The 110,640-nt window shown below is 70.5% G+C and carries 104 protein-coding genes (2 of these 104 cut by a window edge); 51 read left to right on the forward strand and 53 right to left on the reverse strand.

The window, feature by feature from the left end:
• The 8 genes in view from ACPCJR_RS08575 to hemA are tightly spaced (at most 54 nt apart) and all read left to right on the forward strand, a layout consistent with a single transcriptional unit that may run on beyond the window.
• A protein-coding gene (locus tag ACPCJR_RS08575; RefSeq protein WP_391511752.1) for a BCD family MFS transporter crosses the window boundary here: on the forward strand, positions 1–1,056 show its 3' portion. It extends 390 nt beyond the left edge of the window; only the last 1,056 of its 1,446 coding nucleotides appear in the window; the start codon falls outside the window, past its left edge; its stop codon occupies positions 1,054–1,056.
• Between the two features lie 14 nt (positions 1,057–1,070).
• A complete protein-coding gene (gene puhA, locus ACPCJR_RS08580; RefSeq protein WP_391511753.1) occupies positions 1,071–1,844 on the forward strand; it encodes a photosynthetic reaction center subunit H in 774 nt (257 codons plus the stop codon).
• A gap of 50 nt (positions 1,845–1,894) precedes the next feature.
• The gene (gene puhB, locus ACPCJR_RS08585; RefSeq protein WP_391511754.1) at positions 1,895–2,569 is read left to right on the forward strand and encodes a photosynthetic complex putative assembly protein PuhB; all 675 of its coding nucleotides are present in this window, start codon (positions 1,895–1,897) and stop codon (positions 2,567–2,569) included.
• Between the two features lie 18 nt (positions 2,570–2,587).
• Complete coding sequence (gene puhC / locus ACPCJR_RS08590; RefSeq protein WP_391511755.1) at positions 2,588–3,055, forward strand: photosynthetic complex assembly protein PuhC; 468 nt, start codon at positions 2,588–2,590, stop codon at positions 3,053–3,055.
• Positions 3,056–3,069: 14 nt separating this feature from the next.
• Positions 3,070–3,366 carry a hypothetical protein gene (locus ACPCJR_RS08595; protein ID WP_110353157.1) on the forward strand — a complete coding sequence of 99 codons (297 nt, stop codon included), beginning with the start codon at positions 3,070–3,072 and terminating at the stop codon, positions 3,364–3,366.
• On the forward strand, positions 3,363–4,451 hold the full coding sequence (gene acsF / locus ACPCJR_RS08600) for a magnesium-protoporphyrin IX monomethyl ester (oxidative) cyclase (RefSeq protein WP_391511756.1): 1,089 nt from the start codon (positions 3,363–3,365) through the stop codon (positions 4,449–4,451). The genes ACPCJR_RS08595 and acsF overlap by 4 nt, the downstream gene beginning before the upstream one ends.
• A 1-nt stretch (position 4,452) precedes the next feature.
• A complete protein-coding gene (gene puhE / locus ACPCJR_RS08605; RefSeq protein ID WP_391511757.1) occupies positions 4,453–5,262 on the forward strand; it encodes a putative photosynthetic complex assembly protein PuhE in 810 nt (269 codons plus the stop codon).
• A 54-nt stretch (positions 5,263–5,316) separates the two neighbouring features.
• Positions 5,317–6,534 carry a 5-aminolevulinate synthase gene (gene hemA / locus ACPCJR_RS08610; protein ID WP_391511758.1) on the forward strand — a complete coding sequence of 406 codons (1,218 nt, stop codon included), beginning with the start codon at positions 5,317–5,319 and terminating at the stop codon, positions 6,532–6,534.
• A 118-nt stretch (positions 6,535–6,652) separates the two neighbouring features.
• Here the strand turns inward: hemA and ACPCJR_RS08615 are convergent, their stop codons facing one another.
• The 4 genes from ACPCJR_RS08615 to clpS all read right to left on the reverse strand — a co-directional run bounded on the left by ACPCJR_RS08615 (position 6,653) and on the right by clpS (position 11,417).
• Positions 6,653–7,744, reverse strand: a complete 1,092-nt coding sequence (locus ACPCJR_RS08615) for a UDP-glucuronic acid decarboxylase family protein (protein ID WP_391511759.1) — start codon at positions 7,742–7,744, stop codon at positions 6,653–6,655.
• A 365-nt stretch (positions 7,745–8,109) separates the two neighbouring features.
• On the reverse strand, positions 8,110–8,382 hold the full coding sequence (locus tag ACPCJR_RS08620; protein ID WP_110353165.1) for a hypothetical protein: 273 nt from the start codon (positions 8,380–8,382) through the stop codon (positions 8,110–8,112).
• Positions 8,383–8,518: 136 nt separating this feature from the next.
• Positions 8,519–10,999 (reverse strand): ATP-dependent Clp protease ATP-binding subunit ClpA, encoded by a 2,481-nt coding sequence (clpA, locus tag ACPCJR_RS08625; protein WP_391511760.1) that lies wholly within the window; start codon positions 10,997–10,999, stop codon positions 8,519–8,521.
• Positions 11,000–11,021: 22 nt separating this feature from the next.
• A complete protein-coding gene (gene clpS / locus ACPCJR_RS08630; protein WP_391511761.1) occupies positions 11,022–11,417 on the reverse strand; it encodes an ATP-dependent Clp protease adapter ClpS in 396 nt (131 codons plus the stop codon).
• A gap of 394 nt (positions 11,418–11,811) precedes the next feature.
• Between clpS and ACPCJR_RS08635 the strand changes: the two genes are divergently transcribed.
• Complete coding sequence (locus ACPCJR_RS08635; protein ID WP_391511762.1) at positions 11,812–13,308, forward strand: SPOR domain-containing protein; 1,497 nt, start codon at positions 11,812–11,814, stop codon at positions 13,306–13,308.
• A gap of 162 nt (positions 13,309–13,470) precedes the next feature.
• Here ACPCJR_RS08635 and ACPCJR_RS08640 read toward each other — a convergent pair whose 3' ends face one another.
• Both ACPCJR_RS08640 and ACPCJR_RS08645 read right to left on the reverse strand, forming a co-directional pair.
• A complete protein-coding gene (locus ACPCJR_RS08640; RefSeq protein WP_391511763.1) occupies positions 13,471–14,166 on the reverse strand; it encodes a J domain-containing protein in 696 nt (231 codons plus the stop codon).
• 69 nt (positions 14,167–14,235) lie between these two features.
• Positions 14,236–15,414, reverse strand: coding sequence for a S1C family serine protease (locus ACPCJR_RS08645; protein WP_391511764.1), 1,179 nt, complete (start codon positions 15,412–15,414; stop codon positions 14,236–14,238).
• Positions 15,415–15,915: 501 nt separating this feature from the next.
• On the opposite strand from ACPCJR_RS08645, the gene ACPCJR_RS08650 reads away from it, so the two are divergent.
• Complete coding sequence (locus ACPCJR_RS08650; protein ID WP_108942654.1) at positions 15,916–16,131, forward strand: hypothetical protein; 216 nt, start codon at positions 15,916–15,918, stop codon at positions 16,129–16,131.
• On the opposite strand, the gene ACPCJR_RS08655 is transcribed toward ACPCJR_RS08650, so the two are convergent.
• A complete protein-coding gene (locus tag ACPCJR_RS08655) occupies positions 16,119–17,072 on the reverse strand; it encodes a DUF817 domain-containing protein (protein WP_391511765.1) in 954 nt (317 codons plus the stop codon). The genes ACPCJR_RS08650 and ACPCJR_RS08655 overlap by 13 nt on opposite strands.
• A gap of 118 nt (positions 17,073–17,190) precedes the next feature.
• On the opposite strand from ACPCJR_RS08655, the gene ACPCJR_RS08660 reads away from it, so the two are divergent.
• The 3 genes from ACPCJR_RS08660 to ACPCJR_RS08670 all read left to right on the forward strand — a co-directional run bounded on the left by ACPCJR_RS08660 (position 17,191) and on the right by ACPCJR_RS08670 (position 21,623).
• Positions 17,191–17,691, forward strand: a complete 501-nt coding sequence (locus ACPCJR_RS08660; RefSeq protein WP_391511766.1) for a hypothetical protein — start codon at positions 17,191–17,193, stop codon at positions 17,689–17,691.
• Between the two features lie 115 nt (positions 17,692–17,806).
• A complete protein-coding gene (gene scpA, locus ACPCJR_RS08665; RefSeq protein ID WP_391511767.1) occupies positions 17,807–19,972 on the forward strand; it encodes a methylmalonyl-CoA mutase in 2,166 nt (721 codons plus the stop codon).
• Between the two features lie 217 nt (positions 19,973–20,189).
• Positions 20,190–21,623 carry a mannose-1-phosphate guanylyltransferase/mannose-6-phosphate isomerase gene (locus ACPCJR_RS08670; RefSeq protein WP_391511768.1) on the forward strand — a complete coding sequence of 478 codons (1,434 nt, stop codon included), beginning with the start codon at positions 20,190–20,192 and terminating at the stop codon, positions 21,621–21,623.
• On the opposite strand, the gene glpD is transcribed toward ACPCJR_RS08670, so the two are convergent.
• The 4 genes from glpD to ACPCJR_RS08690 form a co-directional block, all read right to left on the reverse strand.
• On the reverse strand, positions 21,611–23,116 hold the full coding sequence (gene glpD, locus ACPCJR_RS08675; RefSeq protein WP_391511769.1) for a glycerol-3-phosphate dehydrogenase: 1,506 nt from the start codon (positions 23,114–23,116) through the stop codon (positions 21,611–21,613). The genes ACPCJR_RS08670 and glpD overlap by 13 nt on opposite strands.
• A 2-nt stretch (positions 23,117–23,118) precedes the next feature.
• On the reverse strand, positions 23,119–23,415 hold the full coding sequence (locus ACPCJR_RS08680; RefSeq protein ID WP_391511770.1) for a hypothetical protein: 297 nt from the start codon (positions 23,413–23,415) through the stop codon (positions 23,119–23,121).
• 8 nt (positions 23,416–23,423) lie between these two features.
• A complete protein-coding gene (locus ACPCJR_RS08685) occupies positions 23,424–23,609 on the reverse strand; it encodes a hypothetical protein (protein ID WP_391511771.1) in 186 nt (61 codons plus the stop codon).
• A gap of 96 nt (positions 23,610–23,705) precedes the next feature.
• A complete protein-coding gene (locus tag ACPCJR_RS08690; RefSeq protein WP_391511772.1) occupies positions 23,706–23,915 on the reverse strand; it encodes a hypothetical protein in 210 nt (69 codons plus the stop codon).
• Between the two features lie 355 nt (positions 23,916–24,270).
• On the opposite strand from ACPCJR_RS08690, the gene ACPCJR_RS08695 reads away from it, so the two are divergent.
• Positions 24,271–25,911, forward strand: coding sequence for an inorganic phosphate transporter (locus ACPCJR_RS08695; protein ID WP_391511773.1), 1,641 nt, complete (start codon positions 24,271–24,273; stop codon positions 25,909–25,911).
• 122 nt (positions 25,912–26,033) lie between these two features.
• Here ACPCJR_RS08695 and glcE read toward each other — a convergent pair whose 3' ends face one another.
• The 3 genes from glcE to ACPCJR_RS08710 form a co-directional block, all read right to left on the reverse strand.
• Positions 26,034–27,224 (reverse strand): glycolate oxidase subunit GlcE, encoded by a 1,191-nt coding sequence (gene glcE, locus ACPCJR_RS08700; protein WP_391511775.1) that lies wholly within the window; start codon positions 27,222–27,224, stop codon positions 26,034–26,036.
• Positions 27,225–27,308: 84 nt separating this feature from the next.
• Positions 27,309–28,754, reverse strand: coding sequence for a lipopolysaccharide biosynthesis protein (locus ACPCJR_RS08705; protein ID WP_391511776.1), 1,446 nt, complete (start codon positions 28,752–28,754; stop codon positions 27,309–27,311).
• A gap of 164 nt (positions 28,755–28,918) precedes the next feature.
• On the reverse strand, positions 28,919–29,911 hold the full coding sequence (locus ACPCJR_RS08710; protein WP_391511777.1) for a magnesium transporter CorA family protein: 993 nt from the start codon (positions 29,909–29,911) through the stop codon (positions 28,919–28,921).
• Between the two features lie 213 nt (positions 29,912–30,124).
• Between ACPCJR_RS08710 and groES the strand changes: the two genes are divergently transcribed.
• From groES to ACPCJR_RS08730, 4 genes are all read left to right on the forward strand, one after another.
• On the forward strand, positions 30,125–30,415 hold the full coding sequence (gene groES / locus ACPCJR_RS08715; protein WP_012457015.1) for a co-chaperone GroES: 291 nt from the start codon (positions 30,125–30,127) through the stop codon (positions 30,413–30,415).
• An 84-nt stretch (positions 30,416–30,499) separates the two neighbouring features.
• Positions 30,500–32,140 carry a chaperonin GroEL gene (gene groL, locus ACPCJR_RS08720; RefSeq protein WP_391511778.1) on the forward strand — a complete coding sequence of 547 codons (1,641 nt, stop codon included), beginning with the start codon at positions 30,500–30,502 and terminating at the stop codon, positions 32,138–32,140.
• A 226-nt stretch (positions 32,141–32,366) separates the two neighbouring features.
• Complete coding sequence (locus ACPCJR_RS08725) at positions 32,367–32,705, forward strand: hypothetical protein (protein WP_391511779.1); 339 nt, start codon at positions 32,367–32,369, stop codon at positions 32,703–32,705.
• A gap of 517 nt (positions 32,706–33,222) precedes the next feature.
• Positions 33,223–33,435: a hypothetical protein gene (locus tag ACPCJR_RS08730; RefSeq protein WP_391511780.1), complete on the forward strand. Its 213-nt coding sequence runs from the start codon at positions 33,223–33,225 to the stop codon at positions 33,433–33,435.
• 84 nt (positions 33,436–33,519) lie between these two features.
• Here the strand turns inward: ACPCJR_RS08730 and ACPCJR_RS08735 are convergent, their stop codons facing one another.
• Positions 33,520–34,038, reverse strand: a complete 519-nt coding sequence (locus tag ACPCJR_RS08735) for a hypothetical protein (protein WP_391511781.1) — start codon at positions 34,036–34,038, stop codon at positions 33,520–33,522.
• Positions 34,028–34,927 carry a ParA family protein gene (locus tag ACPCJR_RS08740; RefSeq protein WP_391511782.1) on the reverse strand — a complete coding sequence of 300 codons (900 nt, stop codon included), beginning with the start codon at positions 34,925–34,927 and terminating at the stop codon, positions 34,028–34,030. Before ACPCJR_RS08740 ends, ACPCJR_RS08735 begins: the two co-directional genes overlap by 11 nt.
• Positions 34,928–35,202: 275 nt before the next feature.
• Between ACPCJR_RS08740 and ACPCJR_RS08745 the strand changes: the two genes are divergently transcribed.
• Entirely contained in the window at positions 35,203–35,601 is a 399-nt protein-coding gene (locus tag ACPCJR_RS08745; protein WP_391511783.1) for an MAPEG family protein, read from the forward strand.
• Positions 35,602–35,637: 36 nt separating this feature from the next.
• Here ACPCJR_RS08745 and ACPCJR_RS08750 read toward each other — a convergent pair whose 3' ends face one another.
• Both ACPCJR_RS08750 and ACPCJR_RS08755 read right to left on the reverse strand, forming a co-directional pair.
• Positions 35,638–36,708 carry an adenylate/guanylate cyclase domain-containing protein gene (locus tag ACPCJR_RS08750; RefSeq protein WP_391511784.1) on the reverse strand — a complete coding sequence of 357 codons (1,071 nt, stop codon included), beginning with the start codon at positions 36,706–36,708 and terminating at the stop codon, positions 35,638–35,640.
• Between the two features lie 319 nt (positions 36,709–37,027).
• Positions 37,028–39,220, reverse strand: a complete 2,193-nt coding sequence (locus tag ACPCJR_RS08755) for a transglycosylase domain-containing protein (protein WP_391511785.1) — start codon at positions 39,218–39,220, stop codon at positions 37,028–37,030.
• Between the two features lie 423 nt (positions 39,221–39,643).
• On the opposite strand from ACPCJR_RS08755, the gene ACPCJR_RS08760 reads away from it, so the two are divergent.
• Positions 39,644–40,936 carry a PepSY-associated TM helix domain-containing protein gene (locus tag ACPCJR_RS08760; protein WP_391511786.1) on the forward strand — a complete coding sequence of 431 codons (1,293 nt, stop codon included), beginning with the start codon at positions 39,644–39,646 and terminating at the stop codon, positions 40,934–40,936.
• Between the two features lie 15 nt (positions 40,937–40,951).
• On the opposite strand, the gene ACPCJR_RS08765 is transcribed toward ACPCJR_RS08760, so the two are convergent.
• The 3 genes from ACPCJR_RS08765 to ACPCJR_RS08775 all read right to left on the reverse strand — a co-directional run bounded on the left by ACPCJR_RS08765 (position 40,952) and on the right by ACPCJR_RS08775 (position 43,405).
• Positions 40,952–41,737: a restriction endonuclease gene (locus ACPCJR_RS08765; protein WP_391511787.1), complete on the reverse strand. Its 786-nt coding sequence runs from the start codon at positions 41,735–41,737 to the stop codon at positions 40,952–40,954.
• Positions 41,738–41,891: 154 nt separating this feature from the next.
• A complete protein-coding gene (locus ACPCJR_RS08770; RefSeq protein WP_391511788.1) occupies positions 41,892–42,410 on the reverse strand; it encodes a MucR family transcriptional regulator in 519 nt (172 codons plus the stop codon).
• Between the two features lie 344 nt (positions 42,411–42,754).
• A complete protein-coding gene (locus ACPCJR_RS08775) occupies positions 42,755–43,405 on the reverse strand; it encodes a class II aldolase/adducin family protein (protein WP_391511789.1) in 651 nt (216 codons plus the stop codon).
• Between the two features lie 356 nt (positions 43,406–43,761).
• Between ACPCJR_RS08775 and ACPCJR_RS08780 the strand changes: the two genes are divergently transcribed.
• The gene (locus ACPCJR_RS08780; protein WP_391511790.1) at positions 43,762–46,506 is read left to right on the forward strand and encodes a bifunctional acetate--CoA ligase family protein/GNAT family N-acetyltransferase; all 2,745 of its coding nucleotides are present in this window, start codon (positions 43,762–43,764) and stop codon (positions 46,504–46,506) included.
• Positions 46,507–46,656: 150 nt separating this feature from the next.
• Here the strand turns inward: ACPCJR_RS08780 and ACPCJR_RS08785 are convergent, their stop codons facing one another.
• Positions 46,657–47,184: a Dps family protein gene (locus ACPCJR_RS08785; RefSeq protein WP_391511791.1), complete on the reverse strand. Its 528-nt coding sequence runs from the start codon at positions 47,182–47,184 to the stop codon at positions 46,657–46,659.
• Between the two features lie 132 nt (positions 47,185–47,316).
• On the reverse strand, positions 47,317–49,014 hold the full coding sequence (locus ACPCJR_RS08790) for a L,D-transpeptidase family protein (RefSeq protein ID WP_391511792.1): 1,698 nt from the start codon (positions 49,012–49,014) through the stop codon (positions 47,317–47,319).
• Positions 49,015–49,197: 183 nt separating this feature from the next.
• Here ACPCJR_RS08790 and ruvB point away from each other — a divergent pair, with 183 nt between their 5' ends.
• The 4 genes from ruvB (at position 49,198) to ybgC (ending at position 52,795) form a co-directional block, all read left to right on the forward strand.
• Positions 49,198–50,268, forward strand: a complete 1,071-nt coding sequence (ruvB, locus tag ACPCJR_RS08795) for a Holliday junction branch migration DNA helicase RuvB (protein ID WP_391511793.1) — start codon at positions 49,198–49,200, stop codon at positions 50,266–50,268.
• A complete protein-coding gene (locus ACPCJR_RS08800) occupies positions 50,261–51,229 on the forward strand; it encodes a metallophosphoesterase (RefSeq protein ID WP_391511794.1) in 969 nt (322 codons plus the stop codon). Before ruvB ends, ACPCJR_RS08800 begins: the two co-directional genes overlap by 8 nt.
• Positions 51,230–51,520: 291 nt before the next feature.
• Positions 51,521–52,234, forward strand: a complete 714-nt coding sequence (locus ACPCJR_RS08805; RefSeq protein ID WP_391511795.1) for a DUF4142 domain-containing protein — start codon at positions 51,521–51,523, stop codon at positions 52,232–52,234.
• Between the two features lie 129 nt (positions 52,235–52,363).
• Positions 52,364–52,795, forward strand: coding sequence for a tol-pal system-associated acyl-CoA thioesterase (gene ybgC, locus ACPCJR_RS08810; protein ID WP_391511796.1), 432 nt, complete (start codon positions 52,364–52,366; stop codon positions 52,793–52,795).
• Here ybgC and ACPCJR_RS08815 read toward each other — a convergent pair.
• Entirely contained in the window at positions 52,782–54,038 is a 1,257-nt protein-coding gene (locus ACPCJR_RS08815) for a methyl-accepting chemotaxis protein (protein WP_391511797.1), read from the reverse strand. The two genes, ybgC and ACPCJR_RS08815, sit on opposite strands and share 14 nt — an antisense overlap.
• Positions 54,039–54,474: 436 nt before the next feature.
• On the opposite strand from ACPCJR_RS08815, the gene tolQ reads away from it, so the two are divergent.
• The 4 genes from tolQ to tolB all read left to right on the forward strand — a co-directional run bounded on the left by tolQ (position 54,475) and on the right by tolB (position 58,493).
• On the forward strand, positions 54,475–55,191 hold the full coding sequence (tolQ, locus tag ACPCJR_RS08820) for a protein TolQ (protein WP_391511798.1): 717 nt from the start codon (positions 54,475–54,477) through the stop codon (positions 55,189–55,191).
• A gap of 31 nt (positions 55,192–55,222) precedes the next feature.
• Positions 55,223–55,672, forward strand: a complete 450-nt coding sequence (locus ACPCJR_RS08825) for an ExbD/TolR family protein (RefSeq protein WP_012456993.1) — start codon at positions 55,223–55,225, stop codon at positions 55,670–55,672.
• Positions 55,673–55,686: 14 nt separating this feature from the next.
• A complete protein-coding gene (gene tolA / locus ACPCJR_RS08830) occupies positions 55,687–57,075 on the forward strand; it encodes a cell envelope integrity protein TolA (protein WP_391511799.1) in 1,389 nt (462 codons plus the stop codon).
• Between the two features lie 77 nt (positions 57,076–57,152).
• A complete protein-coding gene (tolB, locus tag ACPCJR_RS08835; RefSeq protein ID WP_391511800.1) occupies positions 57,153–58,493 on the forward strand; it encodes a Tol-Pal system beta propeller repeat protein TolB in 1,341 nt (446 codons plus the stop codon).
• A 512-nt stretch (positions 58,494–59,005) separates the two neighbouring features.
• Here the strand turns inward: tolB and ACPCJR_RS08840 are convergent.
• Together ACPCJR_RS08840 and ACPCJR_RS08845 are read right to left on the reverse strand one after the other, a co-directional pair.
• Entirely contained in the window at positions 59,006–59,506 is a 501-nt protein-coding gene (locus tag ACPCJR_RS08840) for a DUF3280 domain-containing protein (protein ID WP_391511801.1), read from the reverse strand.
• A 232-nt stretch (positions 59,507–59,738) separates the two neighbouring features.
• Positions 59,739–60,374, reverse strand: coding sequence for a glutathione S-transferase N-terminal domain-containing protein (locus ACPCJR_RS08845; protein ID WP_391511802.1), 636 nt, complete (start codon positions 60,372–60,374; stop codon positions 59,739–59,741).
• A gap of 199 nt (positions 60,375–60,573) precedes the next feature.
• On the opposite strand from ACPCJR_RS08845, the gene ACPCJR_RS08850 reads away from it, so the two are divergent.
• The 6 genes from ACPCJR_RS08850 to gltX all read left to right on the forward strand — a co-directional run bounded on the left by ACPCJR_RS08850 (position 60,574) and on the right by gltX (position 66,106).
• Positions 60,574–60,834: a hypothetical protein gene (locus tag ACPCJR_RS08850; RefSeq protein WP_391511803.1), complete on the forward strand. Its 261-nt coding sequence runs from the start codon at positions 60,574–60,576 to the stop codon at positions 60,832–60,834.
• A 108-nt stretch (positions 60,835–60,942) separates the two neighbouring features.
• Complete coding sequence (locus tag ACPCJR_RS08855; protein ID WP_391511804.1) at positions 60,943–61,377, forward strand: DUF4345 domain-containing protein; 435 nt, start codon at positions 60,943–60,945, stop codon at positions 61,375–61,377.
• Positions 61,374–63,404 carry an FUSC family protein gene (locus tag ACPCJR_RS08860; RefSeq protein ID WP_391511805.1) on the forward strand — a complete coding sequence of 677 codons (2,031 nt, stop codon included), beginning with the start codon at positions 61,374–61,376 and terminating at the stop codon, positions 63,402–63,404. Before ACPCJR_RS08855 ends, ACPCJR_RS08860 begins: the two co-directional genes overlap by 4 nt.
• A 7-nt stretch (positions 63,405–63,411) precedes the next feature.
• Complete coding sequence (locus ACPCJR_RS08865; protein ID WP_391511806.1) at positions 63,412–63,606, forward strand: DUF1656 domain-containing protein; 195 nt, start codon at positions 63,412–63,414, stop codon at positions 63,604–63,606.
• Complete coding sequence (locus ACPCJR_RS08870; RefSeq protein WP_391511807.1) at positions 63,603–64,697, forward strand: efflux RND transporter periplasmic adaptor subunit; 1,095 nt, start codon at positions 63,603–63,605, stop codon at positions 64,695–64,697. The genes ACPCJR_RS08865 and ACPCJR_RS08870 overlap by 4 nt, the downstream gene beginning before the upstream one ends.
• Before the next feature lie 59 nt (positions 64,698–64,756).
• Positions 64,757–66,106, forward strand: coding sequence for a glutamate--tRNA ligase (gltX, locus tag ACPCJR_RS08875; protein ID WP_391511808.1), 1,350 nt, complete (start codon positions 64,757–64,759; stop codon positions 66,104–66,106).
• On the opposite strand, the gene ACPCJR_RS08880 is transcribed toward gltX, so the two are convergent.
• The 4 genes from ACPCJR_RS08880 to ACPCJR_RS08895 form a co-directional block, all read right to left on the reverse strand.
• Complete coding sequence (locus ACPCJR_RS08880) at positions 66,103–66,876, reverse strand: class I SAM-dependent methyltransferase (protein ID WP_391511809.1); 774 nt, start codon at positions 66,874–66,876, stop codon at positions 66,103–66,105. The two genes, gltX and ACPCJR_RS08880, sit on opposite strands and share 4 nt — an antisense overlap.
• A complete protein-coding gene (locus tag ACPCJR_RS08885) occupies positions 66,873–68,093 on the reverse strand; it encodes an MFS transporter (RefSeq protein ID WP_391511810.1) in 1,221 nt (406 codons plus the stop codon). Before ACPCJR_RS08885 ends, ACPCJR_RS08880 begins: the two co-directional genes overlap by 4 nt.
• 178 nt (positions 68,094–68,271) lie before the next feature.
• The gene (locus ACPCJR_RS08890) at positions 68,272–70,521 is read right to left on the reverse strand and encodes an OmpA family protein (protein ID WP_391511811.1); all 2,250 of its coding nucleotides are present in this window, start codon (positions 70,519–70,521) and stop codon (positions 68,272–68,274) included.
• A 122-nt stretch (positions 70,522–70,643) separates the two neighbouring features.
• Entirely contained in the window at positions 70,644–71,657 is a 1,014-nt protein-coding gene (locus tag ACPCJR_RS08895) for a DUF2865 domain-containing protein (RefSeq protein WP_391511812.1), read from the reverse strand.
• Between the two features lie 155 nt (positions 71,658–71,812).
• Here ACPCJR_RS08895 and ACPCJR_RS08900 point away from each other — a divergent pair, with 155 nt between their 5' ends.
• Positions 71,813–72,349, forward strand: a complete 537-nt coding sequence (locus ACPCJR_RS08900; RefSeq protein ID WP_391511813.1) for a CreA family protein — start codon at positions 71,813–71,815, stop codon at positions 72,347–72,349.
• A 13-nt stretch (positions 72,350–72,362) separates the two neighbouring features.
• On the opposite strand, the gene ACPCJR_RS08905 is transcribed toward ACPCJR_RS08900, so the two are convergent.
• Positions 72,363–72,692 (reverse strand): hypothetical protein, encoded by a 330-nt coding sequence (locus ACPCJR_RS08905; RefSeq protein ID WP_391511814.1) that lies wholly within the window; start codon positions 72,690–72,692, stop codon positions 72,363–72,365.
• Between the two features lie 326 nt (positions 72,693–73,018).
• Between ACPCJR_RS08905 and cysS the strand changes: the two genes are divergently transcribed.
• On the forward strand, positions 73,019–74,407 hold the full coding sequence (gene cysS / locus ACPCJR_RS08910; protein ID WP_391511815.1) for a cysteine--tRNA ligase: 1,389 nt from the start codon (positions 73,019–73,021) through the stop codon (positions 74,405–74,407).
• 268 nt (positions 74,408–74,675) lie between these two features.
• Here the strand turns inward: cysS and ACPCJR_RS08915 are convergent, their stop codons facing one another.
• Together ACPCJR_RS08915 and ACPCJR_RS08920 are read right to left on the reverse strand one after the other, a co-directional pair.
• Complete coding sequence (locus tag ACPCJR_RS08915) at positions 74,676–75,479, reverse strand: class I SAM-dependent methyltransferase (RefSeq protein WP_391511816.1); 804 nt, start codon at positions 75,477–75,479, stop codon at positions 74,676–74,678.
• Between the two features lie 8 nt (positions 75,480–75,487).
• A complete protein-coding gene (locus ACPCJR_RS08920; RefSeq protein ID WP_391511817.1) occupies positions 75,488–76,090 on the reverse strand; it encodes a TIGR00730 family Rossman fold protein in 603 nt (200 codons plus the stop codon).
• A gap of 204 nt (positions 76,091–76,294) precedes the next feature.
• Between ACPCJR_RS08920 and ACPCJR_RS08925 the strand changes: the two genes are divergently transcribed.
• The 5 genes from ACPCJR_RS08925 to ACPCJR_RS08945 all read left to right on the forward strand — a co-directional run bounded on the left by ACPCJR_RS08925 (position 76,295) and on the right by ACPCJR_RS08945 (position 82,838).
• Positions 76,295–77,926, forward strand: a complete 1,632-nt coding sequence (locus tag ACPCJR_RS08925) for a LysM peptidoglycan-binding domain-containing protein (RefSeq protein WP_391511818.1) — start codon at positions 76,295–76,297, stop codon at positions 77,924–77,926.
• Between the two features lie 150 nt (positions 77,927–78,076).
• Complete coding sequence (locus ACPCJR_RS08930) at positions 78,077–80,014, forward strand: ABCB family ABC transporter ATP-binding protein/permease (protein ID WP_391511819.1); 1,938 nt, start codon at positions 78,077–78,079, stop codon at positions 80,012–80,014.
• 93 nt (positions 80,015–80,107) lie between these two features.
• The gene (locus ACPCJR_RS08935) at positions 80,108–80,818 is read left to right on the forward strand and encodes a phosphatidylserine decarboxylase (RefSeq protein WP_391511820.1); all 711 of its coding nucleotides are present in this window, start codon (positions 80,108–80,110) and stop codon (positions 80,816–80,818) included.
• 76 nt (positions 80,819–80,894) lie between these two features.
• Entirely contained in the window at positions 80,895–81,737 is an 843-nt protein-coding gene (locus tag ACPCJR_RS08940) for a CDP-alcohol phosphatidyltransferase family protein (RefSeq protein ID WP_391511821.1), read from the forward strand.
• 48 nt (positions 81,738–81,785) lie between these two features.
• Entirely contained in the window at positions 81,786–82,838 is a 1,053-nt protein-coding gene (locus ACPCJR_RS08945) for an NAD(P)H-dependent flavin oxidoreductase (RefSeq protein WP_391511822.1), read from the forward strand.
• A 75-nt stretch (positions 82,839–82,913) separates the two neighbouring features.
• On the opposite strand, the gene rpsD is transcribed toward ACPCJR_RS08945, so the two are convergent.
• Positions 82,914–83,531: a 30S ribosomal protein S4 gene (rpsD, locus tag ACPCJR_RS08950; RefSeq protein ID WP_391511823.1), complete on the reverse strand. Its 618-nt coding sequence runs from the start codon at positions 83,529–83,531 to the stop codon at positions 82,914–82,916.
• 277 nt (positions 83,532–83,808) lie between these two features.
• Between rpsD and ACPCJR_RS08955 the strand changes: the two genes are divergently transcribed.
• A complete protein-coding gene (locus tag ACPCJR_RS08955) occupies positions 83,809–85,005 on the forward strand; it encodes a lytic murein transglycosylase (RefSeq protein ID WP_391511824.1) in 1,197 nt (398 codons plus the stop codon).
• 116 nt (positions 85,006–85,121) lie between these two features.
• Here the strand turns inward: ACPCJR_RS08955 and ACPCJR_RS08960 are convergent, their stop codons facing one another.
• From ACPCJR_RS08960 to ACPCJR_RS08990, 7 genes are all read right to left on the reverse strand, one after another.
• Positions 85,122–85,523: a HEPN domain-containing protein gene (locus ACPCJR_RS08960; protein ID WP_391511825.1), complete on the reverse strand. Its 402-nt coding sequence runs from the start codon at positions 85,521–85,523 to the stop codon at positions 85,122–85,124.
• The gene (locus ACPCJR_RS08965; RefSeq protein ID WP_391511826.1) at positions 85,520–85,927 is read right to left on the reverse strand and encodes a nucleotidyltransferase domain-containing protein; all 408 of its coding nucleotides are present in this window, start codon (positions 85,925–85,927) and stop codon (positions 85,520–85,522) included. Before ACPCJR_RS08965 ends, ACPCJR_RS08960 begins: the two co-directional genes overlap by 4 nt.
• 130 nt (positions 85,928–86,057) lie before the next feature.
• Positions 86,058–86,465, reverse strand: a complete 408-nt coding sequence (gene rplS / locus ACPCJR_RS08970; RefSeq protein ID WP_331285460.1) for a 50S ribosomal protein L19 — start codon at positions 86,463–86,465, stop codon at positions 86,058–86,060.
• 146 nt (positions 86,466–86,611) lie between these two features.
• A complete protein-coding gene (ppk2, locus tag ACPCJR_RS08975; RefSeq protein ID WP_391511827.1) occupies positions 86,612–87,502 on the reverse strand; it encodes a polyphosphate kinase 2 in 891 nt (296 codons plus the stop codon).
• A 124-nt stretch (positions 87,503–87,626) separates the two neighbouring features.
• On the reverse strand, positions 87,627–89,018 hold the full coding sequence (locus ACPCJR_RS08980; RefSeq protein ID WP_391511828.1) for a L,D-transpeptidase family protein: 1,392 nt from the start codon (positions 89,016–89,018) through the stop codon (positions 87,627–87,629).
• Positions 89,019–89,166: 148 nt separating this feature from the next.
• Positions 89,167–89,892: a DUF1796 family putative cysteine peptidase gene (locus ACPCJR_RS08985; protein ID WP_391511829.1), complete on the reverse strand. Its 726-nt coding sequence runs from the start codon at positions 89,890–89,892 to the stop codon at positions 89,167–89,169.
• Between the two features lie 13 nt (positions 89,893–89,905).
• Positions 89,906–90,859: an acetyl-CoA carboxylase carboxyltransferase subunit alpha gene (locus ACPCJR_RS08990; RefSeq protein WP_391512094.1), complete on the reverse strand. Its 954-nt coding sequence runs from the start codon at positions 90,857–90,859 to the stop codon at positions 89,906–89,908.
• A 264-nt stretch (positions 90,860–91,123) separates the two neighbouring features.
• On the opposite strand from ACPCJR_RS08990, the gene ACPCJR_RS08995 reads away from it, so the two are divergent.
• Positions 91,124–91,909 (forward strand): 3-hydroxybutyrate dehydrogenase, encoded by a 786-nt coding sequence (locus ACPCJR_RS08995; RefSeq protein WP_391511830.1) that lies wholly within the window; start codon positions 91,124–91,126, stop codon positions 91,907–91,909.
• Between the two features lie 56 nt (positions 91,910–91,965).
• Here the strand turns inward: ACPCJR_RS08995 and ACPCJR_RS09000 are convergent, their stop codons facing one another.
• Positions 91,966–92,322 carry a CsbD family protein gene (locus tag ACPCJR_RS09000; protein ID WP_391511831.1) on the reverse strand — a complete coding sequence of 119 codons (357 nt, stop codon included), beginning with the start codon at positions 92,320–92,322 and terminating at the stop codon, positions 91,966–91,968.
• 133 nt (positions 92,323–92,455) lie between these two features.
• Entirely contained in the window at positions 92,456–93,865 is a 1,410-nt protein-coding gene (locus ACPCJR_RS09005) for a malonyl-CoA decarboxylase (RefSeq protein WP_391511832.1), read from the reverse strand.
• Positions 93,866–94,335: 470 nt separating this feature from the next.
• Here ACPCJR_RS09005 and ACPCJR_RS09010 point away from each other — a divergent pair, with 470 nt between their 5' ends.
• Together ACPCJR_RS09010 and ACPCJR_RS09015 are read left to right on the forward strand one after the other, a co-directional pair.
• Complete coding sequence (locus ACPCJR_RS09010) at positions 94,336–94,959, forward strand: TadE/TadG family type IV pilus assembly protein (protein ID WP_391511833.1); 624 nt, start codon at positions 94,336–94,338, stop codon at positions 94,957–94,959.
• Positions 94,953–95,609 (forward strand): TadE/TadG family type IV pilus assembly protein, encoded by a 657-nt coding sequence (locus ACPCJR_RS09015; protein WP_391511834.1) that lies wholly within the window; start codon positions 94,953–94,955, stop codon positions 95,607–95,609. The genes ACPCJR_RS09010 and ACPCJR_RS09015 overlap by 7 nt, the downstream gene beginning before the upstream one ends.
• A gap of 21 nt (positions 95,610–95,630) precedes the next feature.
• On the opposite strand, the gene ACPCJR_RS09020 is transcribed toward ACPCJR_RS09015, so the two are convergent.
• On the reverse strand, positions 95,631–95,834 hold the full coding sequence (locus ACPCJR_RS09020) for a hypothetical protein (RefSeq protein WP_391511835.1): 204 nt from the start codon (positions 95,832–95,834) through the stop codon (positions 95,631–95,633).
• Positions 95,835–96,162: 328 nt separating this feature from the next.
• On the opposite strand from ACPCJR_RS09020, the gene ACPCJR_RS09025 reads away from it, so the two are divergent.
• A complete protein-coding gene (locus tag ACPCJR_RS09025; protein ID WP_391511836.1) occupies positions 96,163–97,329 on the forward strand; it encodes an MFS transporter in 1,167 nt (388 codons plus the stop codon).
• A gap of 7 nt (positions 97,330–97,336) precedes the next feature.
• On the opposite strand, the gene cobD is transcribed toward ACPCJR_RS09025, so the two are convergent.
• Entirely contained in the window at positions 97,337–98,335 is a 999-nt protein-coding gene (gene cobD, locus ACPCJR_RS09030; protein WP_391511837.1) for a threonine-phosphate decarboxylase CobD, read from the reverse strand.
• Between the two features lie 18 nt (positions 98,336–98,353).
• Between cobD and cbiB the strand changes: the two genes are divergently transcribed.
• Both cbiB and ACPCJR_RS09040 read left to right on the forward strand, forming a co-directional pair.
• Positions 98,354–99,352 carry an adenosylcobinamide-phosphate synthase CbiB gene (gene cbiB, locus ACPCJR_RS09035; RefSeq protein ID WP_391511838.1) on the forward strand — a complete coding sequence of 333 codons (999 nt, stop codon included), beginning with the start codon at positions 98,354–98,356 and terminating at the stop codon, positions 99,350–99,352.
• 48 nt (positions 99,353–99,400) lie between these two features.
• The gene (locus ACPCJR_RS09040) at positions 99,401–100,480 is read left to right on the forward strand and encodes a DUF3616 domain-containing protein (RefSeq protein ID WP_391511839.1); all 1,080 of its coding nucleotides are present in this window, start codon (positions 99,401–99,403) and stop codon (positions 100,478–100,480) included.
• A 12-nt stretch (positions 100,481–100,492) separates the two neighbouring features.
• Here the strand turns inward: ACPCJR_RS09040 and ACPCJR_RS09045 are convergent, their stop codons facing one another.
• A complete protein-coding gene (locus tag ACPCJR_RS09045; protein ID WP_391511840.1) occupies positions 100,493–101,947 on the reverse strand; it encodes a cobyric acid synthase in 1,455 nt (484 codons plus the stop codon).
• A 22-nt stretch (positions 101,948–101,969) separates the two neighbouring features.
• Positions 101,970–102,827 (reverse strand): cobalt-precorrin-6A reductase, encoded by an 858-nt coding sequence (locus ACPCJR_RS09050; RefSeq protein ID WP_391511841.1) that lies wholly within the window; start codon positions 102,825–102,827, stop codon positions 101,970–101,972.
• Positions 102,828–102,885: 58 nt separating this feature from the next.
• On the opposite strand from ACPCJR_RS09050, the gene ACPCJR_RS09055 reads away from it, so the two are divergent.
• Positions 102,886–104,163, forward strand: coding sequence for a DNA polymerase IV (locus ACPCJR_RS09055; protein WP_391511842.1), 1,278 nt, complete (start codon positions 102,886–102,888; stop codon positions 104,161–104,163).
• 6 nt (positions 104,164–104,169) lie between these two features.
• On the opposite strand, the gene ACPCJR_RS09060 is transcribed toward ACPCJR_RS09055, so the two are convergent.
• Positions 104,170–105,036 (reverse strand): cell envelope integrity EipB family protein, encoded by an 867-nt coding sequence (locus ACPCJR_RS09060; RefSeq protein WP_391511843.1) that lies wholly within the window; start codon positions 105,034–105,036, stop codon positions 104,170–104,172.
• A 527-nt stretch (positions 105,037–105,563) separates the two neighbouring features.
• On the opposite strand from ACPCJR_RS09060, the gene ACPCJR_RS09065 reads away from it, so the two are divergent.
• On the forward strand, positions 105,564–106,109 hold the full coding sequence (locus tag ACPCJR_RS09065) for a GcrA family cell cycle regulator (RefSeq protein ID WP_391511844.1): 546 nt from the start codon (positions 105,564–105,566) through the stop codon (positions 106,107–106,109).
• A gap of 358 nt (positions 106,110–106,467) precedes the next feature.
• On the opposite strand, the gene phoB is transcribed toward ACPCJR_RS09065, so the two are convergent.
• The 5 genes from phoB to pstC all read right to left on the reverse strand — a co-directional run.
• The gene (gene phoB / locus ACPCJR_RS09070; protein WP_391511845.1) at positions 106,468–107,172 is read right to left on the reverse strand and encodes a phosphate regulon transcriptional regulator PhoB; all 705 of its coding nucleotides are present in this window, start codon (positions 107,170–107,172) and stop codon (positions 106,468–106,470) included.
• Positions 107,173–107,263: 91 nt separating this feature from the next.
• Positions 107,264–107,977: a phosphate signaling complex protein PhoU gene (phoU, locus tag ACPCJR_RS09075; RefSeq protein ID WP_391511846.1), complete on the reverse strand. Its 714-nt coding sequence runs from the start codon at positions 107,975–107,977 to the stop codon at positions 107,264–107,266.
• A 139-nt stretch (positions 107,978–108,116) separates the two neighbouring features.
• Positions 108,117–108,932 carry a phosphate ABC transporter ATP-binding protein PstB gene (gene pstB, locus ACPCJR_RS09080; RefSeq protein WP_391511847.1) on the reverse strand — a complete coding sequence of 272 codons (816 nt, stop codon included), beginning with the start codon at positions 108,930–108,932 and terminating at the stop codon, positions 108,117–108,119.
• Positions 108,933–108,973: 41 nt separating this feature from the next.
• Positions 108,974–109,867 (reverse strand): phosphate ABC transporter permease PstA, encoded by an 894-nt coding sequence (gene pstA / locus ACPCJR_RS09085; protein ID WP_110352867.1) that lies wholly within the window; start codon positions 109,865–109,867, stop codon positions 108,974–108,976.
• Positions 109,868–109,925: 58 nt separating this feature from the next.
• Positions 109,926–110,640 carry the 3' portion of a phosphate ABC transporter permease subunit PstC gene (gene pstC / locus ACPCJR_RS09090; protein ID WP_391511848.1) on the reverse strand. It continues 260 nt past the right edge of the window, so the window shows 715 of its 975 coding nt (coding positions 261–975); its start codon lies off the right edge, out of view; the stop codon is at positions 109,926–109,928.

A 110,640-nucleotide genomic window follows, 5' to 3' on the forward strand; every position in this document is an offset into this window, starting at 1 on the left:
ACCACCGGGCCCCTCTGGGTCGGACAAGCGGCGGCGGCCCTCGCCTTCCTGCTCGTCGGCGCGGGGCTCCACACCACGCAGACCGTCGGGCTGGCACTCGCCACCGATCTCGCGCCGGCCCACGCCCGCCCGAAGGTGGTGGCGCTGCTCTGCGCCATGCTGCTCGCGGGCATGATGGGGAGCGCGGTGCTGTTCGGCCTCGCGCTCGCCAACTTCTCGGCCATTCGCCTGATCCAGGTCATCCAGGGGGCCGCGCTCGTCACGATCGTGCTCAACGGCATCGCCCTGTGGAAGCAGGAGCCGCGGAGCCCCGACCGCACGACCCGTCCGGCGGCGCGGCCGAGCTTCGCCCGATCCTGGCAGGACTATGCGGGGGAGGGCAGCGCCCGGCGGCGCCTCGCGGCCATCGCGCTCGGCACCGCGGGCTTCTCGATGCAGGACATCCTGCTCGAACCCTATGGCGGCCAGATCCTCGGCCTCTCCGTCGGTCAGACCACGGCGCTCACCGCCATGCTCGCGGCCGGGGGCGGACTCGGCCTGATCGCGGCGGCGCGCTGGCTCAATCGCGGCGGCGATCCCTATCGGGTCGCGGCGGTGGGCAGCGTCATCGGCATCATGGCCTTCTCGGCCGTCGTCTTCGCCGCGCCGCTCGCCTCCGCGCGCCTGTTCGCGGCCGGCGTCACGCTGATCGGCGTCGGCGGCGGCCTGTTCGCCCACGGCACGCTCACGGCCTCCATGGCGAAGGCCGGACCGGAGGATACCGGCCTCGCGCTCGGCGCCTGGGGCGCGGCGCAGGCCAGCGCCGCCGGAATGGCCATCGCCGCCAGCGGCATCCTGCGCGATGCCGGCGCCGCCCTCGCCCAATCCGGAGCCCTGGGCGAGGGCATGAACGAGCCCGCGATCGGCTACCTCATCGTCTACCACGTCGAGATCGCGCTGCTCTTCGCGAGCCTCGTCGCGCTCGGTCCGCTCGTGCGCGCGGACGCCTCCCGACCCGGCCGCCCGGACGAGGGCCGGAGCGGATCGTTCGACCCCCTCGTCAACCGTCCCACCTGATCGGGAGGCCTGCCATGCCCAGAGGCGAGATCACCGGTTACATCGACGTCGCGCAGGTCACGCTCTACGCGTTCTGGCTCTTCTTCGCGGGCCTCGTCTTCTACCTGCGCCGCGAGGATCGCCGCGAGGGATACCCGCTGGAGAACGAGGCCGCCGGCCGCCTCAAGAGCCCGGACCCGATCCTGATCCCGACCCCGAAGGCGTTCCGCCTGTCGAGCGGCCACACCACCCATGCGCCGCAGACCAACGTCGCCTACGACGCCGACGTGCCGAGCCGGCGGCGCGAGGTCTTCCCCGGCGCGCCCTACTTCCGCACCGAGACCGCGTTCGACGCGCCGGTCGGTCCCGGCTCCTGGGTGCCCCGTCACGACGAGCACGACCGCACCTGGGACGACCAGTACCGCATCGTCCCGCTCCGGGTCGCCGAGAGCTTCGTGGTTCACGAGGACGGCCCGAACCCGATCGGCATGCCGGTCCTGGGCGCCGACCGGCAGGTGGCGGGCACCGTCGTCGATCTCTGGCTCGACCGGGGCGAGTCCTTCGTGCGCTACTACGAGGTGGAACTCGGCGCGGGCGGGCGCCGCGTGCTGATGCCGGTCACCTTCTGCACCACCAGCCGCTTCGCGCGGGAAGTGAAGACCGAGGCGCTCCTGGCCGCGCAATTCGCCGACATCCCCGGCACCAAGGACCCGGATTCCGTGACGCTGCGCGAGGAGGAGCGGATCATGGCCTATTTCGGCGCCGGCACGCTCTACGCCTCGCCCGCCCGGCAAGAACCCATCCTCTGAACCCATCCTCTGAACCGATCCGCCGATCCGATCCTCCGAGGGCCGAACCCGTGAGCGAGTCCGATTTCCTTCCCGAGGGTACCCTGCGGGGCCTGCCCGGCCCGCTCCCGGCCGAGGAGCGCATTCTCTGGCGCGGCGCCCCCACCGTCCACGGCGTGATGCTGCGGGCTTTCCACGCGCGCCTCGTGATGCTGTGGTTCGCGGGCGCGGCCGGGCTCCTGGCGCTCGGCGCCGGGCTGAGCGAGGGGCCGGCCCGGGCGCTGGCCGTGGCGGGACCGACCCTGTTGACCGGGCTCTTGGCGCTGGCGCTGCTGGGACTGTTCTCGTGGCTCGTCCACCGAACCACCGTCTACACCATCACCGACCGGCGGGTCGTGATGCATGTCGGCATCGCCCTGCCGATCACCCTCAACCTGCCGCACGCGCAGATCGAATCGGCCGGCCTGCGCCTGTTCGCCGACGGCAGCGGCGACATCCCCCTCCAGCTGCCGCCCGGCGAGCGGGTGGCCTACCTGCATCTCTGGCCCCATGCCCGCCCCTGGCGGGTGAGCCGGCCCGAGCCCATGCTGCGCTCGGTGCCCGACGCCCACCGCGTCGCGGACCTGCTGGCCCCGGCGCTCGCCGCTCGGGCGACGGGACCGGCCCGCATCGAGGAACCGGTGGTGGCCGCGCCGGAACGGCCCAAGGCTCCCGCCGGCCGCCTGGCCGCGGCCGGATCGCGCTAGCGCCAGGAGAGAACCGGCATGCCCGTCGAGCTGAACTTCAGCCCCCCCTCCCGCAAGCCCACCGCGGAGCGGCCCGCCCTGCTCGCCATCACGGGCCTGCTCGGCGTGACCCTGCTCGCCGTCGCTCTCGGGCGCGGCTCCGAGACGGCCCCGAACGTGACGGCGAGACCGGTCGAGACCCTGGCCTTCCACGCGGAGGACCGCCCGGACGGCGCCATCGATCTGCGCGCGGCCGAGGGCGGCCGGCTCGTCGGCCGGATCGAGCCGGGGCAGGACGGCTTCATCCGCGGGACGCTGCGCGGACTCGCCCAGGCGCGACAGCGGGAGGGCCTGAGCCGCGATCCGCCCTTCACGCTCACTCGATTCGACAACGGAACGCTGTCGTTGGAGGATACCGCAACCGGACGCCAAGTGGCGTTGCAGGCCTTCGGCCCGACGAATGCCCGGGCCTTCGCCCGCCTGCTGCCGGGAAAAGAGGCGCGGTGATGGGGGAGACCGGGATGGCCTGGATCGGCAAACGCGTCGTCGAGGTGCCCTGCACCGTCGAGATCGAGCAGACCCCGGAGAGCCTGCACGCGCACGTGACGCTCGATGCCGGGTTCGAGATCGAGCCCGGCGACGAGGTCCAAGTCCACGACGCCCCGACCGAGGTCCCCTACGGCGAGCGCCTCACCGTGCGCCGCACCGCCACCGTCACCCGCGCCGGCCGGCTGGAGCGGGCCTGGACCAAGCTGATCGCCCACCTCGAACTGACCGAGCTCTACGAGGTGAGCTTTTCCGAACGGAGGAAGCTGTGAACGCCAACGTCCAGCCCCCGGCGGCTCCGCCCGCCGCCCGCCATCCGATCAACGAATCCACGAAGTCGGCGCAGGCGACGACGTTCCTCAGCCCGCGCTTCTACACCACCGACTTCGACGAACTCGACCGCACCGATGTCGAGCCCGTGCGCCGCGAGTGGGACATCCTGATCGACGAGTTGCGCTCCGATCCAAACAAGCGCCACTTCGTGCGCAACGAGGAGTTCGACTGCGACCTGTCGAACATGGACCCGGAGCTGCGCAAGGAATTCCTCGATTTCCTCGTCTCCTCGATCACCGCCGAGTTCTCAGGCTGCGTGCTCTACGCGGAGATGAGGAAGCGGGCCAAGAACAAGGACATCAAGGAGCTGTTCGGCTTCATGAGCCGGGACGAGGCGCGGCATGCCGGCTTCATCAACGACACGCTCAAGGATTTCGGCATCGGTGTCGATTTGGGCTTTCTGACCAAGGCCAAGAAGTACACCTTCTTCAAGCCGAAGTTCATCTTCTACGCCACCTATCTCTCCGAGAAGATCGGCTACGCCCGCTACATCACCATCTTCCGTGAGCTGGAGCGGCATCCCGAGCGGCGCATCCACCCGATCTTCAAGTGGTTCGAGAAGTGGTGCAACGACGAGTTCCGCCACGGCGAGGCTTTCGCGCTGCTGATGCGGGCCAACCCGCGGCTGACGGAGGGCGTGAACCGCTACTGGATCCGCTTCTTCCTGCTCGCCGTCTTCGCGACGATGTACGTGCGCGACCATTGCCGCCCGGCCTTCCACAAGGCGCTCGGCGTCGATCCGACCGATTACGACTTCAAGGTCTTCCGGATCACCTCCGAGATTTCGAAACAGACCTTCCCGATCACCCTGGATCTCGACGATCCGCGCTTCAAGGCGGGGCTCGACCGGCTTCTGGTCTGCGCGGACAAGATCGCCGCCGCCCGGGCGCAAGGGGGCGTGGCCGGCAAGCTCAAGCACGGGGTCCAGACCGTCGTCGCCGCGGCGACCTTCGCGCGGCTCTACCTGCTGCCGGTCAAGCACAACGCGATGCCGGCCGACATCCGGCTCCAGCCGGTCTGGTAGCATGAGCGCGCTCGCCCTCCCGGCGCTCTACGCCGTGCTGCTCTGGTGGTCCGCCACCGGGCTAGTTCTGGTGCTCCAGCACCTGCCGCGGCGCACGCATGCCCGCAGCATGGTCGGGGCGAGCGCCGTGCTGGCGGGGGCGCTCTGGGCGATTCGGGCCAGCGCGGACGATGCGTCGGAGGCCGGCGCCTATATCGGTTTCACGGCCGCCGTAGCGGTCTGGGGCTGGCAGGAGATGAGCTACTACATGGGCTTCGTCTCCGGCCCGAAGCCCGCCGCCTGCGCGCCGAGCCTTCGCGGGCTCGACCGCTTCCTGGCGGCGCTCGCCACCAGCCTGTGGCACGAGTTCGCGATCCTCGCGGGCGGCCTCGCCATCCTCTGCCTCACCTGGGGGCAGGAGAACCGGGTGGCCCTGTGGACCTACGCGCTGCTCACGCTGATGAACGCCTCGGCCCGGCTCAACCTGTTCCTAGGCGTGCGCAATCTCAACGCCGAGTTCCTGCCGTCGCATCTCGGCTACCTCACCTGCTACCTGACGCGGCGGCCGATGAACGCGCTGTTCCCGCTCTCCGTCACCCTGGGCACGGCAGCGACCGTGCTTCTGACCCGCGGCGCCCTCGATGCCGAGGCGGCGCCGCAGGCGGTCGCCGGCTTCGCCCTGCTCGCGACGATGGCCGCACTCGCGACCCTCGAACACTGGTTCCTGATGCTGCCCCTGCCGGCGGCCGCGCTCTGGAGCTGGAGCCTGCCGGGACGCGGGGCGCCGGTGGCGGCCGACAGCCCGGAAGCGGGCAGGGCGGGCCACGACTGACACGAGGCGGACGCCAGATCCGCATATCGGACGAATTCTTCGGGGAGGACGGACATGGATTATGAGGCGTTCTTCGGCTCTGCGATCGCCGGCCTGCACAGGGAGGGGCGCTACCGCGTCTTCACCGACTTGGAGCGGCAGGCGGGACGCTTCCCCTACGCCACGCATCACAGCCCCGGCGGCGAGCGCGAGGTCACGGTCTGGTGCTCCAACGACTATCTCGGCATGGGCCAGCACCCGGAGGTGCTGCGGGCGATGCACGAGGCGATCGAGCGCTGCGGCGCGGGAGCCGGCGGCACCCGCAACATCTCCGGCACCAACCACTATCACGTCCTGCTGGAGCGGGAGCTGGCCGACCTGCACGGCAAGGAGGCGGCGCTGATCTTCTCCTCCGGCTACGTCTCGAACTGGGCCGCGCTCGGCACGCTCGCCTCGAAGCTCCCGGGCTGCGTCGTGTTCTCCGACGAGGGCAACCACGCCTCGATGATCGAAGGCATCCGCTCCAGCCGGGCCGAGCGCCAGATCTTCCGCCACAACGATCCGGAGGATCTGAACCGCAAGCTCGGCCTGATCGAGCCGGGCCGAGCCAAGCTCGTCGCCTTCGAGTCGGTCTATTCGATGGACGGCGACATCGCGCCCATCGACGAGATCTGCGACGTGGCCGAGGCGCACGGCGCGCTGACCTATCTCGACGAGGTTCACGCCGTCGGCCTCTACGGCGCCCGCGGCGGCGGCATCTCGGAGCGGATGGGCCTCGCCCACCGGCTCGACGTGATCGAGGGCACCCTCGGCAAGGCCTTCGCCGTCCACGGCGGCTACATCACGGGCTCGGGCCAGCTCTGCGACTTCGTCCGCAGCTTCGCCTCGGGCTTCATCTTCACCACCTCGCTGCCGCCCGCGGTGGCCGCCGGCGCGGCGGCGAGCATCCGCCATCTCAAGGAGAGCAGCCTCGAGCGCGCGCGCCATCAGGAGCGCGTCGCCCGGGTGCGGCAGGCCCTCGACGCGGCCGGCATCCCGACGCTCGCCAACCAGAGCCACATCGTGCCGGTGATGGTCTGCGATCCGGTGCTGTGCAAGGCGATCAGCGACACGCTGCTCGACGAGTTCGGCATCTACGTGCAGCCGATCAACTACCCGACCGTGCCCCGCGGCACGGAGCGCCTGCGCATCACGCCCTCGCCGCTGCATTCCAACGCGGACATCGATCATCTCGTGGAGGCGCTGAGCACGATCTGGCGGCGGATCGGCCTGCGACGGGCGGCGGCGGAGTAGCGCCGCAATCGGCCTCCGGCTCTCGGAGACGAGCGACGAGAGGGGCGAGTCGCCACCGCGATCCGGCAGACGCACGCCTACGGGCTTGATCGGATGGGTCCGCGCCAGAGCGGGCGCGTCACGGCTGGCTCCGTGCGTACTCGCCGACGATCGGCTCCGCCGTCGGGAAGGGCCGGCTGCCGACGAAGCGTCCCAGCGCCGGAGGGGCCGTGTCCGGCTCCGGCGGGCGCACCTCGCGGGCAAACCAAGCGATCGTCGCCTCCAGGCCCTCTTCGAGCGTCACCTGCGGTGACCAGTCCAGCAGAGCCCGCGCACGGGTGATGTCGGGGCAGCGGCGCTGGGGATCGTCCACCGGCAACGGCCGGCGGACCACCGCAGAGCGGGTCCCCGTCATCCGCGTCACCAGGGCCACCAGTTCCGCCACCGTCATCTCGTGCGGATTGCCGAGATTGACCGGACCGCCGGGGGAGTCCTCGCGCTCCATCATCCGCATCAGCCCCTCGACGAGGTCGGCGACGTAGCAGAACGAGCGGGTCTGCTCGCCGTTGCCGTAGACGGTGATCGGCTCGCCCGCGAGCGCTTGGCAGACCACGTTGGAGACGACGCGACCATCGTCGGCGCGCATGCGCGGGCCGTAGGTGTTGAAGATGCGCGCCACCCGCACGTCGAGCCGGTGCATGCGCTCGAAATCGAAAATCAGGGTCTCGGCGGAGCGTTTGCCCTCGTCGTAGCAGGCGCGCGGCCCGGTCGGATTGACGTTGCCCCAGTACGCCTCGGTCTGCGGATGCACCTCGGGGTCGCCGTAGACCTCGCTGGTAGAGGCTTGAAGGAAGCGGGCACCGTCCTGCCGGGCGCGTTCCAGGAGATGGTGGGTGCCGACGACGCTCGTCATCATCGTGTGCACGGGGTCGGCCTGATAGTGCGGCGGGGACGCCGCGCAGGCGAGATTGAAGATGCGGTCGAAGCGCGGGAGCGCGGGCAGCGGCCGGGTCACATCCGCCTCGACGAGTTCGAAGCGCGGTTCGCGAGCGAGATGGGCGAGGTTGTCCCGTCGCCCGGTCAGGAGGCTGTCGAGGGCGACGACCTGCGCGCCCTGTCCGAGCAGTCCATCCACGAGGTGCGAGCCGATGAAGCCCGCACCTCCGGCCACGAGCACCTGCATGCCTCGGTACTCGCTCACTGCCGCCCCCTCATGGACCGATTCTCTCATGGGGCGCTCCGCCGTCATATCCGGCGCAGTGCCGCCCCCAGCGGCATCGCGCGGGACGGCTTCCAGTTCCACGGCTCTGTGCGCCGCGCTGTCTCAGGCAAGTCCCCCCTAGCGGGCCGCAGCGGTGACACGCCCATCCGCCTCGCCGCGCGGAAGAGGGAACCCAGTCGCGGGGCGTATCGAGAAAGAGGGATTTGCGGCGCAAAGCCGGCATCCATCGAGGCCGTCCCGGACGGTACTTGCGGGCCGGTCGCCGCGGGAGGAACCACGCCCGGCAGGATTCGGGACGAAACCGCGATGCACGTCGTGCCGAGACCGGCGGAATCGAGGCGTGCTTCCCCACCGACGAGGCGAGGGAGCCGCGCTCACATCTTCTTTTCGAGCGCGGCCTTCACCTGCATCAGCTGATCCCAGACGACGCCGGGGCTCGTGCCCATCGCTTCCAGAATGGCGTTCACGCCCCAGACGACGCCGATCAGGATCAGCGGCACCAGAATCCAGCCCAGGATCTCCTCGCCGCGGTGACGGGCCCGCCGACGGCGGCGGCGCTGCTCGCGTGACGAGGGCGGCTTCGGCCGGGCCGGCGCCATCGGTGTCGCGACAGGCGTGAGGGGCTCCTCCTGCGCGTCGCTCGTCATGATCCCCCCATTGCCGGTCGACGCCGCCGCCCTTCAAGGCAAGCCGCGGCGCCGTCCATATCCGGGAGCCGGCGCGGGAACGCAACCCGCGCCGACGATAAGGCAATCACGCGTTCGCATGATCGCCCGAGCGGGCTCAGACCTTGAGCGGCACCTTAGGCACCGTGCGCACGCCGCCGCCCGTCGAGCCGCCGCCCGAGGGACCGCCGTCACGCTTGGTCGCCTTCTTGCGCGGCGCGGAGCGCGGCTTGGAGCGCTTGCGCTTGGTCGCGTTGGTCACGTCCTTCTCGGGCTTGGGCGTCACCGGCCCGGCGGGGAACTCGAAGCCAAGTCCCGTCTTCCCGCCGGCCTCGCCATCCTCCGGCTTCTTCAGCACCACCTTGACCGCGCCGCCATCCTTGAGACGGCCGAACAGCACCTCGTCGGCCAGCGGCGTCTTGATCGTGGACTGGATCAGGCGGGCCATGGGCCGGGCACCCATCGCGTCGTCGTAGCCGTTCTCCACGAGCCAGTCGCGAGCCTCGTCCGAGAGCTCGATCGTGACGTTGCGGTCCGCGAGCTGGGCTTCGAGCTGGAGCACGAACTTGTCGACGACCTTGGCCACGACCTCCTTCGGCAAGTGGCCGAACGAGATGATCGCGTCGAGGCGGTTGCGGAATTCCGGCGCGAACAGCCGGTTGATCGCCTCGACATCGTCACCCGTGCGCTTCGACTGCGTGAAGCCGTAGGCCGACTTCGCCAGATCCGAGGCGCCCGCGTTCGAGGTCATGATGATGATGACGTTGCGGAAATCGACCTGCTTGCCGTTGTGGTCGGTCAGCTTGCCGTGGTCCATCACCTGCAGCAGGATGTTGAACAGGTCCGGATGCGCCTTCTCGATCTCGTCGAGCAGGAGCACGCAGTGCGGGTGCTGGTCGATCCCGTCGGTGAGCAGGCCGCCCTGGTCGAAGCCGACATAGCCGGGCGGCGCACCGATCAGCCGCGAGACCGTGTGGCGCTCCATGTATTCCGACATGTCGAAGCGCAGCATCTCGACGCCGAGCGAGGCGGCAAGCTGCTTGGCGGCCTCGGTCTTGCCGACGCCGGTCGGGCCGGCGAACAGGTAGGAGCCGATCGGCTTGTCGGGATCGCGCAGGCCGGCACGGGCCAGCTTGATCGCCGAGGTCAGCGCCTCGATGGCATTGGTCTGGCCGTAGACGACCCGCTTCAGGTTCTCGGTCAGGTTCTTGAGCACCACCGCGTCGTCCTTCGACACGGTCTTCGGGGGGATGCGCGCCATCGTGGCGATGGTGGTCTCGATCTCCTTGACGCCGATGGTGCGCTTGCGGCGCGCCTCCGGCACCAGCATCTGCGAGGCGCCGGTCTCGTCGATCACGTCGATCGCCTTGTCGGGCAGCTTACGGTCGTTGATGTAGCGGGCCGACAGCTCCACCGCCGCCTTCACGGCCTCGGTGGTGTACTTGAGCTTGTGGAATTCCTCGAAATACGGCTTGAGGCCCTTGAGGATCTCGATCGTGTCCGGGATCGACGGCTCGTTGACGTCGATCTTCTGGAAGCGGCGCACCAGGGCGCGATCCTTCTCGAAGTACTGACGGTACTCCTTGTAGGTGGTCGAGCCGATGCAGCGGAGCGCGCCGGAGGCCAGCGCGGGCTTCAGGAGGTTCGAGGCGTCCATCGCACCGCCGGAGGTGGCGCCCGCACCGATCACGGTGTGGATCTCGTCGATGAACATGATGGCGTTGGGGTGCGCCTCGATCTCCTTCATCACCTGCTTGAGGCGCTCCTCGAAGTCGCCGCGGTAGCGGGTGCCGGCGAGCAGCGTGCCCATGTCGAGGGAGAACACGGTCGCGTCGGCCAGAACCTCCGGCACCTCGTGCTGGATGATCTTGCGCGCAAGTCCCTCGGCAATGGCGGTCTTGCCGACGCCGGGATCGCCCACCAGCAGCGGGTTGTTCTTCTGGCGGCGGCAGAGCACCTGGATCGTGCGCTCGACCTCGGAATGGCGGCCGATCAGCGGATCGATCTTGCCGTCGCGCGCCTTCTTGTTGAGGTTAACGCAGTAGGCGTCGAGCGCATCGCCCTTCTTCTTGGGACGCGCCTCGTTGTCCTCGGGCCCGGGGCGCTCGCTGCCGCTTTCCTCCTCGGCGCCGCGCACGGGCTTGGCTTCCGAAGCACCGGGCCGCTTGGCGATGCCGTGGCTGATGTAGTTCACCGCGTCGTAGCGGGTCATGTCCTGCTCTTGCAGGAAGTAGGCGGCGTGGCTCTCGCGCTCGGCGAAGATCGCGACGAGCACGTTGGCGCCGGTCACCTCCTCGCGGCCCGAGGACTGGACGTGGATCACCGCGCGCTGGATCACCCGCTGGAAGCCGGCGGTCGGCTTGGCGTCCTGGCGTCCGTCGCCGGTCAGGTTCGAGAGTTCGGTGTCGACATACTCGACGAGATTGCGGCGCAGCACGTCGATTTCGACGTTGCAGGCCCGCATCACGGCGGCGGCATCCTGATCATCGACGAGGGCGAGCAGGAGATGCTCGAGGGTCGCGTATTCGTGGCGGCGCTCTCCGGCCAGGGCCAGGGCGCGGTGGAGGGCTTGCTCGAGGCTACGTGAGAAGCTGGGCAATGCTCTGGCCTTCGCTGGATGCCTATTTCTTTTCCATAACGCACTGAAGCGGATGTTGGTGCTTGCGGGCGAAATCCATCACCTGCGTCACTTTCGTTTCCGCGACTTCGTAAGTGAACACGCCGCACTCCCCCACGCCATTGTGGTGGACGTGCATCATGATCTGGTAGGCGTCGTCATGGCTCTTGTTGAAGAACCGCTCCACGACGTGCACGACGAATTCCATCGGCGTGTAGTCGTCGTTGAGCAGCAGCACGCGGTACAGGCTCGGCCGCTTCGCCCGCGGCTTGGTGCGGGTGATGATCGCGGTGCCCGAGCGGTCGTCGTCACCCGAACCGGGCGGGGTCGAGGCTGCGGCAACGGGGGCGGCGAACCGCCCGGCCCGGCGCACCTCGTCCTGGATCTGCTGAAGAGACATCGGTATCGAAGCGACCTCGGTCTGGCAGCCTTCGGCGCATGCACCCCCGAGAGAGCGCATCGCTCGACACGCAATCTATAGGCCGGGAAACGAGTCCGCCAGTCGCGTGCGCGAAACTGTCCGAGATCGATGTCGCTGGCCGCGCACTCTCAGACGTGCTTCGGGGCAAACGGCCGCAGGCCGTCGCGGGACATCCGGGGAAGGGCGCCGTCAACGTCGGCTTAACCCCTGTGGCGAAAGGACGATCTCGTCTCTCGAGCCGTCGGCATTAACGGCCGCGTAACCGCGTTCATCCTAGCTTCGCCACAGAGAACGCGGATCCGGAGGGCCGGCATCCGCGAACGAATGGTGCCAGCCGGGCCCGATGCCCGGGTGTCGAGGCGAAGGTTTCCAGATGCGTCGCGTAGAAGGCCGGCCCACGGGGTCCCGCGCTGTCGCCGTTCTGCTCCTGGCGACGAGTTTTCTCGTCGCGGTGGCCGATCCGGCCGAGGCGCGCCGCCGCGGGCACACGCGCAAGGCGGTGAGCGGCTACAACCCGCCCTACGCCGCCATGGTGGTGGACGTGAAGTCCGGCCGCACCCTGCACGCGGTCAACGAGGACGCCCTGCGCCACCCGGCCTCGATCACCAAGGTGATGACCCTCTACATGCTGTTCGAGCAGATGGAGAAGGGTCGCTACGAGATCGATTCGCCGCTCGGCATCTCGGCCAACGCCGCCGCCCAGGCGCCGTCGAAGCTCGGCCTGCGCCCCGGCTCGACCATCACCGTCGAGGAAGCAATCAAGGCGCTCGTGACCAAGTCGGCCAACGACGTGGCCTGCGCCATCGGCGAGAACATCGCCGGCTCCGAGCCGCGCTTTGCCGAGATGATGACCCGCAAGGCCAAGTCGCTGGGCATGAGCCGCACGAACTTCGCCAACGCCTCGGGCCTGCCCGACCCGGACCAGATCACCACCGCCCACGACCTCACCATCCTGGCGCGCGCCATCCAGGACCGCTTCCCGCGCCAGTACCGCTACTTCCAGACCCGCTCCTTCGCCTTCCGCGGCCGGACCATCGGCAACCACAACCGCCTGCTCGGCAATGTCGAGGGCGTGGACGGCATCAAGACCGGCTACACCCGCGATTCCGGCTTCAACCTGATGACCGCGGCCAAGCTCGGCGACCGGCAGATCGTGGCGATCGTGCTCGGCGGCAAGTCGGGCGCGAGCCGCGACCGGATCATGGCCGACCTCGTCCGCGCCAACCTGCCCCGCGCCTATGCCGGCGCCCGCCAGACGGGGCCCGTGATCGAGACGGCCGAGCGAGGCCGCCCGGCGGTGGTCGCCGAGGCGGGCTCGCGCACCCGCACGGTGGTCGCCTCGGCCGACGACGACGAGATCGAGACGACGAGCTCCACCAGCACCGCGCCCCTCGACATCCGCCCCAGCGGCGTCGCACAGGCCACCACGACCCCGGGCATGCGCCGTCCCGGCCTCCAGGCCCTGCCGGGTGCCGCCCAGGCCTATGCCGGCCCCGCCGGTCAGGCGCCGTTCCCGAGCACGGGCGGAAAGTCGACCGCGCGCCTGCCCGCCGTCGAGGGCGTCGCCTCCCGCGCCGAGGGACCGCCGAAGGATGCGCGCTCCGAGAGCGCCAAGGCCGTCGTGCCGACCCCCTGGGTGATCCAGCTCGGCGCGATGGACGACGAGGACAAGGCCAAGTCGATCCTGTCCGACGCCCGCAGCCGCACCGGCGCGCTCTCCAAGGCCGCGCCCTACACGGTGCGCGTGACCCACGGCGGCGCCACGCTCTACCGGGCCCGCTTCTCCGGCTTCTCGGAGCAGGGCGCCGCGCAGGATGCCTGCGCCGCGCTGAAGAAGAACGGCTTCAACTGCTTCGCCACGCGGAGCTGAACGCCTTTCAAACCTTGTCGTTTCGGTGCCTGCCCGTCGGCAGGCCGCCGTCGATCCGGACACGCGGCCGAGTTCCGTGCCGCGTCCGTCCGCAACGAGAGCCGTCGCAAGCGGCCCCGGACGTACGACCTTTGAAAAAATCCTGACAACGCGCGTGGAGTTCTAGCGATGTCGGTTCACCAGCCTGTCCCGCGCCGCGTTCACCCGCGCCGCCCGCTCGACGCTGCCGCCCTGGTCGGGATGCAGCCGCTTCATCAGCGACCGATGAGCCGCGCGGACCTCCTCCAGGGACGCCCCGCGCTCAAGCCCCAGGACCTGATAGGCCTCCTGCTCCGTCATCGTCCCTGGCTTCGCCGCGCCGCCCGGCCGCGGGTCGCGATCGCCATCAGCGTCTACACGCCAGCCGGGCTGCCGGCGGTCGAGATACGCCTCTAGCCCGCGCGCGCCCTCCGGATCGTTCGCCGCGAGCAGGAGGGCGAGTTCGACGAGCGCGGCGGGCGGCACCTCGGAGAGGCGCCGCCCCGCGAAGGGGCCGACGAAGAGCGTGCCGTCGCCCGGGCTTCCGTCGGGCCGCAATTCGAGTTCGAGCGAGGCCGTGCGCAGGCGCTGCGGCGTTCCCGCGCCGCGCAGGGCGGCGAACCGTTGCCCGAGGCCGCTCGCCCCCTCCATCAGCCAGACCCCGCCCATCCCGAGCAGGAGGGAGAGCAGGAAGCTGCCGCGAAGCGACAGGGCGAAGGCCGCGGCGAGGGCCAGGTAGCCGGCGAGGCGCCGCGGCGTCAGGCCGAAGGGCAGGCGTCCCTTGCGGCGGCCGAGCCACCAGAAGCCGATGAGCGCCAGAAGGCCGAGGGCGAGAAGCATTCCGCGCTCATCGGACGGAACGGGGCGCGCGTAAAGCGCTCGAGCCGAGCGTGTCGCCGCAGGGCGGTGTCACAGCCGCGTCGCCGCCACATCCGCGGTGTTCACCCGCACCGTCCGCACCCGGCCGTCCCGCTCGACCAGCAGCGTGACGGGACGGTCGAGGCCGGTCTCCTCCACGACCGAGGTCAGGTCCGACAGGCGGTGGACCGGCTGGCCGTTCACGCCGACGATGACGTCGCCGATGTCGCCCGTGCGCGGATCGACGCCGCGCAGACCCGCCTGGGCGGCCGGAGAGCCGGGCAGCACCCGCACCACGACGACGCCGTCGATGCCGAGGCGGGCCGCGGTCGCTTCCTGGCCGGCGATGATGCCGATGCCGGGGCTGCGCACCCGGCCGTTCTTGATGAGATCGGGCACCGCGCGGTTCACCACATCGACGGGTACGGCAAAGCCGATGCCGGCGCTCGCCCCCGAGGGCGAGAAGATGGCCGTGTTGACGCCGATCAGACGCCCGGCGGAATCAAGCAGCGGACCGCCGGAATTGCCCGGGTTGATCGCCGCGTCGGTCTGGATCACGCCCGACAATTCGCGCCCCTCCTGCGTCGGCAGGCGGCGCTGCAGCGCGCTGATGACGCCGCTGGTCAGCGTGTGGTCGAGCCCGAACGGATTGCCGATGGCGAAGGCGGATTGCCCCACCTTGAGGTCTGCGGAGGAGCCGACGGCCAGCGGCGGCGGCATCTTGGCCACGCGCCCCAGCTGGAGCACGGCGAGGTCGTAGTTCGGGGCCGTGCCGACCACCCGCGCGCTCACCACCTCGCCGGAGGAGAGACGCACGGAGATCGAGCCGCCGCCCTTGGTCGCGGCCTCGACCACGTGGTTGTTGGTGACGACGTGGCCGGCCGCGTCCCAGACGAAGCCGGTGCCGGTCTGCGTGCCGGAGCCCCTTTGCTCGCCGCCGCCCGGCCCTTGCCCCGGCCCTTGCCCCGGACCCTGGCCGAACTCGTCCTCCGGCTCGATCAGGGCGCGCCCCTGCGCGGCAGACTGGGCGAAGACGTGGACCACGGAGGGCGCGGCGCGGGCGAACAGCTCGACGGTGCTCTTCTCCGCCGAGGAGAGGTCGCCCCGGGCGGTCACGGCGCGGGGCGCATCCGCCGAGTAGAGGAAGGCCAGGATGTAGGGCTGCGCCACGAAGGCGATCAGCAGCCCCAGCGTCACCCCCAGGGCGATCCGCACGAAACGATCCGGCACCGGTGTCCCCGTCCTCGACGGCAGGCCCGGACCGCGGGGCGGCACAGGCTGCGTTCAGATTCTCTCCACCATCACTCGCAGACGCCACCGACCGTGACGGCCGGCGCGAGAGAGGTACGAGAGAGGCTTAGCTGGGTGCGGTGTGGCTTCCGGTCAACAAATCCCCGCTTTTCCGCACAGGCCGGCGGGGTGCGACACCGCACGGCCAAGCCAGCGCGGCCCGAGTAACCAATTGCATACTGTTTCACACGCAGTGTCTTCACACTGATGAAAGGCATCGGTGGGTGGGCCTGGATCAATCTTGGCAAAACCAAGGCAAGGTCGAGGCGAGGAACTGCGACGGAACGGTGACCGACAAGGCTGTCGAGCACTCGAATTGATCGCAAAGCCGCCCCAGAGATGCTTCGATCGCCCTAGACCTTCGAACATACCGGCCCGGCGGCTCTAGTCGTCGCGGCGGTCCTCTCCGGACGGACACGGTTCAAACAGGAAGAACAAGAGATGGAAACCGAAGCTCTCGAACGTCCTGCCGACCTCACGATCTGGCGCACGCTGCCGGCCTCCTCCCCGCTGGCGCAGCCCGAGCGCTACGGCACCCTGCGCGAGGCGCTCGCCGCCGCGAAGGGCGCCCTGGGCGATCCCTCCAAGCAGCCCTGGATCATCACGGAGGAGGGCGAGATCCTCTCCCCGAACTGGATCCGCACCTACGTCAACTGATCGACCGCTCCCGGTGCGGCCGCCGGCGAGCCGGGGCGCGGCCGCGATGCCGGAGCAGCCTCCGGCATCGGCTCGGGCCGGTTCACCAGCGTGACCAGCACGTAGGACACGATCATCAAAAGGAACCACGAGCCGAGCTTGGCCGCCGAGACCGGCGACCAGCCGGCCGCTTGGTTCGGGTAGATCCAGACGCGGGTGGCCGTTCCGATATTCTCGGCGAGCCAGATGAACAGCGAGACGAGGACGAAGCCGAGCAGGAGCGGCATCTTGCGATGCACCTGCCAGACCTTGAAATGCACCACCGTACCCGCGAACAGCACGCCGGTGGCGATGAACAGGAGGGCGCGCATGTCGGCCACGTAATGGTGGCTGAAGAAGTTGAGGTAGATGGCGCCGGCCAAGGGCAGCGTCAGCGCCAGCGGCGGATGACGCGTGAAGCGGAAGTCGAACAGGCGCCAGACGCGGGCGATGTAGGAGCCGATGCTGGCATACATGAAGCCGGTGAACAGCGGCACGCCCATGACGCGCAGCAGGCTCGCCTCGGGATAGATCCACGAGCCGACGCCGGTCTTGAAAATCTCCATCGCCGTGCCGACGACGTGGTAGATCGCGATGACTTTCGCCTCTTCCCAGGTCTCCATGCCGAGCGCGAGCAGCGCGACCTGGATCAGCACGGCCGCGATCGTCAGGAAGTCGTATCGCGTGAGCGGCGCGTCGGCCGGGTAGAACAGGTGCGTGCCGATCAGGAGCGCGCAGATCAGGCCGCCGAACAGGCAGGCCCAGCCCTGCTTCACCCCGAAGCGCAGGAACTCGTAGGCGAAGGCGGTGAGCCCTCCGCGTGCCTGCGCCCGGGCGGCGAGCCGGCCCTCGGCCGTGACGAACCCGGCCAGGAACGGCCAGGTGCGCGCCGCGCTCGGCGCCTTTCTTCCCGCAAACCCCATTCCGCCCGTCCCGTCCGCCGTCCGAATCGACACGCGAGCGGAGCGCAGGAAAGCGTCGGTTTGACGTTCACCGGCGCAGCGCCGCACAGTCCGTCGAAGGGCAGAGCGGGGAGGGGGCGTGCAGGCGGAGCAGGTGGAGGATCGCGGGCGGGCCCGTCGGCGCATGGAGCGCGAGCTGCGCCGGCTCGAAGGGCTCGCGGGGCGCAAGCGCTTTCGCCGACGGTCTCTCCGGGCGCTGCGCGGCACGGCCGGCGCGGCGGCGACCTTAGGCGCGCTGGTCAAGCTGAAGCTCGTCGGGACGCTGGCCGGCAAGGCCGCGATCGCCCTGGCGGTCGGGCTCGGGCTGGCATGGCCGACCCTGGTGATCGGCGTCGTCGGCCTGATCGGAATCGTGCTGGCGCTGCTCAGCCTGTTCAGCGGCGAGGGCGGCCCGCACGGCCTCGATTGCGACTGCCCCGGCGCGTGCGGCCGGAAGGAGGAGCGCGCGCGGCGCCTCAAGCACCTGATCGCCCAGCGCCGGGCGTGGCTCACCACGCCGTCCGGCCCGGCGCCGAGCGTCCGCTGGGACGCGATGGGACGGCGCGCGACGGGAGCGGGGCGGCGGAAGCGGAGCCGGTGAGGCCGGCCTTTTTGACAGTAGCCGCATTTGGCGGCTCGCCTATAATGCTCAAAAAAAATCACCAAAAATCACGACAGCCTCGCAAGCTCGAGGCTGAGGTCAGGAAACCCGTGCCATGAGCTCCCGGATCCCCGATTTCACCGCCGTCGCCTTCGCGGCCGATGGCTTCAAGGCGCCGCCCCCGCCGGTCTCGGAGCCGTGGATGACGCCGGAAGGTATCCCGGTGAAGGGCTTCTACGGGCCCGAGGACCGGGAGGGGCTGGAGGGCGTTGAATCCTATCCGGGCCTGCCGCCCTACCTGCGCGGGCCCTATCCGGCGATGTACGTGACCCAGCCCTGGACGATCCGGCAATATGCCGGCTTCTCGACCGCCGAGGATTCGAACGCCTTCTACCGGCGCAACCTCGCCGCGGGTCAGAAGGGCCTCTCGGTCGCCTTCGACCTCGCCACCCACCGCGGCTACGATTCGGATCACCCGCGCGTGTCGGGCGATGTCGGCATGGCGGGCGTGGCGATCGACTCGATCTACGACATGCGCACGCTGTTCTCCGGCATCCCGCTCGACGAGATGACCGTGTCGATGACGATGAACGGCGCGGTGCTGCCCATTCTCGCGCTCTACATCGTCGCGGCCGAGGAGCAGGGCGTGCCGCCGGAAAAGCTCGCCGGCACGATCCAGAACGACATCCTCAAGGAGTTCATGGTCCGCAACACCTACATTTATCCCCCCAAGGGATCGATGCGGATCATTTCCGATATCTTCGGCTACACATCCAAGAACATGCCGAAGTTCAACTCCATTTCCATTTCCGGCTACCACATGCAGGAAGCCGGGGCGACGCAGGACTTGGAGCTTGCCTACACGCTCGCCGACGGCGTGGAATACATCAAGGCGGGTCTGGCCGCCGGCCTGACCATCGACCAGTTCGCTCCGCGCCTGTCGTTCTTCTGGGCGATCGGGATGAACTTCTTCATGGAGATCGCCAAGATGCGGGCCGCGCGCCTGATCTGGGCCAAGCTCGTGAAGGAGTTCGACCCCAAGAGCGACAAGTCTCTGCCGCTGCGCACCCACTCGCAGACGAGCGGCTGGTCGCTGACCGCGCAGGACGTGTTCAACAACGTCACCCGCACCTGCATCGAGGCGATGGCGGCCACCCAAGGCGGCACCCAGTCGCTCCACACCAACGCGCTCGACGAGGCGCTGGCCCTGCCCACCGACTTCTCCGCCCGCATCGCCCGCAACACGCAGCTCTTCCTGCAGCAGGAGAGCGGCACCACCCGGATCATCGATCCGTGGGGCGGCTCCTACTACGTCGAACGCCTGACCCACGACATCGCCGCCCGGGCCTGGGAGCATATCCGCGAGGTCGAGGCGCTCGGCGGCATGGCGAAAGCCATCGAGGCGGGCATCCCGAAGCTCAGGATCGAGGAAGCGGCGGCCCGCGCCCAGGCGCGGATCGATTCCGGGCGCCAGACGATCGTGGGCATCAACAAGTACAAGCCCGACGACGAGATGAAGATCGACCTGCTGCGCGTCGACAACGCCGACGTGCGCGCCAAGCAGATCGACAAGCTCAAGCGCCTGCGCGCCGAGCGCAACCCGGCCGAGGTCGAGGCGGCGCTGGCCGCGCTGACGAAGGCCGCGGACGGCGAGGGCAACCTGCTCGAACTGGCGGTGAACGCGGCGCGGGCCAAGGCCACGGTCGGCGAGATCTCGGAGGCGCTGGAGAAGGCCTGGGGCCGTCACCGCGCCGAGATCCGCTCGATCTCGGGCGTCTACAAGCGGGAGGTGGGCGGCATGTCGCCGGTGGTGGAGAAGGTCCGCGGCCTCGTCGAGGCCTTCGAGGAGAATGACGGGCGCCGTCCGCGCATCCTGGTCGCCAAGATGGGCCAGGACGGGCACGACCGCGGCCAGAAGGTGATCGCCTCGGCTTTCGCCGATCTCGGCTTCGACGTGGATATCGGGCCGCTCTTCGCCACGCCGGACGAAGCCGCGCGGCAGGCCGTGGAGAACGACGTGCACATCGTCGGCGTCTCCTCGCTGGCGGCGGGCCACCTGACGCTGGTGCCCGAGCTGAAGGCCGCGCTGAAGCAGGAGGGCCGCGACGACGTGATGATCGTGGTCGGCGGCGTGATCCCGCCGGGTGACTACGACGCACTCCACGCCGCCGGCGCCTCGGCGATCTTCCCGCCGGGCACGGTGATCGCGGAGGCCGCGGTGAAGCTCCTGAGCGAACTCAACGAGCGGCTGGGCTACGGCGAGCGGCAGGCCGCCGAATAATTTTCTTTAGCGCGTGGTCTTTTCGCGGATCGGGCAGAGGTCAAACCTCCGCCCGTTTCCCATTCCATCGAATTTACCGGAATTGCAGGCGGCATCGCGCCCGTCGTGGTGCCGTGAGAACGGATCGGATAAGACGGCAGGATCAGTTTCTCGCGCCCGCCGCTCCCGCGCTTTCACCGACCGGCTGGCGCCTCTTGCGATGCGACGGGGCTGGGCGATGACCGAGGCGGACCAAGGAAACATCCTGCCCGTCATCCTGTGCGGCGGCTCGGGGACGCGGCTCTGGCCCGCCTCGCGCGAGAGCATGCCCAAGCAGTTCACGCCGCTCGTGGACCCCACGACCTCGACCTTCCAGTCCACGGTCCGGCGCGTCGCCGATCCGGCCGTGTTCGCCAAGCCGACGGTGATCGCCTCGGCCGAGTCCCGCTTCATCGTCGCCGAGCAGCTCGCTCAGACCCGCATCGCCGCCGACATCCTGCTCGAGCCCGAGCGCCGCGACTCCGCCGCTGCGGTGGCGGTGGCCGCGCTCCACGCCGCCGGCCGGGGTCCGGAGACCGTGGTGCTGATCATGGCCGCCGACCACGTGATCGAGGATGCCGCCGCCTTCGCGAGCGCCGCGCAGCACGCGGCCCGCGGCGCCCGCCTCGGCCAGATCATGACGCTCGGCATCACCCCGACCCGACCCGCGACCGAGTACGGCTACATCCGCACCGGCAACGCCCTCCCGGATGCGCCCGGTCTCCACCGGGTCGAGCGCTTCGTCGAGAAGCCGGACGCGGCCGGGGCCGAGCGGCTGATCGGGGAGGGCGCCCTGTGGAACTCGGGCTACTTCCTGTTCCGCGCCGACGTGATGATCGCCGAACTGGAGACCCACGCGCCGCAGGTGCTGGAGGCCGCGCGCGGCGCGCTGGCCCATGCCGCGACGGATCTCGATTTCGTGCGGCTCCAGGCGGAGTCCTTCGCGCGGGCGCCCAAGACCTCGATCGACTACGCGGTCATGGAGCGCACGACCCGCGCGGGCGTGCTGGCGGTCTCCTTCGCGTGGTCGGATGTCGGCACCTGGGACGCGGTCTGGCAGGTGCTGGAGCGCGATGCGCGGGGCAACGCCGTGCGCGGCCGGGTCGAGCTCGTGGAGACCACGGGCAGCCTCGTCCACAGCGAGGGTGAGGGGCTCACTACCGTGGTCGGGCTCGACGACGTGGTCGTGGTCGCCACCCCCGACGCGGTGCTGGTCGCCTCCAAGGCCCAGTCCGGCAAGGTCAAGGATCTCGTGAGCGTCCTGCGGGCGAAGGCGCATCCGGAGGCGGACGCCCATCGCCGGATGTACCGGCCCTGGGGCTGGTACCAGCGCATCGACATCGGCGAGCGCTTCCAGGTGAAGCGGATCATGGTGACGCCGGGCGGGCGGCTCTCGCTGCAGAAGCACTTCCACCGGGCCGAGCACTGGGTGGTGGTCAAGGGCACGGCCGAGGTGACGGTCGATGCGCGGGTGGTGCTGGTCCACGAGAACGAGGCGGTCTACCTGCCGATCGGCTCGATGCACCGGCTGACGAACCCCGGCAAGATCCCGCTCGAACTGATCGAGGTGCAGGTCGGCTCCTACACGGGCGAGGACGACATCATCCGCGTCGAGGACGTCTACGGACGCTGAGACCGGGAACGATCCGCCACGTAGCGTCCGAGCCGTGCGACGGCTTCGCGGCCCGTGCGCAGCCCCAGCTTCGAGCGGCGCCAGAGGATATCGTCGGGGCTGCGCGCCCATTCGTGCCGCACGAGGTAATCCACCTCGCGGGCGCTGAGATCGCCGTCGAAGGTCTCGCCGAGATCGGCGAGCGAGCGTGCGTCGCCGAGCAGGCGATCGGCCCGGGTGCCGTAGGCCCGGGCCAGCCGCCGGACGGTCGCCTCGGGCAGGAAGGGACGCTCGCCCGCGAACTGGCGGCAGAAGGCGTCGAAATCCCCGTCCCCGATATCGCCGCCGGGCAGGGAGATCGTTCCCGTCCAGGCGGGTTGCAGGCCGGGCAGGCTCGGGCGGAGCTTTTCGAGAGCCTGCTCGGCCAGCCGCCGATAGGTCGTGATCTTGCCGCCGAAGACCGAGAGCAGGGGCGGGCCGTCGAGATCGCGCTCGAGCACGTAGTCGCGGGTGACGGCCGAGGCGTTCTCGGCCGCGTCGTCATAGAGCGGGCGCAGGCCCGAAAAGCTCCAGACCACGTCGTCGGGGCCGATCTGCCGGACGAAGGAGCGGTTGATGCAGCCGCAGAGGTAGCGGGTCTCTTCGGCCGAGATCGCGACGGGGCCGGGGCCGCCCTCATGGGGCACATCGGTGGTGCCGATCAGGGTGAAGTCGCGCTCGTAGGGAATGGCGAAGACGATGCGCTTGTCCGGCTGCTGCAGGATATAGGCCTGGGCGCCCTCGTAGAGCCGCCGGACCACGATGTGACTGCCTTTCACGAGGCGCACCTTGGGGCGGGCCTCGACCGAGAGCGTACGCAGCAGCGTCTCGGCCACCCAGGGCCCGGCGGCGTTGACGACGATCCGCGCCCGCACACTCTCGCGGCGGCGCGCCTCGGCGTCGTAGAGCGTGGCGGTCCAGGCGCCGGCCTCACGCCGGGCGGATTCGACCGTGGTGCGCGTGCGGATCTGCGCCCCGCGCTCGGCGGCATCGACCGCGTTGAGCACGACGAGGCGGCTGTCCTCGACCCAGCAATCGGAGTAGGCGAAGCCGCGGGTCAGCCGGGGCTGGAGCGGCGCCCCGAGGCCGTCGCTGGTCAGGCGCAGGGCCTGCGAGCCCGGCAGCGCCTTCAGGCGCGAGAGGTGATCGTAGAGGAACAGGCCGAGCCGCAGCATCCAGGCCGGGCGCAGGCCCGCATCGTGGGGCAGAACGAAGCGCAGCGGCCAGATGATGTGGGGCGCGAGCCGCATCAGCCGCTCGCGCTCGGCCAGGGCCTCGCGCACCAGCCTGAACTCGTATTGTTCGAGGTAGCGCAGACCGCCATGGATCAGCTTGGTCGAGGCGGAGGAGGTGTGCTCGGCCAGATCCCCCCGCTCGCAGAGCAGCACGCGCAGGCCCCGCCCGGCGGCGTCGCGGGCGATGCCGGTGCCGTTGATGCCGCCGCCGATGACGAGGAGGTCGTAGGGCGCGCTCACGCTCACAGGCGGCCCGCAAGGCTGAGCACCAGCCCGACCAGAACGGCCGCGCCGAGGCAGCGCCGCCAGGGATTCACGCCCCGTAGGATCTCATCCGCCGCCCAGACCGCGAGGCTCACGAGGGCGACGATCCGCAGGATCAGGAAGACGAGCACCGGCAGACCGGGCATCGCCATCTCCAGCAGCCAACTCGCGCCCGCCGTCACGGCGAAGATCCAGAGCGGCAGGTTCGGCCACTGCCCGATCACGATGGCGCCGCTGCGCCGATCGCGGAAGAACCAGTCGAGCGCGCGACGCAAGCGTTGCCTCAGATGCGATAGCCGCCCCGGGCGGCACGGATGGGCGCGCAGATCTGCGGGCTGATCCGGTCGAGATGCGGGCAGGCATTGGTCTCGTACCAGCCGCGCAGCTCGGGCTGGCCCGGCGCGACGTACATCGCCGTCAGCACGAAGCCGGCGCCGAGCAGGATCAGAAGGAGGATCAGATTGCGCACCGGAGGGCTCCATTCGGACGGGCTTCGGCCTACGGGCCGGTGTCACCGCAACAGACGCGCGAGGGTCGGAAGAGTTCCGTCCGGCCGGGGCTGCGCTTAGCGGCGCACATCCTCGACCGTGGTCGGCCGCTTGTGGCTCAGCGGTCCCTGCGAGCCCGGCAGCAGCCCGAGATCCTGAAGCCAGATCAGGCCCAGTATGGCGCCGATCAGGCTGGCGATGCTCATCAGAATGGTCAGATGGCGCCGCCGGACCACCATCAGGATCAGCACGACGAGGAGCGCCAGGCAGAGCAGAGCCGTCAGCATGGCAGGTCCCCGCCGCCGCGGAAGCGGCCGACCGCACGCTTCGGCCCTCCTGACCTCGGCCCCACCAGCGCTCTCTCAGTCACAGGCACGATACCTCAAGATCCCCGCTCGGCAGCCACACGCGTCATCAAATGTTCACGGAACTTCGGCCCGGCCATTTCCTTGTTAGGCCGATCCGGCGTCGGCCGCTCTCGCCACCGGAAGTCCAAGCGCTCCTCGTTCCGGCCCGGCCGTCCGGACCTGAACGAGGCGATTGTGGTGGCCGGACCGCCTCCTGTCCACCGCCCGCGGAGGCCCGGGAGGGGTCCGGCAGGCGTGCCTTGCGTTGCCGATCCACCGTGCACCTGAGGTTCGAATGTCCGACGCCGTCAGCTTGGAGAGGCAGGGCTCGGCCGCCTCCGCTCCCCCATCGCGCGGGCCCAACCTCGACGGCCGGATGCATCCGGCCGGCCCGGCGCTCTTCGCCCTCGTGCTCGTCGGCGGTCTCGGCTACGCGCTCTACAACCTCGTCGCGGACATGCAGGCCGCCGGCCAGCCGCCGCTCGCCATCGGCGCCTTCGTGCTCCTGGGCCTCGCGCTCCTCATCGCGCTGGGCTTCGAGTTCGTGAACGGCTTCCACGACACCGCCAACGCCGTCGCCACGGTGATCTACACCCATAGCCTGCCGCCGGTCGCGGCCGTGGTGTATTCGGGCGTCCTCAACTTTCTCGGCGTCGTGGTCTCGACCGGCGCGGTCGCCTACAGCGTGGTGACGCTGCTGCCCGTCGAGCTAGTGCTGACGGCGGGCTCCCCGGCCGGCTACGCCATGATCTTCGCCCTGCTGCTGGCGGCGATCTTCTGGAATCTCGGCACCTGGGCCGTCGGCCTGCCGAACTCCTCCTCGCACGCCCTGATCGACTCCGTGCTCGGGGTCGGCCTCGCCAACCAGCTTCTCGCGCCGGAGGGCCAGTCCACCTCCGGCGTCCAGTGGGATCAGGCCTGGAGCGTGCTGCGCGCCCTGCTCTTCAGCCCGGTGCTCGGCTTCGTCATGGCCGGCCTGCTGCTCCTGGCCATGCGCCTCGTGATCCGCAACCGCGCCCTCTATCAGGAGCCGGCCCGCGACGCGCCGCCCCCGCTCTGGATTCGCGGCCTGCTCATCCTCACCTGCGGCGGCGTCTCCTTCGCCCATGGCGGCAATGACGGGCAGAAGGGCATGGGCCTGATCATGCTGATCCTGATCGGCGCCGCGCCCACCGCCTACGCGCTCAACCGCACTATGGCGGAATCGGCCACGCCGCATTTCGTCGAGGTCTCGGAACGCGCCGGAGGCATCCTTCGGAACCGGGCCGGCGCGGTCGCTCCGCCCCGCGACCCGGCCGAGGCCCGCCGGCAGGTCAAGGAAGCGCTCGGCAAGGGAGATCTCGACCGACCGGCAGTCTACGCCGCGCTGACGACGCTGACGGCGGACATCGCCACCAAGGTGAAGGCGTACGGCGCCATCCGCCACGTACCGGCCGAGGCGACGCCGAACCTGCGCAACGACATGTATCTCGCGGGCGACGCGCTCCACGGCCTGGCCAAGCGGGAAGGCACCTTCGCCGGGGAGGAGGCTGAGGCGGTCAAGGCCTACGAGCAGAGCCTGAACGACGGCACCCGCTACATTCCGACCTGGGTGAAGGTCTCGGTCGCCCTGGCGCTCGGCCTCGGTACGATGGTGGGCTGGAAGCGCATCGTCGTCACCGTCGGCAGCCGGATCGGCAAGAAACACCTCACCTACGCCCAGGGCGCCTCGGCGGAGATGGTGGCGGCCGGGACCATCGGCCTCGCGGAGGCCTACGGCCTGCCGGTCTCAACCACCCACATCCTGTCGAGCGGCGTCGCCGGCACCATGGCGGCGAGCGGCGCCGGGCTGCAATGGAGCACGGTGCGCAACCTCGCCGCCGCGTGGCTGCTGACCCTGCCGGCGGCGATCGTGATGGCCGGCCTGCTCTACGCCGCCCTGCGCCAGCTGTTCTGATGCGGCTTCCGCTCGGATCAGCGGGCGCCGTATCGGCAAGCCCGCGCGGCGCCTGAGCGAAGCCCAAATCCGCCATCCCGAAGGAATCAACCGGATTTGATTGGGTATGACGCGCGGCCTGCTCAGACGCCCGCATACATCCGGCCGGGATTGAAGATCCCGGCGGGGTCGTGCGCGGCCTTGATGCCGGCGGTGATCCGCATCAGCGGCTCGGGCAGCGGATCGAAGACGGGGATCGCGGCGCGCAGGGCGTCCGGGGCGCGCACCAGGGTGGCGTGGCCGCTTCCCGCCGCCTTCACCGCCGCGCGGATCGCGGCGGCGCCGGCATCGTCGGACGCCTCGGTGGCGAGCCAGATCAGGCCGCCGCCCCAATCGTAGAACCAGCGCGCGGGCCGTCCCGCCGCGATCGCTGCCGTCACCGCCGGTCCGCGGGTCGGCGCGGTCGAGATGCGCCAGATCGCGGCCTCGCGGGGTTCGGCGAGCGGGGTGGCGTCGCGCACGGCGCGCCAGAGCGCGGCGCCCTCCTCGCCCTCGACGATCCGCGGCTCGCCGTAGCGGCGCAGCAGGCGGCGCAACTCGCCGAGCCGGTAGGCGACCGACTTGGCGAAGCCCTCGACGCGCATCAGCGTGCGCGCCTCCGGCCCGCCGATCCCCGCCGGGAGATGGGCCGCACCGGTCAGCTCGAAGGGCGAGCCGAGGGCGGCGCAGAGCGCCTCGACCGCCGCCGTGTCGTCCAGCCCCGGCAGCACGAGGGTGGAGGTCTGCTCCTGCTTCGGCAGGACCTTGAAGGTCACCTCCGTCAGCAGCCCCAGCGTGCCCCAGGAGCCGGCCATCAGCTTCACGAGGTCGAGGCCGGTGACGTTCTTCATCACCCGCCCGCCCGACTTGATGGGCTGGCCGCGGCCGTTGACGAAGCGCACGCCGATCAGGCTGTCGCGGGCCGCGCCCGCGTTGATCCGGCGCGGTCCCGAATTGTTGGCTGCCGCCACCGCGCCGAAGCTGGGCTCGCCCGTCGAGGCCAGGAGCGGGCGGTGATCCATCGGCTCGAAGGGCAGCATCTGACCGCGCTCGGCCAGCAGCGCCTCGACCTCGGCGAGCGGCGTGCCGGCGCGGGCCGCGACCACCATCTCGGCCGGCTCGTAGAGGGTGATGCCGGTCAGCCCCGCAGCGGAGAGCGTCGCCTCGTCCTGGGGCGGGCGGCCAAGCGCCGCCTTGGTGCCGCCGCCGACGAGCCGCAGCGGTTCCGACCGGCCGGCGGCCTGCGCCACGATGGCGGCCGCCTCCTGCTCGTTGGCCGGCGCGTATGAGGTCATCGTTTCCGTCCCGTGGGCTTCTTTTGGGCGTCTTATGCAGCCGCCGGACTCAAACCCCGATTGGCGCGCTCTGGCAAGCCGGCCCTAGCGGGCCGCCGCTGAGAGCCTGTTCGGAAAGCGTTCGCGCAGGGCGCTGCGCAGCCCGGCGATATTGAGGAACCAGACCAGGGCGCCGTAGACGGCGACGCCGGCCGCGATGCAGGCCGGGAGCGCCAGCATCGGCTCCAATCCGCGCAGGGGCAGCACGGCCAGGAGCATGGCGAGGCAGGCGCCGGCCGTGAGCGTGAGGTCGCGCAGGGGCAGGCGCAGGCGCCGCGCGCCCGTCAGCGCCCGGGCGGCGAGCAGGGCGACCGCCGCGAGGAGGCCGAGGGTCTGCGCGAGGGCGACACCCTCGGGGCCCATCAGCCGGGGCAGGAGCGCGAGGCCGAGGCCGTTGACCGCGAGCCCGAGCAGGGCGGCGGCCACGACCGGGCTGGTACGGCGGCGGATCTGGAAGATCGGGTTGAGGGCGAAGTTCATGATCGAGAGAAAGAACAGCCCCGGGATCAAGAGGTTGGTGTAGATCGCGAACGGTCCCCGGAACGCCTCGGGCACGATCAGCGCCTGGAGCGCGGGCGTCACCGCCCAGTAGCCGGCGGCGCAGGGCAGGAGCAGGGCCACCACCACGGCGATGTTGCGCGAGACCTGCGCCTCCGCCGCCTCGCGGCCATGGTGCTCCTCCGCCTGCACGGCGATCTGGAACAGCAGCAGGTCGAGCGCGGCGCCCAGCGTCGAGAAGGCCCGCGAGCCGAGATCGGCGGCGAGCGCGAAGTAGCCCGCTTCGGCGAAGCCCGCCGTGCCGGCGATGGCGGCGCGGTTGAGGAAGGGCAGGAGCTGATAGACGGCGTTGGCCGCGATCAGGGGCAGGCCATAGGCCGCGAACAGGCGCAGCGTCTCGCGGCCTCTGCCGTGGGGACGGGCGGGCGCGTCCCCGAGCACCTTCCGCAGGGGAAGCACCGCCAGGAACTGGCTCACGCCGGCCGCGACCAGCACCCAGACCGGCTGGGGGAAGAGATACGCCGTGCCGGCCATCAGCACGAAGGCCAGCGCGTTCTTCCACACCACGAGCCGCAGATAGGCGCCGCCGATGAAGCGGGCGCGGGCGAGCGCGGCGTGATAGTCGAACAGGCCGATGCCGATGGCCGCGATCATGGTGCCGGCGGTCATGACGAGGTGGCCCTGCGGGGTCGGATCGACGGCGATCCCGAGCCCGGCGCAGAGCGCGGCGGCCGCGAACAGGGCGAGGGCGAGAACGGCGTAGGCCCGGTCGAGCCCCTGGCGGATCCAGGGCTCGGCCTCACGCACGCGGGCCGAGTAGAACCGCGTCGCCGAGAGGCGCAGCCACTCGAACAGGATCGTGTTGAGCACCACCGCCCCGGCCGTCGCCAGCGCGAAGCGGCCGAAATCGGCCGGCCCCAGCATCCGGGCGATGGCGATGCCGAGGACGAAGTTCAGCCCGGCATTGAGGACGAAGGCGGCGATGACGGCCATGGCTCAGGAATTCGCGCGCCCGCGGGTCGAGCCCGAGGCTCCTTCTCGTGCCCCTCATCAGGTTCGAGAGGCTTTCTCAAGGCGCGAGCCTCGCAGCCGGCGGCAAAGGAAGCCTGAAGCGACAGGCTAAACGGATTTCGGCACTCGGATTCGTGATCCGGTGCTCAGAGCCACCCCTTCACCCGGAAGTAGATCAGCGGCACGACGGCCGAGATCGCGACGAGCGCGAGGCCGTAGGGGTAGCCGTAGGCCCAGTCCAGCTCGGGCATGTGCTTGAAGTTCATGCCGTAGATCGACGCGACCAAGGTCGGGGGCACGCCGACCACCGAGACGACGGTGAGAACCCGGAAGGCGTTGTTCTGCTCGATGTTGATGAGCCCGAGGGTGGCGTCGAGCAGGAACTGGACGGTTTCGGACATCCGCGTCTCGAACTCGTCCAGCGAGGCGACGTCCTGCGCCAGGGTGTCGAAGCGGGGCAGGTCGTCCTCCGCGAGGATCTGACCGCACTCGCCCTTGGCGAAGGCCACGACCCGCCCGAGCCCGAGCAGGCTCGCGCGGACCTTCGCCAGCGACTTGCCATGACGCCCGACCGCGCGGAGCAGGCGGCGCAGGGCGAGGTCGCGGCGCTTCGGGGCGGTCGCATCTCCTTTGCGCGCGCCGGGCCGGGCGCCGGCGTCGAAGTCGAAGATGCGCGTGGACAGGGCATCGAGGTCGGCCGACATCTCCTCCAGGAGGTCGGCGAGGTTGTCGACCAGCTCCTCGACCACGAGCAGGAACATGCGCGTGCTCGTGCTGCCGTCGCCGTCCCGCTCATCCACGCGCTTGCGCACGGCATCGATGGCGCGCAGGTCGTGGAAACGCACCGTGACGAGGTGGTCGGGCGTGAGCAGGAAGCCGAGAGGCTTCAGGCTGAAATCGGCCCGGTCGAAGGTCACCATCGGCGTCGAGAGCGAGAGGCCGTCGCGGTTGCGCCGCAGGCGGCTCGAGGATTCCACCTCGCTGAGCGCCGAGCGCGAGGGCACACGGATACCCGTCGTCCGCTCGACCTGAGCCGCCTCCTCGGCGGTCGGATCGTTCAGGTCGATCCAGACGGCGTGGCCCGGCGAGCCGGTGGCGCCGGCCTCGACCGCGCCGTCGGGCCCGTGAAGGCTGATCATCGCGTGCGTCTTCCCCAATCCGGCGCCGGCCGGAAAAATCCTGCGCCCGCGCAGCCGCCTGGGAGAAGCTGCGCCTTGACTCGCTTCCGGCGCGGGCCTATCTCGCGACCGTCGTTAGCACTCACTCGTTAGGAGTGCTAACAAACTGGGTGGAGCGCGGTCGCCTCCGGCCGCATGAAGACCAACCGCACATTCGAAGCAAGAGGGCAGCTCATGAAGTTCCGTCCGCTGCACGACCGCGTCGTCGTCCGTCGCATCGAGAGCGAAGAGAAGACGAAGGGCGGCATCATCATTCCGGACACCGCCAAGGAGAAGCCGCAAGAGGGCGAGATCGTCGCCGTCGGCCCGGGTGCCCGTGACGAGCAGGGCCGCGTCAACGCCCTCGACGTGAAGGTCGGTGACCGCGTGCTGTTCGGCAAGTGGTCCGGCACCGAGGTCAAGATCGACGGCCAGGATCTCCTCATCATGAAGGAATCCGACATCATGGGCGTCGTCGCCGCCTAAGGCCGACGCCCGCTTCACCGCCCTTCGAGGCCGCTCCCGCGCGCTTCAGGGCATCCGACACTCTCATCTGAGGCAGGTACTCACATGGCAGCGAAAGACGTTCGTTTCTCCGCCGACGCTCGCGACAAGATGCTGCGCGGCGTCGACATCCTCGCGGATGCCGTCAAGGTCACCCTCGGCCCCAAGGGCCGCAACGTCGTGATCGAGAAGAGCTTCGGCGCGCCCCGCATCACCAAGGACGGCGTCACCGTCGCCAAGGAGATCGAGCTCGCCGACCGCTTCGAGAACATGGGCGCACAGATGGTGCGCGAAGTGGCCTCGAAGACCAACGACATCGCCGGTGACGGCACCACCACCGCGACCGTGCTGGCCCAGGCCATCGTCCGCGAGGGCGCCAAGTACGTCGCCGCCGGCATCAACCCGATGGACCTGAAGCGCGGCATCGACTTGGCCACCCAGGCCGCCGTGAAGGACATCACGGCGCGGGCCAAGAAGGTCGCCTCCTCCGAAGAGGTCGCCCAGGTCGGCACGATCTCCGCCAACGGCGACAAGGAGATCGGCGAGATGATCGCCCACGCCATGCAGAAGGTGGGCAACGAGGGCGTCATCACCGTCGAGGAGGCCAAGACCGCCGAGACCGAACTCGACGTCGTCGAGGGCATGCAGTTCGACCGCGGCTACCTCTCGCCGTACTTCGTGACCAACGCCGAGAAGATGGTCGCCGAGCTCGAGGATCCCTACATCCTCATCCACGAGAAGAAGCTCTCCTCGCTGCAGCCGATGCTGCCGGTGCTCGAGGCCGTGGTGCAGACCGGCAAGCCGCTCGTCATCATCGCCGAGGACATCGAGGGCGAGGCTCTGGCCACGCTCGTCGTGAACAAGCTGCGCGGCGGCCTCAAGGTCGCGGCCGTGAAGGCTCCGGGCTTCGGTGATCGCCGCAAGGCGATGCTCGAGGACATCGCGATCCTCACCAAGGGCCAGACCATCTCCGAGGATCTCGGCATCAAGCTCGAGAACGTCGCCCTGCCGATGCTCGGCCGCGCCAAGCGCGTCCGCATCGAGAAGGAGAACACCACGATCATCGACGGTCTCGGCGAGAAGGCCGACATCGAGGCCCGCGTCGGGCAGATCAAGGCGCAGATCGAGGAGACCACCTCGGACTACGACCGTGAGAAGCTCCAGGAGCGTCTGGCCAAGATCGCGGGCGGCGTCGCGGTGATCCGCGTCGGCGGCGCGACCGAGGTCGAGGTCAAGGAGAAGAAGGACCGCGTGGACGACGCGCTCAACGCCACCCGCGCCGCGGTGGAAGAGGGCATCGTTCCGGGCGGCGGCACCGCGCTCCTGCGGGCCAAGAAGGCGGTCGCCGAGCTGAAGTCCGACATCCCGGACGTCCAGGCCGGCATCAAGATCGTCCTCAAGGCGCTTGAGGCTCCGCTGCGCCAGATCGCCCAGAACGCGGGCGTCGAGGGTTCGATCGTCGTCGGCAAGATCACCGACAACACCGGCTCCGAGACCTTCGGCTTCAACGCTCAGACCGAAGAGTACGTCGACATGATCCAGGCCGGCATCGTCGATCCGGCCAAGGTCGTGCGCACCGCCCTTCAGGACGCGGCCTCCGTCGCCGGCCTGCTGGTGACCACGGAAGCCATGGTCGCCGACGCGCCGAAGAAGGACAGCCCGGCCCCGGCGATGCCCGGCGGCGGCATGGGCGGCATGGACTTCTAAGTCCACGCCACCATCGAGAGACGGGAGAGGGGTCGCCGAGAGGCGGCCCTTCTTTTTTACGCCCAAATTGCTTTACGCTCTAATCGCAGAGAAACGCGCAGTTTCAAATACAAGCGGCATTAATTTTGTACCGATAAACGGATCGGGCTTGAGGCAAAGCGAAATACAAAGCATCATAAATTTATATTGTCTCTTTCTCCGAGACAAAAAGGCAAGATCCTAATAATTGGACTTTGATATGGGTCTAATAAAGATAACCGACCGCGATGTATGGGGCTGCTCGCGCGGCTTACTACATGTGGTGCTAGACTACGTTGCTGGCCGAGCAGACGGCACACCGTTTGCCAGAGATCTTAAAGCTTCCGTTGAATTCAACGATTCGTCTTTCTACTTCGATGAAATTGATAACGTCCAGAAACAGATCTTTTTGGATGGCGTTTCGTCTTTAATCAAAAATTGGTGGACATTCCGCGACAAAAAGGACGAATACGACAAATCAGCATTTGAATCTCTAAATGATTTACGAGAGCGCCTAAGATCTAGCATTGAGAACGGAGATGTCTGACTAGTCCTCGGCGGTTCATACCGACCGAGATCGTGCGCACCGCCCTCCAAGACGCGACCTCGGTCGCCGGCCTGGTGGTGATCATGGAAGCCATGGTCGCCGACGCACCGAAGAGGGACAACCCGGGCCCGGCGGCGGCATGGTGGCATGGACTTCTAATACGGTTTCCGATTGATCGCTTCGGTCTCTTTCGTCGTCCTTGCGAGGCTCAGCGAAAGCAATCCAGGGTGCGACCTTTCCTGAGACGCCGCGCCCTGGATCGCTTCGTTGCCGCTCGCGATGACGGAGACGGTTTAAAGCCACGCTACTAAGCGTGAACCGAGAAGGGGCATGCCGGGAACGCCGGACGGTGTCCTGAAAAAGGTGGGCGCGACCTATCCTATGCAATAGCCGCAGGCCCGGCGGGTGGAGAAGCTGGAAGGCTTCTCAGGTCCGATCCCCCATCAATCCCGTGCCAGACCGAACACCCGTCCCATCCCCTCACGCCTCCTCGTCCCGCAACGAGATGCAGAGCCTGATGCGGACCCTTGCCGACGGAATCCGGATCGACGGCCTGATGGCCGATCAGCTCGCCCTGATCTCGGAGCGGGCGCTCCTGACCGGCGAGGCGGAGATGGCCGAGGGGCTCCTCGCCGTCGTACGCGACCACCGGGTGGCGGTGCTGCAGGGCCAAGGCCGGCTCGCAGCTCTCCAGGCGCGCTACGCGATTCTGTTCCCGGACGAGCGCTAAATCCCCTTCCGACGAAGCGGACACCGGTTCATCGGAAGGCGCATCGAAACCTCGGCCCGGGAGACGCCGCGACGGGGCGGGGCTTCAGCCCTTCTTCTTCTTGGCCTTCTTCTCTTTCTTGTCCTCTTTCTTGTCGCGCTCCGGCTTTCGCGCGGGCGCGTCGTGGTCCTTGCCGTCCCAGGTCGCAGCGAAGGGACGGCTGCCGAGAGCGCGCTCGGGCGGGGGCTCCCGGGCCGCAGCCGGCTTGGCGGCGGCAGCCGACTCCCCCTTGCGCAGCGGGGCTTCCCCGGCAGCCAGGGCCGTCAGGCGGTGCCGATGCCAGCCCGGCGTCGCGGTCTTGAGCGAGGGATGGTGCGGGTCGAGGCGCGTGACGACGCCCTTCACCTCCGCCTCGCTCATGCCGTCGGCGATCAGGGCGAAGGTCTCGCCGCCCAGCACCTCGCGGATCAGGCGCAGGGAGGCCGGGCGCAGGCCCCGCGCCTTCAACTGTCGCACGACCAGGGCGCGGGCGGCCTTCGGGATCTCGGTGCGGATGTCGGGGAACGCCTCGGGGGCGGCGGCGATCGCCTGCAGCACCGCGAAACCGTCGACATCAAGGGCCATGGAGGATTTCCTTCACTTCCGCGACGAGCGGAATCAGCACGTTCGGGACATGGGCGCCATACTTGGCCGAGAAGGTCGGGGGCGCCCCGTTCGTCGGCACCAGCGCATCGGCGAGCGCGGCCGCCTGCGGGATGCGGGTCTGGAGGAGCCGGAAGCCCGCATCCGCGGCATCGGCCTCCGCCTGGAGCCGGGCCAGAGTCTGCTGATGCTGGCGCACCTGGGCCTGGAAGCGGGTCACGAGGACGTAGGGCGCGCTCTTCGGCGCGATGTGGCTCGCCTGCCGGGTCGAGCGCCGCCAGATCGTCTCGACGAAGGCGTTGAGGCCGTAGGTCGAGAGAAAGTCCGGGATCGAGGTCACGAGGACGAGGTCGGCGGCCCGCACCGCCACTTCGGTCATCGGTGAGATGCCCGGGGCGCAATCGAAGAACACGTAATCGTAGGCTTCGGCCAGCGGCACGAAATCCTCGTGGAAGATCTTCCAGAGCTTGTCCTCGATCGCGTGCATCGAGAATTTCCGCTCGGTCAATTCGTAGATGATCTCGCGCTCGATGAGACGCAGATGCGGGCCGGAGGGCAGAAGCGAGAGGGTGAGGGGCGCGTTCTTGTGCATCGTCAGACTGACGCCCGACTGGATGCGGGCAGCCAGATCCGGCTTGTGCCGGGTGATGAGCTTGAGGGCGAGATAGGCTTCGAGCGTGCGCCCGCGGGTGATCATCTGGCCCAGCATCGCATCGCCCGCGAGGCAGACGGACACGCTCGACTGCGGGTCGAGATCGATCACGAGCACGCGCGACCCGCCCGCGGCCAGGGCCTCGGCGAGCATCACGACGGTCGTGGTCTTGCCGACCCCGCCCTTCATGTTCGCCACCGCAATCAGCTTGCCGCCCACCGTTCGCCCCTTCCGCGCCGCCGCCCCGCCGGATCGGACCGGCCCCGCATGCCTCATCCGACAAGCTTCGGGCAACACAGGTCAACCGGTGCCGAGGCACCCGTGACGGACTGTGCACCGGAGGATGACCGGGTTCTGCCGCCCGCGCGACCGGTCACGGCGAAAGGCCGTTCGCGATCGCGTGTGACGCGGAACAAGGCTGGGATGACCGTCTTTTGCGAAGCGCCGACGACATCCGCCATTCCGGGGATGCGCCCGCCAGGACGAGCCGCCTCATGACGTTTCCGACGATCACCGCCTTCTACGCCGCGATCCTGGGCCTGATCTACGCCGGCCTGTCCGGATGGGTGATCGGCGGTCGGCTCGGCGGCAACGTCCTGTTCGGCGACGGCGGGCAGGATGGGCTGCAGCGGCGCATCCGCTCGCACGCGAATTTCCAGGAATACGTTCCGTTCACCCTGATCCTGATCGGGCTCTACGAGGCGGCCGGCGGCGCGCCCGGCTGGGTCCGCGGCCTGCTGATCGTGCTGGTGATCGCCCGCATCCTGCACCCGATCGGCATGTTCGCCCCGGCAAACTCGCCGCGCCAGTTCGCCTGCCGTGGCGGCGGCATCATCGCGACGCTGGCCGTGATGGCGGTCGCGGCGATCCTGCTGCTGCTTCGGAGCGCCTGACGGACTTCGAGCGCGGGCCGGCCTTCGGCCACCGGGTCAGCGCACGGCGATGGCCGGCGCCGCCGGACTCTGCGGCGTGGCCTCGATCGCCCTGTTCCGCTCGAGCGTCGCGACCGAGAGCGGCTGGCCGCGCCCGCGCAGCACCTGGGTGCCCATCGGGCGGACGGTGACGCCCTCGGGCAGACGCGGCAGGCGAGCGAGCAGATCCTCCGAGATCAGGGTGTCGACGCCGAGCGGACGGCACAGGGCCTCGACCCGGGCGACCACGTTCACGGCATCGCCGAAATAGGCGATCTTGTGCCGGTCCACCCCGACTTCCGCCGTCACCACCGGGCCGCCATGCAGGCCCGCCCGCAGGCGCGGCACGCTGCCGAACCGCTCCTCCCAGGCCGCGGCCTCGGCCTCGATCCGGTCGCGCACGGCGAACAGGCAGGCGACGCAGCGCGCGTCCTTGAGGCCGCGCTCCATCGGCCAGGTGATCATGGCGAGGTCGCCGATATAGTCGTCCGTCGAGCCGTGGAAGCGGCGCACGGGTTCGGCCAGGGTGGCGAAGACGGCGCTCAGGAATTCCTGCGCCCGCAGGTCGCCGTGCGTCTCGGCGAAGGCGGTGGAGCCCACCACGTCGAGGAACAGGAAGATGCGCTCCTCCTCGACCGGGCGGTGGTAGCGGCCGATGAGGAAGTTGATGAAGACCTCGCCGCCGATCAGGTCGCGCATGCGGATCACGAAGACGAGCAGGGCCGAGACGGCGAGCGCGTAGGCCAGCACCCGCGGCGTCGTCCGCACCGCCTCCTCCAAGCTGTCCCCGGTCAGGCCGAGCAGCCAGACGACGAAGCCGCCGAGCGCGTTCCCGACCACGATCATCGCCACGTAGGAGAGTTCCGCGGCAACCACGTAGAGCCCGGCGGGCAGGCGCCGGATGCGCGACTGGACGCCCGAGAGCAGCACGCCGCGGTCGAAGGCGAGCGCCGAGATGCCGACGCAGAGCCCGTAGGTGAAGCCGGCCGCCGGCGTCGCTCCGCCCGCGAAGATGACGTTGTAGAGCAGGCCCGCCCCGCCAGCCGCGAGCAGAATCAGCAGCCAGAACCAGCGATGGTGCGGCAGCATCAGCTTCGGCTCCGATGGCCGGCGAACGTCGTGACGAACGGTTCGAGCAGCGTCTCGGCGCCCGTCGCGCGCGCCGGGCCCGGAGAGCCCTGCGAACGGTGTCGGGGCAGGCGGGTCGGCACGGAAGTCCCTCTCTCGGTCGCCCGGCGGCGCGAACGAAACATCCGCGCCGAACGTCGGGCCGCGCAGGCTCATTCCCGCATCGTGGCGCGAATGTGGCGCGGGGCGCCGATGCAGGGTTCGGACCATGCACCGGCCCCGCCGAGGCCGAAAAGAAACGGGCGGTTTCGGACGCCCGCTCCGGGAGCTTCAGGCAATCCTAATCGCCGATCCCGAACAGCTTCTCGAGGAAGTTGCGGTCGTCCTGGCTCGGTCCGCGCGGCCGGGCGCCGGGGACCGGGCGCGGGGGGAGGGCGGAGGCGGTGTGCTCCGGTTCTCCCAGGAGCGCGCCGATCAGGCCGCCGGGGCCGCTCTCGCGCTCGGGCTGCGCCTCGGGGCGGGGGGCGCGCCAGCGGTTCATGCCGGGCAGGCCGACGGGCTTCTCGCCCTTGAGCGCCGCGGTCATGTAGGTCTTCCAGATGTCCACCGGCAGGTTGCCGCCCGAGGCCTTCTTCGTGGGCTCGCCGTCGTCGTTGCCGAGCCAGACGCCGGTCACGAGCGTGGCCGAGTAACCGACGAACCACGCATCGCGGAAATCCTGGCTCGTGCCGGTCTTGCCCGCGAGTTCCCAGCCCGGGATGTCGCCCTTGCGGGCCGTGCCCGCGGTGAAGACCTCGTGCATCATCGCGTTCATCATGCCGACCGCGTTCGGGTCGATGACGCGGCCGAGCCCGCCCTCGCCGCGCTTGTAGAGCACCTTTCCGTTGGCGCTCTTGATGGTCGCGATGACGTAGGGAATCACGCCCGTGCCGCCATTGGCGAAGGCGCAATAGGCGCCGACCAGCTCCAGCGGCGTGACCTCCGAGGTGCCCAGCGCGATCGAGCCGTTGGCCTGGAGCGGGGACGCGATGCCGAGCCTTTGGGCCGTCTGCGCCACCGCCTTCGGGCCGACCTCCTGGCCGAGCTTCACCGCGACCGTGTTGAGCGAGAGCGCCAGCGCCTCGCGCAACGAGACCGCGCCGCGGTAATTGTGGGAGTAGTTCTCGGGCGCCCAATTGCCGATGCGCACGGGCGCGTCCTCGCGCATCGTGTCGGGGGTCAGTCCCTTCTCGACGGCGGCGAGGTAGACGAAGGGCTTGAAGGCCGAGCCCGGCTGGCGCTTGGCGGTGGTGGCGCGGTTGAACTGGCTCTGCGCGTAGTCGCGCCCGCCCACCAGCGCCCGGATCGCGCCGTCGGGCCGCATTGAGACGAGGGCGCCCTGGCCGACGTTGTAGCGGGTGCCCTTGGCGTTCAGCTCGTCGGTGAGCGCCTTCTCGCCGGTCGATTGCAGACCCGCATCCACGGTGGTGGCGACGACGATGTCCTCGTCGAATTTCGGCAGGAAGTCGTCGAGGACGTCCATGACGAGGTCGGCGACGTAGTTCGGCGAGCCGCCGCCGCGGGTCGAGGCGGGCCGGGCCGGCTGGGCCAGGGCGACCTTCGCGTCGGCGCTCTTGGCAAAGCCCAGCTCCTCCATGGCCGCGAGCACCTGGGCGGCGCGCGCCTGGGCCGCCTTGAGGTTGCGGTTCGGCGCCAGCCGCGAGGGCGCCTGCACGAGGCCGCCGAGCATGGCGGCCTCGGCCAGCGTCACGTTCTTGGCGGGCTTGCCGAAGTAGCGCTGCGCCGCGGCCTCGACGCCGTAGGCGCCCGCGCCGAAATAGACCCGGTTGAGGTAGAGCTCGAGGATCTCGTCCTTGGTGTACTTGTGCTCCAGCCACAGGGCCAGGATCGCCTCCTGGATCTTGCGCGAGGCGGAGCGCTCGGGCGTCAGGAACAGGTTCTTGGCGAGCTGCTGCGTCAGCGTCGAGCCGCCCTGGGCCAGGCCGCGCCGGGTCAGGTTCTGCGTCACCGCGCGGGCGACGCCGACGGGATCGATGCCGAAATGGTCGTAGAAGCGCCGGTCCTCGATCGCCACGAAGGCGCGGGGCAGGTAGGGCGGCAACTCCTTGATCGAGACGACGCGTCCGCCGGTCTCGCCGCGATTGGCGAGCAGGCTGCCGTCGCTGGCCAGGATGGCGATGTTGGGCGGGCGCTTCGGGACGCTGAGCTGGTCGATCGGGGGAAGCTGCGAGGCGTGGTAGGCGATGAGGCCGGCCAGCCCGATCGCCGCCCAGATGCCGAGCACCACGCCGGCATAGACCAGACGGCCGAGCCAGGAGCGCCGCCGCGGCGGGCGCCGGCCCCCGCTACCGCCGGAGGATTTGCGGCTCTTGGCCTTGGGAGCGGCACTGGCGCGCCCGCTGCCGCGCGGCGCGGACCCGCCGCCCGAGCGGTCGCTGCGGGACAGGCGTACGTCGAGGCGCCCCGGTTCGCTCCCTTCCGGGATGTCGAAGGTGGGCTCGCTGCGTGGTTTGCGTCCGCGTGCCTGCGCCATGCGTTCCAAGCGTCCGGGGCCGGCGGTCGATCTGTCGACCGTGGGCCTCCCGCGACCGTGCTCCCCTCAGCGATCATCCGGACGGATACGGCCCGCCGGACCTGATCCGAGCGGGGCGTCCCGACCGGTCCGCCCCCCTGCCTCTGAGAGAGTAATTGCGGCGGGTTTAAGGGATCTTAAACCAGCGCGGGCACGGCTCGGGGCCGTTCACCGGATCTTCACGCATGATCCATTGGTGCACGATCAAAGCAGTGGCGCGACGGCGCGGGACACTCTAACGAGTGGTCCCGCTTTCGCGGCGCCCGCAGCCCGAGAGCCCCGAGCCTCGATCGGACCGACATCGGGTCCGCCCGGCCGCGCTCGCGGCAACGACCCGCCGCGCCCCCGGGGCCGGCGTTCCAGGACACCGGACCCGAGGGTTTGATGGCGCGCGCGCTCTTCGTTCTCCTGCACCGCTGGGCCGGTCTGACGATCGCCGCCTTCCTGTTCGTGGCGGGGCTGACCGGCGCCGTGATCTCGTGGGACCACGAACTCGACGATCTCCTCAACCCGCACCTTCACACGGTCGAGAGCCGGGGCCCGGCGCTGCCCGCCCTCGACCTCGCGCGGCGCTTCGAGGCCCGCGATCCCCGCGCGCGGGTGGCCTACGCTCCCCTGACGGCCGAGCCCGGCGCCTCGCTCGCGCTGTTCGTGATGCCGCGCGTCGATGCGCAGACGGGGCGCCTGCACAGCCTGGGCTACAATCAGGTGTTCCTCGACCCCGTCACGGGCGACGAACTCGGCCGGCGGGAATGGGGTCAGGTCTGGCCGATCACGCGGGAGACGCTGATCTCCTTCCTCTACAAGCTGCACTTCTCCCTGCACCTGCCGGAGATGTGGGGCGAGGACCGCTGGGGCATCTGGCTGCTCGGAATCGTCGCCATCGTCTGGACGCTCGACTCCTTCGTCGGGTTCTACCTCACCCTACCGGTGCGCAAGGCCGCCAACCCGGCGCGCCCGGCCGCGGTCGAGCGGCAGCTCGGGCGGGGCTGGTGGTCGCGCTGGAAGCCGGCCTGGAAGGTGAAGACGGCGGGCAGCCCCTACCGCATCACCTTCGACCTGCACCGGGCGGTCAGCCTCTGGACCTTCGCGCTGCTATTCCTGCTCGCCTTCACGGCCTTCTCGCTCAACCTCTACCGCGAGGTGTTCCTGCCGCTGATGTCGAGCGTCTCGCAGGTGACGCCCGAGCCCGCGAACACCCGTCCCTTCGCCTCGCCCCTCAAGCCGATCGAGCCCGGCGTGGACTACGCCCGCATCCTCGACGCCGCCCGGGCGGAAGGGGAACGCCGCGGCTGGAAGGAGCCGGTCGGCGCGCTGGCCTATTCGCCGCTGCAGGGCTTATACACCGCGCGCTACTTCCGGCCCGGCGACGACCACGGCGCGGCCGGCGTCGGCCCGGCGGCGATCTATTTCGACGGGGCGGATGGCCGCGTGATCGGCGACCGGCAGCCCTGGGTCGGCACCGCCGCCGATATCTTCGTGCAGGCGCAGTTCCCGGTGCATTCGGGCCGCATCCTCGGCCTGCCGGGACGCATCCTGATCTCGGTCATGGGCCTCGTGGTGGCGATGCTGTCGGTCACGGGCGTCGTGATCTGGTGGCGCAAGCGCGCCGCGCGCCTGTCGGTGCGCCGCAAGGCCGCGCTCCTGCCCGCCGGTCGCGTCGTGCCGGCGGAGTAGCCCTGAGCGCGGCGCTCAGCGCTCGCGCGCCAGGATGCGACGCCGGCCGGCGGTGCGGACCGGCGCGAGGTCGAGCAGATCGTCGTGGTGCAGGAGCAGCACGCCGGTGGTGCCGGCAAGCTTGCGCGCGGCCGGGGTGAAGCCCGCATTGGAGACGACGGCGGCCATGTCGCCCGACCAGTGCAGGGCCGCCGCGGCCACCTCCTGCACCGCCGCGTTGCCGACGGGGCGCGTGTAGCGCTTGCACTGGACGACGAGGCGCACCCCCGCTCGCTCCGCGATCACGTCGCAGCCCTGGTCGCCGCTCGCCCCCGTGGCCCGGGCCTGCCAGCCCGCCTCTTCGAGGAGGTCGGCGCAGTAGCGCTCGTAGGCGACGCCGTCCTCCGGCGTCTCGATGCTCTCGGGCAGCGGGTGAGTGCTGGCCACGCGCTCGACGATCTCGACCATCTGCTCGAAGCGCGCCTCGGCCTCCTCGGCGAAGCCCCGCTCCTCGACGAGGGGCAGGATCGTGCGCTCGACGAAATAGTCCCGCTCGCGCAGCCAGCCGTCCTCGATCGTGTTGCCGTAGGCGTCGAGGAAGCGCTCCTGGTGGCGGCGCAGGGCCAGGATCGGCGCGTGGCGCCGGGCGATGCGGCGCACGAGTGATCGGAACCGGCGCGGACGGTCGAGGCGGTGCAGGAGGATCGCGAGGCCGGCAAGCGCCGTGGCCGCGAAGGCCGGCGGGCCGTACCAGAAGCCTGCGCCGGAGCCGATCACGATCGTCCAGAACAGGCGCGTGGCGGTGGGCGACCGGCCGGACATCGTTTCTCCCGCGTGGCCGGGCCCTCGCCCGGATCGCGGGAACTGTTTCAGGCAGGCGTTGCCCGAACTCTAACGCCACTGGCCGGCGGAACACCGTCCCTCGGGCGGGACGGCGGATCGCGTGTGGATAAGTGGAAGCCGTGCGATGCCGGACTCAGGCCACGTCCTGGGTGCGGCTACGCCGCCGACGCGACGGAGCCGCGCCCTCGGCGGACGACTCGCTTTCGGCGGCCTCCGGCGCAGGGACCGTCTTGGCCGGCCATTTCCGGCGCTGCTGGCCGAGGCCCATGGTCCGGGCCAGCTCCGAGCGGGTGGCCGCGTAGTTCGGGGCGACCATGGGATAGTCGGCCGGCAGGTTCCAACGCGCCCGGTACTCGTCCGGCGAGAGGTTGTAGCGCGTGCGCAGATGCCGCTTGAGCGATTTGAAACGCTTGCCGTCCTCCAGGCAGACGAGATAATCGGGCTGGATCGAGCGGCGGATCGAGACCGCCGGCGTCGGCGGCGCCTCTTCGGCCTCGACGGATGCCTGGGACAACTGGGTCAAGGCGCCGTGGACCGAGGCGATCAAGTTCGGCAGTTCACCGGCGGCCAGCGAGTTATTCCCGACGAAAGCCGACACGATGTCGACCGTCAGGGAGACACAGTCACCGGCCACGCCGTCCTCGAGCGACATTCTGATTATCCTTCCAATATGCGCCGTCGTTCGCAGGCAATACGTTTCATCATGTCGGCACTGCCCTTGCCGAACCCGAACTCGCTGCGCTGAATTAGCCCGGATTTAACCTTTGATTGAATGAATCGCAAGATGGATTTGTGGAGTTTCCAGAAATCAATTGGACTTTTGGACGCGAGACGGATTAATCCGCTCTATGCGACCCATGCGGCTCGATGAAACAAGTCTGACCACTTTGTAATTTTCGGCAGTCCGCCGAGGAAATCCCGCGGGCTCAAGCAAAATCGAATGCAGAAACGGGATCGGCCCGCGGCGAACGTCGAAGCGACGCTTCGCCTCCGATGTCACGCTTCCGATTTCTCGCGCGGGCCGTAGGATTTGAAGCGCTCGACGGTCTCGGCCACCTCGGCATCCGACAGCACGACCGGCGCGCCGACCTGCAGGGCGATGGCGTATTGCCGGCACAGGGTTTCCACCTCGACGGCGAGCCAGAGCGCCTTCGCCAGGGTCGGGCCCGTGGCGATCATGCCGTGGTTGGCGAGCAGGCAGGCGCTGCGGCCGTCCAGCGCCGCGAGGGCGAGGTCCGAGAGGCGCTGCGTGCCGTAGGGGGCGTAGGGCGCGCAGCGGATGGTCGGTCCGCCGGCCATGGCGATCATGTAATGCACGGCCGGAATCTCCCGGCCGCAGATCGCGAAACCGGTGGCGTAGGGCGGATGGGCGTGGACGACCGCACCGATCTCGGGCCGGGCCGCGAGGATGTCGCGGTGGAAGCGCCATTCCGAGGAGGGCGCCAGCGGATGCTCGTAGCGGCCGTCGAAATCCATCGCCACGAGATCGTCCGGGGCGAGATCCTCCGCCGGAATGCCGGAGGGCGTGACGAGGAAACCGCCGTCCACGCGCACGGAGATGTTGCCCGAGGTGCCCTGGCTGAGGCCGAGATCGAGCAGGCGGCCCATGGCCCCGGCGATCGCTTGGCGGGTCGCGAGTGTGGACACCGGGACATCTCCCTTGGACGCCGGTCCGCGATCCGGCGGAGGACCCGCGTCGGAACGGACCCGTTTCGACGCGGTTTGAGCGGTAATCCCGAGCGCATCATCACGTTCTGAAGAGCGGCAGCCGCAGTTCGGGACGATGCCGCGGCATCGCGGACGAACTGTATCCGGGGGAGCGCGCCGGTGAAACAGGAATGGATGAGCCGGGCCGCCCTCGCCGAGCGGGCGCAGTGGCCGAAGCGGCCCACCCGTTTCGGGACGCCCGTGCGCGCCGCGGGGACGGAGCGGTGAGCGGAGGCGGGCATCCCCGAGAGGCCGCGCCCTCCGCGCATCCGCTCCGGATGGTATAGACCGCTGCCATGAGCACCTATCGCTTCGAGGCTCTGCTCGCCCCGCGCCGAATCGCGGTGGTCGGCGCGGGCGACCGGCCGGGCTCCGTCGGCCGGGCCATCATCGACGGCCTGCGCGCGGGCGGCTTTGCCGGCAGCATCGTGCCCGTGCATCCGCGCGAGGCCAGCGTCGACGGCCTGCCCTGCGTCGCGCGCCTCGCCGACCTCGCGCAGGCCCCCGACCTCGTGATGATCGCCACGCCGCCCGCGACGGTGCCGGCGATCGTGGAGGACGCCGGAGCGGTCGGAGCGGCCGCGGCGGTAATCCTGTCCGCCCATCTCGGGAACGGCGAGGCGGCGCCCGTCGGCGCGGCCCAGGCGGTGGCCCGGCGCTACGGCTTGCGGCTGATCGGCCCCGACAGCATCGGCCTCAGCGTTCCGGCCGGCGGCCTCAACGCGAGCCTGCTGGCACGTCCGCCGAAGGCCGGGGACCTCGCGCTGGTGTCGCAATCGGGCACCGTCGGCTCGGCCATCGCCGAGTGGGCGTGGCGGCGCGGGGTCGGCTTCTCGGCGGTAATGACGCTCGGCCGCTCCGCCGACATCGACGTGGCGGACTGCCTCGACCATTTCGCGGAGGATTACCGCACCCGCGCGATCATCCTGTCGCTGCACCACGTGGCCGATGCGCGCAAATTCCTCACCGCGGCCCGGGCGGCGGCCCGCGCCAAGCCCGTCGTGGTCCTGCGCACCGGCCGCCACGAGGCGCCGGGCCACCGCCCGGAAACCCATACCGGCGCGCTCGCCCGGCCCGGCGCGGTCTACGAGGCCGCCTTCCGCCGCGCCGGCCTGCTCGCCGTGGACGGGCTCGACGCGATGTTCTCGGCGGTGGAGACGCTGGGCCGCCAGCGGCCCTTCCCCGGCAACCGGCTGATGATCGTCTCGAACGGCCGCGGCATCGGCGCGCTCGCCGCCGATCGCCTGGCCGATCGCGGCGGCACCCTGGCGGCGCCCGCGGAGGCGACGCTGGCGCAGCTGGAGACGCTGCGCCACGGCGCGCAGGCCAACCCGCTCGACCTCGGCATCGATGCGCTCGCCGGGGACTTCGCCCGGGCGCTGGAGCCGCTGCTGGCCGGGCGCGACAGCGACGCGCTGGTCTCCGTCCACGTCCCGACGGCGCGGGCCGGCAGCCACGCGGTCGCCGAGGCCGTCGCCGGCACGGTCGCCACCGCCCGCAGGGCCGGACGCCGCAAGCCGGTCTTCGCGGTGGCGATCGGCGAGGACGAGGCGATCCGCGCGATCTACGCGAGGGCCAAGATCCCCGTCTTCGCCACCGACGACGACGCGGTCGAGGGCTTCCTGCACCTCGTGCGCTACCGCGAGGCCCAGGACGACCTCATGCGCACGCCCGATGCGCTGCCGCGCGACTTCTCGCCGGATATCGCGCTGGCACGCCGCATCGTGGATCAGGCCCTTCGAGAGGGCCGCACCTGGCTCGATCCGCACGCGGTGGCCGAACTGCTCGCCGCCTATCGCATCGACTCGGTGCCCGTGACCCTGGCCCCCGATCCGGACGGGGCCGCCGCCGCGGCTTGGCCGCTGATCGCCAGCGGCAACACCATCGCCCTGAAGCTCGTCTCGCCCGATGTCGTCCACAAGTCGGAGGTCGGCGGCGTGCGGCTCGGCCTCACCTCCGAGGCCGACGTGCGCGAGGCCGCGCGCACCATGCTCGCGCGGGTGCGCGCGCTGCGCCCGGAGGCGCGGGTGGCGGGGTTCGCCGTCCAGCCCATGGTCCGCCGGTCGGAGGGGCGCGAACTCATCGCCGGCCTCGCCGAGGACCCCGTCTTCGGACCCGTCGTGGTGTTCGGCCGGGGCGGCACGGCCGTCGAGGTGATCGACGACCGGGCTCTGGCCCTGCCGCCCCTCGACCTCGCCCTGGCGAGCGAGCTGATCGGCCGCACCCGCGTGGCGCGGCGGCTCGCGGCCTATCGCGACGTGCCGGCCGCCGACGTGCCGGCCATCGCCCTCGTGCTCGTGAAGCTGGCGCAGCTCGCCGCCGACCTTCCGGCCGTGCGCGAACTCGACATCAACCCGCTCCTGGCCGATGCCGACGGGGTGATCGCCCTCGACGCCCGGGTCCGCGTCGCCGCCGAGCCGGCCCCGGAAGGGCACCGCGGCAACTGGCACCCGCGCTTCGCGATCCGGCCCTATCCCTCCGACTGGGAACGGCATCTCGATCTCGGCGAGCGCCGCGTCCAGGTCCGGCCCGTCCGCCCCGACGACGAGGGCATGTTCCGCAGCTTCTTCGCGCAGGTCGATCCCGAGGATGTCCGCCTTCGCTTCTTCGCCCCGGTGCGCGACTTCAGCCACGCCTTCCTCGCCCGGCTGACCCAGCTCGACTACTCGCGGGCCATCGCCTTCGTCGCCATCGCCGAGGAGGCCGACGAGGAGCACCGCATGCTCGGCGCCGTGCGGCTGCACGCCAATGCCAACCATGACACGGGCGAGTTCGCGATCCTCGTGCGCTCGGACAACAAGGGCACCGGTCTCGGCATCGCCCTGATGCGGATGATGATCGATTGGGCGCGGGCCGAGGGCATCGGCTGCGTGGAGGGCAGCGTGCTCGCCGAGAACAGGCCGATGCGGGCCGTCTGCCGCCATCTCGGCTTCGAGGAGCGGCCGGTCCCCGATGACCCCAGCCTCGTGACCGCGACGCTGAAGGTCGCACCCTGCACGCCCGAGGCCGCTTCGTCCCCCTTACAGCGAGCCGATGCCTGACGACCGGGCCGCGCGGGCATCCCGGGATCGACGAACGCGGGAGATCGCTTCGGCTCCGTCTCTCGATGACGAGGACGTCGTGACAAAAAAGACCGCCGGTCTTCCGACCGGCGGCCTCCTCCCATCATCGTTCCCGAGCGCGGATCGGGGTCAGTGGCCGCCTTCGGTCGCCTCGCGGGTCGATTCGTAGAGGAACCACGTGCGCTCCTCGGACTGATCGATCCACTCCTCGAGAAGGCTGGTGGTCGACACGTCGTTGGCCTCGTCGGTCACACCGTGCAGCTCGCGCATGTTGGCGGTCAGCGCCTTGTTGTCGTCCCGCAGCTCCTTGAGCATCTCCAGCGGGCTGACATACTCGGCGTTGTTGTCCGGCACGCGCTTGAGCTGCGAGGCCTGGCCGATCGAGCGCAGGGTCGTGCCGCCGATCTTGCGGGCGCGCTCGCCCACCGCGTCGATGATCGCGAAGATCTGCTGCGACTGCTCGTCCAGCAGAAGGTGGTAGTCGCGGAAGTTCGGCCCGCTGACATGCCAGTGGAAGTTCTTCGTCTTGATGTAGAGCGCAAACAGATCCGACAGCAGGACCGTGAGGCCCTCCGAGATCTTCGCGACATCGTTCGGATCGAGATCGGTCGGCGTGTTCAGCCGGTCGCTTCCGACGCGCAGCTTAGCCTTTGCCATGGGGATCGTCCTTGAAAGTCTGCAAACGCAATCGAGCCGGCGACGCGCGCCGGCACTCGGTCGGCAAAATGAGGGACGCGGGGGCTTTGTTCCGCCCCGCATGGCTGCGCTGCTGTGGATGCGGCGCCGATCTCAGCCGCGACCGCCCACGAGGCCGGGCGGCAGCAGCGCCGGCTCGCCCTCGGGCGCGCGGGGCGGCGGAGCGATCTTGCGCGCCTGCGGCTTCGAGGCGGCGCTCGGCGGCGCGGGCGCGTCCGGGGCGGGCGCCGTCCGCACCGCCGGCTTGGGCGCGGGGCCCTGAGCCGCCGCCGGACGGGCCGGCGCGGCCGGGCGAGCGGCCGGCGCCGGGCGGGGTGTGATGGCCCCCGTCGTCGTCACGTCGGGCGCCGGCGTCGCGGCCGCTGGGGCAGGGGGGGCGTCGAGGCCGTAGATGTCGTCGCGGAAATGCACCCGGCCGTCCGAGGTGGCGTAGCCGGTGAGATAGACGAAGGCGACGGGGGTGGGCTTCACGAGCTTCACGTCACGCCGCTCGCCCGCGGCGACGGCGGTCTCGATCTCGATCGGCCCCCAGGCCGAGCCGGCGCCGTTCGGCCCCTCGGTGCCCTGGAGCAGCCAGGCGGCGAATTCCTTCACCTGACCGACGCGCACGCAGCCGTGGGAGTGGAAGCGCACCGAGCCCGCGAACAGCGACTTCGAGGGCGTGTCGTGCATGTAGATCGCGTGGCGGTTCGGCATGTCGATGCGCACTTGGCCCAGCGAGTTGTCGAGACCGGAATCCTGGCGCAGCGTGTAGTTGGCCGCCTTCTGTGTGGTCCAGTCGATGGTGGTCGGGTCGACCTCGACGCCGCCCGGACCGAGGATGCGGATGCGGTTCTTGGCGAGATAGCCCGGATTCTTGCGCATCGTCGGGATGATCTCGTTCTTGATCACCGAGATCGGCACGGTCCAGGTCGGGTTGAGGTTCACGTCGGTGATGCGGGTCTCGACCGCCGGGGTCTGCTTGTCGGGCGAGCCGACCACCGCGACGTAGCGGCGGGTCACCGCACCGCCCTCCACCGCCTCGACCGTGGCCGAGGGGATGTTCACGGTCACGTAGCGCTCGCCGAAGCCGAAGCTCGATCCCATCAAGCGCTGCGCCGAGGCGCGCAGCTGGCGCTGGCGCACGTCCGCCGGGACGTTGAGCGCGTTCAGGGTCAGGCGGCCGAAGATGCCCGCATCGGGCAGGCCGTGGCGGGCCTGGAACGACTTGACCGCGGCCACCAGCGGGGGGTCGAAGCGGTCGGACGGAGGCGCGTCGGCGGGAAGGTCGCCGGTCAGGGTCAGGTGGTGGCGCAGCGAGGGAATGGCGGGGTGGCTGTCGCCGGGCTTCGGGGCGAAGTCGGCGGGCAGCGTCTTCCAGCCGCCGGCCTCGGCGTAGACCTGGTAACGCTCGGCGGCCCGCATCGTGTCGACGAAGGTCTGGGCGGTGTAGGTCGGCAGCGGGTCCTCCGAGACCCGGGCGTAGACGACCGGCGGCAGCTCCCGCGACGCCTTCTTCGGCTGCGGCGCCTCGGTCGGAACGGCCACCGTCCCGGCGGTCGGGCGCTCGACCTTCTGCTCGGGCTTGGCCTCCGCCTTGTCCGGCTTGGGATCGGCCCGCAGCTCGCGCTTGGGCTCGGGCGCGCCCTCGGCCTTCGGCTCGATCCGCAGGTTGATGCGGGAATCGGCGCCTGCCTCGGGCGCCGGCTCGGCCCGGAGCGGGCCGGCGAGCAGCAGGGCGAGGGCGGCGCCGGTGCCGCCGAGGAGCCGGGCGCGGCGGGGCCCGCGCGGGGCAGAGGAAACGTTCGGCATCGCGGTTCTCGTCGGCGGCACGGTCCGATCATCCGCGGCCTTGGTTACCAACTCGCTGAAGGCCCCGCGGGCGGCGTGTGCCGCGGCACGTCGCCCCCTGCCGCCGGGGTCGATTTCGCCGCGGTGGCCCCGGCGCGCGGGATGTGCAAAACGCCTTGTCAGCCGCCGCCCCGCGAGACCCCCGTGAGCGAAGACAAGCCCTCCAAGCCCGGCAAGACCCTGCTCAATCCCGAGCGGCGGCCGGACGACGTGGATCAGTCGATCCGCCCGCTCAGCCTTTCCGAGTTCATCGGGCAGCGGGCGGCGCGCGCCAACATGAACATCTTCATCGAGGCGGCCAAGAAGACCGGCCAGGCTCTCGACCACGTCCTGTTCGTGGGCCCGCCGGGCCTGGGCAAGACCACGCTGGCACAGATCGTCGCCCGCGAGCTCGGGGTGAACTTCCGCTCCACCTCCGGCCCGGTGATCGCCAAGGCCGGTGATCTCGCCGCGCAGCTCACCAATCTGGAGGAGCGCGACGTTCTCTTCATCGACGAGATCCACCGCCTCAACCCGGCGGTGGAGGAAATCCTCTATCCGGCGATGGAGGATTACCAGCTCGACCTCATCATCGGCGAAGGCCCCGCCGCCCGCTCGGTGAAGATCGAGCTGCCGAAATTCACCCTCGTCGGCGCCACCACCCGCGCGGGTCTGCTCACCACCCCCTTGCGCGACCGCTTCGGCATCCCGATCCGGCTCGAATTCTACGAGATCGACGAACTCGAACTCATCGTGCGCCGGGGCGCGCGGGTGCTCGGCCTCGGCATGTCGGAGGAGGGCGCCAACGAGATCGCCAAGCGGGCGCGGGGCACGCCGCGCATCGCCGGGCGCCTGCTGCGCCGGGTGCGCGACTTCGCCATCGTCGACGACGCCCCGACGGTGACCCGGGCCATCGCCGACCGGGCGCTGCAGATGCTCGACGTCGACCCCGTCGGCCTCGACGTGATGGACCGCAAGTACCTCAGCCTGATCGCCTCCTCCTTCGGCGGCGGCCCGGTCGGGATCGAGACCATCGCCGCCGCGCTCTCCGAGCCCCGCGACGCGATCGAGGACATCATCGAGCCCTACCTGATCCAGAAGGGCTTCGTGCAGCGCACCCCCCGCGGGCGGGTCCTGACCCCGCACGCCTTCCGCCACATGGGCTTTGCCGAGCCGCGCCGCGATCCGGGCACGCAATTCGGCCTGTTCGGCGGCGGCGACGATCCCGATGCCTGAGGCGGACGAGCGCGCTCCGTCAATTGAGGGAAGGCCCGTCTCCGTCACCCGTCGCTCCGTCCTGATCGGCCTCGGTGCCACCGCCCTGGCCGGAGCCGGCACGGGCGCCTACGCCGTCGGCGTCGAGCCGATGCGCCTCGCCATCACCCGCTACCGGCTCCGGCCGCTGGGCCCATGGCCCGAGGGGCTGGGGCTGCGGATCGTCGCGCTGGCCGACATCCATGCCTGCGAGCCCTGGATGTCGGCCGCGCGCATCGCCGGCATCGTGGCCGCCGCGAACGCCCTGAAGGGCGACGTGACCGTGCTGCTCGGCGACTACGTCTCGGGCATGAACCTCGTCACCCGCACCCTCGATGCGGCGGAGTGGGCGCCGATCCTCGCAGGACTCACCGCGCCGCTAGGCACCTACGCCATCCTCGGCAACCACGATTGGTGGGAGGACCCATCGGCGCAGGCGCGCGGCGCGGGTCCGACCATCGCGGGAGAGGCTTTGCGGAAGAACGGCATCCGGGTACTGCAGAACGAGGCGCTGCCGCTCTCCGTGCGCGGCCACGCGGTATGGCTCGCCGGCCTCGGCGATCAGGTCGCCTTCCAGCCGAGCGCGAAGAAGCGGGGCCACGCCCGGATCGGCGTCGACGACCTGCCCGGCACGCTCGCCCAGATCCCGGACGGGGCGCCGGCGATCCTGCTCGCGCACGAGCCCGACATCTTCCCCGAGGTCCCGCCCCGGATCGCGCTGACGCTGGCGGGTCATACCCATGGCGGACAGGTGCGCCTGTTCGGCACCGCGCCGGTCGTGCCCTCCCGCTATCGGAACCGCTTCGCCTACGGCCATGTGCGCGAGCAGGCGGACCTAATCGTGTCCGGCGGCCTCGGCATGAGCATCGCGCCGGTGCGGCTCGGCATCCCGCCGGAGATCGTCGTGGTCGATCTCGGAACGGAGCCAAGCTCAACCCGCTGACGATGCGCTCAACGCATATCAGGCTGTGCAAAAAGCGGCGGAAGAATTCGGACCTCCAGCGCATCGAAGCGTACCGAAGTCACAATCCACAAATGCAAGCACCTGATAGAGAACGATTTTCTCTCGGAGCCGTCGGCATCCGGCTTTCGAGCCATCCAGCCCGCGGCCTGTGATCACAGGAGCGTGTCGGGCGGGAACATGCGTGCAGTGCACAAGTTGAGGCCGCGACCGCGCTCTCAGAAGCGCCGGCCCCACACGATCCCAGCACGACCTTCCAAGGAAAACACCGCCATGAAGTCGACCGTCCTGGCCGCCCTCGGCCTGTCCGTCGCTCTCACCGCGCCCGCCCTGGCCCAGGACGCCCTGCCGCTGCGCATCGGCGCCGACGCCCCGATCGGCCGTGCGGCCACCGACACCCGGGAGTTCCGCGCCGAGGCCCTGCGCTCGGACGCCGCCAGCATCGAGGCGAGCCGGATCGCCCTGGAGCGCTCCCGCAACCCGCATGTGCGCAACTACGCCAACCGGGTTCTGGTCGAGCGTGAGGCCACCACCAAGGCGCTGCTGCCCGAGGGCACCTCGCTGACCGCCAGCGGTCGCGTGGTCTCCGACCAGCAGGGCATCCCGACCCGCCTCGACAACCCGGTCGGCGTGGTGCTCGCCCCCGTGACGCTGGCCGCCAACATCGGCACCGGCATCGTCGGCGGCGTGCTCGGCGGCGTCGGCCTGATCGACAACAGCCCGGGCGAGCCCGGCCGCCGCGTCGCCCTCGGCCCGAACGGCCAGCAGCGTCTGGAGCGCCTGCGCTCGGCCCGCTCCGCCCGCGAGTTCGACCGCACCTACGTCAACGAGCAGGCCCGGTCGGACGCCCGCACGCTGGCCCTCTACAGCAGCTATGCCCGCAACGGCGACAGCGCCGCCGGCCGCACCTTCGCGGGCGAGGCGCTGCCCTACATCGCCGACGAGCACGCCCACTCGGCCACCCTCGCCAATCGCATCGGCGGCTGAGCCATCGGAGTTCGCCATGCCGGCAGGGCCGCCCTCGAAAGGGGGCGGCCCTCGCCGTTGGCACCCTGCCTCTCGCCACCGCGGGGCTGAGCCGGTAAAGACCGGCCCTTCTTCCAGACCCGGATACCCATGGATCCGACCCTAGGCGCCGACGCGCACCGCCTCCCGTTGCGCGTCTATTACGAGGACACCGATTTCTCGGGCTTCGTCTATCACGCCAGCTATCTCCGCTTCATGGAGCGCGGGCGCACCGAGTTGCTGCGCGGCTTGGCGGGCGATCAGTCGGAACTGCACGCGGAGGGAGCCGGGCTCGTTTTCGTCGTGCGGAAGATGAACCTCGACTATCTCAAGCCCGCCCGCATGGACGACCTGATCGAGGTTCACACCCGCTCGAGCGAGTTGCGCGGTGCCTCCATGCATCTCGCCCAGGAGGTGCGCCGGGGCGAGGAGGTGCTGGTGCGCGCCGAGGTCGTCGTCGCCTGCGTCCGGAACGGGCGGGCGATCCGCCTGCCGGACAGCCTGCGCCGCGCCCTCACGCCGCCGGCCGTCAGATCCGCCTGACCTCGACCAGGAAGTCCTGAACCGCGCGCGTGACCTGCTCCATCTGCTGGTCGAGGATCGTCGTCGCGGACAGGACGGACCGGGCCGAGCCGGCGGAGGTTTCGGCGGTGGTCGCCACCTGCGCGATGCTGCCGCCGACGCGACCGGTGCGCTCGGCCGCCTCGCGGGCGCTGCGGCTGATCTCGTCCGCCGTGGCCGATTGCTCCTCGACGGCGGCAGCGATGGTGGTGGCGCCCTCGTCGAGCCCACGGATCACCCCCGCGATCCGCTCGATCGCCGTCGCCGTCTGCGAGGTCGCGCCCTGGATCAGGCCGATCTGCTGGGCGATCTCCCCGGTCGCCTTGGCGGTCTGCCCGGCCAGGGCCTTGACCTCGGTGGCGACGACCGCGAAGCCGCGGCCCGCGGCGCCTGCCCGGGCCGCCTCGATGGTGGCGTTCAGGGCCAGCAGATTGGTCTGGCTGGCGATCGAGGAGATCAGCCCGACGACTTCGCCGATCCGCTGCGAGGTCTCGACCAGCGCCTTGACGCTGTCCATCGCCGCGCCCGCCTCGGTCACCGCCTCGCCGGTCGATGCGCTGGAGCGGCTGACCTGCCGGGTGATCTCGGCATTCGCGGCCGTCAATTCCTCCACCGCGGCCGCGACGGATTGGACGTTCACGGTGGTCTCCGCGGCCCCGGTCGCAGCGGTCTCGGCGGCCTCGGAGGTCGCACCGGTCGCCGACAGCACCCGCTCGGCCGCGCCGCGCATCGCCGCCGTGGCCTCGGAGGTTTCGCCGAGCGCCGCGCGGATGGCCGCGTCGAAGCTCGCGATCGACTCGGTGAACGGCGTCACGTCGGCCCAGGACAGCACGGCGGCGACGTAGTGGCCATCCGCGTCGCGGACCGGGGAGACGTGGAGGTCGAGCGTCTTCGGCCCGAGCTTAATCTTGGTGCGCCAGGGCAGGCGGGCCGGGTCGGCCACGATGCTGCGCTGGTGGGCCGGGTTCTTATGGAACACGTCCATCGTCAGCCCCACCCTCGCGTCCGGGTTCACCGAGGCCGGCAGATGCGCCCGCAGGCTGTGCAGCGTTTCCACGCTGCGCTGGTTGGCGAAGGTGATCGTCGCATCGGTGGGATGAAGGACGAGCACGTTGACGGGAAGCGCGTTCAGCACCGCCGCGAAGTCGACGGACAGTCGCCCCGGCTTCGCCGAACCTTGCTGCACCGGGCCCGCGGCAGAGAAGAACTTTCGTTGGAGGATCATGCAAAAGCCCTCGCGCGTCATAGGGCTTGTGAAGGCCCTTTCGATCGCGATAGGGTTATCATATGTTTGTTTATGATTGGTAAACGATCACGCATAAGCAACTATATCCAAATATTATCGTCGAGGTTGCGGAGGGCCGCGCACCCCGGACACTGAATTTCCGTCGTTTCGGAAATTCCCGTCTGTCACCCGGGCCTTCGCTCGGCCCGTTGACAGAGGAAAGCGCAAGCCCGGCCGTAACGGTTTCTTAACCCTGACGCGGCCTTAGACTCGGGCGCGTGACGACGTGCGCTGCGCCCCGGGACGGGTGGAGCCGGAGCCGGTCCCGACCCTTACTTTCGACAGATTCCCGAGTGATCTCAATCCACATCGCTCAAAGGATCAGTCGGCAGTCCGGTGCGCTCCAGCGCGGCCCTGACGACGCGAGGATCGTTCGATGACCCCAGCCGATGCCATGCAGGCCGCGCCCGTCGCAGACATGAGCCTGTTCGGCCTGTTCTGGCAGGCCCACTTCGTCGTGAAGCTCGTGATGGTCGGCCTGCTCGGCGCCTCGATCTGGTGCTGGTCGATCATCGTCGACAAGACGCTGCTGTTCCGCCGCACGGAAGCCGAGATGGATGCCTTCGAGGAGGCGTTCTGGTCCGGCCGCTCGCTGGAGGAACTCTACCGCTCTTTCAACGACCGCCAGCCGACCGGTCTCGGCGCCCTGTTCGTCGCCGCCATGCGGGAATGGAAGCGCTCCTTCGAGGGCTCGGGCCGGCAGATCCACTCGCTCTCGCAGCGCATCGACAAGGTGCTCGACGTGACGATCCAGCGCGAGGTCGAGCGGCTCGATTCGCGCCTCCTCTTCCTCGCTTCGATCGGCTCGGCCGGTCCCTATATCGGCCTGTTCGGCACGGTCTGGGGCATCATGACCGCCTTCACCTCGATCGCGGCCTCCAAGAACACCTCGCTCGCGGTCGTGGCGCCGGGCATCGCCGAGGCGCTGTTCGCCACCGCCATCGGCCTGTTCGCGGCCATTCCCGCGGTGCTCGCCTACAACAAGCTTCAGGCCTCGGTCGCCAAGTCGCAGTCGCGGCTGGAGGGCTTTGCCGACGAGTTCTCGGCGATCCTCTCCCGCCAGATCGACGAGCGCCTCTCAGTCGCCGCCTGATCGGCCGTTCGCACAAGCGGGAGCCAGACATATGGGCATGACGCACGGCGCGGCGCAGGGCGGCGGCAAGCGCCGCCGCCGCGGACGGCGCGGGCACGGCGCCATCAACGAGATCAACATGACGCCGTTCATCGACGTCGTGCTGGTGCTGCTGATCGTCTTCATGGTCGCCGCACCGATGATGACGGTGGGCGTGCCCCTCGACCTGCCCCAGTCGAAGGCGAGCCCGCTCAACTCCGACGTGAAGCCGATCACGCTCTCGATCCGCCGCACCGGCGAGGTCTATCTCGGCGAGGTCGAGCTGAAGGACGACGACATCGTGCCCCAGCTCATGCAGACGGCCAAGACCGGCACCGAGGAGCGCGTGTTCGTGCGCGGCGACAAGCGCGTCGATTACGGGCGCGTGGCCCAGGTGATGGCGATCGTGACCGGCGGCGGCTTCAAGAAGGTCGCCCTCGTGACCGAGCCGGAATCGAACTAGCGGGGCGAGGCATCGTGGCGCTGCGCTGGCCCAACGCTCTCACAGAGCCTTTCAAGAACCGCGAACCGGGCGTCTGGATCTCCGCCGGGGCGCATGCCGCCGTGCTGGGTCTCGCCCTGTTTGCCGTCGCCGCGCCGGCCCTGCCGGACGCGCAGGAGGGCGTGCCGGTCGAGGTGCTGACCGAGCAGCAATTCTCGGAACTGACCCGCGGCGAACGCAACGCGGAGCGGCCGGAGAAGACGCCCAACCGCGCCGACCGCGTGGCGGAGAAGCAGGAGCAGCGCGAGCCCGAGAACGCCAAGACCGACGCGCCGGCCGCCCCCACCCGCACCGCCGACACCAAGATCGCCGCCGTCGACGCCATGCCCCTGCGCGCGAACGAGGCCGACCCCGTGAAGGAGGAGGCGGAAGCCGCTGCCGCCAAGGCGGAGGCTGCGAAGGCCGAAGCGGCCAAGGCGGAAGCGGCCAAGGCTGCCGAAGCGAAGGCCAAAGCCGAATCCAAGGCGAAGGCGGACGCCGCCGCCAAGGCCGAAGCTGCGAAGGCCGAGGCCGCCAAAGCCGCGGAGGCGAAGGCGGCCGCGCAGAAGGCAGAGGCCGAGAAGCGCGAGGAATTGCAGAAACTGATCGAGCGCGAGCAGGCGGAGGCCGACGCCAAGGCGAAGGCGGACGCCGCGGCCAAGGCGCGCGCCGATGCCAAGGCCAAGGCCGACGCCAAGGCGAAAGCCGAGGCCGAAGCCCACGCTAAGGCGGAAGCCGCCAAGGCTGCGGAGGCGAAGGCCGAGGCGGAAGCCAAGGCCAAGGCGGAGGCCGAGCACCGCAAGCAGGTCGCCGAAGCCAAGGCGAAGGCGGAAGCCGATGCGCGGGCCAAAGCCGAGGCCGCCGCGAAAGCCAAGGCGAAGGCGATGGCCGACGCCCGGGCGAAGGCGGATGCCGAGGCCAAGGCGCGCCAGCAGGCGGAGCTCGCCAACAAGTTCAGCCCCGGCGACATCCGCGAGACCCTGGCCCGCTCGCCGTCGCAATCGACCGGCGCCACCGGCCGCGAGGTGCAGCGCACGGCCTCGCTCGGGACGGCGACGGGCAATGCCCAGCGCCTCTCGCCCTCCCTGCGGGATGCGCTCGTCGGCATGCTCCAGCAGCAGATCGAGCGCTGCTACTCGGCTCCGCCCGGAGCGACGCAGGGCGTGGTGCTGCCGATGCTCGACATCCGCCTGAACGCGGACGGCTCCCTCACCAGCGAGCCGCGGGTGATGCGGTCGGGCTCCAACGCGGTCGACCAATCGATCGCCCAGGCCGCGCTGCGGGCGGTGCGGCGCTGCGCGCCCTACAAGATCCCGGCCCAGTACGCGCCCTATTACAACGACTGGAAGGCCATCAACGCCGAGTTCGAGTTCTCGCCCGTGTGAGCCTCGACCGGCCCCGCCGACCGCCTCGCGCGCTCGGCTCCTCCCAGCATCCCTTCCCGACGATCCCGGACTTCTCCATGCCTGGAACAGCCATCACCCGGCGCAAGCTCCTGCCGGCGCTCTCGGTCGCTCTCGGCGTCCTCGCCCTGGCGCTCCCCGCCGCCACCCCGGCGCAGGCGCAACTCCAGCTGCGCATCGGCAGCGGCGCCTTCCAGCCCATGCCGATCGCGATCGCGGATTTCGCGGGCGACGCGAGCCTCGGCTCACTCGTCTCCAGCGTGATCACGAACAACCTGCGCCGCTCCGGCTACTTCACGCCGCTGGACAAGGGGCGCTTCCCCGAGAACCCGAGCTTCGACGCCGCGCCGAACTTCGAGGCCTGGAAGGGCGCGGGCGTCCAGGCCCTGGTCACCGGCCGGGTCGGGCGCGACGCCTCGGGCCGGCTCACCGTCGCCTTCCGCCTCTGGGACGTGGCCTCGGGCCAGCAGATCACCGGCCAGCAATACGGCACCGATGTCGCCAATGCGCGCCGGACCGGACACCTCGTCTCGGACGCGGTCTACACCAAGATCACCGGCCTCGGCCCCTGGTTCGACAGCCGCGTGGCCTATGTCGACGAGTCGGGCCCGAAGGAGAACCGCCGCAAGCGCCTGATGGTGATGGATCAGGACGGCGCCAACGTGCGCGCGCTGACCGGCGGCGCCGACGTGTCGGTGGTGGCGCCGCGCTACTCGGCGGCGGGCCAGGAGATCGCCTTCATGACCCAGGCGACCGGCCAGCAGCCGAAGGTGCAGATGATCGACCTCGAGACCGGCAAGCGCCAGACGGTCGGCAACTTCGCCTCCATGAGCGCGAGCCCGCGCTTCTCGCCGGACGGGCGCCGCCTCGTGATGAGCGTGCAGCAGGGGGGCAACGCCGACATCGTGACGGTCGATCTCGCCTCCAAGGCGCAGACGCCGATCACGCAGGGGCTCGCCATCGACACCTCGCCCTCCTACGCGCCGGACGGCAGCCAGATCGTGTTCGAATCCGACCGCGGCGGCTCGCAGCAGATCTACGTGATGGGTGCCGACGGCTCGAATCCCCGCCGCATCTCCTTCGGCGAGGGTGCGGCCTCGCAGCCCGCATGGTCGCCGCGCGGCGACCTGATCGCCTTCACCCGCCAGCGCAAGGGAGGCTTTGCCATCTGCGTGATGAAGCCCGACGGCTCGGGCGAGCGGGTGCTCACGGAGGGCTTCCACAACGAGAGCCCGACCTTCTCCCCCAACGGCCAATACGTGATGTTCTTCCGCGATCCAGGCGGGCAGGGGGGCGGCAAGCTCTACATGGTCGACATCACCGGCAAGGTCGAGCAGCCGGTGCCGACGCCCTCCTTCGCCTCTGACCCGACGTGGTCGCCGCTTCTGGCGGGGCGCTGAGCACGCAACGCCAACGGCCATCCGGCCATGCAAAAGACCGCGCGAGCCGGGTCCGGCTTGCACGGCGAGACGGTCTTCGAGGAGAAAGGAACGACGGCGGAAGCGGTCGGCAGGTGGGGCTGATGCGTGTTCGAAGTCGCGCCGTGTCGGCCGCTTCTGCGCCCCTAGGGATCCGCTTCCGCCGGGTGTTCGTGGCGGGCCGCTAAGTCCGAGACCGAACGGGTTCTCAGCCTATCGTTGCGGCTTCGCGCTGCGGTGGAGTCATTCCTGTCTCCTCCAGCTTTCGCCAACAAACCGCGCGAAAACAACGCCGCTTCCTGGCAGATGTGCTTGCGATCGCGAAGCACCCGGGTAGACTGCGACTGTGTTCGCGGCCCGTCAAGCGGGAAAATGCCGCCAAGCCTACTGATTTTGTCCTCAGCGAATTCTTGCGCGACAAAACCGTTCGCCTGCAAGGCGTTACGCAAGAGCGGGGAAGAATGTTCTACGGCCGATGCGGGCGGGCCGCGCCGTCAGCGCCCTTCCAGGAGCCGGTTCTTGACGAGGTAGCGGATGCCGCGGTCGAAGGTCTCGTCCGTGTTGCCGCGCAGATCGACGCTGTAGGCCTGCTCGGGTGCGTCGGCTCTGAGCGGCTTCACGTAGACGTTGATGTTGAGGATGAGGTTCGAGACCTTCTGCACCTCTCCGGTGACGGCAGCCTGTGCGCCGAGGCGCCGGGCGAAATCCTCGGCGCAGCCGTTGCAGGCCCGCAGATCCGAGCCTTTGGCCACCTCGTCCCGCAGGGAATCGGTGGGCACCACCGTATAGCGTCCGCTCTCGGCCAGCAGCGCGCGGAACGTGTCGCTGGTGCGCCGCAGCCGCTCGTGCTCTGCCCGGCCGGGTTCGGTCGGCGCGCCCCGGGCGAACTGGAAATCGAAGACTGCGACCCTCTCGGGCTCCGCCCGCGCGGCGAGAGGCATGAGCCCGCCCGCGAACGCGAGAAGGGCGAAGGCATGTCGCGTGGGCCGGCGCATCGTCTGTCTCCTGCCGGCCGCCGGTGAGCGGCCGCTCCTGGACAACGTCAGACGGACAGGTTTGTCTCAAGGCGCGGGGGGGGCATCGCCCGGACTCGACGCGAACGGGGCCGGACACAAAGCAGCATCAATCGTCGGTGAAACTGGCGCCCGTCCTCGCCTCGATCCCCCCAGCGGCAGGGCAGGCGGCGGATCGGCGCGACGCCCCGAGGCGGATGCGCCGGTCCGCCGCTCAGATCGCGCCGAGCCCGCGCTGCACCGCCGGCCGCGCCAGGAGGGTATCGAGCCAGCGGCGGACGTGGGGCCGGTCGGCGAGCGCGATGCCCTGCTTCTCGTGGAACTTGGCCCAGGTCAGCGTGGCGATGTCGGCGATGGAATAGTCGTCGGCGAGATATTCGTGATCGGCCAGCCGCCGGTCGAGCACGCCGTAGAGGCGCTTGGCCTCCTCCGTGAAGCGCTCGATGGCGTAGGGGATCTTCTCCTGCGCGTAGATCCGGAAATGGTGGGCTTGGCCCAGCATCGGCCCGAGGCCGCCGACCTGCCAGAACAGCCACTGATCGACCGCGGTGCGCGCCCGCTCGTCGGCCGGGTAGAGGCAGCCTGTCTTGCGGCCGAGATATTGCAGGATCGCGCCCGACTCGAACACCGAGATCGGCGCGCCGCCCGGTCCCTGCGGATCGACGATGGCCGGAATCTTGTTGTTGGGCGAGAGGGCGAGGAAGTCGGGCGCCATCTGCTCGCCCTTGCCGATATTCACCGGCACCACGCGGTAGGGCAGCCCGCATTCCTCGAGCATGATCGGGATCTTCCACCCGTTCGGTGTGCTCCAGGTGTAGAGGTCGATCGGCTGCGCCGTCGTGGTCGCCATGCTGGCATCCCGGAAAAAGCGGGCCCGCGCCCATCCTCACCGAGGACGTAGCGCGGATCGCCCCGGGGGCTCAAGCGCGGGGTCAGGCGCGACGACGATCGTGCGCAAGTTGTGCCGGACGCTTGCTCTTTGAGCGCCGATGCGGCTGTGTTGCCGCGTGGACGGCCGGTGCGCCGAATCCATCCAGCGGAGTTGCCCGATGTTCGCTCGTCTCCTCGCCGCGGCCATGCTGGCCGCGCCGCTCCTTCTCGCGCAGGCCGCCACGGCCAGGGAGGCCGGAGCGGCCGCCAAGGAGACGGCGAAGGAGCCGAGCGTGGCCCAGTCGGCCGCCCGGGAACGGCAGAAGAAGTGCGGCTCGGAATGGCGTGCGCTCTCGGCGACCGAGAAGTCCGCGCAGGGGCCCAAATGGCCGCAATATTACAGCAAGTGCGTCAAGCGCCTGAAGGAGCAGAAGGCCTGACGCGCTCACGGCCCGACCCCTGCGCCGGCGCATGGCCCGACCCGCGTGAACCGATCGGCCGCCGCGGTGTTGCCCGGCGGACCTGTCCGTGCCCGGAGCCCGATCCCGATGGAGCGTGAACGCCGCTTCCTGCAGCGCGCGGTGGCGCTCGCCGCCGTCATCCCCGTGCTGGCGGGCCTCTACGGCGTTCTGTTCGGCATCGACGGGATCGGCGGCGGCACGCCGCCGAACGTCTCGGCCGACAGCCATTTCCGCTACCTCTCGGGCCTGCTCACCGGCATCGGCATCCTGTTCTTCACCTGCGTGCCGGGGATCGAGGGCAAGACCACCCTGTTCCGGTTCCTCACCCTCGTGGTGGTGCTCGGCGGCCTCGCCCGGTTGCTCGGCCTCTACCTCACCGGCGTGCCCTCGGTGACGATGCTGGCCGCGCTGGCGGTGGAGCTCGGCCTCGCGCCGCTGCTCTGCCTCTGGCAAACGCGGGTCGCGGGCCTCGCGCGCGACGCGGCGCTCGATGCGGTCCGCACGGCGGGAACCGCGCGGTGAGCCGGGCGGCGGGGGGCACCGTCTCCCTCGGCGACCGCCTGCTCGACGCGATCGACCGCCGGGTTCCCGAGCCCTCCGCCTGGGCCTTCGCCCTGCGGATCTGGCTCGCCATGATGCTGGCGCTCTACGCCGCCTTCTGGCTCCAGCTCGACAGCGCCTCCTCGGCGGCGGTCTGCGTCGCCATCCTGGCGCAGCCCAAACGCGGGCAGGCCCTCTCGAAGGCCGGATACCGCTTCCTCGGCACCGTGGTCGGCGGTGTCGTCGCCATCGCCTTGATCGCCCTGTTCGGGCAGGATCGAGTGCTGCTGCTCGTCGCTTTCGCGGTCTGGCTGGGGCTCTGCGTCTTCGTCGCGCAATTCCTGCAGGACACCCGCACCTACGGGGCGATGCTCGCCGGCTACACCGTCGCGATCATCGCGGTGGCCCATATCGACGCGCCGCAGACCGCCTTCGACGCCGCCATCGGCCGCATCGCCGCGATCACCGTGGGCATCGTCGCGATCACCTTCATCAACGACGCGCTCGCCTCGCCGAGCACCTGGCGGACCCTGCTTCCGCGCCTCGCCGAGGCGCATGACGCGACCCGGGCCTTCGCCCGCCAGAGCCTGACGCAGGGCGATCCCGGTCCCGAGCGCGCGGCGGACCTGATCCGGCGCATCGCCCCGATGCGCGCGGATGCCGGCGCCATCGCCGCCGAACTCGACGACGGCCGGCACCGGGCGGCGGGGGCCCGCAGCGCCATCGCCGCGCTCTACGTGCTGGCGGCGGCAAGCCGCGCCCTGGCCGCCGCCATGGACCGCCTCCCCGAACCCGGCCCACTCGTGCGGGAGGCGCAGGCCCTGGCATTGCGATCGGTCTCGGACGGGCAGGACGCGCGGCCCGACGCGCTCGCCCGCCTCGGCGACCGGCTCCGAAACATCGTGGACGAGGGCATGCGGGGGCCCGGCCGCTCGCTGGACGAGATCGTGGCGCTCCAGCGCGCCCTGGATCTCGCCGAGGCCGCGGCCTTCGCCGAGGACGGTCTGCGCGCTCTGGCCGACGGCCACCGGCCGCTGCGCGACGTCGCGCTCCCGACCCACCGCGATTTCCAGGTCGCCCTGCGCGCGGCCTTGCGCGTCGTGATCGCCTTCGGCGTGACCGCCGGCTTTCTCGTGCTGGCCGGGCTGCCGCAATCCTCCTTCGCCCTGGTGCAGGTCGCGGCGACCTGCTCGCTCTCCTCGGTCACCCCCGATCCGCGCAAGTTCGCGCAAGGGGTGCTGATCGGGATGCCGTTCGCCGCACTCTGCGCCGGACTCACGCTGTTCGTGATGCTCGACGGCACCCAGGGCTTTCCCCTGCTCGCCATCGCGATGGCGCCGGTCGTGATCGTCGGCTGCCTCGTGTCGCTGAACCCGCCGACCTTCACCATCGGCTTCATCACCATCGTGTTCTATCCCGTGCTGATGGCGCCGGAGAATCCGCAAACCTACGATCCGCAGACCTTCCTCCTGAACGCGCTGCTCGTGGTGGTCGCGGCGGTGATCCTGTTCCTGACCGTTCGGCTCGTCCTGCCCATCTCCGCCTCGCAGCACCGCGCCTTCGCGCTGGAGGAGGCGCGCCGCGATCTGGCCGAGGCCCTGGCCGGGGAGGGGGGCGATGCGGCCACGCGCACCAGCCTGAACGCCGACCGCCTCTTCCAGTTCTCCGCCTGGAACTCGGGCAGCGGCGCCGTGCGCCGGGCGAGCCTGCACCACGCCTTCGCCGTGGCGCGGCTGGAAGCCGCCGCCGCCCGGGCGCACGCGCAGTTGCGGCACTTGCAGGGGCGGGACGCGCTCGTCCCGCTGCTCGCCCGCGGGCGCGCGGCGCTGGCCGCCGCCCGCCCGCGCGACCTCGACCGGGCGGCGCAGGATCTCGTGGCCGCGGCCGCCACGCAGGACCGCGACGGCCGCCTGAGGCTGGCGCGGGCGGTGAGCGACCTCGCGACGGCCTCGCGCGTTATCACGCGACACGGGCGCCTCTTCCGGCGCCTGTCCCTCCTCGATGCCTGACGCACGGATGCACCACGACCTCACCATCGGCGGGATACTGGTCTCGCCCTTCATCGCCCAGGCGCTGGTCGCCTTCGCGCTGCTCGTGGCCCTGCGGGTCGTGTTCCGCCGGATCCGCTTCGGACGCTTCGTGGCCAACCCGCCGCTGGCGGAGGCCGGGATCTACGTCTGCCTGCTCGCGCTCGTCGTGGTGATGCTGTGAGGCGCGACGACGACGCGCCGGCCCACGCCGAGTCTCCGGGCCGCGCCCCGGAGCGGAATGCGGGCGAGGCGGCCTCCGCGAACGAGGCGCGCCGCCAGCAGGCCGCCTCGGCCGCGGAACCCACAGCGGTGCGGCGCGGGCGCCGAGGCCGCGTGCTGCGGCTCACGGCGACGGCCGTCATTCTCACCTGCGCCGCCGGAGCGGCCTTCATCGTCTGGCAGTTCTACGTCACCGCGCCCTGGACCCGGGACGGGCGCGTGCGCGTGCAGGTCGCCAACATCGCTCCGCAGGTCTCCGGCACCATCGTCGCGCTGCGGGTCACCGACAACCAGGAGGTGAAGAAGGGCGACATCCTCTACGTGATCGATCCCTTCGACTTTCAGGAGGCGGTGGTGTCGGCGGAGGCCGAGATCGCGAACCGCGAGGCGGATCTCTCGGTCAAGCAATCCCAGTCGGCCCGGCGCGCGGCGCTCTCCACGGTCTCGACCTCGGTCGAGGAGAAGCAGCAATTTGCCGGCACCGCCAAGATCGCCGAGGCCGCCCTCAAGACGGCCACGTCGCAGCTCGCCCAGGCCAGGAAGAACCTGGAGCGCACCGAGGTCCGCTCCACCGTCAACGGCCGCGTGACCAACCTGCTGCTGCGAGTCGGCGACTACGCCACGACCGGCACCGCCAACCTCCAGGTGATCGACACGGATTCCTTCTGGATCGACGGCTATTTCGAGGAAACGAAGATGCCGCATATCCGGGCCGGGGCGCCCGCCGAGGTGGCTCTCATGGGCTACGACGCGCCCCTGCGCGGAACGGTGGAGAGCGTGACGCTCGGCATCTCCACCGCCAACGCCGCGCCGAGCACGCAGGGGCTGCCGAACGTCGATCCGGTCTATACCTGGGTGCGGCTCGCCCAGCGGGTGCCCGTGCGCATCCGCATCGACCGCGTTCCCGAGGGCGTGACGCTGGTGGCGGGCATGACCGCGACCGTGGTCGTCGGCGACGGAAAAGGCCGGCGCGCGGACTGGGTGACGGCCCTGCGCAGCGGCCTGTTCGGTGCGGCGGACACGGCGGCCCCGGCCGTGAAGAACGCCCCCTGACGCGACCCGCCGGCACCGTAGGCGGTGCGGCGGCTCGAAAAATTGGGTAGAGCGGCGGCATGTCCACCGCTCCTCTCGTGCGCTTCGCGCCCTCGCCGACCGGCTTCCTGCACATCGGCAACGCCCGGCCGGCGCTCCTGAACGCTCTTTTCGCGCACCGCCAGGGGGGCCGCTTCCTGCTGCGCCTCGACGACACCGACCGCGAGCGCTCGACGGAGGAATTCGCCAGTGCCGTGTCGGAGGATCTCGGCTGGCTCGGCATCGAGCCCGACCTGTTCTTCCGCCAGAGCGATCGCAGCGCGCTCTACGACGCGGCCGCCGAGCGGCTGAAGGACCAGGGCCGGCTCTACCCCTGCTACGAGACGCAGGAGGAGTTGGAGCGCCGCCGCAAGCGCCAGCTCGGCCGCGGCCTGCCGCCGATTTACGACCGGGCGGCGCTCGCCCTGAGCGAGGCCGAGCGCGCCGCGCTGGAGGCCGAGGGCCGGCGCCCCCACTGGCGCTTCAGGCTCGATCACCGGATCGTGGCCTGGAACGATCTCGTGCGCGGCGAGAGCCACGTCGATAGCGCCTCGCTCTCCGACCCCGTGCTGGTGCGCGCCGACGGCAGCTACCTCTACACGCTCCCCTCCGTGGTGGACGACGCGGAAGTGGGCGTCAGCCACGTGATCCGCGGCGAGGATCACGTGACGAACACGGGCGTGCAGGTGCAGCTGTTCGAGGCGTTGGGCGCTTCGATCCCCGCCTTCGGCCACCACAACCTGCTCACCACGGCGGACGGGGAGGGGCTCTCCAAGCGCCTCGGCCACCTCTCCCTGCGCTCCTTGCGCGAGGCGGGCTACGAGCCGGCGGCCGTGCGCTCGCTCGCGGTGCTGACGGGCTCGGCCGAGGCCGTGCGCCCGATCGCCTCCCTCGACGAGTTGGCGGGCCTCGTCGATCTCGCCCATCTCTCGCGGGCGCCGGCCCGGTTCGACCCGGCCGAACTCGACGGCATGAACGCCCGCCTCGTCCACGAGATGCCGTTCTCCGATGTCCGCGACCGTCTCGCCGCCCTCGGCATCCCGGCCGGCGACGCGGAGGCGTTCTGGCTCGCGGTGCGGGCCAATCTCGGCCGCGTCTCGGAGGCCACCGAGTGGTGGCGCGTGGTCGCCGGCCCGGTGACGCCGGTCATCGCCGAGCCGGATTTCATCGCCACCGCGGCGAGTCTGCTCCCCGAGGCGCCCTTCGGCCCCGGCACCTGGAAGGCCTGGACCGACGCGGTGAAGGCGCGCACCGGCGCCAAGGGCCGGGCTCTGTTCATGCCCCTGCGCCTCGCGCTGACCGGGCTCGACCACGGCCCGGATCTCTCCGCGCTGCTGCCGCTGATCGGGCGGGAGCGGGCGGCGCAGCGTCTTGCCGGGGAAGTGGCCTAGAGCCCGTCCGGCTCCGCCTCGATCAGCATCACGTCGAGGGTGAAGCTGCCGTCGTCCTCGATCGCGAAATGCGCGCGCACCGGCTCCGGCGCGCCGCGTTGCAGGCCGCGGATCGCCGCCGCGCTCGCCTCCGGCGTGCCCATCCGGGCGATCCAGGCGGAAAAATCCATGCGCACGCGCCAGCCCTGGGCGGCGCCGGGCACGAAGCCGGCCTCTGCCAGCATCGCGCGCCATTCCGCCTCGCCGTAGTCGCGCACGTGCGAGGGATCGCGCAGAAGCTCCCAGGCCTGGAGATGCGTGTCGAGGAGCGGCGGGCCGGGATGCACGACGTCCACCAGCCCGAGGCGTCCCTCGGGCGCGAGAACCCGGCGCGCCTCGCGAAGCGCGGCCGGCACGTCGCCCCAGTGGTGGGCGCTGTAGCGCGAGAGCACCCGCCCGAAGCGCCCGTCGGGGAAGGGCAGGGCCTCGACGCTGGCCTGCCGCGTGGCGATGTTCGTCAGCCCCCGCCGCTGCGCCTCGGCAGCGACCGCGTCGAGCATCGCCTGCGACAGGTCGAGGGCGGCGACCGAGGCGACGTGGGGCGCCACCGCGTAGGTGACGTGGCCGCCGCCGCAGCCCAGATCGAGCACCGCGGCGCCGGGCAGGGCGCCGAAGCGGGCGAGCGCCGCGAGATCCTCGCCCCCGGCATGGACGGCGCTGGCGACGTAGTCGGCGGCGCGTCCGCCGAACTGCGCCGAGATCTGCGCGTCGTGGCTGATCGGATCGGTCATGGGGCCGGCCCTCCCGGCGGCAGCGGCGCGAGGCGCGCGAGCCTCACGGCGACGAGGAGCGCCGCAGCGTAGAGCGCTCCGAAGAAGGCCGCCACCCCGGTCCAGCCGTAATGCAGGAAGAACCACCCGCCCGCCGTGCCGAGCAGCGACGAGCCGAGATAGTACATCGACAGGTAGATCGCCGAGGCCTGGGCCCGGTCGCTCGAAGTGCGCCGCCCGACCCAGCTCGACGCGACCGAGTGGGCGCCGAAGAAGCTCACCGTGACGACGACGATGCCGAGGATGATGAGGATCAGGCTCTGCGCCATCGTCAGCGCGATGCCGATCATGCCGAGCAGGATCGCGAGCCACAGAACCTTGCGCCGCCCGAGCACCCCGGCGACGTGGCCGGTGATGGCGGAACTCGCCGTGCCGGCGAGGTAGACGATGAAGATGAGGCCGATCGCCGTCTGGCTGAGCGAATAGGGCGGATCGAGCAGGCGGAAGCCGATATAGTTGTAGACGCAGACGAAGCCGCCCATCAGCAGGAACGGTTCGAGGAAGAGCCAGGGCAGGCCCGCATCGCGGAAGTGGTGGGTGAAGGTGCCCGGCACCTCCCGCCAGCGCATGCGGTGGGCGACGAAGCGGCGCGAGGCCGGCAGGGCGAACTGGAAGGCGAGCGCCGCGAACAGGGCCAGCACGCCGATGGTGCCCAGGCCCCAGCGCCAGGAGGCGTGATCGGCGATGATGCCCGCGAGCAGCCGCCCGACCATGCCGCCGAGCGCGTTGCCGCCGATGAGCAGCCCCATCGAAAGGCCGATGGCCCGCCCGTGCATCTCCTCGCTCAGATAAGCCATCGCCACCGCGGGCAGACCGCTCGCGGCGATGCCGGTCAGCGCCCGCAGGGCCAGGAAGCCGTGCCAGCTCGGCATCAGCACGGCGCCGATGGTGAGGAGAGCGGAGGCGAAGAGCGAGGCCGCCATCACCGGCTTGCGACCCCAGACCTCCGAGAGCGGGCTGACGAAGAGGAGCGAGATCGCCAGCGTTGCGCAGGGCAGCGACAGGGCGAGGCTGCTCTCGGCGGGCGAGACCGCGAAGGTGTCGGCGAAGATCGGCAGCAGCGGCTGGACGCCGTAGAGCACCGCGAAGGTGGAGAATCCGGCCGCGAACAGCGCCAGCGTGGAGCGGCGGAAGGTCGGCGTCCCGGCCTCGATCAACCGGTCGCTATCGTCCGTCATGCCGCGACGTGTCCTTGCCAACGAAAAACCCTCCCGCCTGTGCGGGGGAGGGTTGGTCCTGCCTCGGCAGGAAGCGGCGGGCGAGAAATGACGGTTCCGAACCTTTGTTCGGGCCGCCCACGCGTCCGCGCCGCGAGATACCCTCTCCCGCGATCGGGAGAGGGGTCAAGCGTTTCGGCTAACGGGGTGCGGGCGGCTGTTGCCCCTCGGCCTGCTGCTGGAGCAGCGGGGTGATCCGGCGCACCGTGACGCGACGGTTCTCGCGGTTGGCCTCCTGCGTGTTCACCTTCAGGTTCTGCTCGCCGTAGCCCTGGGTCGTCAGGTTCTCCGGCGGCACCTGGAAGTCCTGCGTCAGCACCGCGGCCACCGACTGCGCCCGTCGATCGGACAGCGACAGGTTGTCGATGTCGGCGCCGACCGCATCGGTGTAGCCCTCGATCAGGAACACCTCCTGCGGATTGTCCTTGATCGTCCGGTTGATCGCCTCCGCGATGGTCGAGAGGCGCTTGGCCTGATCGGGGGTGACGGTGAAGGAGCCGGTGTCGAAGGTGATCGTGTTGATGTCCACCGACGGCATCCGCGCCCGCAGCTGCGGGCTGTAGCGCACCTGATCGAGGGTGTAGCGCCGGTCGAGCTTCTGCACCGGCGGCGCGGAGAGGGCCTCGTAGACCGCGCGTCCGTCCGCCCGCTCGTAATCCACGACGTAGCGCTCGCGCGGGATGCGGATGTCCGGCGGCGGCAGTTCCACCACGTCCTCGTAGATCGGCCGGGGCGCGCCGCCATAGGCGTTGTTGATCAGCACGACCTCGCGGCCGTCGCGGGTGCGGCGCGAGCGGCGCAGGAGCCGGCCGTCATCGTCCACGACGGTGATGATCTGTCCGCCCGCCGGGCTGTCGACGTAGCTGTAGACCTCGCCACCGCGGCGCTCGCTGCGGTAGCCGCGATCGCCGTAGATCGTGCGGAAGCGCTCGTTCTCGTCGTGGCGGATGAAGTAGCCGTCCCGGTCGCGCACGATGATGCGGCCCGGCTCGCGGTAATAGGTGCGTCCGCCGACCTCGTACTCGCGACGGTCCCGGCGCACGGTCTCGTAGTCGCGCCCGCGGTAATCGTCGTCGCGGAAGCCGCCGGGCACGTAGGCGGGCGTGCCGGGGACGTTGAAACGCTCGCGACGGTCCGAACGGTCGCCGCGCCGGTCGTCGTCCCCGCGCCGACGGTCGAAGTCGCGGCGGTCGTCGTCGCGACGGCGATCGGAGTCACGGCGATCGTCCTCACCGCGGCGGCGATCCGGATCACGGCGATCGTCGTCGCCGCGCCGGTCGTCGAGCCCGCGCGGGTCGGACCGGCCGTCCGGCGGCGTGCCGGGCTGGTCGGCGCCGGGCGGCTGAACCGGACGGCCGGGAACGCCCGGCTGCTGGTTCGGCGCGACGGGCCGTCCCGGAACGCCGGGCTGCTGGTTGGGGGCCGTGCGGCTGCCGGGCGCCTCGCGGGTGCCGTCGGGATCGGTCGCGGACGGATTCGTCGGTTGAGCGGGGCGGCCGGGCTGCTCCGCACCGGGCGCGACCGGGCGGCCGGGAACGCCGGGCCGCTGGTTCGGCGGCGTGGCGGGCGCGGTCGGCTGCGCCGGGTTCTGGGTGGCCGGCGGGGTCGGACGGTCGGGGCGGTCGGGGCGGTCGGCCGAGGGCGGCGTCGGCGCATCCGGGGTCCGGCGCTGGTTCGGCGCCGCATCGGGCCGATCCGCCTCGCGTCCGGCCGGACGATCGGGACGGTTCGGGGCGTCCCGGCCGGAGCGATCCGGGGTCTGGCGATCCTGCTGGCGGTCGGGCTGACGCTCCGGCGCATCACGACGAGAGGGCGTCTCGCGCTCGGGCGCCTCGCGGCGTGATGGCGCCTCGCGCTCCGGGGCTTCGCGCCGGGCCGGTGCCTCGCGCTCGGGCGAGCGCTCCCGGGCGGCGGGCGGCGCGGCGCGCTCCTCGGAGCGGTCCGGGCGCGGCGCGGGGGAGGGCGCCCGCTCGGGACGCTCCTGCCGCTCCGGGCGCTCCTGCCGTTCGGGACGCTCCTGCCGTTCGGGACGGGCCGGGCGCTCGGCCGGCTCCGGCCGTTCGCGGGCCGTGGGCGCCTGTTCACGGGCCGCAGGCGCTTGTTCTCGGGCCGCGGGCGCTTGCCGGGGCTCGGGACGGGACGGGCGTTCGGCCGGCTCGGGCCGCTCGCGGGCCGGCGGCCCGCCGCGCTCCGCACCGCCGCGCTCGGCCGGACCGGCACCGCCCGGCCCACGCCCGCCGCCGCGCGGCCCCTCACCCGGCTCCTCCCGCTGCGCGAGTTCGATCCGCCCGTCCACGCCGTCGCCGAGTGAGCGGGCGACGGACAGATCCGACAGGACGAGCGCCGGCAACATCGTGCCGGCCAGGAGCAGGGAGCGGGTGATCCGCATGCAGTCAGCCTCGTAAAACGCGATCGGCGGTTCCGAACACGACGGGACTGATTTGGTTCCCTTTTCGAGGCTGCCTTCCGCTCCGGGGCGGGCATTCGGGCGCGGCCGCGAAGGGGTCGGCCTCAGGGCATCGGCGTCAGGGCGAGCGGCGCGACGATGCTGGGGGCGATGACGCGGACGGCGCTGCGGGTTTCTCCCGCCGATCCGGTCCGTTCGGCCGCGTCCGGCGCGAGCTCCGGCAGGGCCGGGACAGCGCCGTCGCGGCTCGCCGCGGCGGCAGCGAGCCCGGCTGCGGTCCGGTCGGCACGGCCGACCAGGGTCAGGCGCACCTTCGGCGCCCGGGACAGGGCCTCGGCCTGCATCGGCGTGACGAAGATGTCGCCCTTGTGCCGCACCAGCATGCTCTCGGCCTTGGCCAGCGACTGCGCCCAGCTCTGCCCCTCCTTCTTGCAGGAGCAGTTCGACGTGAAGCTCTTGCGGAACTTGAAGGCGGTCGGCAACGCGCTGTAGGCGCGGCTGCCCTTGATCGTGGCGGCATATTTCAGGGCGTCGTCGCCGTGAGGCATCGAGTAGGCCAGCGCCTCGGTGCCGGGGCAGAGGGCTTGGCACATCTCGTCGGCCCCGCCCCGCCCGTCGGGCAGGTTGGCCATCGGGAAATAGGAGCCGTCGCAGGTCTTCACGCAGATCACCTGCGGACCGCCGCGAGCGGTCTGTCCGCCGGAATGCCCCTCCTGGCCGCCCTCCGGCACCAGCCCGGTGCAGGCGCTCGACACGGCCGCGACGAGCTGACGGCGGCGGGTGGACACGACCTCCCCGTCACCGCCGCCGTAGGTGGCGTTGAGCGAACGGATCCGCGCCTCCACCGCCCCGCATTGCGGGGGCCGGGTGTCGAAGAATAGGAACTTGCCGCCCTCGCAATTGAGGCTGCGATAGTAGGTCTGCAGGCGCGCCACCTCGCTCTGGAGGGCGGCGGCGGTGGAAGCGCTGGCATTGAGGTTGGCCAGCTCGCTCTTGTAGCGCTGGCAGGCCCAGACATCCGGCGCGGCGGCGGCCGGAGACGCCCCGCCGAAGCCGAGGCTGACCGCGGCGAGGACGAGGGTGACGGCGCGGCGAAACTGCGTTCCGATCATCGGCATGGTGCGGATGCTGGGGATCTCAGGCAGGAGAGCGCGGGCGGGGAGGGCTTCGGCGAAGCGGAGCCGACGAGCAGCACCTGTGTTAAAGCCCCTCGACCCGCGGGGACAGAGACACCATGTCTCTCGCGCCAAGCTTTGCGGGGATTGCGTCGACGATGTGGCTCACGAGCACCAATGGACACACGGCCCGGTTGACGGCAGCCGGCCTCGCCACCGGATTGGCGTTGCTGGCGGGCGGAGCCGCCTGGGCGCAGGAACCCGACCGGATCTTCGACAAGTCGACGGTCTGGCGCCCGCTCACGCCCAACGACAAGCTCGTGGTCTACGGCATCGACGACCCGGCGGTGGCGGGCGTGGCCTGCTGGTACACCCAACCCGAGAAGGGCGGCATCAAGGGCACGCTCGGGCTCGCCGAAGACGTGTCCGACATCTCGCTGGCCTGCCGGCAGGTCGGCCCGGTCCAGTTCAAGGACAAGGTCAAGCAGGGCGAGGTCGTGTTCAGCGAGCGGCGCTCGCTGATCTTCAAGTCGATGCAGATCGTGCGCGGCTGCGATACCAAGCGCAACACGCTGATCTACATGGTCTATTCGGACAAGGTGGTGCAGGGCTCGCCCAAGAACTCGACCTCGAGCGTACCGCTGGCGCCCTGGGGAACCGAGCCGCCGCCGAAATGCGCGGACTTCCTGAAGTAGGCCCGGGAGTCGATCAATCCTGGCAGGTGATGCGCAGCGGGCGCGGTGCGCTCTTCACCGGGGCCGCCGGGGCGTCGATGGCGCCGGTATACTCGTCCTGGGCGGCCACGCCGTAGGTGCTGGCGCTGGCAAAGCCCTGCGCCTCGCACCAAGCGTTGGCGACGACCTGTCCGCACTCGCTCGGGCCGCCGCTCAGGCACTCGCCGACGCCGTAGCCCTCCTCGGCCGGGATCAGGAACGTCTTCTCGACGTGCTTGACCGGCGAGGCCTCGCTTCCGGCACGGGCCGGCAGGGTCGCGGTGGCGAGAACGAGGGCGAGGAGGGCGACGGACGCGCGGCGCATGGTGAAAACCTTGTGAACGGGTTCGTTCAGGAGCGGAGGTTCGGACGAGGCGGTAAACAAATCCTTGCCGAACCGATCACGGTCGTCGGAGCGGCGGCGCAGGCATCCGCCGTTCTCGAATTCATCACCGTTTTGAGGTAGCCCAGCCCGGGTGCGATGGCCGTCGCCGCAGCGCAACAGCAAGGGCCGGCGGCTTCGGCGGCAATGTGGCGAAGCCGCTTCGGTGCCGGGCGGCGGGCGGTGGAAGCCGCTGCGCCCCAACGACAAACGACGAGGGCGGGGCAGACCGCCAGGGAGGCCGGGCCCGCCCGGCAGGAACGCAGTCGATGACTCCGATGTTGCGGCTCTACAACACGCTGACCCGCGAGAAGGCGGCCTTCACGCCGATCGATCCGGCAAACGTGCGGATGTATGCCTGCGGGCCGACGGTCTACGACGCGGCCCATATCGGCAACGCGCGGCCCATCATCGTCTTCGACCTGCTGTTCCGGTTGCTGCGCCACCTCTACGGGGAGGCGCACGTCACCTACGCCCGCAACGTCACGGACGTGGACGACAAGATCAACGCCCGCGCGGCGGAGCGCGGCATCACCATCCGCGAACTCACCGACGGCACGCTGGCGCAGTTCCACGAGGACGTCCGCGACCTCGGCGTGCTGATGGCCGAGGACGTGAACCGGGCGGGCGCGCCGGCACGCTTCATCGAGCCGCGGGCCACCGACCACATCGCCGAGATGCACCGGCTGATCGAGGGGCTGGTCGCGGCCGGCCACGCCTACGTCGCGCAAGGGCACGTGCTGTTCGACGTGCCCTCGATGCCCGATTACGGCGCGCTCTCGAAGCGCCCCCTCGACGAGATGGAGGCCGGCGCCCGCGTCGAGGTGGCGCCCTACAAGCGCTCACCCCTCGACTTCGTGCTGTGGAAGCCCTCGAAGGCCGGCGAGCCCTCCTGGCCCTCGCCCTGCGGGATCGATTCGGCCGGTCGGCCCGGCTGGCATATCGAGTGCTCCGCCATGTCGTGGAAGCACCTGGGACAGACCTTCGACATCCATGCCGGCGGCATCGACCTGATCTTCCCCCACCACGAGAACGAGGTGGCCCAATCCCGCTGCTGCTTCGGCACCGACGTGATGGCCCATGTCTGGCTCCACAACGGCTTCCTGCAGGTCGAGGGGGAGAAGATGTCGAAGTCGCTCGGCAACTTCATCACCATCCGCCAGGTGCTGGACGACTGGCCCGGCGAGGTGGCGCGCCTCAACATGCTCAAATCGCACTACCGCCAACCGATCGACTGGACCCTGCGCGGCCTGGAGGAATCGAGCCGGATGCTCGACCGCTGGTACGAGGCGGCCGGCGAGGCGGCGCCCGATGCCGAGATGCCGGCCGGCGTGGTCGAGGCGCTCGCCGACGACCTGAACACGCCCGCCGCCATCGGCGAGCTGCACAGGCTCGCCGGCACGAGCCCCGCGGCCCTGAAGGCGGGCGCGGGGCTGATGGGCTTCCTGCCGCGCACGAAGGCGCAGCGCGAGGCGGAGCGGGTCAGCGCCACCGGCATCGACGTGGCGCGGGTCGAGGCGCTGCTGGCCGAGCGCAAGGCGGCGCGGGCCGCCAAGGACTGGGCCGCCTCCGACCGGGTGCGCGACGCGCTCACCGCGATGGGCGTGAGCGTGAAGGACAACAAGGACGGCAGCACCACCTGGACGGTGGCGGGCTGAGATGGTTTCCGCTTGATCCGAGCGGGAGCCGTATCGGCAAGCCCGCGCGGCGCCTGAGCGAAGCCCAAATCCGCCATCCCGAAGGGATCGACCGGATTTGGTATGATATCGTCTCCGTTTGATCGTCCCGCTCCGTCATCGCGAGGCGGAGCCGAAGCGACCCAGAGCGCGACCGATCCGGACAATGCGGAGCCCTGGATTGCTTTCGCTGAGCCTCGCAAGGACGGGGGAGGCGACCGAAGGGATCAACCGGATTTGATATGAGACCTCAGCCCGTCAGCCGCCGCAGCCAGCCCGGGCCGTTCGCGTAGGAGCGGCCGCCCAGTCGGCGCAGGGCCTCCTCCGTCGGCACGAGCGGGTGCTCGGCATAGACCTGCGCGATCTCGTCGGCCGTGTTGGGCAGCTGCGAGAACTCCTCGACGATCGCCTCGTAGTTCCGTCCGAGGGTGCGCGAGGCGGGATCGAGCCCGGTGACGATGACGAGGCCGGTGGGCGGGGCGTCCACCAGCATCACCTCGAGATCCGGGCGGAAGCGGGCGAGGATCGGCACCACCTTCCAGACATCGCCGGTCCACCAGTTCTCGAACGGCGTGCCGCGGCCGCGGATGCCGGCCTGCACCGGATCGCGGTCGGCCATCGGCTCGGCCACCGGCAGGCAGTCGTGCATCACGATGATCGAGTCGCGACGGCAGATCGCCTCCGTGTTGAGGAAGTCCCGCAGCAGGAACTCGAACAGGTGCATCCCGTCGAGGAAGGCGAGGTCGAGCCGTCCGCCGAGGTCGCGGCGCAGGTTCAGGTGCTCGAAGAACAGGTCGCTCATGACCTGGAACAGCGACACGCGGACCTTGTTGGCCGCGACGTTGGTCCTGAGCTGGAATTCGGGATCGACGGCGATGCCGTGGCGGCAGGCGATGCCCGCGAAGATGTCGCCGTGGGCCACGCCGATCTCGAGGTAGCGCTGGACGGCGGCGTTGCGGGAAAGGCGGGCCAGCACCTCCGAATAATGCTGGCCGGTATGCTCGCCCGCGATGGTCTGACCCGTCATGGCCCCGTCCTGCTCCGTGCGCAGCATGGCCGCCCTCAGAATCGCTTCTCGATCAGTGCGTCGGCATGCGGGGCCGGGCCGGCCTCCGCCAGGGCCGCCTCCAGCCGCTCCACCACGCGGTCGGGATCGTCGCCGATGAGGTAGCTCAGATCGAGCCCCTCGCGGATGAAGCCCTGGCTGCGCATGTGGTCGATCAGGGTGATCAGCGGGTCCCAGAAGCCGTTGACCGACAAGAGCAGGATCGGCTTGCGGTGCTGGCCGAGCTGCGCCCAGGTCAGCTGCTCGACCAGCTCCTCCAGGGTGCCGATGCCGCCCGGCATCGCCACGAAGGCGTCGGCGCGGTCGAACATCAGCTTCTTGCGGGTGTGCATGTCGGAGACGACGATCGTCTCCTGCACCGCGTCGAGCATGCGCTCGCGCGACTTCAGGAAGTCGGGGATGATGCCGGTGACGTGGCCGCCCGCGTCGAGCGTCGCGCCCGCCACCGTGCCCATCAGGCCGACATTGCCGCCGCCATAGACCAGCTTGACCCCGGCCCGGGCGAGCGAGGTGCCGAGGCGCCGGGCGGCGTCGGCGAAGGCCGGATCGCCGCCGAAGCCCGAGCCGCAATAGACGCAGACGGAAGTCAGCCGCGCCATTACAGCACCCCCCGGCCGCGGCGGCGCGCGCCGCTCACGCGCAAGAATGCTGAGTTCGCGGACGAACGGGGCGCCCCCACGCGATCGAGCTTTGGTGTTCTTCTCATGTTCGTTAATATGTCACGGGAATTGGACGGGTTGTCGACAAGCGACGTTGCTTTTCGGGCATGCGCACCGACACGGGCAGGACGGGAGTGCACGATCATGACGGCTGAGCTGCGGCGAAGCATCGTCCTCGCGGCTGCCGGCCTGCTCGGCGGCTTCGCCATGGTCGTGGCGCTGTTCGGGACGGGGGAACTCCTCAAGCGCAACGCGGCGGTCAACCCTTCTGCCGAGACGCCGGCCGCGCCGGACAAGCCGAATGGGACGGAAACCGGGGACCGCGCGGGCGAAGCGCCCTCGACGGGCTCCCCTCATGCCGCTCTCCCGGCCGTGCCGCAAGGGGAAAGCGGGGCGGCCGGGCGTGCCGGGGCCGAACCGGACGGGGCGCCGAGCTTCGACATCGTCCGCGTCGAACCCGACGGGGCGAGCGTCATCGCCGGCCGCACGGTGCCGAACGCCCGTATCGAACTCATGCGGGACGGGCGCCCCTTCGCCGCGGCGACAGCCGACGCGTCGGGCCAGTTCGCCCTCACGCCGCCGGATCTTCCGCTGGGGTCGAGCGAGATTTCGCTGCGCGCCACCGCCGCCGATGGGCGGATGCTGACCGGCCGCGAGAGCGTCACCGTGGTGGTGGCCGAAACCCGCAAGACCAGGCCGCTGATCGCGCTGAGCGCGCCGGATCGGCCGACGCAGGTGCTCTCCCAGCCCGACGCGCCGGAGGCGCAGGGCGCGACGACCGCGCCGCCGACGGCTGTTACCGAATCCCCCAAGGCCGCGCCCGTGACGGCCGGAACCGCCGAGGGCGGCCGAACCTCGGGCGCGGTCACGGGCACGGCCCGCATCGTCAGCGTGGACGCCCAGGAGGGCGGGCGCCTCGACGTGACCGGCCAGGCGGCAGCGGGCAGCACGGTCCGCCTCTACCTCAACGACACGCTGGTCGCCTCCGTTCAGGCCGGCGCGGACGGGCGGGTGGCCTTCACGATCGGGCGCGGCGTGAAACCGGGCGCCTACCGCATCCGGGTCGATACCGTCGATCCGGCGGGCGGCAAGGTGCGTAGCCGCGCCGAGGTGGCCTTCGTCTATCCCGACGCCCCACCGCCGACGCGGTTTGCCGGCGCCGGGCCGGAGGAGCGATCCGCGCCGAGCCAGAAGCGCGACGCCGCAGCGATACCCGCCGAGCGGCCGGCGACGCACCCGGCGCAGGCCGCGCCCGAGAAGGCACCCGCGGCCTCACCGGCGGCGCCGAGCCTCGCGGCCGCCCCGCCGCGGGCGGGGAAGCAAGCGGGCGCCGAGCCGGACCGCCCCGCGCCGTCCGGCACGCCGTCCATCGCCGCGACGGCGGGCACGACGGTCCCTTTGCCGGAGCGGGACGGCCGGGCGGCGGCGGCCCTCGCGCCCGCTCTTCCCGGCAAGGTTTCCGGCGCTCCGGCCTCGGCGGGGCAGGGCCGCCTCGCAACGGCCGAGCCGGGAGGCGCCTCGCCGTCCGCGGCCGAGGCGGGCAGCGTCTTCGTGCCGGAGATCAGCACGGCCCGGATCAGCCGCGGCGACAGCCTGTGGCAGATCAGCCGGCGCACCTACGGCCACGGCCACCGCTACACCGTGATCTACGACGCCAACCAGCAGCAGATCCGCAACCCCGACCTGATCTATCCGGGCCAGATGTTCGTCCTGCCCAAGGACGAGCCCGCTCCGGGCGGACCGGCCGTCAAGTCCGGCACCGATCGCCGCACCTGAGACCGCGACCGCCCGAGCGCGTCGGGAGGATTCGGAAAGGGTGCGGTCACGGCAGGGTGCGGTCACGGCAGGGTGCGCGCCGCGCCCGGCCGGCCTATATGCGGCGGGCAACGGCCGCTTCCGCGCCGCAAGGTCTTTCCGAACTCGACGATGGCACAAGCACCCGCGCCGGCGGGGGAGGGCGCGCCCGCGCCCCTCGAACGCCCAGGCCTCCTGACGACCTATCGCCGCCTCTGGCCCTATCTCTGGCCCCACGGCCGCGCCGACCTTCAGCGCCGGGTGTTCCTCGCCTTCGGCCTGCTCTTCGTGGCCAAGGCCGCGACGATGGTGATGCCGTTCACCTTCAAATGGGCAACCGACGCGCTGGTCGCGGCGATCGGCGCCAAGGACGGCGCGGCCGATGCCGCCTCCGCCGTGCCGGCGGGGCTGCTCTCGGCGCCCTTCCTCCTGATCGGCCTCTACGGCCTGTCGCGCATCGCCATGGCCGGGCTCACGCAGGTGCGTGACGGGCTGTTTGCCAAAGTGGCGATGCACGCCGTGCGCAAGCTCGCGCTGCAGACCTTCGAGCACATGCACCGCCTCTCCTTGCGCTTCCACCTCGAGCGCAAGACCGGCGGCCTGACCCGGGTGCTGGAGCGGGGCCGCTCGGGCATCGAGGAATTGTCGCGCCTGATGGTGCTGACCCTGGTGCCGACCATCGTCGAGCTGGTGCTCGTGCTCGGCATCCTCGCCTACGAGTTCGACTGGCTCTACTCGGTCGTCGTGGCGGGCATGATCGCGGCCTATCTCGGCTTCACTTGGAAGGCGACGGAGTGGCGCATCGGTATCCGCCGCCGGATGAACAACTCGGACACCGAGGCCAACACCAAGGCAGTCGATTCGCTCCTGAACTACGAGACCGTGAAGTATTTCGGCGCGGAAAAGCGCGAGACTGCCCGCTACGACGCCTCGATGGAGCGCTACGAGAAGGCCTCCACCCAGACCTACGTCTCGCTCGCCGTACTCAATGCGGGCCAAGCGGTGATCTTCACCATCGGCATGACCGCGGTGATGTGGCTTGCTGCCCGCGACATCATGGCGGGCCGCACCACCATCGGCGGCTTCGTGCTCGTCAACACGATGCTCGTGCAGCTCTCGATGCCGCTGAACTTCATGGGGATGATCTACCGGGAGATCAAACAGGCGCTGATCGACATCGACGACATGTTCCTGATCCTCCACCGCAATCCCGAGATCGCCGACCGTCCGGGGGCGGCCCCGCTCAAGGTGGAGGCCGGGACCGTGCGCTTCGAGGACGTGCGCTTCGCCTACATCCCGGAGCGGCCGATCCTGCGCGGCGTGTCCTTCGAGGTGCCGGCGGGCCGCACGGTCGCCATCGTCGGCCCCTCGGGGGCGGGCAAGTCGACGCTCTCGCGCCTGCTGTTCCGCTTCTACGAGCCGCAGGGCGGACGCATCACCATCGACGGGCAGGACATCGCGGCCGTGCGCCAGGATTCCTTGCGCGCGGCCATCGGCATGGTCCCGCAGGACACGGTGCTGTTCAACGACACCATCGGATACAACATCCGCTACGGCCGCTGGGACGCGAGCGAGGCCGAGGTGCGCGAGGCCGCCCGGCTGGCTCAGATCGACCGCTTCATCGAGAGCCTGCCGGAGGGCTACGACACGCCCGTGGGCGAGCGCGGGCTCAAGCTCTCGGGCGGCGAGAAGCAGCGCGTGGCGATCGCCCGCACCATCCTCAAGGGTCCGCCGATCCTCGTCCTCGACGAGGCGACCTCGGCGCTCGATTCCTTCACCGAGCGGGAGATCCAGGCCGCCCTCGACCGGGTCAGCCAGGGCCGCACCACGCTGGTCATCGCCCACCGCCTCTCGACGGTCATCAACGCCGACGAGATCCTCGTGCTCGACCAGGGGCGCGTCGTGGAGCGGGGCGACCACACCGGCCTGCTCGCCCGCGGCGGCGTCTACGCCGCGCTCTGGAACCGCCAGCGGCAGGCCGACGCGGCCCGCGAGGCGCTCAAGCGCGCCGAGGACGAGCGTGCCCTGAGCGCCGCCGTCGGCGACGCCGAACCCGAACCCGTCGCTTAAGGACCGGGCCGCGACGGGTCCGGCGGTTGACGGAACCGCGCCCCCCTGCCATCCGGCGGGTCAGATTCGCCCCGCCGGACCCCTTCGGAGCCCATGACCGACCTCATCGAGACGATCCGCCGGACGCTCGTTCCGATCCACAAGGAGGGCTATCCCTTCATCCTGATCGGCATCGTGCTGACGGTGGTGCTCGGCTACTTCTCGCAATTCTTCGGCTGGATCTTCCTGATCCTGACGCTGTGGGTCTGCTACTTCTTCCGCGATCCCGAGCGGGTGGTGCCGGTGGGCGACGGCCTCGTCGTCTCCCCCGCCGACGGGCGCGTGAACCTGATCTCGACCGTGCTGCCCCCGCCGGAACTCGACCTCTCGCACGAGCCGATGCTGCGGATCTCGGTCTTCATGAACGTGTTCGACTGCCACGTGAACCGCGTGCCGGTCTCCGGCACGATCGGGCAGATCCACTACACGCCGGGCCTGTTCCTCAATGCGGAGCTCGACAAGGCGAGCGACGACAACGAGCGCAACGGGATCGTCATGGAGACGACGCATAAGGGACAGCCCCTGCGCATCGGCGTGGTGCAGATCGCCGGGCTCGTGGCCCGGCGCATCGTCGGCTTCGTCTCGGCGGGCGACACCCGGCAGGTCGGCGAGCGCTTCGGCCTGATCCGCTTCGGCTCGCGCGTCGATGTCTACCTGCCGGTCGGCACCCGCGTGCTGGTCGGGCTCGGCCAGAAGGCGGTGGCCGGCGAGACCGTGCTGGCCGATCTCGGCGGCGGGCCGGAGCGGGCCTTCCGCCGCATCTGAGGAAGCGAGCCGCGCGATGGCGAGAGACGACGAGCCGAGAGGCGGCGGGCCGAGAGGCGACGACGCAAGGGGCGACATGGACGATCTGTTCCCACCCTTCGCGCCGGACGCGAACGACCGGCCGCGCCGGTTCCGGCCGGTGCCGTTCCGGATGATCGCCCCGAACATGATCACCCTGCTGGCGCTCTGCCTCGGGCTGACGGCGATCCGGTTGGCCTTCGAGGGACGCTACGAGCCCGCGGTGATCGCCATCATCGTCGCCGCCGGCCTCGACGGGATCGACGGGCGCGTGGCGCGCCTGCTGAAGGGCACCTCGCGCTTCGGGGCCGAACTCGATTCGCTGGCCGACTTCGTGAATTTCGGCTGCGCCCCGGCGCTGATCCTCTACAGCTTCACCCTGCACAATCTGAAGTCGGTGGGCTGGATCGTGGCCCTCGTCTTCGCCATCGCCATGTGCCTGCGGCTGGCGCGCTTCAACGCGATGCTCGACGACCCCAACCGGCCGGAATGGAAGAAGGACTACTTCGTCGGCATGCCCGCCCCCGCCGGGGCACTCACCGGCATGCTGCCGCTCTACCTCCACTTCCTCGGCCTGCCCTTCGACCATTGGGGCACGCCGGTGATCCTGGCCTACGTGCTGGTGATCGCGCTCCTCGTCGTCTCCACGGTGCCGACCTTCTCGGGCAAAACCTGGGGCAAGCGCGTGCCGCGCGACCTCGTGGTGCCGATCTTCCTCGTCGTCGTGGTGGGCTTCGGCCTCGTGATCAGCTTCCCCTTCGAGGCGATCACGGTGGTCAGCCTGTGCTACCTCGCGGCCATTCCCTTCGGCGCCGTGCAGTACCGCAAGCGGCTGAAGCAGGAAGCGGCGAACGAGGCCACCGACGAGACCGCGGAGCGGCCGGCCGCGCCCGGGGTGTAGAACCGTCCCGAAGGCGGTCCGCGCCGTCGGCAATGTGAGGAGAGCGGGATGGCGGGACGCACGGATTTCGCGGGTCTGGTCGGGATCGCCGCTCCGATCGTCCAGGCACCGATGGTCGGGCCGAAGGCCGCGCTGGCCACCGCCGTCAGCGCTGCCGGCGGCCTCGGCTCGCTCGCCTGCGCCGCGCTCACGCCCGAGCAGGTCCGCGCCGAGGTCGCCGCCATCCGGCAGGTGACGGACGCGCCGTTCAACCTGAACTTCTTCTGCCATCGGCCACCCGCGCCGGACCCGGATCGCGAGGCGGCGTGGCGGGCGGCACTCGCCCCCTATTACGAAGCGTTCGGCCTCGATCCGGCGGCGCCGGTGAGCATGGCCAACCGGGCGCCCTTCAACGAGGCGATGGCCGAGCTCGTGGCGGAGCTGCGCCCGCGCGTCGTCAGCTTCCATTTCGGGCTGCCTGCCGAGGCGTTGCTGCAGCGGGTGCGGGACGTGGGCTGCCTGATCCTGTCCTCGGCCACCACCGTGCGCGAGGCGCGCTGGCTCGCCGAGCACGGCGTCGATGCGGTGATCGCCCAGGGCGCGGAGGCCGGCGGCCATCGCGGCATGTTCCTGACCGAAGCGGCAGCCTGCCAGGTCGGCACCTTTGCGCTGGTGCCGCAGATCGCCGACGCGGTCGCCGTGCCGGTGATCGCGGCGGGCGGCATCGGTGATGCCCGCGGCGTCGCGGCGGCCTTCGCGCTCGGCGCCAGCGCGGTTCAGGTCGGCACCGCCTTCCTGCGCTGCCCGGAGGCCGGCATCTCCGCCCCCTACCGCGCGGCCCTGGGCGCGGCGCGGGACGAGGACACGGTGCTGACGAACGTGCTCACCGGCCGCCCCGCCCGCGGCCTGCTGACCCGGGCCGTGCGGGAACTCGGTCCGGTCAGTTCGCTCGCCCCCGCCTTTCCGGGGGCGGCCGTCGCGCTCCAGCTCCTGCGCACGGCTGCGGAGGCACGCGGCTCGGGCGACTTCTCCCCGCTCTGGTCGGGGCAGGCGGTCGGGCTCTCGCGGGAGATGCCGGCGGCGGAGCTGACGCGCCTTCTCGCGGCGGCCGTCCCGGCCTGACGGGGTCGACATGAAAAAGGGCCGCCCCGAGGGGCGGCCCTTTTCCGTCTCCGGATGGTTCCGAAGAGAATATTCTTAGCGCGAGTAGAACTCGATGACGAGGTTCGGCTCCATCTGCACCGGGTAGGGCACCTCGGACAGGCCCGGGATCCGGGTGACGCGGGCGGTCATCTTGTGATGATCGACCTCGATGTAGTCCGGCACGTCGCGCTCGGAAAGCTGCGAGGCCACGACCACGATCTCGAGCTGGCGGGATGCTTCCTTCACCTCGATCACGTCGCCGGCCTTGACCTGGTAGCTCGGGATGTTGACCCGGCGGCCGTTGACCTTGATGTGCCCGTGGTTGACGAACTGGCGCGCGGCGAACGGGGTCGCCACGAACTTCGAACGGTAGACCACGGCGTCGAGGCGGCGCTCGAGCAGGCCGATCAGGTTCTCGCCGGAGTCGCCACGCAGGCGAATCGCCTCGGCGTAGTAGCGGCGGAACTGCTTCTCGGTGATGTTGCCGTAGTAGCCCTTGAGCTTCTGCTTGGCGCGCAGCTGCGTGCCGAAGTCGCTCATCTTGCCCTTGCGGCGCTGGCCGTGCTGGCCGGGGCCGTACTCGCGGCGGTTCACGGGGCTCTTCGGGCGGCCCCAGATGTTCTGGCCCATGCGGCGATCGAGCTTGTGCTTCGCCTGAACGCGTTTTGACATCGCTGTTCCTCTGGAACAAATTTATGAGGAACGCGCCCTCCTCTCCCTCCTCGCTGACGCGGCGAGGGCGACAGGGCGGCTGTTACCGCCCGCGGGTGCGCATGAAAGGGTACGGGGCCCCGATCAGGAGCCCCGTCCACGGCTCGCCTGCTAAACGAGTACGCCCGCGCCGTCAATTCCGGAGCCGGCTGCCGGGCCGGCGCGTCACGCTTCGTTAACCCTCGTATCGCCTGAATCGCGCGAGACCCTTCCCCGGAAACTGACGGAGCGCCGACCCATGCCGACGCCAGCCACCCGCACGAGCCTGATCGCGCTCGCCCTCGCCGGAGCCCTCGCCGCCGGCCCAGCCCGGGCCGACTTCCAGTCCTGCCTCGCGGGCATCCAGTCCCAGGCCGCCGGGGCCGGGGTCTCGGCCCGGACCTTCCAGGCCGCCACGGCCAACATCGCCTACGACGACAAGGTGATCGAGCTCTCCCAGGCGCAGCCGGAGTTCAAGACGCCGATCTGGGACTACATGTCGGCGCTGGTGGACGAGGAGCGCGTCGAGGACGGGCGCGCCGCCATGCGTCAGCACGCGCAAGCGCTGGCCAATGCCGAGGCCCGCTACGGCGTCGACCGTCACACCATCGCCGCCGTCTGGGGCGTCGAGTCGAATTTCGGCAAGAACCTCGGCAAGATGCCGCTGGTGCAGTCGCTGGCCACGCTCGCCTGCTCGGGCAACCGCCGCCGCGACTTCTTCCGCGGCGAGTTGATCGCGACGCTCAAGATCATCGAGCGCGGCGACATCGAAGCCTCGCGCCTGACCGGCTCCTGGGCCGGCGCCTTCGGCCAGACGCAGTTCATGCCGACGACCTACCAGCGTCTGGCCGTGGACGGCGACGGGGACGGGCGCCGCGACGTGGTCGATTCGGTGGCCGACGCCGTCGCCTCGACCGCCAACTTCCTGCGCGTGGCCAAGTGGTCGAACGGCCAGCCCTGGGGCTACGAGGTGCGGCTGCCGCGCGGCTTCAACGTCGCGGGCGCCGGCCGCAAGAACAAGCACGCGGTCGGCCACTGGGCCTCGCTCGGCGTCACCCGCATCGACGGCCGCCCCTTGAGCGGGGAGGGCCCCGCCGGCATCATCGCGCCCGCCGGCATCAACGGCCCCGCCTTCCTCGTGACGAAGAACTTCGACGCGATCTATTCCTACAACGCCGCCGAATCCTACGGGCTGGCCATTGCCGTGCTCTCGGACCGCCTGCGCGGCCGCCCGGGTGTCCAGGCCGAGTGGCCGACCGACGACCCGCCGCTCTCGCGCGCCGAGCGCCGCGACCTCCAGACCCGCCTGATCGCCCGCGGCTACGATGTCGGCGAGCCGGACGGCAAGGTCGGCTCCAAGACCCGCGAGGCCATCAAGGACGTGGAGCGCCGCCTCGGCATGCCGGCGACGGGCCGTCCGGGCGGCAAGGTGCTGGAGGCGCTGCGGCGGGGGTGATGTCCTTGCCGAAGCGGATGCGGCTTCGCACCGGGGGAGCCATCCGTCGGACGTCTGAAGCCGCACTCGATCCGATGCGATCGAGTACGGCACCTGCGGCGGCGATGCGCCGCGGATCAGGCGCAGTCTGAGAAGAACTCGTTCCGAAGCACTGCCACGAAGTCGGCGGCCTGTGTCACGGCCCACTCGGCCTCCTCGGAGGACGGCGCCCCGGCCATGTCGTCCGCGCGTATGCGAATATCCTGCAGTCGGTTGAAGGCGCGGCCGAGCGCGGCGTCCACGCGACCCGTCTGCACCAGGGTCTGTCCGAAAGCGGCGATCAAGCCTCGATGCGTCTTGACGGTCGCTGCCTCCGAGAGGGGCTCTACCGCCATGATCGAAGCCCGCGCCGCATCGAACATGGCGTAATAGGCCCTGCTGCAGGCGCCTTCGGTATCTGCGGCCTGCAAGAGCAGCCGCGCCGCGACCAGAGCGTGCTCGGCCTTCTCAAGGAAGGCCAGGGCAGGCGTCGGCTTCACAGCGGCACCCCGTCCCGCCGGATGTTGGCGATCAGTGTGGGATTGGAGAAATGCTCCGGCTCTCGCCATTCACGCTCCCAGAGCGGCAGCGCCTGGACGAGCAGGCCCGTCTCCATCAGCACATCGAAGGCGATCTCCGCCATCTCGCCTGAAACCCGGCTTCTCTCGGCGCCGTCGCCGTCCAGGACCACGGCCAGGTCGATGTCACTGTCGTCCCCATGCGTGCCGCGGGCACGACTCCCGAACAGGATGATCTCTCGGATCGGGTAACGTGCACCGATCCGCCTGAGGAAGGCGCGCACGCTGCACTCCGTCACATCGTCCGGAAACGGCGATCGGCCGGCCTCGGTGTCTTGCATCGGATCGGACATCGGCTGGTGATCCACCCCGTCGACCGGCGCCAACCTTCGTTTCCAACCGGCGCCGGGCGCATCGATCAATGTGCACGAAGCTGATCAAACAAAAAACCCGCCCCGATCATCTCGGGACGGGCGCGGCGGTGACAGCGGCTCCGGGGAGCCGCCTTCCGACGGCTTACTCCGCGGCGGTGGCGGCGGCGGCCTTCTGGGCCTTGGCAGCCTTCTCGGAGCGGTCGGAGCGCTCGACGATACGGGCGGACTTCCCGCGGCGGTCGCGCAGGTAGTAGAGCTTGGCGCGGCGGACCTTGCCGCGGCGGGCCACCTTGATCGAATCGATCATCGGCGAATGCACGGGGAAGACGCGCTCCACGCCCTCGCCATAGGAGATCTTGCGGACGGTGAAGCTCTCGTTGAGGCCGCCGCCGTTGCGGGCGATACAGACGCCCTCGTAGGCCTGGACGCGGGTGCGCTCGCCTTCCTTGACGCGGACGTTGACGATGACCGTGTCGCCCGGCTCGAAATCGGGAATGGTCTTGGCGAGGCGGGCGATCTCTTCCCGCTCGAGCTGCTCGATGATGTTCATTGGAAAGCTCCGGCCGTTAGCGCCCGTCCGGTGAGGCCCGGGCGTCAGGATTTCGGCATCCTGTTGTGAGTTGGCCGGGCCTGTACCCGATGCGCGCGGCTTTGTCGATGGGCTCCCGCGCGCGCCGGGGAGGCGGCCGGCTCCGCTCAGTAGCGGGCCGGGACGAACATCTCCGGCGGGATCGGCGCGCGGAGGTAGTCGGCGTTGCGCACGCGGTCGGGCAGCACGACCGGCGGGTGGGCCACGGTCTGGTAGGGGATCTGCTCCAGGAGGTGGCTGATGCAGTTGAGGCGGGCGCGCCGCTTGTTGACCGCCTCGACCACCCACCAGGGCGCCTCGGGGATGTGGGTGCGCGCCAGCATGTCCTCCTTGGCGCGGGTGTAATCCTCCCAGCGGCGGCGCGACTCGACATCCATCGGCGAGAGCTTCCACTGCTTCAGCGGGTCCTCGATCCGCATGTGGAAGCGCAGGGCCTGCTCGGCGTCGGTGATCGAGAACCAGTACTTCACCAGCAGGATGCCGGAGCGCACCAGCATGCGCTCGAATTCGGGCACGGAGCGGAAGAACTCCTCCACCTCGTCCTCGGTGCAGAAGCCCATGACCCGCTCGACGCCCGCGCGGTTGTACCAGGAGCGGTCGAACAGCACGATCTCGCCCGCCGCCGGCAGGTGGGTGACGTAGCGCTGGAAGTACCATTGCGTGCGCTCCCGCTCGCTCGGAGCGGGGAGGGCGACCACGCGGCAGATGCGGGGATTGAGGCGCTGGGTGATGCGCTTGATGACGCCGCCCTTGCCGGCCGAGTCGCGCCCCTCGAACAGGACGACGACCCGCAGGCCCTCGTGCTTTACCCAGTCCTGAAGGCGCACCAGCTCGTGCTGGAGCCGCAGCAGCTCGTGGAAGTAGGCCCGCCGGGACAGGGAGTCGTCGGTCTCCTGCGCCTCGTCGAAGCCGAGTTCCAGTTCCTCGTCGTAGCTGTCGGCCAGTTCGCGGCGGATGGCGTCGAAATCGTAGGCGTGCGGGCGGCTGTCGTCGCGCATGGGGCCGGGTCCGGTCGTCGAGGTGGGCCGGACGCTTAGAGCATTCTCGTGTGACAGGCCGGCGAAGCTCGCCCGGCGGAAACCGCGGTCGGGTCGAGGGCGGCGCGAGGTCGCCGCCGCACGGTCAGTTGCGCACCGAGCCGGTCGTCGTCACGGATGCGTGCGGCTTCGTCGAGGCGACCGGCGCGTCCTTCACCGTTTCCCTGGCCGCGGGCTTCGGCTTGGCCGGGGCGGTCTCGGCGGCCTTCACGTCCTTCTTGGCGAGCACCTTGCTGAAGGCGCTGACATCGCCGTCCGCATCGGCCACGGTGATGCGGTTGGCCTTGTCGCTCAGCGCCTTGCCGCCGGTCTTGGCCGGCTCCTGCACGGCGACGACGGTCGTCGGCTTCGCCTGCTCCTTGCGGGCGGCGGCGGCCTTGGTCGGGCCGGGGGCGTCGGCGGGCGCGGCGGCCACGAGGACCGGCTTGCCCTTGGCATCGACCTCGAACTCGTTCGGACCCAGGGCGAGGCTTTCCGGCCGGCTGATCTCGCCGAGATGGTAGCGCCCGTATTCCTTGGCCGTGTAGGCGAGTTCCTTTTCCTTCTCCTTGTCCTTGTCGGTCTCGATCAGGCTGGCGAAGGCCGGCCCCTCCGGCTTCTGCGGGCGGAAGACCGGGTTCTGGCTGCCGTCCTCGTAGACGACGCGGGTGGCGGGCGTGCCCTTGGCGATCAGGTCGGCGACGTCGCGGCTGTCCCGGTCGCGCTTCTCCGCCACGAGCGGATCGACCCGCGGCGTGCAGTTGCCGGCGGCCACGTCGGCGCCGCCGAACACGTACTTGGTGCCGCAGGCCGCGACCCGCGGCTCCTCCTTGAGGGTCTCGAAATAGTCCGAGCCCTCCTTGAGGTTCTTCCAGAACGGCGCGTTAGGATCGTTGCGGAACTTGGCGATGTTCGCCGCCGTCATCCGGAAGGGATAGGACTGGAACTGGAAGGCCCGCTGACCGCCGCCGAAGGCCTCGCGGGCGAGCGCGTAGATCTCCGACATCGAAGCGTCGGTCATGGCGAAGCAGCCCGACGACGAGCAGGTGCCGTGCACCATGATGTAGTTGCCGGTGCCGCCCTTGGCCCGGTCCACGGCGTTGGGATAGCCCACGTCGAAGGAGAGGTAGTAGCTGGAGTTCGGGTTCATCTGACCCGGCGTGATCGTGTAGAAGCCCTCCGGCGCCTGCCGGTCGCCCTGCTTCGTCTTGGGGCCGAGCTGGCCCGACCAGCGGCAGATCGGATAGGTCTTGAGGAGCGCGTACTGGCCGTTCGCGCCGCGCTTCCACACCTCCATCTCCGCTTCCTTCTTGAAGGCGCGGATCAGGATCGGGTCGGACTGGCTCATCCCCTTGGTCTGCATGAGCGAGACGACCTGGGGCGGAATCGGAGTCAGGCTGCGGGTCGAGGCGCCGCCGAGCATGGCGCTGTCCTGGCAGGCGCCGAGGGTCATCGCCAGAACGACGAGAGCAGTCGCCGCAAACGGACGCACAGCCATGGGGAACCCGTCCTTACGTGTCCTCGCCCGCGAGGCTTCTCCTGCCTCTTGTGCGGACGTCACTCCCCGAACCCAATAGCCCGGGTAGACTTACCCGAACCTTACCGCAATGCGGCCGGACGGTTTGTGGACGAGCGTGGCGGAACGGTCACGGTTCTGCACCAAAGCGCCGTGCGAGCGGCAGCAGACCCTTCACGAAGGCGTCATCGGCCGGGTCGGCGAAGCGCAGGCCGACCGACGGCGAGCGCGTCGTCACCGCGAGCCAGTCGAGATACGGCTCCCGGGCTAGGCGCTGGACGGAGGGCTCCTCGCCCTGCCGCAAGCTGATCATCGTGAGGTGATTTTCCGCACCGGCCGCGGCGGCCCGCGCCGCCAGCCCGTCGCGGATCGCCCGCACCGTCCCGGGTTCGGTCGGAAGGGCGGTGAGCAGGTAGAGGGCGTTGCGCGCGCCCGGCCGGGTCAGCGCCGCCCGCAGCCGCCGCACGCCCGCCTGCAGGAAGCGGTAATCCTCCTCGCTCGTGGCGGGGTCGTGGTGGTTGAAGACGAAGGGGATGGCGTGCCGGTCGCGGTAGAGCCGATGCCGGCAGCGGGTCTCGTCCGGCGCCACGCGCTCACCGACCGGCGTGCTCTCGTAGTGGCGCCGGTCGAGCAGGTCCGAAAAGTCGTCGGCGAGGCAGTCGCGCACCATCCCCGGCGAGGAGAAGATCCAGTCGAAGGGCGCGGACCACGTGCGCAGGCCCAGCCCCTTGAGGAGCTGCGCCGTGTGGCAGTGGCTGCCCAGGGAGATGTGGTTGACGGGCCCGGGCTCGCGCAGGTCCCGTAGGCCGAGACGGCGCAGGCCGCTGAGAAGCCCGGCGCCGGTGGGCCGCTTCACGCCGCGCCGCCGATCACAACTTGCGCCCGATCTCGAGGAACTTCTGCGCCCGCCGGTCGCGGATCTCGTCGCGGCCCAGCCCCTCGAACTCGGCGAGCGCGCGGGCCACGGCCTCGCCGGTCGCGTCGAGCGCGGCCTTGCGGTCGCGGTGGGCGCCGCCGGTCGCCTCGGGCACGATGCCGTCGATGATGCCGAGCCGCAGCAGATCCTGCGCGGTGATCTTCATGGCGGTGGCGGCGTCGTGGGCGCGGCCCTGGTCACGCCAGAGGATCGAGGCGGCGCCCTCCGGCGAGATCACGCTGTAGATGGCGTGTTCCAGCATCAGCACGGTGTTGGCGGTGGCGATGGCGATGGCGCCGCCCGAACCGCCCTCGCCGATGACCACGGCGACGTTGGGCACGCCGAGCCCGAGACAGGCTTCCGTGGAGCGGGCGATGGCCTCGGCCTGACCGCGCTCCTCCGCCTCGATCCCGGGGAAGGCGCCGGCCGTGTCGACGAAAGCGATCACGGGCAGGCCGAAACGGTCGGCGGTCTCCATCAGGCGCACGGCCTTGCGGTAGCCCTCGGGCCGGGCCATCCCGAAATTGTGGCGCAGCCGCGCCTCGGTGGTGGCGCCCTTCTCCTGGCCGAGCACGAGGACCGGCCGGCCGCGGAAGCGCCCGAAGCCGGCGAGGATCGCCTCGTCTTCGCCGAAGCTGCGGTCGCCGGCCAGCGGCGTGAATTCCTCGATCAGCCCGGCGCAGTAATCGACGAAGTGGGGCCGCTGCGGATGGCGGGCGACCTGCGTCTTCTGCCAGGGCGTGAGGGCGGCGTAGATCTCGGCCAGCGCCTGAGCGGCCTTGGCCTCCAACCGTCCGACCTCCTCGCTGATCGAGACGGCGCCGTCGCGCTGGCCCAGGGCCTTGAGTTCCTCGAGCTTCGCTTCGAGCTCCGCGACGGGCTTCTCGAAGTCGAGATAGGAGCGCATCACCGCCATCGATCGTGGGTCCAACTCTTGCTCGGCATCCGCGCGGCTCGGCCCCGCCGCGCGCCCGGGTTCGAATCGGAATCCGCTTCGAGACCAAGGCGCGCGCGAACCCGCGGCCGGGCGCGGTGTTCGGGGAAGCGGGGATGGGTGTCAACCGCTGGCGCCCGTCAGCGACCGCAGTGCAGCGCAATCGACTTCGCGGTCCGGTTGGGGCAAGTCGGTCGGCGCGAGGGTCCGCGCGGCCCGCAAGCGGAGGGATTGTGCATGAGCCTGAATGGGAAAGCGGCCGTCGTCACCGGCTCGACCAGCGGCATCGGTCTCGCCATCGCCCGCGGCTTCGCCAAGGAGGGCGCGAACGTCGTCCTCAACGGCTTCGGCAAGCCCGAGGAGATCGAGCGCACGCGCACGGGCATCGAGAGCGAGTTCGGCGTGAAGGCGGTCTACTCGCCCGCCGACCTCACCAAGCCCGACGAGATCGGCGGCCTGATCGCGCTGTCCGCCGACAGCTTCGGCAGCGTCGACATCCTCGTGAACAATGCCGGCGTCCAGTACGTCGCGCCGATCGAGGAATTCCCGATCGAGAAGTGGGACCAGATCATCGCCCTCAACCTCTGCTCGGCCTTCCACACGCTGCGGGCGGCGATCCCCCACATGAAGGCGAAGGGCTGGGGCCGGGTCATCAACACGGCCTCGGCGCACTCGATGGTCGCCTCGCCCTACAAGTCGGCCTACGTGGCGGCCAAGCACGGCGTGGTCGGTCTCACCAAGACGGCGGCGCTCGAACTCGCCACCCACGGCATCACCGTGAACTGCATCTCGCCCGGCTACGTCTGGACGCCGCTGGTCGAGAGCCAGATCCCGGACACGATGAAGGCGCGCGGCCTGACCAAGGAGCAGGTGATCGAGGACGTGCTGCTCAAGGCGCAGCCGACCAAGGAATTCGTGACGGTCGATCAGGTCGCGGCGCTGGCCGTGTTCCTGTGCTCCGACGGCGCCAGCCAGATCACCGGCGCCAACCTCGCCATGGATGGCGGCTGGACGGCGCAGTAGCGCCGTCCCGGTCCGTTGCACCGACCGCGCCCGCAGGCCGCGGTCGGCTCCTTCGCTCAGCGGCGCGAATGCAGCAGCAGGGCGAGGCCGTAGCCGACCGCGCCGGCGATCAGCAGCGCCAGGAAGGGGTTCTCGCCCACCTGGGATTCGACCCGCTCGCGCCCGTCGCGCAGATAGGTGCCGCCGTGGCGGCTGATCCGGTCGTAGGCGTCCTCCGCGTACCCGCCGACATCGTCGGCGATGTCGCGCACGGTGTCCTTCGCCTGCCCGTAGACGCGCTGCGCCCGGCCCTCGGCCTCCCGGTAGCGTCCCTCCAGCGAGTCCCGGTCGGAGCCGAGCGCATCGCCCACGGCACCCTGCGTCCGCCCACCGAGATCCTTGGCGGTGCCGACGATGCGATCCGTATCTACCATGGTGGAACTCCCTTCCTTGTCGCGTCCGCCACCTTTCGGTTTCGGGCGGGCGTCGGACAGGGAAACGTCCGAAGGGCCTTTCGGTCCCGCGGCGCAGCAAAAAAGCGGCGCTCGGCCCCCGCCTGACGCGGTCTTACCCGGCCTCGGCCAGCACCATCGCCCGCGGCGGCGGCAGGTTCGCGCGCAGCTCGCGGCTCACCACCGACGAGGTCGCGACGGTGCCGAGATTGGCATAGGTCTCGTGGTTCTTCTCGATGGCCGAAAGGTCGTAGAGATAGTTGACCATCAGCCCGTAGGACTGGCGCAGGCCCTTCTTCGAGGTGTCGCCCAAGAAGTTCAGGCGCTCCAGCCGAGCGCCGTTGCCGAGATGGAAGCGGGCGACCGGATCAAGGGGACGGCCCCGCTCGTTCTTGGCGCGCAGGAAATAAGCCGCCGCTGCCGGGATCATGGCCCGCCGCACCGCCTCGCACTTCGCCTTGTCGCCGCGCCACTCGTCGGTATCGAGCAGGCGCAGCGCCTCCACGTCCTCCCGCGTCAGGCCCTGCGGCGCGTCGGCCCCGCGCTCGCGGTCGAGCCAAGTGCGGAAACCCGGTACCGGGGAGAGGGTGACGAAGGTCTTGAGCGAGGCAATCTCGCGGGCGAGATCCTCGACCACCTGCTTGATCAGGAAATTGCCGAAGGTGACGCCGGCCAGGCCCTTCTGGCAGTTCGAGATGGAGTAGAAGACCGCCGTCGTGGCGGCGCGGGCGGCCACCGGCTCGCGCCCGTCGGCGAGGATGGGCTGGATCGCGGCGGCGATGCCGGCGGTCAGCGCCACCTCCACGAAGATCAGCGGCTCGTCGAGCAGGGCCGGATGGAAGAAGGCGAAGCAGCGCCGGTCCGGCGGCTCGATGCGGCGGCGAAGCTCGTCCCAATCGGCGATCTCGTGAACCGCCTCGTAGCGGATGATCTTCTCGAGGATGTGGGCGGGCGTCGTCCAGTCGATCGGACGCAGCACCAGAAAGCCCCGGTTGAACCACGAGGCGAACAGGTGCTCGAAATCGCTGTCGAGGCTCACCGCCGCGTCCATCATCTGCGGGTCGGCGCTCTGGTCCTTGAGATGCTTGCGCAGGATGAAGAGATCCTCGCGCATCCGCACCAGCGCCAGCGTGCCGCCGCGGGCGAGGTTGAGCCGGCGGATCAATTCCTGCGAGCGGGGCTCGGCGGCCTCGTGCAGCAGTCCGAGCCGCGCCCGGGTCGGGTCGGCGCGGTAGCCCGCGATGGCTTGCTCCACCGCCGCGTGATCCGCCCCGAACTCGTTCGCGACGATCCCGAGGAAGATCAGCCGCTCCTCCAGCGGAAGCGCGGCGTAGCGGTCGAGAATGAGCCGGGCCAGCGCCACGCCGGACGCCTCGCCCCGTCGCGAGATCAGATCCTCGCACAGCCGCGCCAGATCGGCCGGGCTCGCGGTCCGGGCGAGGTCGCCGCGGGACAGGCCGATCAGGTCGCGCCCACGGTCGCTGATGGTCTGGATGAGATCGCCGAGGAACGAGATCGCCGCCATGACCGGCAAGCCTCCGGAACCGCCTGACCGCCGCCCGGGAGATGGGCGCGATATCGCCGGAAACCTAAGGCGTGCGGTCTCCGCGCGCCAGCCGCATCGCCGCCGGACCTGCCCTTGGTCCACCATCTGGCGCGAGGGGTGGCGATCCCGTCACGCCCCGCCCCCGCAGGATTTCAGCGGGCAAGGCGAAGAGATGTCCGCCGACGGAAGCGATATCGATTCGATCAGATCAGTTTAAAGGTTCATCAACGAGCTAAAGCACATATTCAATACGTTCACAGTCCACGGCTTCCTCTATTACAAATGATTGTTTCGGGCCGAGATGCGCTCCTTCCGGCGGCTGAGCTTCCGCCGCTGCCTCGTCGCTTCTTGCGTCTGCCGACTCACGACCGGATCGGCGGGAGGAAGACGCCGCCGATGTCGCGCCCGCCCGGCCTCGGTGCGTGCTTCCAGCGGAAAGAATCCGTCCGATGATCCGGTTGCCCGGTCTCGCCGGATCGGATCGCCGGGGCGCGAGAGCGGAACCGGGCCTTCGAGCGCCGCGCCGATTCCTCGGGGACGACAGCGGCGCCTCGGCCATCGAGTTCGCCTTCTTCGGAACGCTGATGCTCGTCCTGATGATGGTGCTGTTCCAGTACGCGATCGTCTATCTGGCCCGGCAGAACCTCGACAATGCCCTTCAGGTCGGCGCGCGCGCCCTCATGACCGGAAGCTTTCAGAGAGGCACCAGCAGCACGGCCAACGCCGCCGCGATCACCAGCAATCTGCGTGCGGTCATGTGCGGCAATTCCGATGCGCCGGCCCTGTTCTACACCTGCAACGACCTGAAGGTGGACGTGAAGATCTCCGGCAGCGGCGGTTCGGGACCGGTGGTCGATGCCAAGACCGGTACGTGGTCGGACACGTTCGGAACGAGTTATTCCTGCCCGGGGCCCACGAGCATCGCGGTGATCCGCGCGGCTGTCCGGCTGCCGCTCCTCGTTCCCATGTTCAAACTCGGCTTGGCCGGGTTCGCGGGCAACGCCGCGCTGGTGCAGGCGGCCACCGTGATTCGCGTCGAACCCTATCCGGTCACGGGGGCGGGGACGTGCTGAGGCTGCGCGACTCGCTGCAGCGCCTGTGCGTGCGGGGCGTCGAACGGCGCCGCATCGCGGACGAATCCGGCGCCGTGACGATCGAGTTCGCCGTGCTGGTGCCGATCCTGTTCATCCTGATCGTCGGGGCGGCCGAGTACGTCAACGCCATCGACAACCGCAACAAGGTCTCCGCGCTCGCCCGCACGCTCGCCGAACTGACCTCGCAAGGGGATGGGACGAATCCGATCTCGGCCTCGCTGATGAGCCAGATCACGGGGGCGGCCGAGCCCATCCTGGCGCCGTTCCCGGCCTCCGGGGCGACGATGAAGCTCGCCGCCATCGGCGTCTACAGCGACAAGGGGAAGTTGACGCCCTTCGTCTGCTCGAGCTGGCCCGCTCAGAGCGCCGCACAGAGGAAGGATGCCTCCAAGAAGCTCGCCATTCCCTCGATCTACGGCCGGGCCGGCGCCCGCTACATCTCGGCCGAAGTCGCGATGGACTATCAGCCCCTCTTCGAAGCCTTTCTGACGCGCTTCCTCGGTCCGCTCGACCTCTCGTTCTCTTGGAACGAAAGCCTGACATGGCCGGCCCGGGGAGGGGTCGAGGGAGAAAGTTCCGAGCGGGAGATCGTGTTCCCCGGCGGTCAGGTCTGTCCGGCCAAACTCTGAGCCTCGGCCGGACAGCCGGGCTCAGCCGTCCACCGCTCCGGCATCGGCGAGGGCGGCCGTGTCGGCCCGCTCACGCCAATCCATCACGCCGCGTGAACGGGCGAAGCGAATCTCGGCCGCACGCAGAGCCCGCTCCGGATCGCGCGCCCGCGCGATCTCGACGCAGCCGACCGTGAAGGACACTCCGAGGATCTGCTTCGCGAATTGGACGCGGTAGTTCGGCATACACAACTCCTTCGCTGAAGCGGTTGTCCGGCTCTCCTGAGAGATGTGCGCCATTCGGCGCCCACGAGCAACGGCCTGCCCGGTCAAGCCGCTGCGAACGCAGAGACTTTCCGCGGGCTTTTTCACATATAGGACGTCACGGCCCGCATGCTACTGCGCGCTTCCTGAACGGAGGGGGACAGTCTGCCGCGCGACCGTCCGGACCGGGTCGAGCGTCCGGGGCTGGCACTCCGGCGCAGGCCTGCCGTAAGGGGCGGGCCATGCTCATGACGCCGTCCCGCTCCCCGCGCCCTTGCCCATGCCCCTGCCCCGAGCGGGGAGGCTCCCGATGAGCCGCGACATCGCGCCCCTGACCCGAATCGGGCTGACCCTGATCGCCGGCGGGGCGGTGGCCAACATCTATTACAATCAGCCGCTGCTCGCGGTGCTCGTCACCGAGTTCAATGAGCACGCCGCCCTGGCCGTGCCGACCGCGAGCCTCGTCGGCTACGGGCTCGGCATCCTCTTCCTCGTGCCGCTGGGCGACGCTCTGCCGCGGCGCGACCTGATCGTCTGGCAGTTGCTCGGGCTCGCCGCCGCCCTGGTCGCGGCGGCTTCGAGCCCGAACCTCGCCAGCCTCACGGCGGCGAGCCTCGTCATCGGGGTGCTGGCCTGCGCGGCGCAGCAGGCGGTGCCCTTCGCGGCCGAGCTCGCCCCCGATGCCAGCCGCGGGCGGATCGTCGGCGGGGTGATGACCGGGCTTCTCTCCGGCATCCTGCTCGCGCGCACGGCCAGCGGTTTCCTGGGCGCGCATCTGGGCTGGCGCGCGGTCTTCTTCGCTGCCGCGGGCCTCGCGCTCGCCATGGCGCTGGTGGCCCTCCGCACCCTGCCGCGAACGGCCGCCAAGCAGCGTCTGCGCTACCGGGCGCTGATGCTCTCGCTGCTCCATCTCGTGCGCAGCCAGCCGATCCTGCGCAATGCCAGCCTGTCCCAGGCGCTGCTGTTTGCGAGCTTCAACGCGTTCTGGGCGACGCTCGCCCTTCTCGTCGAGGCGCCGCCCTTCGATCTGACCTCGGCCGGGGCGGGCCTGTTCGGCGTGATCGGCGTGGCGGGCGCGCTGATCGCCCCCTATTCCGGGCGCTACAGCGACCGGCGCGGGGCGCGGCCCGTGGTGATCGCGGGCAGCGTCCTGGTGGCCGCGGCCTTCGCGGTGCTGGCCCTCGCGGGGCAGGGCTCGCTCCTCGCCATCGCGGCCGGCGTGCTGCTTCTCGACATCGGCATCAACGGCGCGCTGATCGCCAACCAGACACGGGCCTACGCGCTCGTTCCCGGCGCGCGGGGGCGTATCAACACCGTACTCTTCACCGCGGTCTTCATCGGCGGGGCGGCGGGCGCCTTCCTCGGCTCGCGGGCCTTCCTGCTGGCGGGCTGGCTCGGCGTCTGCATCGTCGGCGGCACCTTCGCGCTCGCGGCGCTCGCCGTGTCCTGGCTCGGCGGCCGGGCCAAGCCGGCTTGAGCACCGCCTACCGCAGCACCCGCGACAGGCGGCACCACGCCGTCTTGTCGGGCGGCAGGCCGAAGCGCAGCAGCCCGGGGCTCTCGGGGAAGCGGCGGACGTAGATCCCGGCCTCGCCGAGGCGGCGGAACAGGTTCGGCGCGTCGTCGAATCCGGCCGTGCGGAACAGGCTGGTGCCGCCGACGATCCGGCCGCCGGCCCGCCCGATCATCCGGTCGAGCCGCGCTGCATCCTGCGCCCGCGCGCCGGCCGCCTCGTGAAGCCACGCCGTGTCCGGCAGCGCAGTGCAGCCGGCGGCGATGGCGGGTCCCGAGACCGCCCAGGGACCGAGCGCGGCCTCGATGCGCCGCGCCAGTTCCGGCGCGGCCAGCGCGAAGCCGAGGCGAAGGCCGGCAAGGCCGTAGGTCTTGCCGAAGGAGCGCAGCACGACGAGGCCGGGACCGGGCGCCACGGCCTCCACGGGCTCGAGGTCGGCAAAGGCCTGGTCGAGCACGACGAACCCGCCGTCGCCGGCCAAGCGCCTCAGCGCCTCTCGGGAAAAGACCCGTCCATCCGGATTGTTGGGGCTCACCGCGACCACGACATCGGCGCCCACGGCCTGCGCCGGCTCGGCGACGATCCGCACGGCGTGACCGGCGCGGGCCCAGGCGGCGGCGTGCTCGGCATAGGTCGGCCCGACCACCGCCACCCGCGCGCGCTCCACCAGCCGCGGCAGGGTCTCGATGAGGATCTGCGTGCCGGGCGCGGCGGCGACGTTCTCCGGCCCCGGCGCGCCGTAGGCCGCCGCGGCCGCCGTCTTGAGCCGGACGAGGTCGGCGGGGGAGGGCAGGCGGTGCAGGGCGCTGGCCTCGAAGGCCGGCAGCGGATAGGGCACGGGGTTGATGCCGGTCGAGAGGTCGATCCACGGCTCGGGCGCGTCGGGAAACAGCCGGCGGGCCGCGTCGAGATCGCCGCCATGCGGGATCGCGTCCTCCGAACCGTCCGCCCGCACGCCGCGCCCTTCCATCCTCGCCCCGCACCGACGATGCCCTCGACCGCCCTGACCCACCCGCCCGACGCCCTCGGCATCCTGGCGCTGGCCCTGCTGATCGAGGCCGTGGCCGGCTATCCCGACCGCCTCTATCGCGCGCTCGGCCATCCTGTCACCTGGATCGGCCGCCTCATCACTGCCCTGGAAGGACGCCTCAACCGGGGCGATGCCCCCGCGCGGCGGCGGGGCGGCGTGCTCGCCCTCGGCCTGTTGCTGTCGGCGGTGGCCGCCTGCTCGCTCATCCTCACGGCGCTTGCCGGCCTCGCCTGGCACGGGTTCGGCCTGCTGCTCCTGGCGCTGCTCGCCGCGAGCCTGCCCGCCCAGCGCAGCCTGTTCCTCCATGTCCGGCGGGTGGCCCAGGCGCTGAGGGCCGAGGGGCTGGCGGGCGGGCGGCACGCCGTCTCGATGATCGTCGGGCGAAACCCCGAAAGTCTCGATGAACCCGCCGTCTGCCGGGCCGCCATCGAGAGCCTCGCCGAGAACTTTTCCGACGGCGTGGTCGCCCCGGCCTTCTGGATCGGCGCGGGCGGGCTCACCGGCGGGGCGCTCTACAAGGCGATCAACACCGCCGACAGCATGGTCGGCCACCGCACGCCGCGCTTCGAGGCGTTCGGCTGGGCCTCGGCCCGGCTGGACGACCTCGTCAACCTGCCGGCCTCGCGGCTGACCGCGCTCCTGCTGATCGCCGCCGCCTTCCTGAGCCGGGATGCCAGCGCGGCGGGGGCGTGGCGCGCGATCCGCCGCGATGCCCGGCACCACCGCTCGCCCAATGCCGGCTGGCCCGAGGCGGCGATGGCGGGAGCGCTGGGCCTGCGGCTGGCCGGCCCGCGCATCTACGGCGACACCCGCGTCGAGGATGCCTGGATGGGCGACGGGCGGGCGCAGGCGAGCGCCGACGACATCCTGCGCGCCCTGAAGCTCTATCGGACCGCCTGCGCCCTCCAATTCACCCTGGTGGCGGCCGGGACCGGCTTCTGGCTCTATTTCTCTTGAGTCCGGCACCTGCGAGGGTGCCCTCGAAAGGCAGGGGAGAGTGAGGCCATGCGCGTGTCGAGCGGAGTCTGTCTCGCCCTTCTCCTCGGCGGCGCCTCTTTCCCCGCGCTCGCGGCCGACACGCTGAAGCCGGAGAGCGGGTCCTTCCGCTTCACCGACGACCTGAAGGGCAAGAAGGGAGAGGCGGCCAACGACGTCAGCGGAATCGCCTGCCTCCCCGAGAAGGCGGGCAAGCGGCGCTGCCTCATCGTCGACGACGAGAGCCGGGCCGCGCAGTTCCTGACGATCGACGCAGGGGCCATCGAGCCCGGCAAGACGATCGACCTGATCGGCAAGGAACCGGACCCGGCCACCCTCGGGACGCTGCGGACCGACCTGCAATGCCCTTCCGAGAAACCGGCAGAGTTCAAGGAGTTCGACGGCGAGGGCGTCGCCTACGCCGCGCCCTACTTCTACGTCGTCGGCTCGCATGGCTGCGGTCGCAACAAGGACCGGCTCAGGACCTCGTCGCTGATCCTCGCCCGCCTTCGCGTCGATGCCGACGGCAAGCCCGAGCGGAAAGGCGACGCGGCGGTCGAGACCAGCTACCGTCTCGGCGACGTCCTCGCCGCTTCCGAGACGGTTAAGGCCTTCTTTCTCAAGAGCCTGATGCAGGGCAACGGCCTCAACGTCGAGGGCATCGCCGTGGTGGGGGACCGGCTCTACGCGGGCCTGCGGGCCCCCGCGATCGACGGCAAGGCCTTCCTCGTGGAAGCCGAGCTCGGGGCGCTGTTCGCTCCGGGCCACGAGGCTTATCGCGGAAGGACGCGGACGATTGCGGTTCCGGTCGGCGAACGTGCCGGCATCCGTGATCTGGCGGCGCTCGGGGACGGGCGGCTCCTGCTGCTCACCGGTCCGGCCCAGGAGCAGACGGGGATCGCCGACCGGCTCTTCCTGTTCGATCCGGCGAAGGGCGGCGAGCCGCAGGCGCTCGGGGCGTTGGAGACGCTCGACGGACCGGACCGCGGCGGCAAGGCCGAGGCGGTGACGGTGCTCGGCCGCGACCGCGTGCTGGTGCTGTTCGACGGCCTCCGGAACGGCGGGCCGCGCAGCTACCGGGTGCCCGCCGCGCTGACCTCCGGGCCTTGACGGGACCCGCGCTCAGCGCAGGGCGAGCAGCCCGCCGCAATCGAGATGCGTTTCGAGGTGGTCGGCGAAGCGGTCGAGCACCGCCTCGATGCCGGCCTCGTAGCTCTCGAGGCCGGCATCGGCCCCGAGCCGGGCGAGCCAGGCGGCGCGCTGCCGGTCGTCCGCGAACAGGCCGTGGACATAGGTTCCGGCCACGAGCCCGTCGGCGGAGACCGCCCCGTCCGGCCGGCCGTCGGCGAAGCGCAGGAGCGGGCGGGCCGCGTCGGGCCCGGTCGTGTCGCCCACATGCATCTCGTAGCCCGCGAAGGGCAGGCCGTCGGCCAGCGTCGTGCCGGTGACCGCGACGAGGCGCTTCTCGCCGGTCATCACCGTCTCGACATCGAGGAGCCCGAGCCCCGGCAGGCTACGCGGCGCGCCCTCGATCCCCTCGGGGTCGGCGATGGAGCGCCCGAGCATCTGGTAGCCGCCGCACAGCCCGAGCACCCGCCGCCCGCGGCGCAGATGGGCGCGGATGTCGATGTCCCAGCCCTGCGCCTGGAGGAAGGCGCAATCGTCGATCGTCGTCTTGGAGCCTGGCAGGACGATGAGGTCGGCCTCCGCCGGGATCGGCTCGCCGGGGGCGACGAAGACGACCGCGACGCCGGGCTCCTGCCGCAGGGGATCGAGATCGTCGAAATTGGCGATGTGCGGGAAGCGGGGAACGGCGATCAGCGGCACGCCCCCGCGCCGCCGGTCCGGCGCGTCGAGGGCCAGGGCGTCCTCCGGGGGCAGGCGGCCGGCCTCGGGGAAGAAGGGCACGAGGCCGAAGGGCGTCCAGCCGGTACGGGCGGCAATCCCCGTCATGCCGTCCGCGAACAGCGTCGGGTCGCCGCGGAAGCGGTTGACGATGAAGCCGCGGATCATCGCCGCGTCCTCGGGCTCCAGCACGGCCTGGGTGCCGACGAGGCTCGCGATGACGCCGCCGCGGTCGATGTCGCCGACGAGCACCACCGGCGTGCCCGTCGCGCGGGCAAAGCCCATATTGGCGATGTCGCCCCGGCGCAGGTTCACCTCGGCGGCCGAGCCCGCGCCTTCCACGAGCACGATGTCGGCCTGCGCACGCAGGCGCTCGAAGCTGTCGAGCACGGCCTCCATCAGGCGCGGCTTCCAGACCTGATACTCCCGCGCCTTCGCGGTGCCGATCATCCGCCCCTGCACCACCACCTGCGCGCCGACCTCGCTCTGCGGCTTCAGCAGCACCGGGTTCATGTGGACGGAGGGCGCGACGCGGGCGGCACGGGCCTGGAGCGCCTGGGCGCGGCCGATCTCGCCGCCATCCGCGGTGACGGCGGCGTTGTTCGACATGTTCTGCGGCTTGAACGGGCGCACGGTGAGCCCGCGCCGGGTGAAGGCGCGGGCGAGACCGGCCACCAGCAGCGACTTGCCGACATCCGAGCCCGTGCCCTGGATCATCAGGGCGCGGCTCATCGGCGGGCTTTTCGCTGTGTCGTCATGACCCTGCCATGGCACCGGAGACGGGCGGCGTCGAGCCGGCGGCCGCGCGCAGGGCGAAGAGCCAGTCCCTCGCGCCCGCCGCATTTGGAACGGCCGGCACCTCGGGCAGGGCAGGGCGGGCGACGATCACCACGGGCAGCCCGAGTTCGCGCGCCGCCTCGATCTTGGCGTAGGTCGCCGCGCCGCCGGAATTCTTCGTGACCAAGATCTCGATGCCGGCCTCGCGCATCAGGCGGGTCTCGTCGGCGAGGCTGAAGGGGCCGCGGGCGCTCACGGTGGTGAGATCCGGCACCGGCAGGGCGTCGCCGACCGGCTCGATGCTGCGCACGACGTAGGCGTGATGCGGCGCGCGGGCGAAGGCGGAGACTTCCTGCCGCCCGATGGTCAGGAAGACGCGCCGGGGCAGGGGGCCGAGGGCCTCGACGCTCGCAGGGACGGACGCGACCTCGATCCAGGCATCGCCCGCGCGGCGCTCCCAGGCCGGACGGCGGATCGCCAGCAGCGGCACGCGCCGTTGCGCGCAGGCGCTCGCGGCGTTGGCCGAGATGCGGGCGGCGAAGGGATGCGTCGCGTCGATCACCGCCGCGACGGCGTTCTCGGCGAGCCAGCGCGCCAGCCCGTCCGCCCCGCCGAACCCGCCGACCCGGGTCGGGACCGGTTCGGCGCGCGGCGCGGCGGTGCGGCCGGCGAGCGAGAGCGTCACGCGGAAGGCGGGCACGCCCGCGATCAGGGCGGCGAGCGCACTGGCCTCGGTGGTGCCCCCGAGTATGAGCACGCGCGTGGCTTCACCGAGATCGGTCGGACTCGGCTTGGGATGACGCGGGTGCGGCCCCTGGCCGGGGGTCTCGGACATTCGTACAACCTGTCTCGCCCGCAAAAACCCGGGAGCGGTCCGGGCAAGGTTCTGCGACGTGAGACCCTTCTGCCGCGATTGCCTGACGATGCAAGCCGAGGCCGCCCTGCGCTGCCGCGGATGCGGCTCGCCGCGGCTGCTCGCCCATCCGGCCCGGGACGGCCTGAGCATCGCCCACGTCGATTGCGACGCCTTCTACGCGGCCATCGAGAAGCGCGACGAGCCGTCCCTGCACGACCGGCCCCTCATCATCGGCGGGGGCAAGCGCGGCGTGGTCTCGACCGCCTGCTACCTCGCCCGGATCTCCGGCGTGCGCTCGGCCATGCCGATGTTCGAGGCGCTCCAGCGCTGCCCCGACGCCACCGTGCTGCGGCCGGACATGGAGAAGTACGCCCGCGTCGGGCGCGAGGTGCGGGCGATGATGCTGGCGCTCACGCCGCTGGTCGAGCCCGTCTCCATCGACGAGGCCTTCCTCGACCTCTCCGGCACCGAGCGTCTTCACGGCTCCAGCCCGGCCCTGACGCTCGCCCGCTTCGCCGCGCGGGTCGAGGCCGAGATCGGCATCACCGTCTCGGTCGGTCTCTCCGCCAACAAGTTCCTGGCCAAGATCGCCTCCGACCTCGACAAGCCCCGCGGCTTCTCGATCATCGCGGGCGAGGATGCCGCCGCCTTCCTGGCCCACAAGCCGGTCGGCATCCTGCCCGGTATCGGCGAGAGCGCCCGCAACCGTCTGGCCGGCCTCAACATCCACCGTGTCGGGGACGTCGCGCGGGTCGATCCGGCGCGGCTGCAGGCGGCACTCGGCCGGGACGCCCTGCGCCTGCTGGCGCTGGCCGGGGGGCGGGACGGGCGGCCGGTGCGCCCGACCCGCGAGGCCAAGAGCGTGTCGGCCGAGACGACCTTCGCCACCGATCTCGCCCGGTTCGAGGATCTGCGCCCGATCCTGTGGCGCCTCTGCGAGAAGGTCTCGGCGCGGCTGAAGCGGGCGGAGCTCGCCGCCGGCAACGTCACCCTGAAGCTGAAGGATGCGCGCTTCCGTCTGCGAACCCGCACCCGCGGCGGCCTCAAGCCCACCCAGCTCGCCGACCGGCTGTTCCACGAGGGCGAGCCGATGCTGCGGGCGGCCTGCGACGGGACGCCGTTCCGCCTCATCGGCATCGGCGGCGGCGACCTCTGCGGCGCGATCCACGCCGACCGGGGCGATCTGGCCGACCAAGGCATCGAGCGCATCGCCAAGCGCGAGGCCGCCCTGGACCGGGTGCGGGAAAAGTTCGGCAGCGCCGCGATCCAGCGCGGCCTCGCCTTCGGCGGCGAGCCGGAGCGGCGCCGGACCTGAGGCCGCCTACTTCCGGCAGGCCTCCGCCTTCGGATCGGCCTTGGCCAGATCGAGCCGGGACATCGTGCCGTCGATGGCGAAATCCCCGTAATCGAGGTGAAGCCGACCGCTGACGCCGTCCTCGTAGAGATCGAAGGTCAGGGTGTAGATCGGCGTGCGCTCGCCCTGGCCGGCGGTGAAGTAGCTCAGCGTCACCGGCCAGCGGCGCATGGCGGCGTGGTCGCCCTCGCGCAGCGGCTTGTCGCGCTCGGTCTCGGCGGCGGGCGCCGCGCTCGGGCGACCGATCACGGCCAGCGTGTCGTAGACCTTGCGGCCGTCGTCCGAGCCGTCGAACACCCTGGCGGAGACCGTGGTCTCCCCCGCCTTCGCCGCCTTGATCAGGCGGATCATGTGGTGGACCGGGAACAGCACCGGCGCCTCGGCCTGGAACTGGTCGCGCTTGGGCTCCTTGAGCTTCACCTTGAGCGCGTCGGATGCGGCCTCCGCCGTACCGTCCACGGACGGCGACGGCTTGTTGTTGAGGATGGTCGTGGTGCGGAAGCGGAAGCTCGTCCCGTCGCCATCCTCGAAGGTGGAGCTGCGCAGGTCCGAGGTGCGGTCGCCGGATTCGCCGGAATCGAGCAGCGTGACCTGCCGCGTCTGCATGGTGTAGCCGCGGCAGGCATCGCCCGAGAAGTCGATGACGATGCGCCCGCGCACGCCCTCGACCGCCCGCGTGCCGGTGGAGCGGGCGAGCGAGAGGTCGTAGACCGCGCGGTGCGGCGCGAGCCGGATCGCCGCCTCCTCCGGAACGGGAGCGGCCGGCCCCGCCGCGAGCGCGGAACCGGGCAGGGCGGCGAGGACGATCAGGGCCGGCGCGAGGCGCAGTCGCATGCGATCTCCCAAATGCGCTGTCGAAAACAGGTTATCCCCAGCCCGAGGACCGGCGACGATCGTCCGTCACATAATCAATCCGGCGGTCCGGACAATCTTTTTCGGCCCATTCCGAAACAGGGCCGTGGCCGTCCGCTCCGGGCCGGGGGTCGCCCGCGGGGTCGGTGCCGGGAGGTTCGGACAGCTCGGCTCACGCGAGAAAAGTGTAATTTTACGCAACGCTTTAACGGCCTGTCGCCGAGCCTGACATCGGCGCTGCGACAGGGCTCGGTTTCCCGCGGGCCGAGTCTCCGAATGCTGGTGGAAACCGGGTCGCGGCCCGCACCGACCCTTGCTCCGCGGCCGAGCTGTCCTGTAGTCTCCACACCGTCGCCAGCGCAGGGTTTGGCGTCTGTTAACCGACATGTGCAGGGCCGCTCCGCCGGCCCTGGGTTGCGTGTTTCGCCGGGCGCGGCGGCGGCTCTTCGACCGCCTCGTCGCGCTGCCTGTCGGTGCGATTTCAAGGACGGTGCGACGTGGAGGGGACAATGACGGAAGCGGTCCCGAGCTGGACGGACGAGCGCGTCGAGCTGCTGCGTCGTCTCTGGGACGATGGCTTGAGCGCCAGCCAGATCGCCCTCCAGATCGGCGGCGTCTCGCGCAACGCGGTCATCGGCAAGGTGCATCGCCTCGGCTTGGCCGGGCGCGTCAAGCCGATTGGGCCTGCCCCCGCGCAGGGCCGCCGCAAGGACGGTCCGGAAGTGGAGGCCGAGCTGGAGGCCGTGGCCGTGGTCGAGGAGCCGACCCTGCCGGAGCCGCCGGCCATCATCGCGCACCGGCCGGCCCCCAACTTCCCCCTGCCGCCGACCCCCGCCCCGGAGCCGGTGGCGCTCGCGGTGTCGCAGCGCGTCACCATCATGGACCTGCGCGATTCCATGTGCCGCTGGCCGATGGGCGATCCGACCTCGCCGGACTTCCGCTTCTGCGGCGGCCGGGCGATCACGGGCCTGCCCTACTGCACCCAGCACGCCCAGGTGGCCTACCAGCCGGCCGCCGAGCGCAAGCGCGATCGCCGGGTGGCCGGCTTCCGCTGATTTTTTTGAAAGATGTCGCACGGCGCCTCGGCTGCCGTGCGGGTCAGCCGGGCCGGCCTCCGCTTCCCTCCGCGGAGACGGTTGAGGCGGTGTGAGCGCTGATCCCGCGGCGTGAACGGCTATGGGCCGTGATGACGACGCGTTGGGCAGAGAGAAACTGCTCTGATCGCGGCGCGCCCGGCAAAGACTGATCTCGTCTCCGGTCCATCGCCTCGGCCTTCGCGCCTCTCCGTCATCGCGAGGCGGAGCCGAAGCGACCCAGAGCGCGACCTGTCCGGAAGGGACGGAGCCCTGGATTGCTTTCGCTGAGTCTCGCAAGGACGAGGGAAGACACCGGGGCGATCGACCAGACTTCGTCTCACTCCGCCCCGGCGAACATCTCGTCGAAGGAGTAGCCGGAGCCGCGCACGGTGCGGATCGGGTCGCTCTGGCGCGGGCGGTTGATCGCCTTGCGCAGGCGGCCGACATGCACGTCGACGGTGCGCTCGTCGATGTAGACGTCGTGTCCCCAGACGCCGTCGAGGAGCTGTTCCCGGGAAAAGACCCGGCCGGGGCTCTGCATCAGATATTCGAGCAGCTTGAACTCGGTCGGCCCGAGATGGATCTCGCGGCCCTGGCGACGGATGCGGTGGCTGACCCGGTCGAGCTCGATGTCGCCGGCCACGAGCAGGTCGGCGACATGGGCGGGCTTGGCCCGGCGCAGCAGGGCGCGGACCCGGGCGAGCAGCTCCGGCACGGAGAACGGCTTCACCACGTAATCGTCGGCCCCCGTCGAAAGGCCGCGCACCCGGTCCGTCTCCTCGCCGCGCGCGGTCAGCATGATGACGGGCAGCCGCTCGGTCTCGCGCCGCGCCCGGATGCGCCGGCACAGCTCGATCCCGGAGAGCCCCGGCACCATCCAGTCGAGCAAAACGAGGTCGGGCGTGGTCTCGTGCAGGCGAAGGTCCGCCTCGTCGCCGCGCACCGCCACGTCGACCACGAAGCCTTCCGCTTCGAGATTGTAGCGCAGCAGCGTCGTGAGCGATTCCTCGTCCTCGACGATCAGGATGCGCGCACTCGTCATCACCCGTCTTCCCATCCGTCACGCCCGGCCGGTCGCTCCGGACCGCGGGCGGCGTGTCTCGCGTCGCGCTTCCCGGAGGAAGCCGCAGGCCTCAGGCCGTCGGCGTCACCGTCGCGTAGTTCGAGGCGTCGTTCTTGGGCCGCTCGCCGGCCGGGTTCTCGCCGGTGACGAGGTATTCGATCGTCTCGGCGACGTTGGTGGTGTGGTCGCCGATCCGCTCGACGTTCTTGGCGCAGAACAGCAGGTGCGTACAGAAGGAGATGTTGCGCGGATCCTCCATCATGTAGGTCAGGAGTTCGCGGAACAACGAATTGTAGAGCGCATCGATCGCGCTGTCGCGCTCCCACACCTCGTGGGCGGCGGCGACATCACGGCTGGCATAGGCGTCGAGAACATCCTTGAGCTGCTCCTGCACGAGGTCGCTCATGTGCTGCACGCCGAGGACGATCTTCTGCGGCTGGGCCTGATCGCTGATCGCCACGACGCGCTTGGCGATGTTCTTGGCCAGGTCCCCGATCCGCTCCAGATCGCCGGAGACGCGAATGCCGGAGATCGTCTCGCGCAGGTCGATGGCGAGGGGCTGACGCCGGGCGATGAGCAGCACCGAGCGCTCCTCGATCTCCCGCTGGAGCACGTCGAGGCGCTTGTCGGCGACGATCACCGCCTGGGCCAGGGTCGTATCCCGGCGCACCAGCGCGTCGGTGGCATCCGTCATCATCTTCTCGGCCACCCCACCCATCTCGGCGATCGAGCGGCGCAGGTTCTCGAGGTCTTTGTCGTAGGAGGAGACGATATGCTCGGACATCTCTCGAATTCCCCGCTCGGACGGTCGCGGCCGTCACCTTAGTCGGATGCTGGGACGGCCGGTTCGCGTCGCCCGCGGTCGCCCCGCTGCGCCCGCATCCAAGAGCGGGCGTCGAGCGGGCGCTGCGCGAGGGCGACCCTTAGCCGAAGCGGCCGGTGATGTAGTCCTGGGTCTGGCGCTTGGCCGGGTTCATGAAGATCTTCGAGGTCGCGTCGAACTCGATCAGCTCACCCAGATACATGAAGGCGGTGAACTGCGAGATGCGGGCGGCCTGCTGCATGTTGTGGGTCACGATGACGATCGTGAACTCCGCGCGCAGCTGCTCGATCAGCTCCTCGATACGGCCCGTCGAGATCGGGTCGAGGGCCGAAGTCGGCTCGTCGAACAGGATCACCTCGGGACGCTGGGCCACGGTGCGGGCGATGCAGAGGCGCTGCTGCTGGCCGCCGGAGAGGCCGGTGCCGGACTGCTTGAGCTTGTCCTTCACCTCGTCCCAGAGCGCCGCCTTGCGCAGGCTCTCCTCCACGCGCGCGTCCAGCTCGGCCTTCGGCAGCTTCTCGTAGAGGCGCAGGCCGAAGGCGACGTTGTCGTAGATCGACATCGGGAAGGGCGTCGGCTTCTGGAACACCATGCCGACCCGCGAGCGCAGCTCATTGAGATCGACCTTGGCGTCGAGCACGTTCTGCCCGTCGAGCAGGATCTCGCCCTCGGCACGCTGCTCCGGGTAGAGGCTGTAGATGCGGTTGAAGGTGCGCAGCAGCGTCGACTTTCCGCAGCCGGACGGACCGATCAGCGCCGTGACCTGCCGGTCGCGGAAATCGAGGTTGATGTCCTTCAGACCGTGGAAGCTGCCGTAGTAGAAGTTCAGGTCCTTGACGGCGATGCGCACGGGCGCCTTGACGTCGGCCGGGCTGCGGCCCTCGAACTGGCTGCGGATCGCGGGGGAGGCGCTCATCGGATGGTCTCGCAGGTAGGAGGATTGTCCGGGGGGCGGTCTCAGCGCGCCCGCTGGTCCTTGATGACGAAGCGGGCCACCACCGACAGGGCGAGGATGGTCACGGTGATGAGGAGCGCGCCCGACCACGCGAGGCTCTGCCAGTTCGGGTAGGGCGAGAGGGCGAACTGGTAGATCATCACCGGCAGGTTCGGCACGCCGCCGAGCAGGTTGGCGTTGAACCAGCTGTTGTTGTTGAGCGCCGTGAAGAGCAGCGGCGCGGTCTCGCCGGCGATGCGGGCCAGCGCCAGGATGATGCCGGTGACGATGCCCGCGCTCGCCGCCCGCCAGGTGACGGCGCGGATGACGAGGGAGCGGGGTGCGCCGAGCGCAGCCCCCGCCTCGCGCATCGGGCCGGGCACGAGGCGCAGCATGTCCTCGGTGGTGCGCACGATCACGGGCGTGGCGATGATGGCGAGCGCCACCGCGCCGGCCCAGCCCGAATAGGTGCCCATCGGCCGGACCATCAGCGTGTAGACGAACAGGCCGATCAGGATCGAGGGCGCCGAGAGCAGCACGTCGTTGAGGAAGCGGATCACGTCGGCGATCTTCGAGGTGCGGCCGTACTCCGCGAGGAAGGTGCCGGCCATCAGCCCGATCGGCGTGGCGATGAGGATGCCGAGCAGCGTCATGATGAGGCTGCCCAGGATGGCGTTGGCGATGCCGCCGCCCTCGGAGCCCGGGCCCGGCGTCGGCGCCGTGAACAGGGCGGGCGAGAAGCCCTTCAGCCCCTCGACGATGAGCATGAGCAGGATCGAGCCGAGCACGACGATGCCGAGCAGGGTGGCGATCGTGCTCGCGAGGATCAGCACGCGGTCGGCGACCCGGCGGCCGGGGCGCACGCGGCTGGCCGTGGGCGTGCGCCCGGCCGTCGCGATGGGGTTGCTGGCGTCCATGGATCGGCGTCCTTCGGGCTCGGACAGTCTCGGGCGATCGTGCTCGGGCGGTCGCGGTTCAGGCGACCTTGGTGCGCCGCACCAGCAGGCGGGCGATGATCAGCACGAAGAAGGTGATGATGAAGAGCAGGCAGCCGAGCGCCATCAGCGAGGAGAGCTGGAGCCCGTCGGCCTCGTTGAATTCGTTGGCGATGCGCGAGGCGATGGTCGAGCCCGGATCGAAGATCGAGGCGGAGAGGCGGTTGGCGTTGCCGATCACGAAGGTGACCGCCATGGTCTCGCCGAGCGCGCGGCCGAGGCCGAGCATGATCGCGCCGATGATCGAGACCGAGGCCTGCGGCACGAGCACGTGGCGCACGACCTCCCAGGTGGTGCAGCCGATGCCGTAGGCGCTCTCGCGCAGCACCGTCGGGATCTGGTCGAGCATGTCGCGGGTGATCGAGGCGACGAAGGGCACGATCATGATCGCGAGGATGATGCCGGCGGTGAGCACGCCGACGCCCGAGGGGATGCGGGCGTAGAGGATGGTGCCGACGATCGGCAGGCCCTCGACCAGGTTCGAGACCGGCACCTGCACGAAGCGGGCGAAAAGCGGGGCGAAGACGAACAGGCCCCACATGCCGTAGATGATGCTGGGCACCGAGGCGAGCAGCTCGATCGTCATGGCCACGGGCTTGCGCGCCCAGCCGGGGCAGAGCTGCGTCAGGTAGATCGCGATGCCGAGCGAGACCGGCACGCCGATGAGCAGCGCCAGCAGGGCGGCGGCCACGGTG

The organism is Methylobacterium sp. NPDC097929 (assembly GCF_049543375.1).
Classification (GTDB): Bacteria; Pseudomonadota; Alphaproteobacteria; order Rhizobiales; family Beijerinckiaceae; genus Methylobacterium.

What these genes read in the sequence shown, in the direction of transcription:
- ACPCJR_RS08880 (WP_391511809.1), bottom strand. Translation starts at nt 66,876, where the DNA reads ATGACCGATCCGATCAGCCACGACGCGCAGATCTCGGCGCAGTTCGGC.
- ACPCJR_RS08825 (WP_012456993.1), top strand. Translation starts at nt 55,223, where the DNA reads ATGGGCATGACGCACGGCGCGGCGCAGGGCGGCGGCAAGCGCCGCCGC.
- ACPCJR_RS08805 (WP_391511795.1), top strand. Translation starts at nt 51,521, where the DNA reads ATGAAGTCGACCGTCCTGGCCGCCCTCGGCCTGTCCGTCGCTCTCACC.
- ACPCJR_RS08655 (WP_391511765.1), bottom strand. Translation starts at nt 17,072, where the DNA reads ATGGGGTTTGCGGGAAGAAAGGCGCCGAGCGCGGCGCGCACCTGGCCG.
- glcE (WP_391511775.1), bottom strand. Translation starts at nt 27,224, where the DNA reads ATGACCTCATACGCGCCGGCCAACGAGCAGGAGGCGGCCGCCATCGTG.
- ACPCJR_RS08790 (WP_391511792.1), bottom strand. Translation starts at nt 49,014, where the DNA reads ATGCCGAACGTTTCCTCTGCCCCGCGCGGGCCCCGCCGCGCCCGGCTC.
- tolB (WP_391511800.1), top strand. Translation starts at nt 57,153, where the DNA reads ATGCCTGGAACAGCCATCACCCGGCGCAAGCTCCTGCCGGCGCTCTCG.
- ACPCJR_RS08785 (WP_391511791.1), bottom strand. Translation starts at nt 47,184, where the DNA reads ATGGCAAAGGCTAAGCTGCGCGTCGGAAGCGACCGGCTGAACACGCCG.
- ACPCJR_RS08635 (WP_391511762.1), top strand. Translation starts at nt 11,812, where the DNA reads ATGCGTCGCGTAGAAGGCCGGCCCACGGGGTCCCGCGCTGTCGCCGTT.
- ACPCJR_RS08930 (WP_391511819.1), top strand. Translation starts at nt 78,077, where the DNA reads ATGGCACAAGCACCCGCGCCGGCGGGGGAGGGCGCGCCCGCGCCCCTC.
- ACPCJR_RS08900 (WP_391511813.1), top strand. Translation starts at nt 71,813, where the DNA reads ATGTGGCTCACGAGCACCAATGGACACACGGCCCGGTTGACGGCAGCC.
- phoB (WP_391511845.1), bottom strand. Translation starts at nt 107,172, where the DNA reads ATGACGAGTGCGCGCATCCTGATCGTCGAGGACGAGGAATCGCTCACG.
- ACPCJR_RS09025 (WP_391511836.1), top strand. Translation starts at nt 96,163, where the DNA reads ATGAGCCGCGACATCGCGCCCCTGACCCGAATCGGGCTGACCCTGATC.
- ACPCJR_RS09020 (WP_391511835.1), bottom strand. Translation starts at nt 95,834, where the DNA reads ATGCCGAACTACCGCGTCCAATTCGCGAAGCAGATCCTCGGAGTGTCC.
- ACPCJR_RS08615 (WP_391511759.1), bottom strand. Translation starts at nt 7,744, where the DNA reads ATGAGAGAATCGGTCCATGAGGGGGCGGCAGTGAGCGAGTACCGAGGC.
- ACPCJR_RS08595 (WP_110353157.1), top strand. Translation starts at nt 3,070, where the DNA reads ATGGCCTGGATCGGCAAACGCGTCGTCGAGGTGCCCTGCACCGTCGAG.
- ACPCJR_RS08695 (WP_391511773.1), top strand. Translation starts at nt 24,271, where the DNA reads ATGTCCGACGCCGTCAGCTTGGAGAGGCAGGGCTCGGCCGCCTCCGCT.
- ACPCJR_RS08980 (WP_391511828.1), bottom strand. Translation starts at nt 89,018, where the DNA reads ATGGCTGTGCGTCCGTTTGCGGCGACTGCTCTCGTCGTTCTGGCGATG.
- phoU (WP_391511846.1), bottom strand. Translation starts at nt 107,977, where the DNA reads ATGTCCGAGCATATCGTCTCCTCCTACGACAAAGACCTCGAGAACCTG.
- hemA (WP_391511758.1), top strand. Translation starts at nt 5,317, where the DNA reads ATGGATTATGAGGCGTTCTTCGGCTCTGCGATCGCCGGCCTGCACAGG.
- ACPCJR_RS08670 (WP_391511768.1), top strand. Translation starts at nt 20,190, where the DNA reads ATGACCGAGGCGGACCAAGGAAACATCCTGCCCGTCATCCTGTGCGGC.
- ACPCJR_RS08865 (WP_391511806.1), top strand. Translation starts at nt 63,412, where the DNA reads ATGCACCACGACCTCACCATCGGCGGGATACTGGTCTCGCCCTTCATC.
- ppk2 (WP_391511827.1), bottom strand. Translation starts at nt 87,502, where the DNA reads ATGCGCGACGACAGCCGCCCGCACGCCTACGATTTCGACGCCATCCGC.
- ACPCJR_RS08620 (WP_110353165.1), bottom strand. Translation starts at nt 8,382, where the DNA reads ATGACGAGCGACGCGCAGGAGGAGCCCCTCACGCCTGTCGCGACACCG.
- ACPCJR_RS08800 (WP_391511794.1), top strand. Translation starts at nt 50,261, where the DNA reads ATGCCTGAGGCGGACGAGCGCGCTCCGTCAATTGAGGGAAGGCCCGTC.
- pstA (WP_110352867.1), bottom strand. Translation starts at nt 109,867, where the DNA reads ATGGACGCCAGCAACCCCATCGCGACGGCCGGGCGCACGCCCACGGCC.
- puhE (WP_391511757.1), top strand. Translation starts at nt 4,453, where the DNA reads ATGAGCGCGCTCGCCCTCCCGGCGCTCTACGCCGTGCTGCTCTGGTGG.
- ACPCJR_RS09005 (WP_391511832.1), bottom strand. Translation starts at nt 93,865, where the DNA reads ATGGCGGCGATCTCGTTCCTCGGCGATCTCATCCAGACCATCAGCGAC.
- puhC (WP_391511755.1), top strand. Translation starts at nt 2,588, where the DNA reads ATGCCCGTCGAGCTGAACTTCAGCCCCCCCTCCCGCAAGCCCACCGCG.
- ACPCJR_RS09050 (WP_391511841.1), bottom strand. Translation starts at nt 102,827, where the DNA reads ATGTCCGAGACCCCCGGCCAGGGGCCGCACCCGCGTCATCCCAAGCCG.
- ACPCJR_RS08760 (WP_391511786.1), top strand. Translation starts at nt 39,644, where the DNA reads ATGGCGCGCGCGCTCTTCGTTCTCCTGCACCGCTGGGCCGGTCTGACG.
- tolQ (WP_391511798.1), top strand. Translation starts at nt 54,475, where the DNA reads ATGACCCCAGCCGATGCCATGCAGGCCGCGCCCGTCGCAGACATGAGC.
- ACPCJR_RS09040 (WP_391511839.1), top strand. Translation starts at nt 99,401, where the DNA reads ATGCGCGTGTCGAGCGGAGTCTGTCTCGCCCTTCTCCTCGGCGGCGCC.
- ACPCJR_RS09045 (WP_391511840.1), bottom strand. Translation starts at nt 101,947, where the DNA reads ATGAGCCGCGCCCTGATGATCCAGGGCACGGGCTCGGATGTCGGCAAG.
- rpsD (WP_391511823.1), bottom strand. Translation starts at nt 83,531, where the DNA reads ATGTCAAAACGCGTTCAGGCGAAGCACAAGCTCGATCGCCGCATGGGC.
- ACPCJR_RS08855 (WP_391511804.1), top strand. Translation starts at nt 60,943, where the DNA reads ATGGAGCGTGAACGCCGCTTCCTGCAGCGCGCGGTGGCGCTCGCCGCC.
- ACPCJR_RS08925 (WP_391511818.1), top strand. Translation starts at nt 76,295, where the DNA reads ATGACGGCTGAGCTGCGGCGAAGCATCGTCCTCGCGGCTGCCGGCCTG.
- ACPCJR_RS08940 (WP_391511821.1), top strand. Translation starts at nt 80,895, where the DNA reads ATGGACGATCTGTTCCCACCCTTCGCGCCGGACGCGAACGACCGGCCG.
- ACPCJR_RS08755 (WP_391511785.1), bottom strand. Translation starts at nt 39,220, where the DNA reads ATGGCGCAGGCACGCGGACGCAAACCACGCAGCGAGCCCACCTTCGAC.
- ACPCJR_RS08915 (WP_391511816.1), bottom strand. Translation starts at nt 75,479, where the DNA reads ATGCTGCGCACGGAGCAGGACGGGGCCATGACGGGTCAGACCATCGCG.
- cysS (WP_391511815.1), top strand. Translation starts at nt 73,019, where the DNA reads ATGACTCCGATGTTGCGGCTCTACAACACGCTGACCCGCGAGAAGGCG.
- groES (WP_012457015.1), top strand. Translation starts at nt 30,125, where the DNA reads ATGAAGTTCCGTCCGCTGCACGACCGCGTCGTCGTCCGTCGCATCGAG.
- ACPCJR_RS09010 (WP_391511833.1), top strand. Translation starts at nt 94,336, where the DNA reads ATGATCCGGTTGCCCGGTCTCGCCGGATCGGATCGCCGGGGCGCGAGA.
- ACPCJR_RS08815 (WP_391511797.1), bottom strand. Translation starts at nt 54,038, where the DNA reads ATGATCCTCCAACGAAAGTTCTTCTCTGCCGCGGGCCCGGTGCAGCAA.
- ACPCJR_RS08920 (WP_391511817.1), bottom strand. Translation starts at nt 76,090, where the DNA reads ATGGCGCGGCTGACTTCCGTCTGCGTCTATTGCGGCTCGGGCTTCGGC.
- ACPCJR_RS09000 (WP_391511831.1), bottom strand. Translation starts at nt 92,322, where the DNA reads ATGGTAGATACGGATCGCATCGTCGGCACCGCCAAGGATCTCGGTGGG.
- ACPCJR_RS08730 (WP_391511780.1), top strand. Translation starts at nt 33,223, where the DNA reads ATGCGGACCCTTGCCGACGGAATCCGGATCGACGGCCTGATGGCCGAT.
- pstB (WP_391511847.1), bottom strand. Translation starts at nt 108,932, where the DNA reads ATGAGCGCCTCCCCCGCGATCCGCAGCCAGTTCGAGGGCCGCAGCCCG.
- ACPCJR_RS08640 (WP_391511763.1), bottom strand. Translation starts at nt 14,166, where the DNA reads ATGCTTCTCGCCCTCGGCCTTCTGGCGCTCATCGGCTTCTGGTGGCTC.
- ACPCJR_RS08945 (WP_391511822.1), top strand. Translation starts at nt 81,786, where the DNA reads ATGGCGGGACGCACGGATTTCGCGGGTCTGGTCGGGATCGCCGCTCCG.
- ACPCJR_RS08935 (WP_391511820.1), top strand. Translation starts at nt 80,108, where the DNA reads ATGACCGACCTCATCGAGACGATCCGCCGGACGCTCGTTCCGATCCAC.
- ACPCJR_RS08765 (WP_391511787.1), bottom strand. Translation starts at nt 41,737, where the DNA reads ATGTCCGGCCGGTCGCCCACCGCCACGCGCCTGTTCTGGACGATCGTG.
- ACPCJR_RS08895 (WP_391511812.1), bottom strand. Translation starts at nt 71,657, where the DNA reads ATGCCGATGATCGGAACGCAGTTTCGCCGCGCCGTCACCCTCGTCCTC.
- ACPCJR_RS09060 (WP_391511843.1), bottom strand. Translation starts at nt 105,036, where the DNA reads ATGCGACTGCGCCTCGCGCCGGCCCTGATCGTCCTCGCCGCCCTGCCC.
- ACPCJR_RS08845 (WP_391511802.1), bottom strand. Translation starts at nt 60,374, where the DNA reads ATGGCGACCACGACGGCGCAGCCGATCGACCTCTACACCTGGAGCACA.
- ACPCJR_RS08690 (WP_391511772.1), bottom strand. Translation starts at nt 23,915, where the DNA reads ATGCTGACGGCTCTGCTCTGCCTGGCGCTCCTCGTCGTGCTGATCCTG.
- rplS (WP_331285460.1), bottom strand. Translation starts at nt 86,465, where the DNA reads ATGAACATCATCGAGCAGCTCGAGCGGGAAGAGATCGCCCGCCTCGCC.
- ACPCJR_RS08995 (WP_391511830.1), top strand. Translation starts at nt 91,124, where the DNA reads ATGAGCCTGAATGGGAAAGCGGCCGTCGTCACCGGCTCGACCAGCGGC.
- gltX (WP_391511808.1), top strand. Translation starts at nt 64,757, where the DNA reads ATGTCCACCGCTCCTCTCGTGCGCTTCGCGCCCTCGCCGACCGGCTTC.
- groL (WP_391511778.1), top strand. Translation starts at nt 30,500, where the DNA reads ATGGCAGCGAAAGACGTTCGTTTCTCCGCCGACGCTCGCGACAAGATG.
- ACPCJR_RS08750 (WP_391511784.1), bottom strand. Translation starts at nt 36,708, where the DNA reads ATGCTGCCGCACCATCGCTGGTTCTGGCTGCTGATTCTGCTCGCGGCT.
- cobD (WP_391511837.1), bottom strand. Translation starts at nt 98,335, where the DNA reads ATGGAAGGGCGCGGCGTGCGGGCGGACGGTTCGGAGGACGCGATCCCG.
- ACPCJR_RS08955 (WP_391511824.1), top strand. Translation starts at nt 83,809, where the DNA reads ATGCCGACGCCAGCCACCCGCACGAGCCTGATCGCGCTCGCCCTCGCC.
- ACPCJR_RS08705 (WP_391511776.1), bottom strand. Translation starts at nt 28,754, where the DNA reads ATGGCCGTCATCGCCGCCTTCGTCCTCAATGCCGGGCTGAACTTCGTC.
- ACPCJR_RS08885 (WP_391511810.1), bottom strand. Translation starts at nt 68,093, where the DNA reads ATGACGGACGATAGCGACCGGTTGATCGAGGCCGGGACGCCGACCTTC.
- ACPCJR_RS09065 (WP_391511844.1), top strand. Translation starts at nt 105,564, where the DNA reads ATGACGGAAGCGGTCCCGAGCTGGACGGACGAGCGCGTCGAGCTGCTG.
- cbiB (WP_391511838.1), top strand. Translation starts at nt 98,354, where the DNA reads ATGCCCTCGACCGCCCTGACCCACCCGCCCGACGCCCTCGGCATCCTG.
- ACPCJR_RS08710 (WP_391511777.1), bottom strand. Translation starts at nt 29,911, where the DNA reads ATGATCAGCCTTCACGGGCCCGACGGCGCGGTCGAGGCCGGCGCCACC.
- ACPCJR_RS08890 (WP_391511811.1), bottom strand. Translation starts at nt 70,521, where the DNA reads ATGCGGATCACCCGCTCCCTGCTCCTGGCCGGCACGATGTTGCCGGCG.
- ACPCJR_RS08780 (WP_391511790.1), top strand. Translation starts at nt 43,762, where the DNA reads ATGAGCACCTATCGCTTCGAGGCTCTGCTCGCCCCGCGCCGAATCGCG.
- ACPCJR_RS08745 (WP_391511783.1), top strand. Translation starts at nt 35,203, where the DNA reads ATGACGTTTCCGACGATCACCGCCTTCTACGCCGCGATCCTGGGCCTG.
- scpA (WP_391511767.1), top strand. Translation starts at nt 17,807, where the DNA reads ATGAGCTCCCGGATCCCCGATTTCACCGCCGTCGCCTTCGCGGCCGAT.
- ACPCJR_RS08735 (WP_391511781.1), bottom strand. Translation starts at nt 34,038, where the DNA reads ATGGCCCTTGATGTCGACGGTTTCGCGGTGCTGCAGGCGATCGCCGCC.
- ACPCJR_RS08990 (WP_391512094.1), bottom strand. Translation starts at nt 90,859, where the DNA reads ATGCGCTCCTATCTCGACTTCGAGAAGCCCGTCGCGGAGCTCGAAGCG.
- puhA (WP_391511753.1), top strand. Translation starts at nt 1,071, where the DNA reads ATGCCCAGAGGCGAGATCACCGGTTACATCGACGTCGCGCAGGTCACG.
- ybgC (WP_391511796.1), top strand. Translation starts at nt 52,364, where the DNA reads ATGGATCCGACCCTAGGCGCCGACGCGCACCGCCTCCCGTTGCGCGTC.
- ACPCJR_RS08650 (WP_108942654.1), top strand. Translation starts at nt 15,916, where the DNA reads ATGGAAACCGAAGCTCTCGAACGTCCTGCCGACCTCACGATCTGGCGC.
- ACPCJR_RS08770 (WP_391511788.1), bottom strand. Translation starts at nt 42,410, where the DNA reads ATGTCGCTCGAGGACGGCGTGGCCGGTGACTGTGTCTCCCTGACGGTC.
- ACPCJR_RS08840 (WP_391511801.1), bottom strand. Translation starts at nt 59,506, where the DNA reads ATGCGCCGGCCCACGCGACATGCCTTCGCCCTTCTCGCGTTCGCGGGC.
- ACPCJR_RS08850 (WP_391511803.1), top strand. Translation starts at nt 60,574, where the DNA reads ATGTTCGCTCGTCTCCTCGCCGCGGCCATGCTGGCCGCGCCGCTCCTT.
- ACPCJR_RS08905 (WP_391511814.1), bottom strand. Translation starts at nt 72,692, where the DNA reads ATGCGCCGCGCGTCCGTCGCCCTCCTCGCCCTCGTTCTCGCCACCGCG.
- clpS (WP_391511761.1), bottom strand. Translation starts at nt 11,417, where the DNA reads ATGTCTCTTCAGCAGATCCAGGACGAGGTGCGCCGGGCCGGGCGGTTC.